This is a genomic window from Calidithermus timidus DSM 17022 (genome assembly GCF_000373205.1).
Taxonomy (GTDB): domain Bacteria; phylum Deinococcota; class Deinococci; order Deinococcales; family Thermaceae; genus Calidithermus; species Calidithermus timidus.
This window is the reverse complement of record NZ_KB890687.1, coordinates 337,117-422,586: the sequence shown is the minus strand read 5'-3', so window position 1 is coordinate 422,586 and position 85,470 is coordinate 337,117. Positions and strand designations below refer to the sequence as shown.

Sequence of the window (85,470 nt, the reverse complement as noted above, 5' to 3'; positions counted from 1 at the left end):
GAAGGTCTTTGGTTTGGGTGATTATCTTTTTGAATCCGGTATGAAACGGGTATCTCGTAGGGGCGCACTGTGCTGCGCCCTGGTTCTCTATCGTGGGAGCCGCTTTAAAACACCTGCGCCTTGGGGTAGTCCTTCAGCACGCCGCGTTTGAAGCACTCGAAGTCCTCGGCCTTGATCAGCGCGACGGCGGCACCGCCGAAGCCCGCGCCGGTGAGCCGGGCGCCGATGGCCCCGTGTTTGCGGGCGACCTCCACGAGCTCGTCGAGTTCGGGGATGGAGACCTCGTAGTCGTCGCGCAGGCTGACGTGGGAGGCGTACATCAGCTCGCCAAAGCGCTGCACGTCGCCTTTGCGCAGGGCTTCAATGCCCTCGAGCACCCGCGCGTTCTCGCTGACGACGTGCCGGGCCCGGCGCTTGACGGGTTCGGGCAGGGCCTCGACTTTGGGGAGGTCTTGCAGGCCCACGTCGCGCAGGGCTTTCACGCCCAGCAGGCGGGCGGCCTCCTCGCACTCGGCGCGGCGGGTATTGTAGCCGCTCTCGGCCAGGCGGCGGGGCACGCCGGAGTCGAGCACCACCACGCGGTAACCCTCGGGGAGGGGGACGAGATGGGACTCGAGGCTGCGCGTGTCGAGGAAGAGGGCAAAGCCCTGGCGACCGACAGAGGCGGCCATCTGGTCCATGATCCCGCAGCGCACGCCCACGTACTCCACCTCGGCTTTTTGTGCCAACAGCGCGATCTGCACGTCGTCTAGGGGGAGGTGGTAGAGCTCGCGTAGAGCACGGATGACCGCGACCTCGAGCGCCGCCGAGCTTGACAGCCCGCCCACCGCCGGTACCTGGCTGGTGATGTAGGCTTTGAGCCCGCCCACCTCGAGCCCGGCCTGCCGCAGCGCCCAGACGCAGCCCGCCACGTAGTCGAGCCAGTCGCCCTGCGCGCCCTCGCCGAGCTCGCGGCTCCTGAACTCGCCAAAGCGCTCGGCATAGGCCTCGATGCGCTCGGAGGGGCTGGCCTCGAGGTGGGTTTGGTAGACGAGGGGGGTGGGGAAGACGAAGCCATCGTTGTAATCGGTGTGCTCGCCCAGCAGGTTGACCCTCCCAGGGGCCTGGGCGCGCACCTGAGGTTCGCTGCCGAAGTAATCCTTGAACATGAGCTTCTCCGAAGGAGGGGTATTGCGGGGGGCTATCGACCATCGACACTAACGCTTACCCCTCCATCACCAAAGGCCGCAGCCGCCCGGCGAACTCGGCGGTGGGCCACTCGGGGTCGGGGGTGAGGTTCTCGAGCCCGGTGGGGGTAAGCAAGAAGGTATCCTCGACCTTGGCGCCGGGCAGGCTGGGGTTGTAGGCCAGGAGCATGCCGGTCTCGAGCCGCACCTCGCTTCCCGGCTGCGCCAGCACTTCGCGGGGGCGGTAACCGGCGACGCCGCCTTGGTGGTGCTTCTCGAACTCCTGGGCGCGCCCGATGTGCACGTAGGCCTCGCGCAGGGCCTGGGCCACCTGCCCCAGGGTGACGCCGGGGCGGGAGGCTCCCAGCGCTGCCGCCTCGACCTGCAGGACCTGGGCATTGAGGGCCTGAGCCTCAGGGTGTCCGAAGCTGCGCAGGCGGGTGGCGCTGAGGATCAGCCCGTGCCGCCGCCCGCAGACCACGCCCATGAACAGCCGCCCCAGCGGATGGTCTTTGGGCAGGGGATGGCGGTACTTGAAGAGGCGTTCTTCCCCGGCCACCAGCAGCACCACCGGTTGGATGCCGCGCGCCCACAGCTCCTCGGCGATGGCTCCCGCCAGTTCCCACTCACTCCACCCCCCCTCGGCAGAGCGCATGGCCTCGCCCAGGGCCGCTGCGGTATCGCGCCCCAGCGCCCGCGCGCGTTCCTGCTCGCCCGGCGAGAGCATCAGGCGCAGGGGGGTGAGGTCGTGCTGAAGGTCGGTGGGGCCGGGAGGGGTGAAGGGGGTGTACCAGGGGTAGGGCACGACCTCCAGGTCGGGGGTTTCTTCCTCGGCCATGCGGGCGGCCTCGATCTGGCTGGTGTGCAGGCGCAGGGTGTCGCAGACCTCGAGCCAGCCCACCCCGCGCAGCGTGACCACGGTGTTATCGCCCCCGGTGAGCCAGGCGAAGTTCTCGGGCTGCTGCACGAAGAGGCGCTCCAGGCCCCTCTGCTGCATCCAACCCCGCAGCCTCTCCAGCGCCGCCTCGTTCATAGCCGCACCTCGCGCAACTCGCGGGCGGTGCTTTCGGGCAGGGCGTCCATGGCAAAGGTGCCCGCGCCGATCTCGGTGCCGGCGAGGTATTTGAGCTTGTCCTTGCTGCGCAGGGGGGGGTAGAACTCCACGTGGAAGTGGAAGTGCTGCTCCTCGCCCTTGGGGGCGGCGTGCAGCACCATGATGTAGGGGAAGGGCCGGTCGAAGAGCTTGTCGTAGCGGGCCACCATCTGGCCCAGTTGGGAGGCGAAGCTCGAGAGCTCGGCGTCGGAGAAGGTCCAGGGGCCGGGGTGGAAGCGCTTGGGAAAGACCCAGACCTCGTAGGGGTAGCGGGCGAAAGGGGGCACCACGCAGAGGGTGTGCTCGTCCTCCTGTACGGTGTAGGGGCCGAGCTCGGGCAGCAGCTCGAGCAGCACCGGGCGCTGGCGAAAGGCCTCGAGCTCTTTTTGCAGGATGGGGGGAACCCAGGGGTAGGCGTAGATCTGGCCGTGGGGGTGGTGGATGGTCACGCCAACCTCCACCCCCCGGTTCTCAAAGGGCATCACGAAACGGATGTTCTCGCGGCCCAGCAGCTCCTCGTAGCGCTCGGTCCACACCCGCACCAGCAGCTCGCGCTGGGCCTGGCTGAGGGTGGCCAGGCTGCCGCTGAGCTCGGGGGTGAAGATCACCACCTCACAGTCGCCGTTGGCCTCGCGCGTGGGCACGGGCAGGCCCTCAGGCGGGGTACCAGCTCTGGGCGATAGCGACGGCCAGCGGTTTTGCAGCACGGCGATCTCGAAGTCCTCGAAGGGGATGTCGGTGGGAAAGCCGCCGGGTTTGCTGGGCGCCAGGGGGTCGTACTCCTTGGGCGGCAGGAATACCCGCCCCTGGCGGTGGGCGGCGTAGACCACCCACTCCTGCCGCAGGGGGTGCCAGCGGGCATGGGAGCTGGGAACTCCGGTAGCCTCGCCCTCCTCGAGGGGGGGCAGGGTGTGGGGTCGGTGGCCGTAGAGATAGATGTAGCGTCCGTCCTTCTTCTGGTAAACCCGTTTATGCATCGCGACCTCCGAGCCACTCGCCGAAATCCACCTCGCGCCCGCCCAGCAGGAAGCGGTAGCGTCCCTTCTGGCTTACCGCCACCGCCTCGCTCAGCCAGCGCTCCAGGGTCCGGCGTTCGTCGGGCTCGAGCCACTGCGGCGGGTCGGAGGTGGCGAGGAAGCCGGCGACTTTGGCGAGGTCTTGGAGTGCTTGGCGTTGGGGTGGGCTGAGCAGGTTGTAGCGGGTGCGGAAGTAGGCCACGTCGGGGTCGGTTTGCACCAGCGGGCGCAGCCACAGCCGGTGCAGCGAGGTGCGCAGCGCGTTGAGGCCGCCGGGCCCGGTGGGGTCATGCAGGTAGTCTTCGCGGTCCTCGTTGCGCCAGTAGGGGGCCACGTCAGGGCCGATGCGCAGGCCGTCCACCAGGCCCAGCGAGGGTAGGATGGGCGCGCCGCAAGCCAGGATGTACACCTCTTCGCCCGCCGCCTCGCGCACCACTCGCAGCGCCTCGCGGTAGGCCTGCTCGCGGGGGATGTTCTCGTGGCGCACACCGGGGAGCGCGGCGGCGTAGAGGAAATCGAGCTTGAGATAGGTGTACCCCCAGGCGACGGCCCGCTGGATCACCCCGCGCAGCCAGGCCCGCACCTGGGGGTGAGTGGTGTCCAGCGCGTAGTAGAAGCCGCCCCAGTTGATCCCGGCGGGCACCGGATCGCCCTGGGCGTCCTTCAAGAGCCAGTCGGGGCGTTCGCGGTAGAGCCTCGAGCTTGGCCGCACGATGAAGGGAGCCATCCACAAGCCGGGGATGTGGCCCATCGCCCGGATTTTCCTGGCCATAGCCTGCATCCCCGAGGGGAATTTCTCGTTCGCTTCCCAATCGCCCATGTCCTGCTGCCAGCCGTCGTCGAGCTGGAAGACCTCGAAGGGCAGCCCCTGCAGGCCCTCGAGCACCTCCTGGACCACCGTCTCGCTGATGCCGGTGTAGTAGCTGTACCAACTGCACCAGACCCGGGGTGCAGGGTTCTGCCCGCGCCGACCCAGCCGCTCGGCGAGCATCTGAGCGTAGTGCGCGAAGACCGCGCTTTCGTCGCCGTGGGCCACGTACCAGTCGCCCGCCCCGCTCTCGTAGAAGCCGCGCAGGGCCCGCCCGTGAGCCTCGACCCGGCCGCCGGGGGCCAGGGCCCCCAGCAGCAGCACCTTGCCGTCGGGGGTCTCCACCGCGCCCAGGGCGCTGCCGCCGTGGCGGGGAGAGAGGGCATAGACCGGGTCGTCGGCCTGAGGCCGCCGCCCTGGCGGCTGTATGGGCACGGGCGCTTTGTCCAGCTCGAGCCAACTGGCTAAGCTCCAGCTCTGCCAGCCGTGGCGGTAGAAGCGGGTGGGGGTCTCGGGTTGGTTGAGCTGCACGGTGCCCCCGTGCAGCAGGTAGCCCGTCCCGGCCGCCTGGCTGGACTCGGCCTGGATCTCGAGTTCAAGTCCGGCGAAGATCAGTCGCATTGCTCTCCCCCCAGGGGAACTGTCGTGCCACCAGCGCGGCCAGCGTCAGGGCCACGAAGGGGATCACGCCCATGAAGAAGCGGAAGGCCTCGCCCGCCTGGGTGCCGGGGTTGGCGCCGCTGTAGTAGCCGAACAGCGGCCCCAGCAGGGCGAAGCACAGCCCCAGCAACACCCCCGAGATGCGGGTGATGAAACCGTAGACGCTGTAGTAGATGGCCTCGCGGCGCCGCTGGGTGACGTCGGCGTCGCGGTCGATGATCTCGGCCAGTACGATCTCGCCCAGCACGCTCACCCCGCTGTAGCCCACGGCGAGGAGGCAGCCGATGGCGATGGCGCCGTAGAGGTTGAGGGGCAGGGCGAAGAGCAGGCTGGCCAAGGCGAATAATGTGATCGCCAGAATCCAGCTGGCCTTGACCCCGCGCCACAGGGTGATCCGGGCCCACACCGCCACCAGCGGCAGCGAGAGCACGAACACCGGCCCCAGCAGCAGCGAGGCCTGGCTGTCGGGTAGGCCCAGGGCGTACTTGACGTAGAAGGGGATCCCGGCCTGCAGCAGGCCCAGCACCAGGCTGATCAGGCTCCCGGCGGCGGCGAAGACCCAGAAGGGGCGGTTGCTGAGGGTGATGCGGAAGGCCTCGACCAGCCCCAGGGGCTCGGGGGCCTGGGCTTGGGGGTCCTCGCGGGTGCTGGCGATGGTGAAGCTCACCAGCAAGATCCCCACCACTGCGCAGACCACCGCCATGCCGGTGAAGCCCAACTGCTCCTTGAGCAAAGGCACCAGCACCACCGCCAGCAGCAGCCCCACCACCTGAAAAGCCTGCTTGACCGCGCTGGCCCTGGCCCGGGCGTCGGGGCTGCGGAAGAGCTCGGGGAAGAGGGCGGAGTAGTTGGTCCAGGTCATGGCCGCCGCCGTCTCGAAGAGCAGGATGCCGATGAGGAAGTAGTAAAACAGCAGCCCGCTCTCGCGGATCGCCTCGGGCGGGGAGAAGACCACCACCAGCATCAGCATGTACAGCGGCAGCCCCGCCATCATCCAGGGGCGGCGCCGGCCCAGGCGGCTTTTGGTGCGGTCGGACCAGTAGGCGAAGAAGGGGTCGTTGAAGGCGTCCCAGACCGAGTAGGCGGTGCGCGCCAGCGCCAGCAGCGCGGCCGCGAGCCCCAGGAAGTCGGTGTAGAAGTACCACAGGTACAGCCCGAAGGCCTGCCCGGGGAAGGTCAGGCCCAGCATCCCGATGCCGTAGGTCAGGGGCGTGCCTCTGCTCATAACATTCTCCTCCACGCCTCTCGCACGGCTCGCCAGGTCAGGGGCTCGAACCCGCCGATCACCCGCCGCACCTCGGGGTCCTTGAGGGCCTCGAGGTCGGCTTTGCGCCCCGGCCAGTCCTCCAGGAAGTGGCCCTCCGGGTCGCCGGTGGCGGCGTGGTGGATGAGTTGGTAGACCCCTGGCCCCAGCCGTGAGAGGCTTTGCAAGTACCATTCTCGCCGCTGTTGGGGGGGGATGCCGTAGCCGTCTACCACCACCACCTGGGGCAGCGCGGAGCTGTTGCTCAGCTTCTGTAAGGCGGGGAGGAAGCTTGGCGGTAGGGAGAGTGTCTCGAGGTTGGCCGGAACCAGCGCGGGCAGCCGGTACTCCCGAGCTAGCTTGAGGTAAATTTCGGCCAGGTCGGGGCGCAGCAGCGCGCCCATGTGGGAGTCGATGTGGGTCAGGTCGAAGGCCCGCAGCCCGGCTTCAATCTGAGCCCGCAGCTCGGCTTCGACCTCGGCGGGCTCGAGCTGCTGCCAGGCCGCCTCCACGCTGCTCCAGAAAAACCCCTGGGGGTTGCGCAGGCTTTTCCCCGCGCTCATGGGCCGCAGGGCCAGCGAGTCCTGGCCGCTGGTGAGTGTGAGGTGCACGCCCAAGTCGGGGCCGGACAGCCCCCCCACGCAGCAGCCCATCATCATCACCGAGCCGGTGGGGAGGCCCAACTCGCGGTAGGCCCGGTTTTGGGCCTGGCTCAGCCCCAGGTCGTCGTGATGAACGATCAACGCCCGCTTGCCCTCGAGGCCTAGCTTGCTCCAGAGTTCTCTCACGTCTTCCTCCACGCACTGACCCCGTAGGCTTCTACGGTAGGCCCGCCCAAGACGAACTCGGCGCCTTTGGGAGCGGGAGCGGCCTGGGGGTGGGGTGCGTAGTTGAAGGCGAAGGTGAGCTCGCCGCGCCGCCGAATACGCAGGCCGTCGGGCAGGAGCTGAACTTGGAGGCCAAGGTTGCTCGCCAGACGCCCCAAATAGGCGATGAGAAACTCCTGGCTGGGCCAGAAGGCCAGGTAGTGCAGGTAATTGTTCTGGAAAATCGCGCCCTTGCCATCGGCAAAATTGCCGAGGGGCTCGAGCCGGCTTTCGATCCACTCCCGCCAGATCGATGATCGGTAGCGCTCTCCCTGCCACGCCACCTCGAAGTCCACCCCTGGCCGCAGCGACTCGACCCGCGCCACCTTGATGGGCAGCAGCGCTTGCAGCGGTCCTGGGGGTAGCTCGGGAGGGATGGAGAGCGATTCGGTTTTGGAGCCGGTGCGCGGCCCCAGGACCACAGGGGCCTGGGCAGAGCGCAGGGCCCGCAACGCCTCCTCGCGCACAATGGGCAGGCTGGGCACCACCACCAACCGGTAGCCCTCGAGGCTCCCCCCCGGCCTCACGAAGTCCACGTCCAGGCCGAGTGAGCGCAGCGCCTGGTAGAAGGCCCAGCTCAGGTCGCGGTAGCTGAACTCCTGGCCCTGGGGCAAGGCGCGGTAGAGCCAGTCGGCCTCGTAGTCGAAGACCAAGGCTACTGGGGCTGTTTGGGTTTGGGGCAGAGGGAGGGCTTGCAGCTCCCGCGCCACCTGCTGTGCTTCGAAATAGCCCACGTCGGGCTGGAAGTCGGGGCGGTTGAGGCCGGCGTGGAATTGCTCCTGAGCCTGGGGGAACTGCCGCCAGCGGAAGTAGCTCACCACCTCGGCCCCGTGGGCGATGGCTTCCCAGGTCCACAACCGCACCATGCCGGGGGCGGGGGAGGGGTTGTGGGCCGCCCAGTTGACTGGCCCCGGCTGCTGCTCCATGACCCACCAGCGCCCCTTGACGCCCCGGTAGAGGTCGTGGTGAAAGGCGGCCATGTCGGGGTGGCCGGTGTGGGCGTAGCGCAGCTTGTCCTGTGGGCTCACCGGCAGCACGCCCATGTCGGTGAAGCCTAGCGGGTAGCTGTCCCAGCCCGCCACGTCGAGATCCTCGGCCAGCTTGAAGTGGTCGAAGTCGGGGGTGTAGCCCATGAAGTTGTGGATGATGAAGCGCCCCGGCGAGTGCTGGCGCAGGATCTCGACCTGCATGCGGTTATAGGCTGCGACCTGGTCGGAGGAGAAACGGTAGAAGTCGAGCCAGTGGGAGGGGTTGGCCTCGGTGACGGTGAGGTTGGGCAGCTCGATCTCTTCGAAGCTCTGGTACTCCATGCTCCAGAAAACGTTACCCCAGGCCGCGTTTAGCGCCGTGATATCGCCGTAGCGAACCTTTAGCCACTGCCGGAAGGCCCACAGGTCCTCGGGGCCATAGCTGCGGGTGGTGTCGTGGCAGCCGTACTCGTTGTCGGTTTGCCAGCCTGCGACGTGGGGGTTGGTGCCGTAGCGCCGGGCGAAGAGGGTGACGATGCGGCGGGAGTGCTCGAGGTAACTGCGGCTGGAGAAGCTGTAGTGGCGCCTCGAGCCAAATTTGCGCACCCGGCCCTGGGCGTCGTAGGCCAGGATGTCGGGGTGTTTGTCGATGAGCCACTTGGGGGGGGTGGCGGTGGGGGTCCCCAGCACCACCTTAAGCCCCTCGCGGCCTAGCGTCTGGATGGCCTCGTCGAGCCACTCGAACTCGAGCCGTCCCTCCTCGGGCTCGACGCGGCTCCAGCTAAACTCGCCGATGCGCACGTAGGTCAGGCCCAGCTCCCGCATTCTGCGGGCGTCCTCGGCCCAGCGCTCGCGGGGCCAATGTTCGGGGTAGTAGCACACGCCTAGCATACGGTCCTCACAGGTAGATGAAATAACTCGACGATCAGTCCTTTACCCCTCCCGCTGCGATTCCGGCAACGAACTGCCGCTGCAGGAAGACGAAGAGGATCAGGAAGGGTACCGTCATCAGCACCGCGCCCACCATGATCCCACCCCAGCTCACCCGCGTGAGCCCGATCAGCGAGCCCAGCGCCACCGGGGCGGTGAGGGCGGCCTTGTTGTCGGGCGAGAGCACCAGCAAGGGCCAGAGGTAGTCGTTCCAGGCGGTGAGAAAGAGGATCAGCGAGAGCGCGGCCATGGCCGGGCGCACCAGCGGCAGGGCGATCTGGAAGAAGATGCGCCACTCCCCGGCCCCGTCGATGCGGGCGGCCTCGAGCAGGCTGTTGGGCAGGCTGAGGAAGCTCTGGCGCATGTAGAACACCCCTAGACTGTTGGCCAAGCCGGGCAGCACCACCGCCCAGTAGGTGTTGGTGAGTTTGAACTCGCGGGCGATGAGGATGTACTGCGGGATCACCACCACGAAGTAGGGGATGGTGAGGGTAGCGATGACGACGGTGAACAGCGCACTGCTTCCCCAGAAGCGGAAGCGGGCAAAGGCGTAGCCAGCCAGGCTGGCCAGCAGCACCGAGAGCCCTGTGTAGATGAGCGAGATGACCACGCTGTTGAGCAGCGTGCGCCAAAAGTTGGTGTCGGCATTGAGGTTTTGCAGGTTGGTGAAGAAGTCGCCGCCTGGCAGGAGGGGGGTGGGTGTGCTGAAGATGTCGCGCTCCGGCAGCGTCGAGAAGACGAACATCAACCACAGCGGGGCGAGCCACAGCAGGGCCAAGGGCACCAAAAACAGGTGCAGCCAGATCGAGCGGATAAGTTGCTGGCGGCGCATTCAGTCCCTCCCGAAGAAGCGGAGCTGGATCAGCGAGAATACCGCCGCCAGCAGCGCCACCGTGTAGGCGATGGCCGAAGCGTAGCCGAAGTTGAAGCTGCGGAAGCCCTGCTGGTAGAGGTAGGTGCCCAGCGTCATGGTGGCGGTGCCAGGGCCGGAGTTGGTGATGAGGAAGGGCTCGGTGAAGAGCTGCAGGGTGCCGATGATCGAGAGCACGAAGCAGAACAGCAGCACCGGTCGGATGCCCGGCAGTGTGATCCGCAGGAACTGCTGCCAGGGGGTCGCCCCGTCGATGGCGGCGGCTTCGTAGATGTCCTTGGGGATGCTCTGCAGGCCCGCCAGGATGATGATGGCGTTGTAGCCGGTCCAGCGCCAGGTGACCACCAGGATAATCACGGCCATGGCCGGGCCCGGCGTATACAGCCAATCCACCGGGCCCAGCCCCAACACCTTCAGGCCGGAGTTGAGGGCGCCGAAGTCGGTGTTGAAGATCAGACGGAACACGGCGGAGTAGGCCACCGCGCCCACCACCACCGGGGCGAAGAAGGCGAAGCGGAAGAATGGTCTGAATTTGAGTAGCCGCGAGTTGAGGGCCACAGCCAGCGCAGTGGCAAGGGCCAGCATCAGCGGCACCTGGATGAGCAGGATCAAAAAGGTGTTGCGCAGGGCGTCTTGAAAGGTGGCATCCTGGAGGATGCGCCCCCAGTTGGCCCCGGGGTTCCACGCCCAGGGGAAGGAGCGTGTGTCGAGAAAGGACAGATAGAAGGAGTAGAGGATGGGCCAGGCCCAGAACACACCGAAGATGAGCAGGTAGGGGAGCAGAAAGGTATAGGGGGTCAGGTTCCTCCGCACGGCTCCTCCGCTTAGGAAAAGGGGTGGGGGTAATGCCCCACCCCCTTTACTCGAGGCCTACTTAGCGATGGGCAACCCGGTCGCGGATGAGATCTGCTTGGCGGCGCTGTCCAGGGCTTCCTTGGCACTCTTGAACCGGCCGGATACGTAGTCGGCCTGGACCTTGATCATGATCTGACGGGCTTCTTGGAAGTACTGGGTACCGCGGGCCTGGGGTACGTCGCCCAGGGTGCCGAGGATGGTCTTCCAGATGGCCTGACCGCCCCAGTACTTGCTCGCGGCGTTGACATAGGGGTCCTTGAGGGCGGGCAGGTAGGAGGGCACGAGCCCGTACTCCTTGAGCATGGTCACCTGGCCCTCGGTGGTGGCGAGCGCGTGACGGATGAAGGCCCAGGCGGCGGCCTTGTTCTTGGAGGAGGCGGGCAGGGCCAGGGCCGAGCCGCCCAGGTTGGCCGCGCGCACCCCGCCCTTCTTAGCAGCGGGCATGCGGAAGACGCCCCACTTGCCCTCGAGCTCGGGGGCGTTGGAGCGGATGGTGCCCTCGTACCAGCCGCCGAACATGGCGGTGGCTACCTTGCCAGCCTTGAAGGCCTGGATCTGCTCGTTCCAGCCGCCCTGCATCACCACACCCGCGTCGATGAGCTTCTTGACGGTCTCGAGCGCGCTCACGCAGCCGGGCTTGTTGACGGTTACGCTCTTGGCGTCGTTGGAGAAGTAGAAGCAGCCGTTCTGGTTGGCGAGCATGCGGAACCACTCGTCGTCGGTGCCGTTGGCGATGACGCCCACCTTGGCGCCCGTGGCGGCGACGATCTTCTTACCCGCGGCGATGTAGTCGTCCCAGGTCTCGATGGAGTCGGGGTTGACGCCGGCTTTCTGGTAGAGGTCGCGGCGGTAGAACATCACCACGGGGCCGGAATCCCAGGGCATGGCGTAGGTCTTGTTACCCACTTGGAGCTCGGTCCACTTAAAGGCTGGGAAGTTACCCTTGAAAGCGTTGGCGCTGGGCGCAAGGGTGTTGAGGTCGGTGAAGCAATTGGGGAAGCGCGCCCAGAATACCTCGGCCTCGTTGTTCTCCACCGAGTACACGTCGGGCAGGTCGGTTCCGCCGGCGGCGCAGCCCGAGAGTCCTTTGTCGTAGACTTGCTGGTTGCCCAGGTCCACGACGTTGACCTTGACGTTGGGGTACAGCTTGTTAAAGCTGGGCACCGTGGCCTGAAGCGCCTTGGCCGCGATGTCCCATGACCACACGGTAATTTCGCCACTGATGTTGCCCTGGGCCATTCCCAAACCCGCGGCAACCATCCCTAGAGCCATCCACCGTTTGACCATAAACCCTCCTCCTTATAAACCCCCACGGACGACCCAATCACCGCGGTGCTTGCAACCAGCGAAGGTCGACCTGGGGTTCAGGGGGAGTCTATTCGGCTTTCGATAACTTGTCAATGCCTTTTAATGCTTGCGAAAATGCCCTAGACCGTTACCACCTCGAGCCCCGCCGCACGCAGTTGCTCGAGGTCCTCGCCACGGGCCTTGCGGCTGGTCACCAGGAGGTGAGCGGCCTGCAGGGGAGCGATGCGGGCTGCGGCGACTTGCATGAGCTTGGAGTGGTCGGCCAAAACGATGGACTCGCGGGCCGAGCGCAGCATGGCCCGCTTGATCTCGGCCTCTTGCAGGTTGGTGTTGGTGAGGCCGCGCTCAGGGTGGACCCCGTTGCAGCCGATGAAGGCCTTGTCGGCGTTGATCTCCTGGAGCAGCAGCGTGCCGTAAGGGTTGACCAGGGAGTGCTGCAAAGGCCGCAGGGTGCCCCCGGTGACGATCACGGTTATGCCGGGGTGTGACTCCAGCATGAGGGCGATGTTGAGGGCGCTGGTCACCACCACCACGTTGCGCAACCCCTGGGGAAGGGCTTTAGCCAGCTCGGTGGTGGTGCTGCCTACGTCGAGGATGATGGTCTGGCCGTCTTTGACCAGGCCTGCGGCGTACTGGCCGATGCGCTCTTTCTCGCGGGCGTGCACCTGGCGGCTGGCCTCCAGCGGCAGCTCGAAGCGCTTGCTCTCCGCGGGCACCGCCCCACCCCGCGTGCGCCGCAGCAGGCCGCTGCCCTCGAGGTGCTCGAGGTCGGTGCGGATGGTCACCGTCGATACATTGAAGCGCTCGGAGAGCTCGCTCACGCGAACCTGGCCGTCCCTGCGCAGGATCTCCAGGATCTCCCGGTGGCGCAGCGTGGCTTCCAGAGAGGGCATAGCGAAAGCATACGAAAGTTTGTACAACTTTGCCAAGCCGCGCCCACCGGCGCGCGCTTTTCCGGTATAACCGTGGACATGCTCGTGGACGTGACCACCTCACCTCCACATGCTCTCCCCCTCCGAGCTCAGGCCCTCGAGCGCCGTAGGCGGGGAGTGGTACTGGATCGACCGCCTGGACTGGACTTACGAGCAGTGGCGCCAGTGGGTAGAGCGACCCGAACTCGAGACCTGGGTGGCCTACTTCCAGGACACCCCGGCGGGCTACTGCGAACTCGAGCGGCAGGGCGAGGCCGTCAACATCGCCTATTTCGGCCTGATTCCCCGCTTCATTGGTCGGGGCATCGGCGGGGTGCTGCTCACGCGCTGCCTCGAGCGCGCCCGGGCCATGGGCGCTAAGCGCCTGACGGTCAACACCTGCACCCTCGACGCTCCCTGGGCGCTGGCGAGCCACCAGGCTAGGGGGTTCAGGATTTACCGCCAGGAAACGGCTGCCAAAGAACTTCCCGATCGTCCGATAGGACCTTGGCCGGGCTCGAGGCCCTAACCCTGCTCGTTTGCCAACCGGCGGGCGAGGGTGTGCTCTGAAGATAGCTTCTAATTCTTATCCGTAAGGCCGTTTTCGATGTTCATGAAAGCCTGAGGGGCATCGCCACAAGCTTCATAGAACATGAAGAAGGGGTCACGGGTGAAGCACTCGGCGTTGGGGGGATTGGAGGTGGAGAAGCTGAAACCGGGCTTGAGGTATTGGCGCACCGCGGCGGGATCGGAGGCCGAGAGCAGCTTTTTGCCGTAGATGTCGGTGTAGAACACACCGGTAGCGGCGGCTTGAGCGGCATTGACCCCCAGGCCTGGGGCGAAGGCAAACAGGCGCATTTCGCCGGTGTTCTGGCCGATGCGCATGAGGTCGGTGGCGGCGGAACAGCTGTGGGACTTGCAGGCGGTGATGGGGTTGACGGTGTCGAAGGTGAGGCCGGCGGTGTTGAGCCCGATGATCAGGCCGCGTCCGTCGGAACGCCAGGGTTCGTAGCCGTTGAGGTCGGGGTAGACCTTGAGCTTGCGCTCGCCGGTGGTGTCGCTGAGCTGGCCTGGGGCGGGGACACCTGGGGGACAGGAGGCGTCGAGGGGGGAGTCGGTGTTGTTGTCGGTGGCTGGACCAAAGTCGGCCAGTAGGTTGAGGTCGGCCATGATCTCGCCGGTGGCCTTGTGGGCGATGACTACCTGCAGGCTGTGGAACCGGCGACAGATGCGGCCGGCGCCGCCGGTGCCGAAGTGATGCACGAAGAGGATGCGGTAACCGTCGCGCTCCCAGACGTAGTTTTTGAAGCCGGGGTTAGGCTCGGGGAGGGTGCCGTTGGCGTGGAGGGGGTCACGGCTGCTGAGGTAGCCATAGGCGGGTTGGAAACCGGGCTTGAGGAGGCTGGGGTCGGAGCCGTGGTCGTGACCGAAGTAACACCAGTAGACGGGGTCTACTTGGGGGTGCCAGGTGGGGTAGGTGCGCCCGTCAGGGCCGGTGGTGAGGTAGAGGTCGTGGACCCATGAGGGACAGGGTTTGTTGGGCTCTGCCGCGGGGGTGCCTCGTTGGGTGGGGGCGGGGGAGGGGGTGCCGTCCTTTTCGGCGAAGAGCAGCAGATAGGTGTAGAGGTTCTGGGCCTGGCTGGCTCCGGGGTCGTAGACCGAGCCGAGCTGGACGGTCTGGCCGGCGGGGAAGTTCTTGGTGTAGACGGGGCGGTCGGCGTTGTTGATGCGCACGGTACCCTGGGGACTCCAGTTGTTCTTCAGCCAGGCGGGTACCTTGCTGGGGTCGGCCCGCCAGACCACCGCCAGGCGGGCCTCGCGGTTGAGGGTGAGGTTGATGAAGGTGGGCTTGTCGTACTGCCAGACCGAACCGTGCTTGCCGCCGTTGGGCGGAAGGAGTACGTCCCAGCCCTGGAAGCCGCCGGCGTTGTTGATGGTCCAGTTGCCCTGGGCGTCGCTGAGGGTGTTGTTGGTGGTGAACTGACGGGGGCGGTAGACCATGTCCTCTACTGCGGGCTGGTCGCCCTCAGGGCTGCTCTGCAGCCACTGGTAGCTGCGCAGCAGTGTGGGGGTGCTACCTCCCGTGGGTGGGGGTGGGGAGGAGGCGGTGAGGGTGAGGGTAAAGGGGGCGTCTTTGCTGGTGCCTCCCGCAGTGCCCCTGACCCTCAGGCTGTAGGTGTTGGCCTGAACTGTGCTGGCCACGCTTATGGTGAGGGTACTGCTGCTTTCCGTGCTACTGGCGGGGTTGAAGCTGGCGCTGATGCCAGCGGGCAGGGCGCTGCCGTTTGAGCTTTCCAAGCTCAGGCTGACCGCGCCGGTGAAGTTGTTGCGCACGATGCTCACCTCGGCGGTGGTTGTGACTGAGCCGCTGGTGGGTAGCTCGAGGCTGCGACTGGAGGGGTTGACACTCAGGCTGAAACTGCCGGGCTGGGGTTTCTCCTGCACGGTGAGGCTGAGGTAGCCATACTGGATTTGGTTGCCCGCGCTTCCCTTGATTTGCAGATCGTAGGTTCCAACGAGGGCGTCACCCGAGACCTCGAGGCTAAGGACGCTGCTGCCGCCGCTGGCCACGCTGGGGTTAAAGCCATAGCTAATCCCGCTTGGCAAGCCGCCCCCGCCCTTTTTTTCCAGGCTGAGGCTGACCGCCTCGCTGAAGCCGCCGTGCCGTTCGATGTTGAGTGTGATGCTTTTCTTTTCGCCCTGGACGAGAGTGAGGTGACTATCCGCAGCCGAGAGGGAGAGGGCGAAGGAGGCATCGGGGCTTTGCTGCGTGACGCAAGCCGTCATCACCAGCACGAGGGCAAGAAGGGGAAGGGGCTGCTTCACGGATTGAGTTCTCCTTGGGGTCAGGCGGCGGCTCTCAGGCTGCCGCAAGACCCATACCCATACATTGAAGCATGAGACCTGAGCGCTAAGCTTGAAGAGGGCCTAAAGTGGCCTTTAGTTCAGGATGGAACTCACGCTCGCGGTGCCCAAGCTCGAGACCTATTCTCCCCAAAGCGGGATCGGGCGGGTGCTGAGCAATTTGCGGGCGGGGTGGGGAGAGCGCGTGCGGGTGGTGGGGGCGGCCTACCGTAGCTTGCCTCTGCCGCTGCTGCGTAACCGGCCCATTGGGGTGCGGCTGGAGCAGCCCGCCGACTTGGTCCTGCTGCCCCAGCTCACCGGAGCCGAGGCTCTGCGCGACACCGGAGGTTTACCGGGGGTGGTGATCGTGCACGACATCGGGGTGGTGGACTTTCCCGGCGACCGAGGCACGCTCGGTTGGTGGAGCCACGAAAGCGTGAAGGCCAGCTTTTACGCCTTGCGCAGGGCCAGCCGAGTGATCGCCGTCTCGGAGTTCACCCGCGGGCGCTTGCTGCACCACCTGCCCCAGCTCGAGGGCCGGGTGGAGGTGGTACTCAACGGCGTGGACCCGACTTTCCTCGAGCCCGGCCCCACCCCCGAGCAAGCCCGTGAGCGCCTGAGTGACCACCTGGGGCGCGAGCTGAGGGGAGCGCTGGTGCTCTACGTGGGTACTGAGCTGCCGCGCAAGAACCTGGGCCTGCTGCTACGGGCTTTCGCCAGAACCCGAAAGGACTTCCCTGAGGCTGTGCTGCTCAAGGTCGGGGGGGCTGGCGGTCCCCGCTGGCGCGAGCAGACCCAGGCCCTGCTGCGCGAGTTGGCTCTGCGGGAGGGGCAGGACGTGCTCTTTCTGCAGGGCGTGGACGACGCGATGCTGCGATTGGCCTACTCCGCCGCCGACGCGGTGGCGCTGCCCAGCCTCTACGAAGGCTTTGGCCTGCCTGCCCTCGAGGCCCTGGCCTGTGGAACCCAGGTGCTGGTGACCGATTGTGCGGCCTTGCCCGAGGCGGTGGGGAGGGTGGGGGTGGTGGTCGAGCCGCAGCTCGAGGCCTTCGCCGCGGCGCTGGGGCGTCTGCTGGCCACCCCACCCACCCAGGAATGGCGCCAAGCCGCCCGCGATCACGCCTGCCAGTTGGCCTGGCCCAGCCGGGCCGAGGCCTATCTGGACATCATTCGGCGGGTGGCTGGCCGCGCCTAGCCTGGGCCGAGCCTACCGGCCCACCGAATGCCCCCGAGCAGGTGGGCTAAGAACCTGGGGTCACCGTAGTCGGCCTTGTCGGAACCGAGGTTGGTGTACCACGAGCGCCCGCCGTCGTAGGGGTGATACCAAGCCATGGGGTGGTCGCCGCCCATGGTACCCCCGTCCACGTAGCCCTCGTCGAGGTTGAGCAACACGCTGACACCGTTGGTTTTGGGATTGGCGTCGAAGTTATAGGCCTCGGTCTCGAAATACCACGGGCTGGGCAGGCCCTGGGTGGAGGGGTGAGAGCCGTCCACCACCGTTAGCTTGAGGCTGGCCGCCCGGATTTCGCTGGCAAACTTGGCCCCCACCAGCTTGACGTACCAGGGCCAGTCGGTCAGGGTATCCGCGGCGCTGTGGATCCCTACGAAGCCCCCACCCGATTGAATGTACTGTTGGAAGGCGGCTTGCTGAGAGGGGTCCAGCACCTTGCCTTGGGTGTTGAGGAAGATTACGGCCTTGTACTGGGTTAGGTTGCCGGGGGTGAAAGCTGAGGGGTCTTCGGTGGCATCCACGGCGAAACCGTTTTGGTCGCCGAGCTGGCGGATGGCGGCGAGGCCATCGGGGATGGAGTCGTGGCGGAAGGACTCGGTCTTGGAGAACACCAGCACCCGGCCGGAGGCGCTGTTGGCGGCCTGATTCTCCATGAGCACGACAGGGCCGCTACCGAAGCAAGCTTCGGGCTCGGGGCAGACGTGGCCGAAGATGTCGTAGTCTCCGTCGTTGCCGACATCGGCCACGCGGGTCTGGTGCAGCCCTTCGCTGGCGATGACCCTGGCCTCCCACTGGCCTGACCGGTTGAGCCAGACGAACAGACGCTTGTGGCCACGGAACTCCGAGCCCACCACGTCCAGGCGGCCATCCCCATCCATGTCCACCGCGTCCAGACTGTGGATGCTGTCGACGTCACTCTGGATGGGGTGCTCGAGCCAGCCCCCATCGTCACGGGGATCGGCGGGAGCCTCGAACCAGGCCACCTCCCCCCGCTGCTCGGAGGGGGAGAGGATCGCGTCCAGCCTTCCATCGGCGTTGAGGTCGACCAGCTTCACCGCGGCGTACTGGGGCCAGCCTGGAGCGAAGCTGTGCTTGACCCAGTTGCCGCTGGCGACGTTGCCGGCGGGATTCTTCATCCAGATGCCGCCCACGGCCAGGTCTGGCCAGCCGTCCTGGTCGAGGTCGCCCACGTCCAGGCCGTTGCGGCCATAACCGGGGTCGATGTCAAAGGGGCTCCACTGGGACTTGCTCTGCTGCAGGAACACGGTGATCACGGTGTCGCTTTCTCCGCGCATGATCACGTCGGGCTTGCCGTCTTTGTTGAGGTCGGCTACCACGATGTCGTGGGTGCCGGCGTTGCCCAGGGGGTGCTTGAGCCAGGTGCTTCCCGAGCCGTTGTTCTCATACCAGTTGCTGCCGACGATGAGGTCTAGGTCGCCGTCGGTGTCGAGGTCGGCCACTGCGCTGCCACTCTGGCTGCGGATGGAGGGGTCGATGGTGTGCTTGCTCCAGCCCGGAGCCTGGTACCACAGCAACTCGGCGTTGTCCCCGCCGATGATCAGATCGGGCAGTCCGTCGCCGTTGAGGTCGCCGATGCTCTTGATCCAGGCCGACTGGGGGCTTTGGGCGTCGATCTGGACCCGGCGAAAGCTGAGGCCGCCGGTGGGGGGAGGGGGGCTGTAGTTCAGGCTCACCGAGGCCGAGCCCCGGGTGTCGGTGGTGTTGTAGGCATAGACGGTGAGGGTATTGCCACCCTTTTGGAGGCCGCCGAGGTTGAAGCTGAAGGGAACGATCTTGCCGCTGGTGATGCCCACGCTCCGCTCGAGGCCGTCGTTGAGCTGGTAGGTCAGGCGGCTGATCCCCCTCGGATCGAGGGCTTCTCCCCGTACCTGGATCTGGCTCGAGGACACCACGGAGCCGTTGACGGGCTGCTCGATCCTGACTTGCGGAGAAGCCCCGCCTTCTTGGCTGCACGCCGCCAGCAGGAGAAGCAACCCCGCCAGCGTACAAAAGGCGATCTTCTGTGCTGATTTTGGTATAAATCCCATGGAGCCTCCGTGAGGCAGCAGCTAAGAACACATAATTCTGCGGGATTTTCCTCAGGACTTTAGAAGCCTCTAAAGCTTTGTTTATCTACCCCTGACCCTTTGGGCTGCCTCGACCTTGCTTCGCAATGGTCGTGTGTGCGGTAGGGCCTCTTCTCAACCTGCTAAAAACTGGTATGCTTACAGCACATCACAACTTAGGCCGCAGCGGAAATTGGTCCGTGCTTTCAATTCCGTCAGCGGCACAGCAGGGAGGGATGCATGAAAGCGACCCGCAGGCAGGTTCTCAAGGCAGGATTGGCGGCTTCCACGGTATTTTCGCCCCTAGCGATCAGCCTGGCGCAGAGCCGACCGCTGAAGATGGCGGTGCTCTATCCGCTCACCGGGCCCTTCGCCTTCGCCGGGCAGGCGGGTCTCGAGGGCCTGCGCGACGCTACCGACTACTTCAACGAGGTGCGCGGTGGAGTGGGCGGGCGCAAGGTCGAGCTGATCGTGGAGGACACCGGCTACGACGTCTCCAGGGGAACGGCGGCCTTCAACCGCATCATCTCGCGTGAGCGCGAAGACGAGCTACTGTTCGTCTACGGTGACTCCACCGGTCTCTCCAAGGCTCTGGCTCCCGAGATTGCCCGGCTGCAACTGCCTTACACCGCGACCTCCTTCTCCACCGAGCTGGCCGATCCCAAGACCTACCCCACCATTTTCGTCTTCGGACCCACCTACAACGACATGATGGCTGCCCTCTTGCAGCAGATCCGCCGCACCAAAGGCAAGGCTAAGGTCGCGCTGGTCTACTCCAACTCAGAGTTTGGCAAAGACCCCATTCCCTACGTCAAGGAGCAAGCTCCCAAGCTGGGCATGGAGATCGTGGCCGAGGAGGTTACGCCACTGGCGGTGCCCGACGCTACCGCGCTGGCGCTGAAGCTACGTCAGGCCAACCCCGACTTCGTCATCTGCCACGGCTACGTGCTCACCGTCGAGCCGGTGCTGCTGAGGGCTGCACGGGAGCAGGGCATGAAGTCCATCTTCATGGGCACCTACTATTCCGCCGAGCTGGCCTTGATGCAGCGGGCGGGGGCTGCCGCCGACGGCTTCATCGTGGCTTACCACAACCCCTACTGGTACGACAACCTGGCCGCAGGCATCGACCAGCTCAAGAAGTTTCGCGCCAGCAAGGGCAAGGACAACAGCTACAAGACCACCTACTACGTGGGGGCTTACACCTCCTGCTCGGCCATCTGGGAGGCTTACCGCCGTGCCGGGGCTGCGGGCAAGCTCAACCGCGCCGGGGTGGTGGAGAGCCTCAACAACATGGGCGATTGGGATACCGGTGGCCTGATCCGCTCGATGCGCTTCGTCAACCACCGCTTGCCCTACACCAAGCTCTACCGGGCCAACGTCAAGAGCGGCCGCTTCGATGCCATCACCGACTGGGTGACCCTGGCCTGATGGACCTGTCCCTCCTGCCGCAGTTCCTCATCACCGGCCTGTCCACGGGGGCTCTGTATGCCCTGATTGCGCTGGGCTTCGTGCTGGTCTACCGTGCGACCAGCGTGGTCAACTTCGCCATTGGCGAGTTCTTGCTGGTGGGGGCCTACCTGGTCTACACCTTCAACGTTCCACCCTTCAACTTCCCGCTGCCCCTGGCGATGCTGACGGCCCTGCCGGCGGCCTTCCTCTTCGGCCTGCTCATCGAGCGCGGCTTCGTGCGGCCTTTGCTGGGTCGCAACGTGGTGGCGGTGATCATGGCGACCATCGGCCTGGTGGCGACGCTGGACGGGACGGCCCAACTGGTCTGGGGAGCCGACCAAAAAGCCTACAACGGCGCTCTGCCGGGCCAGCCCATCATCCTGGGCAGCCTGGTGCTCACCGCCCGCTCGATATGGGGCATCGCGGTGGGGATTGGGGTGGCGCTGCTGCTCATCGCCCTGCTGCGCTACAGCCGCTACGGGGTGATGATCCGCGCGGTCTCGGAGAGCGAGACCGCGGCGCTGGCGCTGGGCATCAACGCGCCGCGCATGGTGGGCATCGTCTGGGGGCTCTCGGCGGCCCTGGCCGCGCTGGGCGGGGCGTTGCTGGCCTCGGCCAGCGGACCGGGTTTTCACGTGGTCGCGCTGGGGTTGATGGTCTTTCCGGTGGCCATTTTGGGCGGCATGGACTCGGTACCGGGCGCGGTGGTCGCCGGGCTTCTGCTGGGGGTGGTGCAGGCGCTTTCGACGGCCTACCTCGAGGGCTCCCTCCCCGGCATCACCGAAGCCATCCCCTTTGTGATCGTGCTGCTGGTGCTGCTGCTGCGCCCCTATGGCCTCTTCGGCCAGAGCCGCATCGAGCGGGTTTAGCGCACGGGAGGCATGGAGTGGCACCGACTACGACCCGAAGGGCAGGCACGGGGGCCTGCCCCTACACCCGGTTTCTGTTTTCGGCTATCGGCTACCGACATCTTCATCTTCCCGCGTACGACGTACGACGTAAGACCTGGCCATGACCCCCCTCAGTGTCGAAAACCTCAAAGTGGTCTACCGGGGCGTGATCCTCGCCCTCAACGGCGTCTCGCTGCGGGCCGAACCCGGCGAGGCGGTGGGCCTCTTGGGCCCCAACGGCGCGGGCAAGAGCACGCTGGTGCGGGCCATCGCCGGGCTGTTGCACCAGTACGAGGGCCGGGTGCTCGACGGCAAGATCACCTTGGGCGGGCAGGATATCACCCACGCCTCGGCCCTCAAGGTGACGGCGCTGGGGCTTACGCCGATCCTCGAGGGTCGCCCGGTGTTCCGCTACCTCAGCGTGCTGGAGAACCTCACTGCCGCTTCCCACAAGCTCTCCCCGGCGCGGGCCAGGGCCCTCACCGAGGAGGTCTTTGCCCGCTTTCCCCGTCTCTACGAGCGGCGGCGCGAGCAGGCTGGCTACCTCTCGGGCGGGGAACAGCAGATGCTCCTGCTGGGCATGGCCCTGCTCACCGAGCCCAGGGTGCTGGTGGTGGACGAGCCCAGCCTGGGCCTGGCCCCCAGGATGGTCGAGGAGGTCATGCGGGTGCTGGGCGAGCTGCGGCGGGAGAAGGGCCTGACCTTGATCCTCGTCGAGCAGAACGCCCGCGCCGCCTTCAGCCTGGTTGAGCGGGTGTATGTGCTCGAGCAGGGCCGTGTAGCCTTCGAGGGCAGCACCCAGGCCGCGCAGAGCGACGCCGACGTGATGGAGTTCTACCTTGGCGCCGGGGCCTCCGGCGGCTTCGCCGAGGCCAAGCGCTACCGCAGGAGGAAGAGGTGGGTGTGAGTATGACCAAGGTCTTACGCCTTACGTCTTGTACACGCCGGCTACGGAGTCCGGGGGTACGGGCGGGCCGGCTTTCCGCTGTACTACGATGTTCCTACAGGAGGGCCCCATGACCCCCATCCTCGAGGCCCACGACCTGGCCCTGGCCTTCAAAGGGGTGCGGGCCCTCAACGGGGTCAGCTTCGCGGTGAACCCCGGCGACTTCTTCGCGGTCATCGGGCCCAACGGCGCGGGCAAGACCAGCCTGCTCAACGTGCTCTCGGGGCTCTACCGGCCCCAGCGGGGCACGGTGCGCTTTTTGGGAGAGGACCTGAGCGGGGTCTCACCGCAGGAGCGGGCGCGGCGGGGGCTGGGTCGGACGTTTCAGAACCTCGAGCTCTTCCGGGGCATGAGCGTGCTGGACAACGTCAAGCTGGGGGCCGAACTGGCGGTGGGGGCCTATGGGGCCCTGACCCCCGATGCCCGCAAGGAGTGGGTCATCCGCCGCTGGGCCGAGGAAGTCCTGGACTACCTGCACCTCGCCCCGCACCGTCACAAGCACGCCGGGGCGCTGCCCTACGGCCTGCAGAAGCGGGTGGAGGTGGCCCGCGCCCTGGCCGGCAAGCCCAAGGTGCTGCTGCTGGATGAGCCCATGGCCGGGCTCTCGCTCGAGGAGAAGCAAGACCTTGCCCGCTTCCTGCTCGACGCGCGGCGGGAGTGGAGGGTGACGCTGGTGTTGGTCGAGCACGACCTCAAGGCGGTGCTCGAGCTCTCCACGGGCGTGCTGGTGATGTCGTATGGCGAGGTGCTCTACCTGGGCGAACCCGGCGGGGTGCGCGACAACCCGCGGGTGGCCGAGGCCTACCTGGGGAGGTCGGCTTAGATGAAGGGGACGCTGCTGGAGGCCCTGGCCCGCCGGGCCCAGAGCACCCCCGACCTCCCGGCTCACCGGGTCAAGCGCTACGGGGTGTGGGAGACCACCACCTGGGCGCAGTTCTGGGACAACGTGCAGCGCTTGGCCGGGGGGATGACGCAGTTGGGCCTCGAGCCGGGCGGGGTGCTGGCCCTGTTGGGGCACAACGCGCCGGAGTGGGTCACCGCCGAGCTGGCTGCCCAGGCCCTGGGGGCCATGCCCATGGGCATTTACGCCGACGCCATGCCCGAGGAGGTGGCCTACTTCCTCGAGTTCACCGGTGCCCAGGGCATCGTGCTCTCCGACGAGGAACAGCTCGACAAGGTGCTGCCCCACCTGCACCGATTGCGCTTCGTGGTGGTGTGGGAAGAGGCGGGGATGAGCCGCTACTGGAACGAGAAGGTCCACCCTCATTCCCGCGTGATCGCGCAGGGTGAAAGGCCTGAAGCCCGGCAGGCCGTGCAGGCGGCCCTACAGAAGATCGGCCCGGACACCGTGGCCCTGCTGGCCCCCACCTCCGGTACCACCGCCCGCAGCAAGCTGGCCATGCTGACCCACGCCCAGCTCGAGGCCGGCTACCACGCGGTGGACCACTCGCTCGAGCTGCGGGGCGGCGAATGGGTCTACAGCTACTTGCCCCTGCCCTGGATCGGCGAGCAGATGCTCTCGGTGGTGCAGGCCGTTCTGGGCGGGGTGGTGCTGCACTTCCCCGAAGACCCCTCCACCTCCATCCTCGACATCAAGGAGGTGCAGCCCGACTTCTACCTGGCCCCCCCGCGGCTGTGGGAGGAGGCCTTGGCCACCGTGCGCAGCCGCATGGAGGACGCTCACTGGCTCAAGAAAGCCGTCTACCGCTGGGGTATGGGCGTGCTGCTCAAGGCTGCCGAACTCGAGTTCCGCGGCGAGCGCGTCGGGTTTGGCTTGGACCTGGCTCGAGCCCTCGCCTACCCGCTGGTGGCCCGCCCCATCCGGGCGCGGCTGGGCCTGGCGGCTTGCCGGGTGGCGGTGACCGGGGGTGCGCCGCTGGGGCCGGAGGTCTTCACCTTCTACCGCGCGCTGGGCCTGGACATCCGCCAGTACTACGGCCAGTCCGAAACCGCCGCCAACACCTGCGCCCACCGCGCAGGCGATGCCCCGCCCGAGACCGTGGGGCCGCCTTTGACCAACACCGAGGTGCGCATCAGCGAGGAGGGAGAGATCCAGGTGCGGGGGCCGCAGGTCTTCGCGGGCTACTTCGGCAACGAGGCCGCCACCCGCGAGGCCTTCACCCCGGATGGCTGGTTTCGCACGGGAGACGCCGGCTTCTTCGACGAGCGCGGGCACCTGGTGATCCTGGGCCGGCTGAAGGAGGTGGGGGCGCTCGCCAGCGGCACCCGCTTCTCGCCGCAGTTCCTCGAGAACCGCCTGAAGTACTCCCCCTACATCCGCGAGGTGGTCATCATCGGGGATAAGCGCCCCTACGTCACCGCGCTCATCGAGCTCGACCCTGAGAACACCCAGAACTGGGCCCGCCGCCGCGGCCTGGCCTTCACCACCTACCAGAGCCTGGCCGCCCGCCCCGAGGTCTATCGCCTGATCTGTGAGGAGATCGCCCAGGCTTCGGCCTCGCTGCCCGAGGAGCTGCGCGTGCGCCGCTTCGCCATACTGCCCAAGGAACTCCACCCCGACGACGACGAGGTCACGCGCACCCGCAAGGTCAAGCGCAAGACCGTTGAGGAGCGCTACGCCGCGCTCATCGCTGCGCTCTACGAGGGCAGGGAGGAGGCCCGACTCGAGCTCCCCATCCGCTACCTCGAGGGCGAGGGTAAGCTCGAGGCCGCCGTCGCCATCGCCGAGGTGGGGAGGTAGCTATGTTTTTCCAACTCTCCCAAAGCCTCACCGACCGCTACAGCCGCACCTTTGCCCGCACCGTGCGGGCTACCTACCGTCAGGACGAGGCCTACGCCAGCACCCCTCTGGGGCGCTTGTGGCTGTGGAGTGCGCTGGTGTTGCTGGTGCTGCTGCCGCTTTTCCTGCCACCTTACCCCATGTACGTGGCGGTGCTCATCGCCATCGCCTCCATCGGGGCGCTGGGGCTGCACCTGCTGGTGGGCGGGGCTGGCCAGATCTCGCTAGGCCACGCCGCCTTTGTGGGCATCGGGGCCTACACCGCCTCGCACCTGGCCGGCCCCCTGGCGGCGGTGGGCATCCTGCTGGGTGGGGTGTTGGCGGGCCTGATCGGCATCGTGCTGGGCCTGCCCTCGCTGCGCATCAAGGGCACCTACTTGGCCATCGCCACCCTGGCCCTGCAATTCCTGGCCGATTACGTCTTCAAGCGCTGGGAGGGGGTCACCGGCGGTATTCGCGGGCGCACCCTGCCCCCAGCCGAGTTCTTGGGCATCTCCATGCCCAATGCCGATGCGCTGTGGTATCTGGTGCTGTTCTTCGCCATCCCGCTGTTCTTCTACGCCAAGCGCCTGCTCTCGACCCGCGCAGGCCGCCTGTGGTACGCCGTGCGCGACAACGACCTCTCGGCCCGGCTCTCGGGCGTGGACCTCACCCGCGCCAAGCTCACCGCGTTTGCCATCTCGGCCTTCTACGCCGGTATTGCCGGGGGGCTTCTGGCCAACCTCTACAAATCCATCACCCCGGAAAATTTTGTGCTCACCTTCAGCATCCAATACCTGGCCATGGTGATCGTGGGTGGAGCCGGGACCGTGCTGGGCGCGGTGCTGGGAGCAAGCTTTATCGTGCTGATCCCCGAGGTCCTCAACGCCATCGTGGGGGCTTTCGGGCCGCAGTTCGCCCCTTCCTTCGCCGCTTGGCGCAACGTGGCCTTCGGGGCGCTGATCTTACTGTTTTTGATCCTCGAGCCCCTGGGCCTGGTGGGCTTGTGGGGCCGCATCCGCGACTACTTCCGCACCTGGCCGCTGCCGTACTGATGGAGCACGGCGGGCGCCGCCCTTCCGACTACCGACCCTCGACCGCCTCGAGCCGCCGCCTGAGTTGCTGGGTGAAGGCCACCAGCCACAAACCCCCCACCCCCAACAAAGCGGCCAGGTCGCTCCAGAGCAGGCCGCGATCGAAGGAGGGGATCACCGTCCAGGTGTGGTCCACCAGCCGGAAGGCCACGATCCAAAGGGCTACGTAGAAGAGCACGCGCGGGTTGCGCTTGGGGGGGTTGGTGAGGAGGGCTAAGAACGGCAGGAGAAACTGACCCAGCAGCAGCGCGACGGCCACCCCACCCCAAAAGCCCTCGCTGCGGGGCACGTAGTACTCGACCTCGTGGGGAAAGTTAGCACCCCAGACGATGATGAAGGTGGTCAGGGCTAGGTAGATCCAGATGATGCTGAAAGCCAGCATCAGGTTGGCCTGGTTCTGCAGGTTCTTGCGGACCAGGAAAGCCGCCACCGCCGGGGTGCGGGTGGCCAGCATCGCCGCGAAGGCCAGACCGCCCAGGGTATGGCCCACCGCGAAGAGCGCGCCGTAGGAGGCGGAGTAGAAGTGGGGCTCCAGCCCCATCAAGAGGTCGAAGGCTCCGAAGGTGGTCACCACGACGAAAAGGGCCAAGCCCCAGGCCGCGGTCTCGGTGCGCTTTTGCACCAGGGCCGCCTCGGCAGTGCGCCCCCAGCCCACCAACCGCCCGGCTACGAAGCTCCAGAACAGGAAGTAGACAGCCATGCGTACTGTGTAGAAGAGGGGGTTGTTGTAAGGTTGGCGGTGTTGCAGCAGGGGATCGGCAGCTACCTTTTCAGGCTGCGCCCAGGGGTAGAGCTCGGGCAGGGTGATCAGGATGGGGAGGGAGAGCACGGCCAGGTAGGGCAGGGTCAGAACGGAGGCCTCGAGGAAGGGCTGCAATGCCTGCCCCCAATGACTTTTCATCAGATGGTGCAGCAGGAGCACCGAAAGCGTGCCCAGGGTAAGGGCCAGGAAGAAGCTGTAGCCGTAGAGGTAGGACTGGGCTGCCCCGGGAACGCCCAGAAAGTAGCTCACCAACAGGACCAGCAGACCCAGCGCCCCCAGGCCCAGGCCCAGGCGCTCGGCCATTGAGCCACGTCTAACGCTTCGTTGCACGGGTACCTCCTGGACACTGCGCCCCTTGCTCCTGCAAGCAGTCTTTGATGTAGGCCACCGCCGCCCAGCGATCGGCCTCGAGGATGCGCGAGGCATAACCCATCATTCGGCCAAAGCCGTTGGTAGCCGCCAGGAAGAAGTAGCCGGGCGGGCTTTGCCTGAGGCGCTCTTGCAAGAAGGAGGGGGGTTGGGGGAAGCCGCGCTGCACCGCCACCCCGTCACCCTCGCCCTTCAGGCCGTGACAGACTGCGCAGAAGCTCTCGTAGACTACCTTCCCTCGGGCCAGGTCCACCGGGATGGGCACCTGGGTCAGGGGCCCCTGCGGACCCAGGCCGCTGCTGTAGCCGGGGGTGGGCTCGAGGCTCCCTTGGGCCACGGTGCCCGCCGGGGGTGTGCGCCCGGTGGCTCCGTCGGCGAAGACCTCGCTTTGGGAGAAGGCCTTGCCCTTGGGCTGTTCCCACATCCAGCTGCAACCGCCAAGCAGGAAAAGGGAGGCGCAAAAGGCCAGGCGCAACACGCCCGGCGCCGAGCGTCGAAGGCTAAACGTGGGTTGTGCACGGGCTCCCTCGACCCCCGGTGTGTGCATGGCATTTGCTGTTGGGTCTAGAACGCTCAATCCCGCACCTCCTCTACCGCTGCCCCGAGTTCCTCCAAGAAGCGCCGGGTCTCGCTCAGCTCGAAGCGGGGATCGCGGGCTTCCACCACCAGCACGAAGCGGTCCACCAGCGCCCGCCGGTATCCCCGCGTGCGGGTCACCGGATGGTAGGACAGCGGCAGGCCGTTCAGAGCCAGGAGGGTCACGAAGAGGCCCAGGGTAATGCTCAGGATGGTCAGCTCGAAGGTGATGGGGATGTAGGCTGGCCAGGCCAGTAGGGGCTTGCCGCCGATGTTGAGCGGGTAGGCTGCGACCTGCACCCACGCTTGCAGGGCAAAGCCGCCGATGGCCCCGAGGGCGCCCAGGGTGAAGGCGATCCAGGGGATGCGCTCGTCGCGCGTGCCCAGGGCATCCACCAACCCCTCCACCGGGAAGGGGGTGTAGGCCTCGAGGTAGCGATAGCCGGCCGCCCGCACCTTAGGCACCGCGTCCAGAAGGTCCTCAGGAGTCTCGAAATATGCCGCCAGGCCATGGAGCATGGTTCACCTCGGGGTGTGGGGGTCTTGTCCGTCCCGATGGGGAGGCGATCCCCCCTGCTTGTCGTGGCGGTGGAAGCGCAACTTGTGCAGCAGGTGCAGCATCTCGGCTACCGCGATGGGGGGGAAGAAGCGGATGAAGAGGGCGATGCCAAAGAGGAAGAACCCTAGCGTCCCCAGGTAGAGGCTCCAGTCCACCCAGGTGGGATGGTAGAGGTGGGCGCTGCTGGGTAGATAGTCGCGCGAGAGGCTGATGATCACGATCACGAAGCGCTCGAGCCACATGCCCACGTTGGCCAAGATCGAGACGATGAAAAGCACCCAGAGGTTGTGCCGGAAGCGGGGGAACCACATGAGCTGGAGGACCCCCACGTTGATGAGCATCATCGCCCAGTAGTACGGGGCATAGGGGCCCGAGAAGCGCCAGAGCTGCTGCCTTATCTCGAAGGGTTCGCCCGAGTACCAGGCGATGAAGATCTCCAGCAGGTAGATGTAGGCCACCCCCAGCCCGCTGGCCAGCATCACCTTGGCCATCCAGTCCAGGTGGCGGTTGGTGACCACGTCCTCGAGGCGGTACCACTTGCGCAGGGGGATGATCAGCGTCAGGGCCATGGCGAAGCCGGAGTAAATGGCTCCCGAGGCGAAGAAGGGCGGGAAGACGGTGATGTGCCAGCCGGGGATCACCCCGTAGGCGAAGTCCAGGCTCACCACCGAGTGCACCGAGATCACCACCGGCGTCGCCAGGCCCGCCAACAGCACGTAGGCTGCCCGGTAGCGGTGCCAGTGGGTGGCGCTGCCGGTCCAGCCCAGGGAGAGCACCCCGTAGAGAATGCGAGTAAAGCGGCTCTGGGCGCGCTCGCGCAGCAGGGCCAGGTCGGGGATCAGTCCCAGGTAGAGGAAGAGCGTGGAGATGGTGAGATAGGTCATGATGGCCAGCACGTCCCAGGTCAAAGGGCTCTTGAACTGGGGCCAGATGCCCAGGCTGTTGGGGTAGGGGAAGATCCAGTACATGTTCTGGGCCCGGCCCATGTGGATCAGGGGATAGAGGGCCGCGCACAGCACCGCGAAGAGCGTCATGACCTCGGTGAGGCGGTTGAGCGAGTCGCGCCAGTCCTGGCGCATGAGCACCAGGATGGCCGAGATCAGGGTGCCGGCGTGGCCGATGCCGATCCACCACACGAAGTGCACGATGTCGAAGCCCCAGCCCACCGGGATGTTGATGCCCCAGGTGCCCAGCCCCTGGATGAAGGTCACCAGGATGGCGTAGAGCAAAAGCGCCGCTCCCAGCCCCCCGATGAGAAAGACCGGCCACCAGGCCCCAGGCGGCGGCTTCTCCACCACCGCCGCAAGCTTTTCGGAGAGGGTCTCGTAGGTGTGCTCGCCCTGGATGAGGGCGCTATCGCCACTGGCGGGTTTAGGTTCCATGCTCGCCCTCCGTGGGGAGTTCGGGGTTGGGGTTGAGCACCCGGCCTAAGTAGGTGGTGCGCGGGCGGGTGTTGAGTTCCTCCAGCAAGACGAAGTGCCGGGGCTCCTGGCGCAAGGCGGCGACCCGGCTGCCTTCGGCTTCCAGGTCGCCGAAGACGATGGCCTGGGCTGGACAGGCTTGCTGGCAGGCGGTCTTGACTTCGCCATCGGCCAGGGGACGGCCCTCTTTGGAAGCTTGGATGCGGGCCGCCTCGATGCGCTGCACGCAGTAGGTGCATTTCTCCATGACCCCGCGGCTTCTGACGGTGACCTCGGGGTTCATGAGGAGGGAGAGCGGGCTTTGGGGAGCCGCTTCGGGGTCTCCATGGCCGATGAAGCGCTCGGCGTAAGGGTAGAAGTTGAAGCGACGCACCTTGTAGGGGCAGTTGTTGGAGCAGTACTTGGTGCCCACGCAGCGGTTGTAGACCTGCAGGTTGAGGCCCTCGCCGGAGTGGGTGGTGGCCGCCACCGGACAGACCGGTTCGCACGGAGCCTTCTCGCAGTGCATGCAGGGCACCGGCTGATGGTGGACCCGCACGGCCTCGGCGGAGCCTTCGTAGTAGCGGTCGATACGAATCCAGTGCATCTCCCGGCCCACCAGCACCTCCTCCTTGCCCACTACGGGGACGTTGTTCTCGGCCTGGCAGGCGATGACGCAGGCGTTACAGCCGGTGCACAAGGAGGTGTCGATGACCATGGCCCAGGCATGGGGGGCGGAGGGCCACTCGGGGTAGAGCGTAGGGGCGAGGTGTTCTTGGCGCTCGGCGTGGGCTTTGTACTCCTCGAGCTTCTCTACGCGCAAGAGCTCGAGGCCATCGAGGGCGAAGTGGCTTTGGGTGGAGGCCAGCGGGTAGTACCTGCTTGTGCGAGCGGCTTGGACCCCGGCAGCGAACCAGGGAGCCTGGGAGGTGCGCAGGGCGTAGGCGTTTACCCCCACCCCGCTGCCCAAGCGACCAGCCCGCTCACGTCCGTGCCCTAGGTAGAGCGTGAAGCTTCCGTCGGGATGACCGGGGACCACCCAGACTGCCGCCTCCAGCCGGCGCTCGCCCAGGCTGAGGGCCAGGACCGGGCGCTCGGGCTTTCCCTGCCGCTCGGCTGCTTGAATCTCTCCCAGGATGCCCAGTGCCTCCGCCGTCTTGGGTGACAGCAGCAGGGCGTTGTCCCAGGTCAGGTGGGTCATGGGCTTGGGGGCCTCCTGCAGCCAGGCGTTGGCGGCGTGGCGCCCGTCGTAGAGCATGGGGTCGGGCAGGAAAGTGATCTCGAGGCCCTCCCTGGGCTCATAAGGGGGCAGCGCCGCCTGCCAGCCGGCTTTGGGGGCCAACGACAGCGGCGCGGGCGCCGAAGCCTCGACCAGCCCGTCGTGGACTGCCTTGCGCCAGCGCTCCTCGAAGCTTGCTGTGCCCCACTGCCCCTGCCAGTGCTCGCGCAGCAGGTCATAGCCGTTCCCGACCTCGCCAAAGGCCGCCGACAGCACCTCGAGGGCGCTCTTTCCTCCGTATAAGGGCTCGATCAGGGGCTGGATCAGGCTCACCGTGCCGTCGTGGGCGCGGGCATCGCCCCAGGCCTCGAGGAAGTGGGCTTCCGGCAGGTGCCAGCGTACCCGAGCCGCGGTTTCGTCGGCGTAGGGTGCGAGCTGAACGCTGAAAGGCACCTGCTCCAGCAGCCTGGCGAAGTCCAAGTCGGCAGGGGCGGTGTAGGCGGGGTTTCCCCCCAGGATCAGCAGGGCCTCCACCTGCCCGGCCCGCATCTCCTCGGCCAGGGCTCGCAGGCTTTGGACCTGTGGGGGGTTGGACTCGAGGGGAGGCAGGTAGTCCACCGTGCGCCCTACGTTGCCCAGTGCCACGTTCATGGCATGGGCCAGGGCGTGCACCACCGGGGGCTGCTGGGGCCCGGCCAGCACCACGCCGGCTCCGCGATGTGCTCGCAGGTCGGCGGCTACGGCCTGCACCCAGCTTGCCTGCTGCGGCAACAGCGCTTGGCCTGCCATCACCCCCAGCGCCACCGCCAGGTCGCGGGCCAGCGCCTCAATCTGGCTGGGCCGTAGGGCCAGTCGGTGGTCGGCGGCGCCTCCGGTCACGCTCACCGTGGACTCGGCCACGTAGAGCCGGTTCATCTCGGTGCGGCCCCCCACCAGCCGCCGCCCCTCGGCGAAGGCCCGCTGGTAGGCCACGCTGCCCGGCCAGGCGTGCAGGAAGTCGGCGTCCAGGGCTACGATGACCCTGGCCTTCTCCAGGCGGTAAACCGGCCAGGCCGCCCGCCCGAAGAGCTGTTGGGTGCCAGCGTAGAGCTGTTCGAAGCCCGCCGGCTCGTAGCTCACCCACCTGGCCTCGGGGTAGCGGGCCAGCAAGCGCCTGAGGGCGGCCTCGAGGCTGGGCGAGGTCACGCTGTCGGTGAGGATGCGCAGACCCCGGCCCCGACTGGCCTGCTGCCGGCGCAGCTCAGCGCGCAAGGCGCTGAAGAAAGCTGCCCAGGTGCTCGGCTTCCCGGCGTTTTGCACCTCCTTGGAGCGGTCGGGGTCGTAGAGGCTGAGCAAAGCGGCTTGAGCGAAGGCGTCGGTAGCCCCCAGGCTCGAAGGATGCAGGGGGTTGCCCTCGAGCTTGACCGGGCGGCCCTGGTAGCTTTTGGCCAGGAGCCCCTGAGCGAAGCCGCCCTGGACGAAGGCGGTGGCGTAAAAGGCCACCCCGCCCCCCACCACCCCCGGCGGCTGCTTGACGTAGGGCACCGCCTTGCGCCTGGAGATGGGAGTGCAGGCGCTGAGCCCCCCCAAAGCCAGCGAGGCCGCCATTAGCTGTAAAAAGCGCCGCCGGTCCAGCTCGGGCAGGCCCCAGGCCCGCCAGGGGAACTCCTCGGTGAGCTTCTGCTGGAACTCGGGGCTCCCAGCCAACTCCTCCAAGCTGCGCCAGAAAGCCCTGCCCCGCTTGCCCTCGAGCTTAGCCTTGAGCACCTCGAACTCGCGCATGCTTCCCCCTAGCGGTGACAGACTGAGCAGTCGGTCAAGTTGGCCTGGTTCACGCCGTGGGCCTTCACCAGCCTGCGTCCCAGCTCCAGCTGTTCGGCGGGAGGTTGGTAGTTCATGTTGAAAACCTCTTCACGGGGCCTCAAATACTTCTCTGGAGCTCGGTGACAGTCCAGGCAGAAGCGCATCTCAAAGGCCTTGGCCTGGTATAGCACCGGCATCTGGTGGACCGGCCCGTGGCAAGTGGCGCAACCCACCCCCTTGGCCACGTGAATCGAGTGGTTGAAGTAGACGAAGTCGGGCACCTCCACCACCCGGTTCCACGCCAGCGGCGTGCCCTTTTCCCAGCTCTCGCGCACCGGGGCCAGGAGGGGACTCTGCGCCCTGACCTGGGAGTGGCAGCTCATGCAGGTCTCCGTCGGCGGCAGGCCGGCGTAGCTGGCCTGCTCGACCGCGGCGTGGCAATAGCGGCAGCTAATGCCCATCTCGCCGGCGTGCAGGGCGTGGCTGAAGGGCACCGGCTGGGGGATGGGCCTCCCGACCCGCTGATCAAACCCCCCCACCGCCACCCCGGAGAAGACCACCAGTAGCACGATGGCGACGGTCGTCAGGCCCCCATAAAAGAGCACCTTGACCCACAGGTTGCGCGCGCGCATTCTCGGCACGGCCAAAACCTCCTGTCGTGGAGCCGATTCAATGCTTTGAACTGCATTAGAACAAGCGGTAACCATTCGCATATAGGGACATTTGTCCCGAGCGCTCAGAGAAGACAGACCCTCAAATAGCCTGGAATCCTTGCGAAATGGGGAATATGCGGCATGTTGGGGACTGCCAGTCGAGATGCGCTTTGTCCCGCGGGAGCCCATCGCTGTAAGATCGGGGCATGGGCTACCGTCACCTCTACCTCGAGGGCGTAAGCTCCCAGGAAGTACGTAAAGCTTTGGGGGAACGCGGAGCGGAGGTCGTCGGGATAGCCGGTGGGGTTGTCGTGGTGCTCGAGCCCCCCACCTTCGAGAGCTACTACACCCAGCAGGACGAGATCGTCCCCCTTGCCGCGGGACTCTCCGGCCAATTGAATACCTTGGCTTTTGCGGTGCTGAACCTCGAGGAGGAACTGCTTTTGTTCTGGGTTTACGACCGCGGTGAGCAGGTCTTCGCCTACGACTCCAACCCCATGTACCTCGGCTGCCCAGCCTGCTCGTACGTGAGCCAGACGGTGGGACCCGAGGCGGGGGATGTCGAAAAACTGGCCCGGCTGTTCGGACACCCGCAAAAGGCCAGGGTGCTCAGGTCCTGGCTGGGGCGCAGGCGTGGTCTGGGGTTCTTGCGTGAGAGCCAGCGCCACGCCGAGATCGCCCGGCTGCTGGGGTTGCCTGGTCCCTCCCTCGAGCCCGCCTCAGGCTAGGCGTCAGGATGCCGAGGGAACGAAAAAGCAGCCTGGGTTTCTCTCAGCTTCGCTTCATCGGCTAAACTGGGGGTACCCCGGAAATCAATCCGGGGAAATCTGGAGCAAAAGGAGGAACGCACCCAAATCGTTGGCTGCGTCGCCATCTCGACGCATCAACCGGCGCTATAAGCGCGAAACTCGACGAACTGCCACCATGCCGTATGCCACGGCACGATGGAGCGACTAAGTCGGCAGGGTGATGCCCGAGCATCCACAACAATTCTCGGGAGAAAGGTCAGAAGCAGTGTAGAAAAAGGTGTTTGCATGATGACGCTCGTGATCGGAGCCGGCGTCGCGGGTTTAGCCGCAGCCCAAGACCTCACGGCAGCAGGACACAAGGTTCGAATCCTTGAAGCTAAAAACCGCGTCGGAGGACGCATCCACACCAACCGCGACTTCGCGGAGGTGCCCGTCGAACTCGGGGCCGAGTTCGTCCACACCAGCGTGGTTCCCACCTGGGAAATCCTAAACCGAGCCAAAATCAAAACCCATTACATCAACCAGCAGAGCGATCTATGGATCCGCCTGCCGGACGGCACCGTTCGCACGGTGGGCGAGGAGGTCAGTTTTTCCGGCGTACCGCTGGGATGGCCCGAGGCGCAGGGTGAGGAGTCGGTGGCGGCATACCTAAAGCGCCTGGGGCTCGAGGTACACCAGGCTCCCTACAAGCTCCAGGAGTACATCTCCGACTACGGGGATCCGGACAAGCTTTCGGTGCGGGCCGCGCTCGAGTTCATGCTCGACCCCACCTCGGAGGAGGGGGACTACCGCCTGCTTCCGGGCTATGACCGTGTGGTCCAGGCCCTGGCCGAAGGGTTGGACATCGAGTTGGGGGCAGTGGTGGATACCATCGCCTGGGGTGGCCCCGGCGTGACCGTGATCCTGGCCGATGGCCGGGCCTACAGCGCCGATCAGGTGGTGATCACCCTCCCGGTGGGGGTGCTCAAGGCGGGCAGGGTGCGCTTTGTACCCGAGTTGCCCCAGTGGAAGCTCTCGGCCATCCAGCGGTTGGGTGTGGCCACGGTACTCAAGCTGATCTACCGCTTCGATGAGCCCATCCTACCTAAGGGGATCAACGGGCTGTATGTCTGCGGGGGCCTGCCCGACGAGTGGTGGTCAAGCTCGAAGGGACAGCGCTATAGCGGCGAGCTTATGACCGCTTTCGCCGCGGGCGAAAGGGCCCGGCGGTTGCTCGAGCTGGGCCAGGAGCGGGCGCTGGCCGTGGGCCTGGCGACCCTGCGCGAGGCCCTCGGTCGCCCCGACCTCACCCCCTCGGCTCAGACTTGGAGCCACTGGCAGGACGACCCCTACGCCCTGGGCGCTTACAGCATGGCGGTGGTGGGCGCCACCGATGCCCGCGCCATCTTGGCTCGCCCCGTCGGGCATAAGCTGTTCTGGGCCGGCGAGGGCACCGCCTCCAACGCTTGGGCCGGAACCGTCCACGGGGCTTTGCAAAGCGGAAGGCGGGCCGCCGCCGAAATCCTGAGCACCCGCAAGCAGACCCTGGCCCTACCCGACCTGTCGCAGCCGGCGGCCCGGGCGCTTTGAGTCCCCCGCGGGAAGCTCTCCGTCATCGTAGCAACGAACGCTTTTAAGCCTTCGTTAACCCTGCCCCGCTCGAGCCCGCTACCTGGCTAGATTGGGGGGTATGCACAGGTGGATGTGGCCGCTGCTGCTGCTGGCACTTGCGGGCTGCGGTGAGGTGGGTGTGCCTGGCGGTGGGGGAGAGCCCAACGACTTCACCATGACCTGCACCCCCAGCCCGTTCTCGGTGCCCAAAGGAGGGCAGGCCACCCTGAGCGTGACCGTGACGGACCTCAAGGGGCAGGTGGCCAAGGTCCAGCTCAAGTTCGAAAGCGGCACCGTGGGGGTAGACGGTTCCCCCCTGACCCAGGTGGTGGAAGGGGCCGGGAGCGCCCAGTTTGCCATCTCGGTCAAGGGCAACATCACCGACAACAAGCCCTTCTTCTACATCTACGGCCGGGGAATGAACAGCGAAAACCGCAGCTCCGGGATGCCGCAGAAAGACTGCCGGGTGCAGTGGAGCTACTAGCCCCCTCGAGCGACAAGACTCCTTGCACAAGCCGCCGATCGTCGAAAGGGCCGGGTCTTGGACCCGGCCCTACCACAGGCGTTCAGCGTGTGGCTAATTGATCGACCCCAGGCTCCCCTCGAGCTCCACGTCGTTGTTGTGCCCGTCCCGCACGTAGAGCCCGCGCCAGGCGTCCTCGGTGGTGAAGTGGCCGTCGAGGCTGATGGAGAGGCCGGGCTTGACGTACTGCCGCACCGCGCCGGGGTTGGCGGGGTCCATGCCGGGGTTGAGGCCGTAGACGTCGGTGTAGAAGTAGCCGTCCTTCTTGCCGTCGGAGAGGTCGAGGGACTCGAGATAGGACACCTTGAGCTTGCGGATGCTTATCGTGCGGCGGGTGGAGGAGCCGTCGTTGATTCTGAGGCTGCTGCACTTGTAGTCGGCGCAACTGGTGGCGGGGTTTTGGATGTCGATCCCGATTACCCGCTCGTCGCACTCCATACCTAGGGCACGCTCACAGCCGCCGTCCCACTGCTCGTAGCCGCCGTTGCCGTCGCTGGCGACGCGGATGCGCTTGGAAGCGGTGGTCTCCTGGGCGATCTTGGCCTGGTCGGGACAGGCGTCGGGGGTGATGAACTGTTCGGAGTCGTCGTTCTCCCTCGAGAAGCCGAAGTCGCCCTTGTAGCCGAGCTCGAGCAGCAATTGCCCGGTGCGCAGGTCGGTGGCGGCCAGGGTGACGGTGTGGAACCGGGCGCACACGCGCTGATTGGTGCTGGTCTCGGAGTGCAGGTTGATGTACCAGCCGATCTGCTTGGCCTCGTCCCGCATGGCGAAGCCCTTGAAGCCCTCGCCGCGCTCGGGCTGGTTCTGGTTCTTCAGCGCCACGTAGGTGAAGGCGGCTTTGTAGCCGATGAGGCCGGGGTCGGAGTTGTGCTCGTGGCGGTAGTAACACCAGTAGACGGGGTCGATCTGGGGGTGCCAGCCCTGGAACTCGTTGCCGTCGGGGCCCACCACGCGCCAGGTGTCGTGCAGCCAGGAGGGGCAGTCGGTGTTGGGCAAGGGCCTCTCGCTGATGCCGGGTGGCAGCGCGGGCTCGCTGGAGGCTTTTCCGCCCGCTTCGGCCAGCAACACGGTGTATTTGCCGTTGTTCTTGCCGGGGCCACCCAGGGCGATCTCGCCCTTGCTGAAGTCTTTGACGAAGGCGCTAAGGCCTTCGGGCAGCGCTATTCGCTCCCAGCCGATGAGCCACAGCGGCACCGGGTCGATCTTCCAGATCACCGCCACCCGCGCGTCGCGGTTGAGGGTCAGGCGTAACCAGTCGGCGCGGATGCTCTCGGAGGGGGGCACTGCGAGCTCATCCCAGCCCTCGAAGCCTCTGAACGTCGACTGCCGGGGCCTGTAGCGCACGCCGCCGTAGCCCGCCTCGAGGCTCACCGAGCCGTCGTCTTCCCTGTGCTCACTGACGTAGTAGTAGCGGGCCAGCAGGGTGGGTGGGATGCCGTACTGGGTAGTCAGTGGATGCACCACACTGTCCCTGTCCACGGCCGGAGGCCGCTCGTTGCTGCCGAAGCCGCCGGTGCACGCTGCCAGAAGCAGCAGGCTTCCCAGGATCAGGCTTATGCGCTTACCCATCTCTCCCCCTTACGCTCATGTCCGAACGTAGCACGGGTCCTTGGGGATGTAGCTTGAGGCATCCTTAATCGGATTAGCGCTTCGGCTCTCCACCGCGCGCGAATTAACGCTTCGTGGGCGACAGGCTTTCCGGCTTGGGGATTGCACGGGTATGAAGGAGGTGAAAATTGAGCTGGACCCTCAATCCCCGCGCAGACCGTGCGCTGTTGAAGCCACTATCCCTTCCATCGGCCTGTTGAGCAGCCTCCACCGCCCGGCGGATATTGTGCCAGATGACCCGGCCTCGAGCCCTGTAGCTCCTACCCTGAGGGCGTGGACTGGAAGCTGACCGACACCCCCTGCATTCCAAGCGGCAAGCTGGCCTGGTTGATCGCGCTGCTGTCTTTGGCCGCCTTTGCCCTGACCTGCTTGGCCGCCCTCTAGCCACCCTCCGAACCCACCCCGGCCCGCTACAGGATATGCTTGTGGGCGTGATGAGCGAACGTCCGTGGTGGCAGACTGCGGTGATCTACCAGATCTATCCCCGTAGCTTTCAGGATTCCAACGCCGACGGTATCGGCGACCTCGAGGGCATCCGCCGCCGGTTGGGCTACCTGCGCGACCTGGGCGTGGACGCCGTGTGGCTCTCGCCCTTCTATAAGTCGCCCATGAAGGATTTCGGCTACGACGTAGCCGACTACTGCGACGTAGACCCCATCTTCGGCACCCTGGCCGACTTCGACCGGCTTCTGGAGGAAGCCCACCGGCTGGGACTGAAGCTGATCATCGACTTCGTGCCCAACCACACCTCCGACCAGCACCCCTGGTTTTTGGAGTCCCGCTCGAGCCGGGATAACCCCAAGCGCGACTGGTACGTCTGGCGCGACCCGGCCCCGGACGGCGGTCCCCCCAACAACTGGATGGCCTACTTCGGTGGCCCGGCCTGGACCTTCGACCCCCACACCGGCCAGTACTACCTCCACCAGTTCCTCCCCGAGCAGCCCGACCTCAACTGGCGCAACCCCGCGGTGCGCCAGGCCGTTTACGAAGCCATGCGCTTCTGGCTGCGGCGCGGCGTCGACGGCTTCCGCGTGGACGTGATGTGGCTGCTGGTCGAGGATGCGGAGTTTCGCGACGAACCCGAGAACCCCGCCTGGAAGGAAGGCGAGTGGGACCGCGGACGCCACATTCACATCTACATGGAAGACCAGCCCGAGACCCGCGAGATCGTGCAGGAGATGCGGGCGGTGCTCGAGGAGTTCACCACCCCCGGCAACGAGCGCATGATGGTGGGGGAGATCTACCTCCCCTACGACCAGCTCATGCCTTACTACGGCACCGCCGAGCGCCCCGGCTGCCACCTGCCCTTCAACTTTCACCTCATCTTCCGGGGCATGAACCACTGGACCGCCGAGAACATCCGCCACATCGTCGAGGAGTACGAGGCCAGCCTCCCGCCGTGGGCCACGCCCAACTGGGTGCTGGGCAACCACGACCAGCACCGCCTGGCCAGCCGCATCGGCCACGCCCAGGCCCGGGTCGCGGCCATGATGCTCTTCAGCCTGCGCGGCTCGCCCACCTGGTACTACGGCGACGAGATCGGCATGGTGGACGGCATCATCCCCCCCGAGAAGATCCAAGACCCCGCCGCCCTGCGCCAGAAGAACGTCCACGGCGAGCACGGCCTCGACCCGGGCCGCGACCCCGAGCGCACCCCCATGCAGTGGACCCCCCACGCCTACGCCGGCTTTAGCACGGTAGAACCTTGGCTTCCCATAAACCCCGATTACCTGCCCCCGCCGGCGGGGGCGGGGCGCAACGTCGAGGCCCAGGACGCCGACAGCGAGTCCATGCTGACGCTGGTGCGTACCCTGTTGGTGGTGCGGCGCGAAACCCCGGCGCTGCTCGGGGGCGACTACAAAACCTACAAGAGCCCCGAGGGCGTGTTCGCCTACCTGCGCGGCGGCGAAGTGCTGGTAGCGCTCAACTTCACCTCCGATCCCCAACGACTCTCGGTCCCTGCTGGTGAAATCCTGCTCTCGACCCACCTCGACCGCTACGGCGCGGTGGGTGGGGTGCTCGAGCTGCGCCCCGATGAGGGCGTGATCGTGAAGCTCCGATAAAGCCATGATCAGAGTTTTGTTCGTCTGTATGGGCAATATCTGTCGCTCGCCGATGGCGGAAGGGATTTTTCGCAAGCTGCTTCGGGAGCGGGGCCTCGAGGGCCGCTTCGAGGTGGATTCTGCCGGAACTGGCGGTTGGCACGCGGGCGAAGAGGCCGACCCGCGCACCCGGCGCGTGCTGGAGCGCCACGGCGCTTCTTTTGCTCACCGTGCCCGGCAGGTGAACGCCCAGGATGCGGAGTACGACCACATTTTCGTGATGGACCGGGAAAACCTGACAACCCTGCGCCGGATGCTGCCTCAGGCTCAGTCTAGGATTCGGCTGGTGATGGACCTGGCGGGCGGGGGAGAGGTGCCCGACCCCTACTACGACGACCTCGAGGCCTTCGAGCAGGTGTACGCGATGCTCGAGCGGGCCATCACGGCTTTCTTGGATCAGGTAGCCCCGGAGCTAGCGAAGGATGGCCCGCACCGGTGAAGCATCGGCCCCCTCGAGCCGCAGCGGCAGCGCGATCAGCTCGTACCCGCCCGGCCTCACCGTCCCCAGCGCGAGTCCCTCGACGATGTAGATGCCATGCCGGGCGAAGGCCTTGTGGCCGGGCAGGTCCTTGGAGGTGAGGGGATCCACGCTGGGGGCGTCGGTGCCGAAGAGCTTTACACCCCGCTCGGCAAGGTAGTCCACGGCGGCGGGCAAGACGTGGGTGAACTCTTGGGGGAAGTCGCGCCACTCGTCGGGTTGGCCGGTGTAGAACAGCACCCGCTCGGCGCGCAGCTCGAGCGAGCGCAGGAAGGGCGCGTCGAGGGCCCGCTGGCCCCGGGCGTCGACTACCTGGCAGGGGCCGATGAGCACCGAGAGGGGCACGCTCTCGAGCTTCCCCCCGTCCTCCACATAGTGCCAAGGCGCGTCGAGGTGGGTGCCCAGGTGGGTGGTGGTGGTGAGCTTTCCCACGTTGACCGAGGCTCCCTCGCGCATCTTCCAGGTGAGCTCGAAGCTGCAAGGTGTATCGCCGGGCCAGACCGGGTGTCCGTCGTAGAGGCGGCGGGTGATGTCGGTCATGCCCCGATGTTACCGGAGGACCTGCGTAAGGGCGGCCTCGAGCGCCTCCACCGCCTGCCGGATGCGCCACTGGGCCTTGTCGCGCACCCCTGCTACATTCGACACCGCGCGCAGCTCGGCCCCGGGCAGGCCCAGCCACAAGCAAGCCTGGGCAAAGGCCGCGCCCTCCATGTTCTCCACGTCGGCTTCCCACTTGCGCGAGAGCTCTCTGGCCTCGGTGGGGTTTTCCGACACCAGGTCGCGGGTCAGGAAGCTCCGCACCGGAAGGTCCAGCGTGGCCTTGAGCTCCGCCGTGAGGGCTTTGTCCAGCGGGAAGCGGTTGTGGTAGTGCAGGGGCGAGCCCTCAGGACCACCCACGACCAGCGTGGGGAAGCCCATGCCCTTCATCCCCCCGTCTTTGATGCCTAAGTCGGCCTGGATCTCACGCTCGGCCAGCACCACGTCCCCGACCTGCAACCCCGACTCGGCGTAGGCCCCAGCAATGCCAAAAAGCAGCGCCCACCCGACCCTGTGCCGCTGGGCATAGGCCGCCAGGGTCATGGCGGTGTTGACCTTGCCGATGCCGCTCTCGAGCCACACCCACCCCTCCCCGCGCAGCCCGGCGCGGCCGTGGAAGGTAAACTTTCGGCCCTTGAGGAAGGCGGCTTCGAACCGGGTGGGGCTCAGCAGAAGCATCATGCTGATCCCTACTCTAGCGTGGGATGACGCAAAAAACGACAAATAGACCAAGTACAACAAAGAAATATTGATTTTTTTTTTTTCTAACCGCGTATACTTTGCCGGGGTGCCCCAGAAAGGAGGTGCGACGCAGTGCGGGAGTTTATCATTCGCCTGATTGCTGAAGTAATCTGCTTTGTGTCCAACGGCTGCTAGGCGGAACTACTTGGGGGTTTGGATGATCACCAAGGAATACATTGTTGCTCTGCTTGATCACATCTTTTGCGTGCTGGGCTGGTGCTAGGGATAAGCGCTAAAATGCGCTAGGATTAGAGCCAATCGCAGAGGCACGGGGTCTTTCCCGTGCCTCCCAAACAAAAAGGTAATGATACAGGTTAAATCTATCGAAAAAACCTACACCTCCAGAAAAAACACCGTGCGGGTCTTGGAGGGGGTCTCGCTGGAGGTGCGCCCCGGGGAGGTATGTGCGCTGCTCGGTCGCAACGGCAGCGGCAAAACCACCACTATTCGGATTATTTGCGGCCTGGTGCTTCCAGATGCGGGGCGGGTTAGCATCAACGGGTACACCCTGGGAAAGCCTGAATACATGGCCCAGTTTGGGGCCCTCATTGACACCAACCGGGGCTTATATCCACGGCTCTCGCCCCTGGAAAACCTGAAGTACACCTGCATGGTGCGGGGGATGTCGGGCAAGGCCGCAGCCGAGCGGGCCAAATACCTGCTCGAGCTGCTGGGGCTATGGGACAAGCGAAACGCCCCCACCCAGACCCTATCCAAGGGGATGCTCTCCAAGCTGGCCTTTGCCAATGCCATTGCGCACGACCCCCCGTTCGTACTGCTGGACGAACCCACGCTGGGGCTGGACATCGACGCCGCCGAGGTACTCGAGGCGCAAATCCAGCAGATGGCCCAAAGCGGCAAGGGCATCCTGCTCACCACCCACCAGATGGAGGTGGCCGAGCGGCTGGCCTCCCGGGTGGCCATCCTGACCAAAGGCCGGATCGCTGTAGACCAGCCCAGGGCCGAGCTTATGGCCATGTTTGCCCGGCAAAGCTACCGGATTGTGCTGGCAGAGCCGCTTTCAGGGGTCAGTTTGCCGATGGCGCACAGCTTAGATGAAACCCGAAAGGTTCTCGAGGTCGCCCTCGAGCATCCCCAGCAAATCTACGAGCTGATGGAGATCTTACGCCCCAGGCCCATCCAGCAGATCGAGAAACTCGAGGCCGATCTGGGCGAAATTTTCAAAACCCTCACCAAGGAGCCACACCATGTCTAGACTCCGCCACCTCCTTTGGGCCGAGCTCATGCGAAGCTGGCTCGAGCAAGTTCGCTACCCGCTGCAGTTTGTACTGGGGCTGGTGCTAATCGGACTCATCTTCTACCTTTTGACCGGTTTTGCCAGGGTCGCGGGCGCGCTGGATGCCAGCGGTGCCCAAACCGCAAAGCTTCTGGTAGGGTACCTGCTCGGCCTGTTGGCCGTCGGCATCATCGGCGCACCAGCCGCGCAGGTTGGCAGGGAAGCCAAGGCGGGCACGCTGGAAAACATGGTGCTCTCGGGTCAAGGCCTGACGGCTTTTTTTGTGGTGCAGGTGCTGGCCCGGTTTTGGCTCAACCTGCTCCAGTTTGGACTACTGTTTTTGGTCTTGGGCGCTATCTTTAAAGCCAATTTTGTGTTTGGCTGGCCACTTCTGCCCGCCTTCTTCTTGTTTATCCTCACCTCGTTGGGCCTCGGCCTGATGGCTGGGGCTGTCATCCTCTTGTTCAAGGAAGTGAGCCAGGTCTTCACTCTGGCGCAACTGCTGGTGTTTCCAGCGGTCATCGTTGAGCTGCCCCAGCTTCAGTGGTTTCCCCTGACCCTAGGGGCGAGCGTCTTCCGAAAGCTCATCCTAGGAGCCAGCGTGGCTCCGCTGGAATGGGCCATCCTGCTCCTAGGTACGGTAGCGGTGTATAGCCTCGGGGTCTACTTCTTCCAAAGCGCAGACCTACTGGCCCGGAAAAAAGGTCTGCTGGGCCACGAGTAGGGCTAATCTACCACCTTGAACCCCAGCGCCTCGGCCCGCTCGACGAAGAATTGAATGTTCTCACTCTTGGTCTCCCCGCCCAGGCTCTTGCGCTCATAAGCCCCTTCGGCGGCCAGGATCATGGTCTCGGCCAGGCAAGCGGGCACCGCGCCCTCACCGAAGTGGAGGTTGAGGTTGCCGCTCATGGTTCCAGGGGGACGCACCACCCCGCCGGGGATGACCCGCACGCCGGGGAGCTTTTTCACGTCGGGGTGCACGTCGGGGGGCACGCCCTCGTCGTAGATCCAGGCCCCGGGCTTGACGTGCTCGGGGAAGATCACCGCTTGGGGGTCGGAGGTGGCGCTGAAGATCAGGTCGGCTTCCTTGATGGCGGCGATGTCGGTGGTGACGACGAGATCGGGCACCTGGCCCTTGCGCTCGAGGTTCTTCCGCAGGCTATCGGCGCTCTTTTCCAGCCGCTCCATGTTGCGCCCCACCAGGATGAGCTTTCCCACCAGCGGGGCGATCTGGCGGGCGATGCCGAAGGCCACCACGCCGTTGGCCCCTACCACCGCCGCCGTGCTCTGGCGGAGGTCGTGGCCCATCTGGGAAAAGTGGGCGATGATGCCGGGAATGGCGGCCTTGACGGTGCCGGCGGTGTAGGCTCCGCCGTTGGTGACCTCGATCTCGGGCACGGCTTCCTGCACCCGCTTGCCCTTATCGCCCACCACGCTCCAAAAAGCCCCCAGCCCCAGCACCGTGCAGCCGAGTTCCTTAGCCAGCCGCGCGGCCTGGATGGCCTTCTGGGTGGCGAGCTCGGGGTTGGAGGTGATCTGGTGCGGCAGCAGTGGCGCCGAGATGAGGTAGCACCGGATCTCGCGTCCGTCGGCGGTCCTGATGCCCCGAAGCTCTCCGTTCTTCATGGGTCGGATCAGGGCGGTGAAGCGCTCGAGCAGACCCTGCGAAACCCAGCCCCGGTCCACCAGGGGCTTGAACCAGCGAAAGCGCGGGGTCTGGAAGAGGTCGTCGAGGGTGAGGGGGTGGATCATGAAAGCGCACACGGCCTGCTTTTCCGAAGGCAGGGGCAGGGGCTGGCCCAGCTTTGGTTCGGTGCCCTCGAGCATGCGCCCGATGTTCTCCTTGTAACGCCACAAAGCCAGCCCCAGCAGCGCCAGCGCGGTCAGCTTGGCCCAGGAAGCCACCCCCAGCCACAGCACCGACAGCGCCAGCAGGCTCACCACGCACAGCCCCGCCAGGCTCATCCAGCCGGTGGTGGCGAGGGCGACCAGCGCCGCCGTGAGCGGAAGCAGGGTAGCCCAATAGGGAAGGCCTGTGAAGAATAGCCCCACCAGGATGCCCAGCAGCACGAAGCCCCCGCGTCCCCGCAAGGTCGTGCCAGAAGTGAGGACCGGCAGGGGATAAAGATGTCCGAGGTAGGCCGGCAGGGCCATCATGAGTCCACCCTCGAGCCCCCACCCCCGACCCAGCAGCACGGCCAGCAGGCCCTTGAGGAAGTCGAGGCTCGAGGCCAGCAGCAGCGGCCCTGCACCCAGTTGCCTGAGGGCGCTCTCGAGGCCCAGGTTGTAGGCCGAGGCCCAGCGGGGTTCCTGATGGCTCAGGCGGCGAATGGCCCAGTAGCCCAGCGGCATTGAGCCGATAAGGTAGGCCAGAATGCCTAGCACGACGATCACGGCACTTAAGATACCCTACCTGCTGAAGATCGGGTGTTGGGGGCCCAACGCCCAATGGGGGGACTTTGCCCTCACGCCGAGGGAGGTAGACGCGGCATGAGGGTTAAGCTATCCCCGTATGGTCGAGGTACGCTCGCGCTTCGTGACTTTTCATCCACCGGCCAACGCCCGCTTTCTCATAGGCGACTTCACCGACTGGGACAAGCGCCCCATTCCCATCTCCGACCCCCTCACCCTCGAGTTTCCCCCTCACGCCTACGTCGAGTACGCCTTCCTCGACGCCCAGGGCCAGCCCTTCCCCGACCCCGACAACCCCCACAAGGCCCAGAACCCCTGGTGGAGCTATCCCCGCGCCATCGAGCTGCCGGGGTTTCGTTATGAAGCTCCTCCCCGGCCCAGCAGTGAGGGTAAAGGGGTGCACCGGCATCGGCTCGAGTCGAAGGTCTTCGGAAGCACCCGGCGCTACTACGTCTACGAACCCTCCCAAAGCCCACGCGCCACGCTTTACATCCAGGACGGGGTGGCCTACTACCGCACCGCCCAGTTCGCCGACATCGCCGAAGCATTGTGCGAGTACGGCGAGATCGAGCCCCTGCGCATGGTGTTCATCGAGCCCGAGGACCGGCGCACGGAGTACTGGTTCAACCCCAAATACGAGGAATTCCTGCTACAGGAGATCATCCCTGCCGTGGAAGGACACTACGGAAAGACCGAGCAGAGGGGGCTGTGGGGGGCCAGTCTGGGCGGGGTGGTCTCGGCCTGGCTGGCATGGCGCAACCCCCAGCTTTTCCAGGTGGTGGGTACCCAGTCGGCCTGCCTGACCCTCGAGCCCGGCGGCAACGACAGCTACACCGCTCCCGAGTGGCTCACCCAGCAATACGCCCAGGCTGAGCGCCTGCCGCTGCGCTTCTACTGCGAAACCGGCCAGATCGAGTGGCTTCTGGCTCCCAACCGCCGTTTTGCCGCCATGCTGCAGGACAAGGGCTACCCCCACGCCTACACCGAGCGCCCCTCCGGCCACAACTGGATGACCTGGCGCCAGGGGTTGGCTCCGGGGCTGCGCTACCTGTTTGGCAAGGCCCGCTAACCTGGCTCCCAGACTCCGCCGAAACCACCAAAACGCAGCCTGACCCGCAATTGCCGTTTTTTGAGCGCGGTTATCACTCTAGCAGATTTTCGGGCTTGCGTCACCAGGGGATGGCTTGCGGTTGTCGAGGTGGTTTGGGGCTACCCTATTTGGGAAATGGGAATCGCCGAAGCTATCCTTGCCATCGTTATCATCATCGCCCTGGAAGCGATCCTTTCCGTGGACAACGCCATGGTGCTGGCGGTGATGGTCAAACCGCTGCCCCCCGAGTTGCGCAGGAAAGCGTTGCTTTACGGCATCATCGGGGCCTACATCCTGCGCGGGCTGGCGCTGTTGTTTGCCACGCTGATCATCAACATTTGGTGGATTCAGGTGCTGGGCGGGGTTTACCTGATCTACCTGGCAGTCAAGTTCTTCCTCAATCGCCAAAGTGACGAGGCCAAGTCCCCCGAGCAGGCTTTGGGGGCATCCGTCCAGCAGTCCTTTTGGCGCATCGTGGTGATGATCAACGTGGTAGACCTAGCCTTCGCCATCGACTCGGTGCTGGTGGTGGTGGCCTTCAGCAAGGTGTTCTGGGTGATCTTCACCGGCGTCGCCATCGGTATCCTGCTGATCCGCCTGGCGGCGGGCTGGATGGTGCGGGTGATGGAGCGCTACCCGAAGCTCGAGGCCGTGGCCTACGCGGTGGTGGGCTGGGCTGGGATCAAGCTCGCCCTGGAAGGCTGGAACCTGGGTGCCCATGTGTGGTTGCACAACGAGGCCCTGGTCCTGCACCTGCCCAAGGAGCTGTTCTTGGGGGGCACCTTGCTGATCCTGATCGCCGGTACCTTGTGGGCCTTGCGCTCGGGTAGCCGCTCCGCCCCTAGCGCCTGAAGCCAGGCTCAGCCCGCTCAAAGCAGCTCGAGTTCCGGCCAGCCGCTGAGGAGTTCCTGCTCGCTGAGCGATTCGCCCTCGGCCTCGGGCGTCCAGGAGACGTAGGCGGCCAGGGTGGTGACGGGGGTGGTGGCCGAGAGGGCCATGAGGGCGGTCTTAGCTCCGGCCTCCCGCAGGGGTAGCGGTACCTGGGGCAAGCTGCCATGGGCTGCCACCAGGATTGAGACCAGCAGGTAGCGGCCGTCGGGTTCGGCCCTGGGGGTGTAATCGCCAGGGCGCTCCACCTTGCCCTCGAACTTGCGGAAGGTTTCCACGAACTTCGAGCGGTCCTCGGTCATGAGGCGGTCAAACCGACCTTCGGCCTGCTGCAGGCTGCCCCGCCAGCTCTCATAGCTGCCAAAGCGCCAGGCGGCCTGTTCGCGTAGCAGCACCACACACACCTCGTCTATCAGGTCGGCCAGGCCCTGGGTGCTGTTGGTGTCGGCCTGCTCGGCCAGGCGGCGCAGGGTGCGCTGGAGCGAGGGGCTGTAGAGCAGGGCCAGGCGCAGGCGGGCGACTTCAGCTTCCGGGAGGTTGTCGTAGGTACCGAGGCCGCTTCCGGCGCGGCGCAGGCCTTGGATGATCGAGAGTGCGATCACCCCCATCACGAGGACCACCATCACCGAGGCCACCCCGACTCCGCTCCCGCCGGAGCCGGGGGTGGTGGGGATGTAGACCGGTGGATAGACGCGGGGGCTGGGGTAGCTGTAGTCGGGCCGGGGGCTTGGGATGGGGAAGGTGGGCGTGGGGGAGGGGTTGACTCGAGGGGTGGGGGAGCTGCGGAAGCCACCCCGTCCCCCCACCCCTCCGCCGCTGCGCTGGGCATCGGCTTGGGAGAGCAGGGGAAGGACCCCGAACACGGTGAGCAGCACCAGCAGCCAGGTCCAGATGCGTCGCATTGGGTCCAGCATAAAGCAAGCGCTGCGGTGGCGCTAAGCGCAAGCGGCTGAGGCCCGACGTTAAAATGTTGGAAGCATTAAACTTGACAATATTATGCTCATAGTTCATGCTAAGACTTTATGGTACTGGGTCACCAATTCCCGTTCTAAAAGCGCTAGACTGCGCTTAGCACTGATACTCCACTTCGGCAGTTTTGGCCTTTAGTCCTGCAACATCGAACCAAACGGTGAGTGTAATGAGCGAATCCAGCTCCAATATCCACGTCCCTGAAACCCTGCCGGTCTGCCCGGTGCGCGGCTCGGTCATCTACCCCACCATGGTCATGCCCATCGAAGCCGGACGGCCCGTCTCCATCCGGGCCATCGACGAGGCGCTGGCCCGCGACAAGATCATCCTCATCGCCTCGCAGCGCGACAAGGAGGTCGAGGAGCCCGGACCCGAGGACATGTACATGGTGGGCACGGCCTGCAACATCCTGCGTATGCGCAAGAACTCCGATGGCTCGGTGCAGATGCTGGTGCAGGCCTTCGCCCGCGTACGGGTAAAGGCTTACGAGCAGCGCAAGGGCTACCTCGAGGCCGCCGTCGAGCCCATCCCCGAGCTGCAGGACAAGGAAGTCGAGCTCAAGGCGCTCTTCCGCGAGGTCAAAGCCCGCTTCGAAACGGTGCTCAAGGAGGGCAAGTACCTCTCCCCGGAGACCGCCCAGTTCGTGCTCAACCTCGAGGACCCCTCCCAACTCGCCGACTACATCGCCTTCCACGTCGACTTCAAGCTCGAGGACAAGCAGAAACTCCTCGAAATCGCCTCCGCCGCCGAACGCCTCAAGCGGGTGCTGGTGCTGCTCGACGCCGAGATCGAGCTGATGGAGACCCAGCGTCGCATCCAGCAGCAGGTCAAGGAGGAGATCGACCGCAACCAGCGCGAGTACTTCCTGCGCGAGCAGATGAAGGCCATCCAGCGTGAGCTGCACGGTGAGGAGGGCGATCAGGAAGTCGAGGAATTCCGCGAGAAAATCGAGGCTTTGGGCTTGCCCGAGGCCGTCAGGGGCGAGGTCGAGCGCGAACTCAACCGCTTCGCCCGCATGCACCCCGACTCTGCCGAGGCCAGCGTGGTGCGCACCTATCTCGACTGGATCGTCTCGCTGCCCTGGAACACCCGTACCACCGATCAGATCGACCTCGCCGAGGCCGCCAGGATCCTCGACGAGGAGCACTACGGCCTGGAGAAGGTCAAGGACCGCGTGCTGGAGTACCTGGCGGTGCGTAAGCTCAAGCTCGAGCGCGTGCGCAAGGGTGAGCTGAAGGAGGAGGAAGTCAGCAAGGGGCCCATTCTGCTTTTCGTGGGGCCTCCTGGCGTGGGCAAGACCTCTATCGCCAAGTCTATCGCCCGGGCGCTGGGGCGCAAGTACCACCGCGTCAGCTTGGGGGGCGCGCGCGACGAATCGGACATCCGGGGCCACCGCCGCACCTACATCGGGGCCATGCCGGGGCGCATCATCCAGGGTCTGCGCCAGGCGGGCAGCAAGAACCCGGTCTTCTTGCTCGATGAGGTCGACAAGCTTGGAGTCTCCTACCAGGGTGATCCTGCGGCGGCGCTGCTGGAGCTGTTGGACCCGGCTCAGAACAAGGAATTCACCGACCACTACCTGGGCGTGCCCTTCGACATGAGCGAGGTGCTGTTTATCTGCACGGCCAACTTCCCCGACAACATTCCAGGCCCCTTGATGGACCGCATGGAGCTCATCGAGTTCACCAGCTACATCGAGCAGGAGAAGCTGGAGATCGCCAAGCGTTACCTGCTGCCGCGCCAGATCATGGAAAACGGGCTGAAGGAGAAGCAGGTGGTTTTCACCGACGCGGCCATCTCGCGCTTGATCAACTCCTACACCCGCGAGGCGGGGGTGCGTAACCTCGAGCGCGAGATCGGCGCGGTGTTGCGCAAGGCGGCGCGCAGCCTACTGGAGTCGGGCAAGAAGCGCGTGCGCATCATCGAGGATGACCTGGAGAAATACCTGGGCCCCGCCCGCTTCCTGCCCGAAGCCGAGGCCCGCGAACCCCAGGTGGGCGTGGCGACGGGCATGTACTACACCCCGGTGGGAGGGGACATCATGTTCGTGGAGGTCTCCGCCACACCGGGCAAGGGCGCTCTGATCATCACCGGGCAACTGGGTGAGGTCATGAAGGAATCGGCCCGCGCGGCGCTGACTTACGCCAAACGGAACGCCAGCCGCTTCGGGATTGGGCTCGAGAAGTTCGACAAGACCGACTTGCACCTGCACGTTCCGGCGGGCGCGGTACCCAAGGAGGGCCCATCGGCAGGTATCGCCATCACCAGCGCCGTGGTCTCGGCCCTGACCGAAATTCCCGTGCGCAACGACGTGGCCATGACCGGCGAGATCACCCTCACCGGGCGGATCTTGCCCATTGGGGGGGTCAGGGAGAAGGTGCTGGGTGCGCGCCGGGCGGGGATTCGTGAGGTGATCCTGCCCAAGAAAAATCAGCCCGATCTCTCCGATATCCCAGCCTACCTGCGCCACAACATGGTGTTCCACTTCGTCGAGAACCTCGACGAAGCCCTCGACCACTCCTTGGTGGGGGGTCTGAAGGGTTTGGAGCAGCGGGCCAAGGCCAAACGCGAGAAGGGCAAAGCCAGGGCCCGCTCCAAGACCCCGGCTGTGGCCAGGGCTTGAGGGTAGTATCAACCCGCTTCAGCGGTAGAGCTCACGCGAGATCACCAGGCGCTGGATTTCGCTGGTGCCCTCGTAGATCTCGGTGATCTTGGCGTCGCGGTAGTAGCGCTCGGCGCGGTACTCGCGGTGGTAGCCGTAGCCGCCCAGCACCTGCACCGCGTCGCGGGTGACGCTCACCGCCGTGTCGGAGGCGAAGAGCTTGGCGGTGGAGGCCTCGAGCGTGAAGCGCTCACCCCGGTCTTTCTTGGCGGCGGCCTCGAGGGTGAGGGCACGAGCGGCGGCGATCTTCACGTGCATGTCGGCCAGTTTGAAGCCCACCCCCTGAAACTCGCGGATCTTCTGGCCGAACTGGGTACGCGCATCGGCGTAGGCTTTAGCGATTTCGAAGGCGGCGCGGGCCATCCCTACCGCCTGGGCTGCGATCCCGATGCGTCCGGAGTCGAGGCCGGCGAGGGCCTGGGCCAGACCCCGGCCCTCCTGGCCTAACAGGTTTCCCTCAGGCACGAACACCCCGTCGAAGCGCACCTCGGTGGTGTGGGCTGCGTGCAGGCCCATCTTGCGTTCGGGAGGACCGAAGCTTAGGCCGGGCGTGTCCTTTTCCACGATGAAGCTGCTGATGCCGCTTTCGCCTCGAGCCATCACCACGTAGACCTGGGCCTGCCCGCCGGAAGTGACCCAGCTCTTGACCCCGTCGAGTTGCCAGCCGCCGGGCACCTTTTGGGCGCGGAGCTTCATGGAGGCCGGGTCGGAGCCGGCGTGGGGCTCGGTGAGGCAGAAGGCCCCGATCCACTCGCCCTTGGCGAGGGGCACCAGGTATTTCTTCTTCTGCTCCGGGCTGCCGAACTTCGTCAGCATGTACTGTGGCAGGCCGCTGGTGACGGAGAGGATCACCGCCACGCTGGGATCGGCGGCGGCGATCTCCTCCATGGCCAGCACCCAGGTCACGCTGTCCAGCCCTGCTCCGCCCCACTCCTCCGGGGTGGTCATGCCCAGCAGTCCGAGTTGGGCGAGGGTCTCGAGCTGAGGCCAGGGATATTCCCCCGATGCGTCGTATTGCGGGGCCTTTTCCCACAGCACCTCGCGGGCTACCTGCCGCACCATGTCCAGGACCATCTTCTGGTCGTTGGTCAAGACAGCCATGAGCATATCGTATCATGCCCCTGGTGAAGAAAAACCGTAATATATGGCCATACGCCGCCGATGGATTTTTGTACACTACCGTGCGTGAGTGAAGTCGCCGCCCCTGCCCAGGCCGAAGCCGTTTCCAGCCCTGTCTTGAGTACCGTGGCCCTCTTCGCCGCCGAGGGGGCCGAGGCGCGGGCCTTACGCCGGGCCTTGGGCCTGGACGAGGCGCTGGGGGGCCCTAAGCCCATCTTTCGGGGCCGGGTGGGTGCCCACGAGGTTCTGCTGGTTGAAACCGGGGTGGGGAAAGTGGCGGCTGCCTCCGCGGTAACCTACGCCCAGGCCCGCTTTAACCCGCACTGGAGCCTGTGGGCGGGGGTGGCGGGTGGGCTCAACCCCAGCCTGCACTCCCTCGACGTGCTCGTGGCCCACGACGCGGTGCAGTGGGATGTGGACATCACCGCCTTTGGCCGCCAGCCGGGGGAACTGGCCACGGGCGAGCGCTTCGTGCGGGCCGATATCGAGCTTTCGACCCGCATATACCGGGCGGCGCTCGAGCTGGGCTACCCGGTTCACTGGGGTCGCGTTGCCAGCGGCGATCGCTTCCTGGCCCACCCCGCCGATGCCGCCCGCCTGCGCCAGCTTTTCGCCGCCGACGCGGTCGAGATGGAGGGCGCGGCGGCGCTGTGGACCGCCAAGGACCTGGCCTTGCCCATGGCCCTGGTGCGCACCATCTCCGACGGAGCCGATGACGACGCGCACGAGTCCTTCGAGCTGTTCCTCGAGCAGGCCTCTGAACGCTTGGCCCAGGTGGTGCTCAAGGTTTTGCAATAGCCAGCTTCCCGATATACTCAAATTGCAACCGCTTGAAGCCCGGGGTCAGACCCCGACCTGCTGAAGCTGCCTGCCGCGACTTGAAAGAGCTGAGCAACGGGACTTTTGGGGGTGGGAGATGTGGGAACTTGGAGAGGGGCTCGAGATTCGGCTCTTTAGCGGCAGCGCCAACCGGCCACTGGCCGAGGCCGTAGCGCACTCCCTTGGCCTGAGCTTGGGCAAGGCTGTGGTCGAGCGTTTCCCCGATGGCGAGGTGCGGGTGCGGTTGCTGGAGAGTGTGCGCGGCGCCGATGTGTACCTCATCCAGCCCACTGCCCCGCCGGTCAACGACCACCTGATGGAACTCCTGATCATGGCTGACGCTGTGCGCCGCAGCAGCGCGGCCCGCATCAACGCGGTCATCCCCTACTTTGGCTACGCCCGCCAGGACAAGCAGACCCAGGGTCGCGAGCCCATCAGCGCTAAACTGGTGGCCGACCTGATCCAGGAAGTCGGGGTCCACCGCGTCATCACCGTAGACCTGCACGCCCCCCAGATTCAGGGTTTTTTCAACATCCCCGTCGATGAGCTCTCGGCGGTCAAGCTCTTCGCCAGCTACCTCGAGCACAAGCACCTCACCGACAACGCCGTGGTGGTCTCGCCCGATTCGGGCCGAGCCGAACACGCCCGCCGCCTCTCCGAACGGCTGAGCCTGCCGCTGGCGATCCTGGCTAAGCGCCGTATCGGTCCCCACGAGACCCAGGTGGCCTACGTGATCGGCGATGTGGCAGGCAAGCGCCCCCTGATCGTCGATGACATCATCTCCACGGGGGGCACCATCCGCCGGGGCGTCGAAGCTCTGGTAGCCGCCGGAGCCCAGGAAGCCATCGTCATGGCGACCCACGGGGTGCTGGTAGGCCCGGCCCACGAAAACCTCTCCCACCCGGCCATCCGCGAGGTGGTCTTCACCGACACCATTCAGCTCACCCCGGCCATGGGCTTCAACATCCTCTCCACCGCCGATCTGCTGGCCCAGGCCATCCGCAACGTGCACACCAACCGCTCGGTGAGCGCGCTGATTTGAGGGGTCGTCAGCTTACCCTGCCGCTTGCTGCGCCGCCCGCAGATGGCCCCGCTCGCCCAGGCGTGCGGTGAAGATGGAGATGGCGTAGAGCACAAACAGCGGCACGCTGATAAGGGCTAGGTTGAACACGTCTACGGTGGGGGTGATGATGGCGGCCAGGGTGATGAGCAGCACGATGGCGATGCGCCAGTTTTGCAGCAGGAAGCGGCTTGAGAGAAGCCCCAAGCGGGCCAGCAGGTAGCTCACCACCGGCATCTCGAAGACGATGCCCATCACGCCCAGGAAGGCCAGGATCTGACTCATGTACTGGCCCAGCGAGATGTTGGGCTTGACCAGGTCGCCCAAAAAGCCCAACAGGAAGGGCACAGCGTAGGGCAGGAACACGTAGTAGGCGAAGATTACACCCACGGCGAAGCTAAAGCCCGCCCCCAGCAGGAAGGGAACCGCCAGCCTGCGCTCGTGGTCGTAGAGGCCGGGTGAGATGAAGGCCCAGATCTGGTAGACGATGAAGGGTAAGGCCAGGGCCAGACCGCCGAAAGCCGCGATCTTGAAGGAGGTTACAAAGGGTTCGGTGATGTTGAGCACCTGCAGGTCGGCCTTGACCCGGGCGGTGGCGTTGTAGATGTCGAGGGGGCGCTCGAGCAGCGCCAGCAACTCCAGACGGAAGACGAAGGCTACCCCCGTCATCACCGCCCAGGCCACCAGCGACCAGAGGATGCGGCTACGCAGCTCCTCGAGGTGCTCCATCAAGGGGGCTTCTTTCATGGCGGACCTTCAAGCTAGGGCTTGGCCTCTTCCTTGGAGGGTTCGGGTTTGACCTCGAGGGGTTTGTTCAGCTCCTCCTTGATCTCGCGCAGCTCCTTGACGTCGGCGGCTTTCTCGAACTCCTCGCGGATGCTGCGGGCTCCTTTCTGGAACTCACGGATGGATTGCCCCAGGCTGCGCCCCAGCTCGGGCAGCTTGCGGGGGCCAAACAACAGCAGGGCCACCAGCAGGATGATGAGTAACTCAGACATTCCAATCGGCATGGTTCGCTCCTGGTTTCAGTCTACTGCGGGAGCTAAACTCAACATGAATTTTGCTTCCAAAAGGCCAAGCAGCAATGCTCACTTCTTACGTTCCCGCAGGCGCTTGACGTAGCCTTCTTTGTTTTCCTGGCGCGCTCTGGCGATGGCCAGGGCGTCTTGGGGAATGTTCTTGTTGACCGTGCTGCCTGCGGCGATGTAGGCCCCCTCGCCCACCTCGAGCGGGGCCACCAGCGTGGAGTTGGAGCCGGTGAAGGCCCCCTTGCCGATGACGGTTTTGTGCTTGCGCTGGCCGTCGTAGTTGGCCACGACGGTGCCCGCGCCAATGTTGGCCCCCTCACCGATGTCGGTGTCGCCCAGATAGCTCACGTGCCCGGCCTTGGCCCCTCGGCGCATGTGGGTGTTTTTCATCTCGACGAAGTTGCCCACGTGGGCTTCCTCCTCGATGAGCACGCCGGGGCGGAAGCGGGCGAAAGGGCCGGCGTCGGAGCCGCTTTTCATGTGCGACTTCTCGGCCACGACGTGCGGGCGCAGGGTGACGTGGGGCTCGAGCACCATGTCGCTGAGCACGCAGTAAGCCCCGATCTCACAACCCTCGCCGATGCGGGTGTCGCCCCTGAGGATCACACCGGGCCACAGCGTCACGTCGGGGGCGAGTTGGACCGAGGGCTCGAGGTAGATGGTCTGGGGCTGGATCATCCGCACACCCTGGTTCATCCAGTATTCGCGCAGCCTCTGGAGCAGGATGCCCTCGACCTCGGCGAGTTGGGCGCGGGTGTTGATCCCTAAGAGCTCGCCGGGGTCGTCGCTCAGCAGCCCCACCACCCGCTTACCCCGCTCACGGTAGACCCGGATGAGGTCGGGCAGGTAGTACTCCCCGGCGGCGTTGTCGTTGCTGACGTGCTCGAGCGCTTCCCAAACGTGGCTGTCGAAGCAGTAGACCCCGGCGTTGATCTCCTTGATTTCGCGCTGCTCGGGCGTGGCGTCTTTGTGCTCGATGTTGGCGATGATCTCCCCGCGCTTGTCGCGCAGGATGCGCCCGTAGCCGCTTGGGTTCTCCAGCCGCATGGTCAGCAGGGCCATGCCTTCCTTGCCTAAGGCCTCGACCAGGCCGGTGAGGGTTTCTGTGGAGGTGAGGGGGGTGTCGCCCTGGACCACCACCACCGGTCCCTTGAAGCCTCGGAGGGCCTTCCTGGCCTGCTTGAGGGCGTGAGCCGTGCCAAGCTGCTGTTCCTGTACAGCGAACTCGAGGCCCTCATAGCCCCCTAGCGCTTCCCGAACCTGCTCGAGGCCGTGGCCGACCACCACCACCACCTTCTCCGCGCCGCTTCGCAGCGCGGTCTCGACGACGTAGGCCACCATGGGCTTGCCCAGCAGCGGGTGGAGCACCTTGGGCAACTTCGACTTCATGCGGGTGCCCAGGCCCGCAGCCAGGATCACGACGGCATGTTTCATACCGTCCTTCAGTCTACCCTTCAATCCTTCTTGGGCGGCTTGGCCTCGGCTTTGCCTGTCTTGGGGGGAGTGGGCACCGCCACGGCTACGGCTTCGCGGCCCCCTTTGGGCAGGCGGTAGAGCATGACGATGGCCAGGATGATCAGCGGGATCGAAAAGAGCTGGGTGGCGGTGAAGAAGCCGATGCCCAGCGTGTTGTTCTCGTAGACCTTGAGCCACAGCGGGTTGAGGCGGAAGGTCTCCTCGAGCCCTCCCCGCAGCACGCTGTACCACAGTACGAACTGCCAGAAAGCGTACCCCCAGGGCTTTCGCATCGCCAGCCAGCGCACGACCAGCACGCTCAGGATGATCCCGATGATCACCCCGTAGATCTGGGTCAGGTGAACCGGGCCGCGCACCACCTCGCCCAGACACAGCCCGTAGGCCAGGCTGATGTTGTCGCCGGCTTTGCAGATGCCGGGGAAGCCCGAGGCCGACGAGGGCCAGGTGAAGCCGATGGGCAGGCTGGTCAGACGACCGACGGTGTCGGAGCCGTTCATGAAGTTGCCCAGCCGCCCACCGATGATCCCCAGCGCCACCGCCGGGAGGGAAGCTTCGATGTAGGGCATGAAGGGGGTGCCGTAGCGGCGGGCATAGAGCCAGAAGGCCAGGATGCCCCCGATCACGGCCCCGTGGATCGAGAGCCCGCCCTGCCAGATGTACAAAGCCGAGATGGGGTTGCCGGCGAAGTCGCTGGGGCTGGTGAGCACGTAGCCCACCCTCGCCCCGATTACCCCGGCCACCACCGCCCAGAAGGCGGCCTGCTCGAAGCGGTCGGGGTCGTAGCCCCAAGCCCGCAGGTAGCGCTTGGCGATCTCGAAGCCGGCGAAGATCGCCAGCACCAGGAAGAAGCCGTACCAGCGAATCTGGATCGGCCCGAGTTCGATCATGATTGGGTCCATAGCTCACTCCCTCAACAGTTTAGTTAGCCGGGCCGCTTCGAAGCGACCCTCCATTAGCACCTGCTCGCCCTTTAGCAGTACCGGAACCCGGAAGCTGTAGTGGGCTACCCATTCGGGCTTCTCGTCCACGCTGCGCCGCTCGAAGGGCACGCGCAAGGCCTCGAGCAGCTGCTCGGCTTCCTCGCACAGATGACACCCGTCGCGGCTGATCAGGATATAGCTCATGTGGATCCCTCGAATGCGGTCGATGGCTAAACACACAGCGCCCTTTGCCGCGTACGCCGCGTGAGACCCCATTAGGCGGGAGGCGGCGCGCGGGGGATGGCGGGGCTGTGTTCGTGGGTAGGGAGGGGGCGGCTGGAGCCTAGGATCCGGCTCAGCGACGCCACCAGCCCGGCCAGGTTGCCAGGAGAGGGCGGCGCCTCGGCCGCGGGCAGGGGTTGGAAGGCCAGGCCCGGCAGGAGCGCGTCGGCGTGGGCGGGGTTGAGGGCTGCGCATCCGGGGGGACTGCAGTGGAGGGGGGAGAGGATTTGCTCGAGGGCCCCGCTCACCAGTTGCCGGGTCTCGGAATTGGCGCAGAGCAGCACCACAAGCAGCGGCAGGATCCGCAGGTACAGCCGGGCTTGCTTGCTGGAGTGCACGGGTCGAATCATACCACCCTTTAGAAAATGGCCCTCAGCACCAGAATTCCCATCATCAGGTGCAGCAGGAACTTGCCCGCCATTCCCCCCAGCATCCCCACGAAGGTGCCCCAGGCTGCCCGCAGGGCGGCATCGGCGCTTTTGCCGCTGAGGCTTTCCGCCGCGAAAGCCCCCACCAGCGGCATTACGAACACCCCCAGCGGGGGCAGGATGAACAGGCCGAAGATGCCCCCGATGAAGGCCCCCCACATCCCGGCCCGGCCTGCCCCGTAGCGCCGAGCGCCGATGAGGGCAGCCAGGTTGTCCACTGCGAACACCGCTAGCGTGATCAGCGCCAGCCAGATCCAGGTGAGGCGGGATAGCTCGGAGAAGCCCACCATCAACTCGTGCAGCAGAGCTCCGGCCAGGATGATGAGGGTAGCGGGTAGCACCGGCACGAAGGTGCCTACCAACCCGACGATCCAGACCAGCACGAACAGCCAGTCGGCGAAAACGTTCACGGAGCCCACATTAACACCCCTGGATGAGAGCGGCTCTGAAGTGCGCCCGGCCTCACCGATCCAATTAGGGCTCTAATCCCCAAAGCCACCCTTCCCTCCCCAATAAACTGGGGCTCGAGGCTATGAGGCTTCAACGTCACTTCATCGCCGGATTGCTGGCGCTGCTGCCCTTGAGCGTCACGGTGTACGTGCTGGCGTGGGTTTACAACTCCTCAGCTAGCATCATCACTGCCCTGATGCATGTGGTGGGCCTTACCCCTCCATCCTGGTTGCTGCCGTTGTTGCCGGTGATCGGTATCCTGGCGATGCTCGCCCTGATCGTCCTGGTGGGCACCCTGGCCGGGAATTACGTCGGCAAGGTGCTTCTAGCTGGCATCGACCGCAGCTTCAAGTCGATTCCCCTGATCCGTGAAGTCTACAACGCCGTCCAACAGATCGCCCATACCCTGCTGGGTCAGCCTGAGGTGCATTTCCAGCGGGCGGCGCTCATTGAGTACCCGCGCAAAGGGCTCTATACGCTGTGCTTCATCGCCAGCGCCGAGGTGGGCAGGAGGCTTTCCCCCCTGCCCGAGGGCTACACGGTGGTGCTGGTGCCCACCTCGCCGGTTCCGGCCTCGGGCATGGCCATCATCGTGCCCACTGCCGAGGTCATCCCCCTCGAGATCAGCATCGAGGACGCCCTGAAGTACGTGGTTTCAGGGGGCTTTATCCTGCCCGAGGCTAAAGCCCGCAAGCTGCTCGAGCCCACTCAACCGTCAGGCGGGTTGCCGCGGGTGGAAGGTTGATGCTCTGGTGCGTGCTCCGCGTTTTCAGCGTAGGCCGGGCGGCTCGGGTTTGATCCAAAAGCCCTGTTCCTCGGCCTGCTTGAGGTAAGCGCACAGGCTTTCGAGGTCCTTGAAGTAGATTACCTCGCCCTTCCCCTCGGCAGGGCGTACCGAAGCCCGGACCTCTCCGGCTGGTCCGTGCCACAGACGCAATTCCAGGGCGATGGCTTTGGAGCGCATTCCGTCCTCCTGCGAACGAATCTAGCAAGCGGGGCGTTATTTCGCCGTTACGAAGGGAGCTGTTCCCCAGCGCCTGGCTGCCTCGAGGGCGGGAGGGATAGGACATTTGCTGCTATGGGGTCGCCTAGCATGGGGCCATGGACACTACCCGAACCGGAAAAGCCCTGCGCCGAAGTGCAGTAAACAAGCTTTACCAATCGCGACTGTGCGACCTCGAGAGCGCGGCGGCCATGGTGCAAAGCGGTTGGCGGGTCTTCGTCTCGGGGAACGCCGCTACCCCGACCCCGCTGCTCGAGGCCCTGGCCGCACGCAAGGATGAGCTGAGCAACGTCGAGTTGGTCCATGTGCTCCAGCTCGGTCCCGACCCTTTCCTGGCCCCCGAGATGGAGGGGCACTTCCGCCGTCGCTCGATGTTCGTAGGGCCCGCCGACCGCGAGGCGGTCAACAGCGGTCGCGCCGACTACGTGCCGATCTCGCTGCACCAGATCCCCTGGCTGTTCAAGCGCGGCCTGCTGCCCCTGGATGCCGCGCTGGTGCAGGTTTCGCCGCCCGACGAATTTGGCTTCGTGAGCCTGGGAGTAGAGGTCATCGCCTCTAAGGCCGCCGTCGAGAACGCCCGCCAGGTGATCGCCCTGGTCAATCCCCGCATGCCCCGCACCTTGGGCGATACCTTCGTCCACGTCTCCCGCTTCACGGCCTTCGTCGAGGTGGACCTGCCGCTGCCCGAGCTCGAGCGCGGCGGCTTTGGCGAGGTTGAGGCCAGGATCGGCAAGCACGTGGCCGAGCTCATCGACGATGGCTGCACCTTGCAGATGGGCATTGGCGCCATCCCCGACGCGGTGCTGGCCAACCTCGAGGGCCGCAGGGACTTGGGCGTGCACACCGAGATGGTCTCGGACGGGGTGATGGAGGCGCTGGAGAGGGGCATCATCACCGGCAGCCGTAAGACGCTGCTGCCGAGTAAGGTGGTGGGCACCTTCGTGCTGGGCAGCGAACGGTTGTACCGCTTTGTGCACGACAACCCCCTCTTCGAGATGCGGCCCGCTGATTTCGTCAACGATCCTTTCACCATCGCCCGCAACAGCCGCATGATCGCCATCAACTCCGCGCTCGAGATCGATATTACCGGCCAGGTCTGCGCCGACTCCATCGGCGGCACCATCTACTCGGGCTTTGGCGGTCAGCTCGACTTCATCCGGGGGGCGGCGGCCAGCGAGGGGGGCAAGCCCATCATCGCCCTACCCTCTACGGGCAAGAAGGGGACGATCTCTCGCATCGTCCCGGTGCTCAAGAGCGCTGCCGGGGTGGTCACCACCCGCGCCGACGTGCACTACGTCGTGACCGAGTACGGCGTGGCCGAGCTCTTCGGTCGCAGCCTGCGGGAGAGGGCCGTGGCGCTGATCAACATCGCCCACCCCGACTTCCGCGAAGAGCTCACCAAGGCTGCTTGGGAACGCCATCTGTTGCCGAGAAGCTATACGGGAGTGACGCTGTAAGGCTGGAGGGGCGTGCGTTCGCGTGCTTACCCCTGACCGCCGGCGCTGGATGTACGCCCTTGTGGAGACACCTGTACCCCTTGGTTACCAGCCCCCCACCCTCCCCTAGCAGGGGAGGGAGAGTGCGAAGGTGCGACGGTGTACTTAATTCAGTATCTGATTTGCCCTGATCTGTGCCAGAACCTGCTCGAGCTGCTCCAGCGAGGCTTCGATTTGCTCGAAGCTTTGGGCGTAGCTCTCGATCACCTCGGGGTCGCTGAGGTAGGGAGCGCTGTTGCGGAAGACCCGCCAGCCTTCGCGGATTTGGGCGATGATCTGCGCTGCCCCCTCGGAAGCCGCCAGAAAATGCGCGAACTGGGGGCTTTGCTCGGCCCGCTCGAGCCGTGCTTCCTGGGCATCGACGATGGCTAAGAGGGCTTCGACGCGGGGGTTCAGGGCCATGCTGTTACCTTAGCAGAAGAACTGGCGGGCCGTGCCGAAAATGGACCGGGGGAGTGCGGCAAGGGGGTTTATCCGCTAGAATCACAGCTTGACACTACTTGGCCTTCGGCTTCCCTCCCCGAACCCCCTACGCTATGCCTGATCTTCGCCCCAAGACCGAGTCCAATCCCTTTACCCACAACGTGCGGGTGGTGCTGGTAGGCACCCAGGAACCCATGAACGTGGGTGCGGTGGCCCGAGCCATGCGCAACTTCGGTATGAGCGAGCTGTGGCTGGTGGCTCCGGAGCCCCGCGTGCTCGCCGACCTCGAGGCCCGCCCCGACTCCGACGCCTACCGCCTGGCTGTCCACGCCGAACCCATCCTCGACAACCTGCGTCGCGGTGAAACGGTGCTGGAGGCCGTGCGCGAGTGTGAGTTGGTGCTGGCGACCACGGCGCGCTCCAGGGACATCCCTGTGGGTCGCTTGGCCGAGCCCAGGGGGGCCGCCCAGGCCGTAGCCCAGGTGGCCCAGCGGGGCAAAGTAGCCCTGCTTTTCGGGCGGGAAATGTACGGCCTCACCAACGAGGAGATGGATCAGGCCGGGCTCATCGTGCGCATCCCCACCGCTCCTGAGCAGCCGAGCCTGAACCTGGCCCAGGCCGTGCTGTTGCTGGCCTACGAGATCTTTGTGGTCACTGCCAATCCACCGGCCCCCAGCCCCGAGCGCCTGGCCGAGCGTGAGGCCCTCGAGCGCCTCTTCGAGGACCTGGAAAGCTACATCCTGGAGATCGGTTTTACCGACTCCAAGCGCTTTGGCTACGCCCGCCGCCGTCTGCGCCGCATCCTGCACAAGGCCGAACTGACCCCTGCCGAGGTGCAGATGCTGCGGGGCTTGCTGCACCAGAGCCGCTGGTATGCCAAGCATGGGCCGCGGGAGGGTTGAGCGCTGGTCGCTCTGATTGCCGTAGGGCTCCTCTGCTTGCAGGGGAGGTTGAGTACCCCGTGGGAAGCTTTGCCTTTGGGGTCGGCTTAGCACCTGCTAATGCTTCCCGTGAGGCCCCAAGGTATACGGTGAGATCTGTGCGGCGGTGTTAAGTACGTCGATCATCGGTAGCCAATGCCTCCTTCGAGGCCTGGGCAAGGGGGTTTGTGGGACTCAGGTTTTTTGGGTCGAACGGTGCGCACGGGCTCTGATAGGCTAGTACTTCAAGGGGGTAGAGCGGTGGAAACCGATGTAAGACGTTATCTGCGTCACGAATTTCACGTCGAAGGCCCACTCTCGCCCGGCAAGTTTGAAAGCGAGCTGGCCAAGCGCATCGGTAGCCCGAGCCGTCGAAGACCGATCCTGAAGGCCTGGAAGCGCTATCTGGCCGGGGGCGGCGTGGAGGCGGTGCGAAGTTTTTACGCTGAGCTGCTGGCGCATCCCCGTGAGCGCTTGGAGGGAATGGTGTATGCCATGCACCTGCCCTTTCTGGAATTTTATGCACAGAAGCTTCCGCCTCTGCTCGAGCGCTTGGGTGCGGGGAGGGTGCTCGAGGTAGGGGCTTTCACCGGGGCCTTGCTGGGCTTGCTGCTTCGAGCCAGACCAGACCTCGAGTGGCACGCTTTAGAGGGTGTGTCGGAGGCGGTTCGCCTCGGGCAGGAACGCTTTCCCGGCGTGACCTGGCATCGGGGCTGGTTCGGCGAGGCGCCCCTGGAGCTGCCCCAGATGGACGCGGTTTTGCTGCTGTCGGTGCTGCCTGAGGGTTACCTGGGCGACCTGCCGGGGCGGCTCGAGGCCGAAGCCTTCGACCGGCAGTTCCAGTTCTCGGCGCGGCTCATGGCTCTGCAGGGGCTGCTGCGTCCGGGGGGCTTGCTGGTTTACGGCCACGGCCCCTTCCTGGGCAAGAACCCCGAGGGCGTGGGAGAAATCCTCGAGGGCCTGGGCTTTGGCGAGGTGGGGCGGGTAGGGGAGGGGGAGTACTTCCTGGTTACCGGGCGCATGCCTGAGCGGTTGACGCGCGTACACCCGGACGAGAGCAGCGTCTCCATCGTCCTGCCGGCTGAGCCTGTAGCCCAGCCTCCACCTGCCCAGGCCGCGCCCGAGGAACTGTGGCGGCTGCTCGAGGCCGAGGACTACGCCGAGGTCCTGCGGCGCAGTACCGAGGACAGCCGGGGCGAGGTGGCCTATCTGCGGGGGCGGGCGTTGTTTGCCCTGTCGCGCTTTGCCGAGGCCGAGAGCGCCCTGGCGCTGGCGGATAGGCCCGAGGCCGAGGACCTGCGGGCTTTCTGCTGGGTCGAACTCGAGGACTACCGCCGGGCGCTGCCCCGCCTGGAGGCCCTGGCCAGCCGAGGCGGGCGTTACCGCCTCTACCTGGGCCGGGTCTACCTGGGGTTGGGGCGGCTGGCCGACGCGCTGCGGCAGTTGTTCGAGGCTGGCCTCCCCGAGGCCGAACTCTACCTCAAGATCGCCCTCGAGCGCATGGAGGAGCGCGCCGTGCGCTTGTCGCGTGAGGGAGACTGGAGCGAGGCCAGCCGCCGGGTGGAGTTCGTCGAAGACCTCTCGCCCCAGCTTTTGAGCCGGGGGCTGCTAAGGCTGGGCCTGCAGGCTAGCCTGAGTCAGGGGTTGTGGGCCAGGGCGCAGCGCTACGCCCAGCGGCTCTACGATCTGGGCGAGGCGGCGGGGGCGCTGGGGCTGGCGCTGGTGGGTTTGCGGGTACGGGGGCCGGAGGGCCTGGAGAGCGTGCCTCTGGACGACCTCAAGGAGGTCGAGCCCTACCTCACCGACGCGGTGGCTCGTGCCGAGGAAGCTACCGCCCTGTTGGCACTGGGCCTGCTGCGTCACCGCGAAGGGCGGTATCCCGAGGCCTTGCGCTACCTCGAGGCCGCCGCGCGGGAAGGGCAGGGCGAGTCCAAGGGCTTCGCCTACCACCTGCTGGCGGAGTCCAAGCAGGCCCTGGGTTATCCCATGACCGAGGTGCTGGGCGACCACAAGCGGGCCCACGCCCACCGGGCATACGGGGTCGAAGAGCTCTTTGCCCTGGCCCAGCAGGCCTTCGAGCAGGGCGAGACGGTGCTGGCGCGGGAGTTTCTGGCCCGTGTGCGCGACAGTGGCCTGGAGCACTTCCAGGGCGATCCCGGCGCGGTGCTGCGGTTGGTGGAGACCCTGGAGGGCCCTTGGGAGGCTTTCCGCTTGCTGGCCCGTTCGCTCGAGCGCACCCTAGACCCTCCGCTGGAGTTGCTCGAGCTGGCCTATCGCCTCTCACGCAGCTTCAGCCAGAGCGAGGAGGCCCAGAATGTGCGAGGCCGCTACCTGGCCGCGCTCTACGACGCCGGGCAGCAGCTGGGGGCCGAGGCTTTGCTGCTGGCCGAACTCGCGCGCAACCCCGAGGCGCTGGAGGTGCTCTACGACCTGGCCGAGCACTACGAGCGCACCGGAGCCTACAAGAAGGCCACCGAGCAGTGGCGCAAGGCCCTCGAGGTCGCCTACTACTGGGAAAAAGACCTCGAGCTCTCCCGCGAGATCCTGCGCAACCTGCTCTTCCTCAACCCCACCGACCCCGAGTTGCAGCTCTATCTCGAGGAGCTCAAGGCTACCTCCAAGGCCGTGGCCAAGCTCGACGGGGTGCCCGACGCGCTGGCCGGAGCCACCCCCGACAGCCTGCTGAAGGAGGGTCTGCCCCGCTTCCACGGCGAATACCTGCTGGTGGTGGGAGGGCACACCCAACTCAGAAGCCGCATGGTGCCCTTCCTCGAGGCCCAGGGCCTCAGGGTCGACTGGTTCGACTCCGACGCCAACTCTGCCGGACGTGAGGTGATCCGCCGCATTCACAGCCGCCTCGAGCGCGCCCACGGCATGATGATCATCTCCAGCTACGTCGGCCACGACCTCTCCGAGCCGGTGCGGTTGGAGGCTGAGAACCTGGGCGTGCCGGTCTACCTCACCCCAGGCCGCGCACGGGGCGTCACCGGCTTCCTGCGGGCTTTGGCCGAGTTCGCCCCCCAGCTCTTCAAGCGGGCCTTGCGCGGGGGCTGAGCGCTCGTTCCAAAAAACTGCTTGTGGCTGGAGTAGATAGCCCTTAGACTGCGCTCTAAGGAGGATTGGAATGCTTTCAGAAACACTGGTGGGCGAGGTGCTCAGCCGGGCCAGGTTGGGTGGAGCCGACTACGCTGAGCTGTACGTCGAGCGCTGGAGGCGGCGGTCCTTGCGGATGCTCTCAGGTGAGGTCAAGGAGGCTGCCAGCGGCCTCGAGTACGGCGCGGGGCTGCGGCTGCTCTACGGCAGTGAAGTGGTGTATGCCTATACCAACGACCTCTCGGCGCAGAGCCTGTTGGAGCTGACCGAAACCATGGTCAAGCTCAAGGGCCGGGCCGGGCAGGTGGACGCCCAAGGCCGGGGTGGGTTGGATTTCCGCAAACAGGCCGCGCAGGGCCTGCACGCGCCCGAGGTGCCGCTGTCGGCCAAAGACCGACGCTACCGCCTCGAGCGGCTCTTGGAGGCCGAGGCGGCAGCCCGCGTGGCTCCCGAGATCAAGCAGGTGCAAACCCAACTGCTGGAGTGGGACCAGGAAGTGCTGGTGGCAACTTCGGAGGGGAAGTGGGTCGAGGACCGCCGTGTTCGCACCCGCTATGTGGTGACCGCCATCGCTCAGGGTGAGGCTGGGATGCAGACGGGGAGCGTGGGGCCGGGGAAGAGCGTGGGCCTCGAGCTCTTCGAGCTCTACCCTCCCGGCATGGTGGGCCGCCAGGCCGGGGAGCAGGCCATGACCAACCTGCGGGCCAAGCCTGCCCCGGCGGGTACCATGCCGGTGGTCATCGGCAATGCCTTCGGCGGGGTGATCTTCCATGAGGCCTTGGGGCACCTGCTGGAGACCACCTCGGTGGCCAAGAAGGCCAGCGTGCTCTGCGACAAGCTGGGTGAAAAGGTGGCCAGCCCTTGCGTGACCTACATCGACGACGGCACCACCCCTCACGGCTGGGGCTCCTCCGAGTTCGACGACGAGGGCCTGGCCACCGAACGTACCGTGCTCATCGAGAACGGCGTGCTCAAGAGCTACATGGTCGATCGCTGGGGCGCCTGGCGTACCGGCCTGCGCCCCACGGGTTCCGGACGCCGCCAGGACTACACCTTCGCCCCCACCAGCCGCATGCGCAACACCTTCATCGCCCCCGGCGACACCCCAAAGGAGAAGCTCTTCGAGGGGATCGAGTTTGGCCTCTACGCCAAGGACATGGGCGGGGGGCAGGTCAAGCCGGGTTCGGGGGAGTACAACTTTGCCGTCAAGGAGGCTTACATCATCCGCCGTGGCCGCATCGAGGAGCCGGTGCGGGGAGCCATGCTGGTGGGCAAGGGCCCCGACAGCATCTCGAAGATCGCAGCGGTCTCCAGCGACCTCGAGACCGCCCCTGGCATGTGCGGCAGCCTCTCGGGGAGCCTGCCGGTGGAGGTGGGCCAGCCCCACCTGCTGATTTCCGAGATCGTGGTGGGAGGTCAGGCATGAACTTCGAAGAGGCCAAGGACTACCTGCTGCAAAAAGCCCGTGCGATGGGTCTCGAGGCCGAGGTGCTGGCCACCGAGACCCGCGAGATGAGCCTCAGCGCCTTCGAGGGGCGGCTGGAGGAGATCACCCAGGCTACCCAGGGCGGCATCGGGGTGCGGGTGGTGGTGGAGGGCAAGGTGGGCTACGCCTACACCGAGGAGAAGACCCCCGAAGCCCTGGACTGGGTGATGCAGGAAGCCTACGAAAACGCCCTGCTCCAGACCGGAGGGGACGCCTTTATCCCAGCGGGCTCGGCGCTGGGACGTCACGACCTGCTGGGCGAGGGGCTCTCGGCTGCGCTGGAGGAGAAACAGGCCGCGGCTTTGGCGGTAGAGGCCACCCTGCGTCAGGATGCGCGGGTCAAGCAGGTGCCCCGCACCGCCTACCAGGAGCAGGAAGTCGAGGTAGTGCTGGGTTCGACCAAAGGGGCCAGCGGAGGCTACCGCGCCGGGGTGAGCGTGTTGATGGGCTCGGCCATCCTCGAGGGTGGCGGGGCTCCGAAGCAGAGTTGGAACGTCGATGCCAGCCGTGAGTTTCACGCCCTCGAGCCCGGCAAAACCGCCCTAGAACTCATCGAGCGCACAGCCCGCCTGCTGGATGCCCGGCCCCTCAAGACCGGGAAGTACCGCGCTTACTTCGAGCCCAAGGCCTTCGCCCAGCTCCTGGGCGTCATCAGCTTTCTCTTCTCGGCCAAGAACGTGCTCGAGGGTAAGAGCCTGCTGGCGGGCAAGGTGGGGGAGCAGGTGGCCTCTGGGCTAGTGACCATCGTGGACGACCCCACTTTGCCTGGCGGCATCGCCTCGCGCCCCTTTGACGCCGAGGGAACGCCCTCGCGCCCTCTGGTCATTATCGAAAACGGCTTGTTGAAGAGCTTTGCCCATAACTCCGAGACCGCGCGGAAGATGGGGGTTGAATCCACCGGTCACGCCCAGCGCGGCTACAAGGGTGTGCTCGGGGTGGGCCACTCCAACCTCTTTCTGAAGCCCGGAGCCGGCGTCCGGCTGGAAGAGGGAGTCCTCGTGACCGAGATGATGGGCCTCCACGCCGGGGCCAACCCCATCTCGGGGGACTTCAGCCTGCAGGCCCTGGGCTTGAAGCTCGAGGGGGGTGAGGTGGCCTACGCGGTGGAGAACTTCACCGTGGCCGGAAACCTGCTCACGCTCTTGCAAAGCATCAGCGCGGTAGGGAGTGAGCTGGAGTGGGAGTATTGGGGCATGGCCCTGGGGGCCCCCATGGTCGAGGTGGCCGAACTGTCCTTCGCGGGAGCGTAGCCGGGCATAAACGGCGGCTTTGGTAGCCGAGGCGATAGCATTGAAGCATGAACCCCTACCTCGCCCGCATCATCGCCCTGCTGGGGAAGGACGACCCCGTGGCTTCCCTGGCAGCCATGCCCCAGCGGCTCGAGGAGCTCCTGCCCCGGCTCGAGCCCGATAGGAGCTACGCTCCGGGCAAGTGGACCGCGCGCGAAATCCTATGCCACCTGGCCGACACCGAGCTGGCCATGGGCTTTCGCTTTCGCCAGACCCTCGCACAGGACAACCACACGGTGCAGCCCTTCGATCAGGATGCCTGGGCTGCGCGCTACGGGGGCTTGCCTATACGGCTGGCCTTCGAGACCTTCAAGGCCCTGCGGGCCTGGAACCTGGCGCTTTTGCGCGGCCTGAGCGAGGAAGACCTGGAGCGCAGCTACTACCACCCCGAGCGCGAGGAGTGGGAGAGCCTGCGCCTGCTGGTGCGCTTTTGGGCCGGGCACGACCTCAACCACTTAGGACAGCTCGAGGTCATCGCTTCGCAAAGCGCGCAAGGCTGAAGGGCTCGAGGTTCACCGCGCTTTGCCCCTCGGTGATCACCTGGGCGATGGCCTCGCCGATCCCCGCCGAGTGTTTGAAGCCGTGACCGGAGCAGGGCGAGGCCACGAATACCCCCGGCAACTCGGGGTGCCAGTCCAGCACGAAGCCGCCATCCGGGGTGGCGGCCTGCTGCGTGCTTGCTTGCGAGGATCAGGCCACCCACGGCGTGCAGCAGGCGCTGGCCGCTCTGGGCCTCCAGCTCGCGCCAGATGGCGTGAGAGCGCAGCACCAGCGGGACATCCTCTGCGCCTTCGCCGATGGCCTGCCGGGTGATGCGGGTCTCGCCGTGGCTGCTTCCCCGGTCGTGCGGCGGGTCGAAGCGGTCGAGGCCGATAGCCCGCACCCCGCGCTTGGCGAGTTGGTACAAGGTGGCGCTGCCCATCGCGCCCAGCCCGATCACGGCGACGTCGGCGGTGTTCATGGAGCGTATTTTGCCAGAAAGCCCTCGAGCCGCGCCTTCACCTCGGACCACTCCTCCAGCAGGAGGCTATACACGGCGCTGTCGCGAATTCCACCGTCGGCGGCGGGTAGGTGGGCCCGCAGCACCCCGTCGAGCCTAGCCCCCAGGCGCTCGATGGCCCGGCGCGAGCGCTGGTTGCGGGCGTCGGTCTTGATGGTTACGCGCCGCACTCCCCAGACCTCGAAGGCGTGGGCGAGTTGCAGCAGCTTGGCCTCGGTGTTGACGCCGCTGCGCTGAGCCTGGGGAGCCAGCCAGGTCCAGCCGATCTCCACGGCGTCGGGGAGGCCCCCTCGAGCCAGCGGGCTCCCGGCGGGCCACCTCCAGTGCTCAAAGTTGGCGAAGCGGGTGCTGCCCACGGCTTTTCCACAGCGCTTGTCTACGGTAACGAAGGGCAGCGCGTTGCCCCGGGCCTGCTCGTCGAGGGCGCTCCGGATGTAGGCCTCCATGCCCTCGGCGCTGCGCGGTACGGTGGTGAAAGGGTAGGCCTCGGCCTGGGCGAGCTCGAGCAGCACCGGCAGGTGCTCCAGGGTGAGGGGCTCCAGGCGCACCAGGCGGCCTTCCAGGGTGATGGGGCGGGCGATGGCCGGGTTCACCGTGCCCTCCACGCCACCTCGTCATAGCCCCTGCGCCTGGCGTCTTGGGGGGCAGTGCGCTCGAGGCTGCTCCACTGGGGGTTAGCGCGAGCCAGGTGGGCCTCGAGGCGGTTGTGCTCCGCGTCGAGCACGAAGGGCAGTCCCTCGTGCACGCTGACCAGGGTGGCGAAGCTGAATTGCCGCATCAGCCCGTGCAGCAGGGCGGGGTCCTCCACGCGGAAGTGGTTGGGCAGGTACATGCCTTTGAGGGTAGAGCCTGATTGGACCGATCTAAAGAGCCAATCATGCGTGTTACACTGGAGCCAATGCTGAGCCTGCCCGGTTTTAGACCCCAGGGCGGAAGCCCCCTGTACCGCCAGCTCTACGATTACCTGCGCGAGGGCATCCTCAAAGGGCAGCTCGCGCCCGGCACCCGCTTGCCCCCTACCCGCGACCTTGCCCGCGAGCTGGGGCTCTCGCGCAACACCGTCGTCAGCGCCTTCGAGCAACTGTTGGCCGAGGGCTACCTCGAGGCCCGCGTGGGCGACGGCACCTACGTGGCCCGCACCCTTCCGGGCCAGTGGGAAAGCCGTCCCCTAGCCGAGGGGCCCAACCCAGACGGACGGCGGCTCTCCCGGCGCGGGGAGGAGCTGGCCCGCACGCCCGTTACCCTGCGGCGTAAGCGCGGCAGCGGGGCCTTCCGCACCGGCCTGCCCGACTTTCGAGCCTTTCCCATGAAGCTGTGGGCCCGGCTCGAGGCCCGCCACTGGAAGCTGGCTTCCGACGAGCTGCTCAACTACAGCGACCCGGCGGGGCACTACCCTCTGCGCGAGTCGGTCGCCGCCTACCTGCAGGCCTCGCGCGGGGTGGTCTGTACCCCCGAGCAGGTCATCGTCACCACCGGTTCGCAGCAGGGGCTAGACCTGGCGGCTCGCCTCCTGCTGGACCCCGGCGACGCGGTGTGGGTCGAGGATCCCGGCTACTTGGGGGCTCGAGGGGCTTTCCTGGCGGCTGGGGCGCGGGTGGTGGCGGTGAGCGTGGATGGGGAGGGCTTGGACGTGGCAGCGGGACGGCGGCTCGAGCCCCACGCCCGGTTGGCCTACGTGACCCCCTCCCACCAGTACCCCCTGGGTGTGACCCTGAGCCTGAGGCGGCGGCTGGAGCTGTTGGAGTGGGCCTCCGAGCAATCGGCCTGGATCGTGGAGGACGACTACGACAGCGAGTACCGCTACCGGGGCCGCCCGCTGGCGGCCTTGCAGGGCCTCGACCGCGAAGGCCGGGTGATCTACGTGGGCACCTTCTCCAAGGTGATGATGCCGGGCTTGCGGCTGGGCTACTTGGTGGTTCCCTCTGACCTCATCGAGGCTTTCGTGGCCGGGCGGGCCCTGATGGACCGCCACCCGCCGGGGCCGGTACAGGCGGTGCTGGCCGAGTTCATCTACGAGGGGCACTTCGTACGCCACATCAAGCGCACCCGCCTGCTCTACGCCGAGCGACAAGAGGCGCTGATTGCAGCGCTGCAGCGCCACTTTGGCGGATGGCTCGAGGTTCACCGGGCCGATGCCGGGCTGCACCTGGCGGCCTGGCTGCCTCCGGGCATCGACGACCAGGAGGCCTCCCGCCTGGCCGCCGAGCAGGGCATCGAGGCGCTGCCGCTGTCGGCCTACAGTCTGGCTAAGCCCCCTCGCGGCGGCCTCATGCTGGGCTACGCGGCCTTCACGCCCGCCGAACTCGAGGAGGCCGTGGTGACCCTGCGCGAGGCCCTGACCCCACTCATGCAAAAACCAGACACGACCCACGCACCATGAAGTGGACCTTCACATCCACGCTTTTCCCCAGACTCGAGGCCAACTTGATGAGAGGACTCTAAGTTATCCCGGCAACTTCTCATGAGAAAAGCGCCTACTTTGCAAACATGGAACACATGGACCAGCCCCTCATCCTGATCATCGAGGACGAGAAGGACATCGCTCGGTTCATCGAACTCGAGTTGCAGGCCGAGGGCTACCGCACCGAGGTGGCTTACGACGGGGTGACGGGGCTTTCGCGCTTCCGCGAGGTCAACCCCAACCTGGTGATCCTCGATCTGATGCTGCCCGTGGTGGACGGGCTCGAGGTGGCCCGCCGCATCCGCAAGACCTCCAACATCCCCATCCTCATCCTCACCGCCAAGGACCGCGTGGAGGACAAGGTCGAAGGGCTCGACGCCGGAGCCGACGACTACCTGGCCAAACCCTTCTCCATCGAAGAATTGCTCGCGCGCATCCGCGCCCACCTGCGCCGCGTCACCCCTGCCATCACCGGCGAGATCCGCGTGGCCGACCTCATCATCAACCTCGAGGGTCGCGAGGTCTTCCGCGCCGGGCGGCGCATCGAGTTCTCCAACAAGGAGTTCGAGCTGCTCGAGCTTCTGGCCAAGAGTCCCGGCAAGGTCTTCAGCCGCTTCGAGATCGAGGAGAAGGTCTGGCCCGGCTACCAGGGCGGCTCCAACGTGGTCGACGTCTACATCGGCTACTTGCGCAAGAAGCTCGAGGGCCCCAACGAGCGCCGGTTGATCCATACGGTGCGCGGGGTGGGGTATGTGCTGCGTGAGGATTGATGCCGCGATTCAAACGCCAAACGCAAGACGTAGCAAAACGTAGGGGTGGGCACGGGGCCCACCCTCTCCCTCCTATGGACCATCAGCCATCGGCGACCGTTCGTTGAGTGCCTCACCAAGCTTTGGGCCTTTAGTGTTTAGCGTGAGGCGTCGGGCATCCTTATGACGCTACGCATCCGCATCACCTTGCTCACCCAGGCCATCCTGGTGGCCTCGCTGCTGGTGCTGGGCGTCATCGTCTACGTGAGCTTGCGCAGCTACCTATTCTCCGGCATCCGGCCCGAGCTCGAGGCCGCCCTCTCCCAGATCGAGTCCAGCCTGGCCGACCCCGACCCCCTGATCCGGCAGGAGGCCCTGACCCGCATCTCGCCCAACCTCTACGCCCAGCTCGTGGTGGTCATCGGGGAGCCCGAAGCTCCGGGCCCCGAAAGCATCATCTCCTTGCTGAGGAGCCCCAATATGGGCAGCCACAACTTCTCGGTGCTGACCTCTGGCCTGTATCGGGTGTGGCGGGGGGAGACCATTTACCAAAGGGCCTCGATCCCCCGCGATAACCTGCCCTCGCTCAACGTTCAGATCATGGCCAAGCGGCTCAAGGCCGAACTCCTGGGCGACGTCCGGGATTTGATCGTGGTGGTGGGGAGGCCGCTGGATTCGGTGAACTTGGTGCTTTCGCGCTGGCTTCAGGTCTACAGCGTGATGGCCGTGCTGGTGCTGCTGCTAGCGGCATTGCTGGCCCAGCGGCTGGTGCGGCGCACCCTCGAGCCCTTGGAGTGGGTGGCCCGCAAGGCCGAGGCGGTGAGCCAGCGGCCCGAGGCCCTGCCCGAACCCGAGGGCAAGGATGAGGTGGCCGCGCTGGTTCGCTCGCTCAACCGCATGATGGCGCGCTTGGAGGGTACCTGGCAGGCCCAGACCCAGTTCGTGGCCGATGCCTCGCACGAACTGCGCACCCCCATCACCGCCATCCTGGGTCACGTGAACTTCCTGCTACGCCGCACGCCGCTCACCGAGCAGCAGCGGGAGAGCTTGGAGGTGATCGCGCGCGAGAGCGAGCGTATGAAAAAGCTCGTCAGCGACCTTCTGGAGCTCTCCAAGAGCGGGAGCTGGAAGATCCAGATGGGGCCGGTGCACGTGCTTACCCTGCTCGAGCAGATCCAGGAGGACTACGCCAGGAGCTTCGAGGGCCGCATCGAGCTCGAGGCTCCGGAAAGGCTCTGGGTGCAGGGCGACCCCGAGCGGCTGCACCAGGTCTTCGCCAACTTGGTCTCCAACGCCATCAAAGCCAGAGCCACCCGGGTGCGGCTGGTGGCCCGCGACGTCTCGGCAGGGGTGGTGATCCGGGTGGAGGACAACGGCGAGGGTATCCCCGCCGAGCACCTGCCTCGCCTCTTCGAGCGCTTCTACCGGGTAGACAAGTCCCGCGACCGCGAGCGCGGCGGTACGGGGCTGGGGCTGGCCATCGTGAAGAACATCGTCGAAGCCCACGGTGGGCGGGTGTGGGTGGAGAGCACGATGGGCAAGGGTACGACCTTCAGCGTCTCCTTAATGCGCGCAGCCGCTCCGCAGCCTCAGTTGCACTGATCTCGCCCTTCTCCAATAGGTTCAGGATCTCCTGCTTCTCCTCGAGGCTGGGGCCGGGAGGGGGTACTTCCTCGTACTCGTAGCCCAGGGTCTTGAGCAGGCTCTCGAAGCGGGCCCGCACGGTGGGGTAGGAGAGTCCCAGGATGCGCTCGACCTCTTTGAGGTTGCCGCGCACCTTGACGAACAGGCGCAAGAACTCGAGCTGCTCGGCGGGCAGTTGGGCGAATTCGTTGGGCTGGAACTCTCCCCTGACCTCGGTGCGGCACTGGGGGTTGGAACAGATCAGGCCCGACACCCGCAAAGGGCTCTGGCAGGCGGGGCACTGCGTGGGGACGGGGTAGATTCTCATGGGAGTCACCTTTCTGAGCCTCTGGAGGGCGAAGGGCCGGAATACCGTTCACCACTGTCCGATCTTGACCCGCACCGGGCCGCGGAAGCTCCTGAGGGGTATCCCGGAGGGGATTTCCCCTAGCTCGACGTCGACCATCGTGAAGGCTCCCTGGCGGCGGATCAGGCGCAGGCCGATGCGGGCTTGCTCGAGGTAGTAAGCTGCCTCCCGGTTCCAGCGCCCGGTGACGCGCCCGGCCAGGTAGGCCAGGCCCTCGAGCCCCAGCGTGGGGATGAAGAACACAAGGGGAATGGGGAGGATGGGCACCCGTACGTAGACGTATAGAAAGCGGGGGAGGAGCCGCTGTGGTGTCAACACAAGACCATTGTGCTCTTTCTTCGAGGTCAAGATTTGCACGGCCATGACGTCCTCCGGTGCTCCTCAGGTGTTCGGCGCTCGTTCACACCACCTCGATGACCACGTGCATGCTGCCCTTGAGCGGGCTGGGCTGGTCTTCGCTGCCGGTAAACTGGGCCATGTCCTGGATTTCCACGTCTACCAGGCGGCCTTCGGGCAGGTCGCCCTTGAGCATGTCGAGGATGCCCGCCAGGTCGATGCCCTGGGCGCTCATGGCCTGCTTGGCTTCCGGGGGAATGAAGCTGGCAGCGAATTTGGCCAGCGAGACCGGCAGGTTGACGTTGACCTTGATCCCCTCGCCACTGACCGAGATGCGCAGCATTTTGGCGATGCCCTTGGCCGGGGGCACCGCCACTGCTACCGTGCCGGGGGTACGGGGGCTCGTGGCCTGAGGTTCGATGGCCTCGAGCAGCCGCACGGCCTCCTCGACCGAGATCTTACCTTCCTTGACCATATCCATGATTCGGCGCTTGTCTTCCATAGCCGTCCCCTTGATCTTCAGGTGAAGAGCTTGAGATTGCCTACGAGGATGTCGAAGCCCCGCCTCGGGCAGCGCCTTCAGGCCCTCACTTCCAGGTTGCCTACGCTGACGGAGGCCTCGAGCTGCGCCTGCCCCTGCCCCACCTGGCGGGGGGTGGTCTCGAGGTTGCCCAGGCCCACCCGCGACTCCACCTTCACGCTCGAGCCGGGCAGGATCTTCACGTCCACCTCGCCCAGCGTCACGTGCAGGCGGTGGCGGCCCTGGGTGAGCACCACGCTGCCCTCGATCTGGCCGGTTTTGACCTCCACATCCACGCCCTGTACGTCGCTCAAGTCCACCTCGCCCGCCATCAGCCGGGCTTTGACGTAGGGCAGGCCCCTGGCCCGCACCTCACCCGCCGTGCCGTGCACCTCCAGGCCCCACCCGGCGGGCACCCGCACGTTTACCCTCCCGACCTTGAGCCCACCCACGGTGGTCTGAGGGGCGACCTCGAGGTCGCGCCCGTTCTCGCGGGTTTCCACCTTGCCCTCGACCTCCGGCTCCCGGAGGTTAGGGTCGAAGCTGGCTACCAGTTCCCCGGCGGTGAGCCGCACCCGCACCCAGCGCAGGGTGGAGGGGGCGTCGGGGGTTGCGGGCTCGCTGAGGGGAGTCCCCAGAGCTTCGCGCAGCAGCCGGGCTTCTTCTTCGGTGATCTTGCCTTCCTCGAGCAGCTTTTCGATCCGTTCGTGGTCGTTCATGGCTTCAGGCCTCCTGGATGAAAGTGAAGAGGGGCTGGGAGGATTCCCCGCGGAGCAGGGCCTCGAGCAGAATCCTGGCCTCGTAGGGGGTTAGCTTGCCCTCGGCCACGGGTTGCTGGAGGTGCTCGCGGCGGCTCATGGTTTTAGGCGAGCGCCCGGCGGCGAGGGGTGGGGGCCTCGAGGGCTTCAGCCCACGAACGCAGCATCCGAGCGAGGTGCTGGCGCAGGGATTGGCGAGGGAGCAGACGGGCCACCTCGGCTTGAGCCCGCAGTTGGTTCAACCGCTCCAGGCTGTGAAGGCGGTACGTTTCAACTTGGTGAAACCCGAACATGCTCTACCTCCTCATCAGGAGTGTAAAGCATAGCTTTATATATTGTCAAGTCTAGCTTTACATTATGCGATTCTCGATTTGCAAAACCTCAAAACGCCCCCCACGGGCCTGCTCGAGCGCGTCGAGAAGGGGATTAAAAGGGCCTGGGGCATAGGCCCAGGGTACACCCGAGCCCCTTCCCGCGCTACTGTGCTCTCTCCCCCGTGTGCTTTAGCCCCGGCCCGATAGAATTGGCCTCGTGGAACAGCACGAAGTCCAGGCGATGCTGCAAGGCATTCGCGAGGCCCGGGCCATGGGCGAGCCCCTCGCTCTGGCGACCATCGTGGGGGTGACGGGTTCGGCCTATCGCCGCGAGGGCACCCGGATGCTGGTGCGGCAGGATGGCAGCTACACCTGCATGCTCAGCGGGGGTTGCCTCGAGCCCGAGATCGTGGAAGTCGCCCGGCAGGTCATGCAAAGCGGCCAGCCCGTGCGCACGGAGTACAACCTCGACGAGGAGGTGACGTGGGGATTGGGCATCGGCTGTGGGGGTGCGGTCGAGATCTACATCGAACCCCTGCGGGATGAGCCTGTCACCAACCGCTGGCTCCAGGCCCTCGAGCGGGGTGAGTTGGCGGTGTTGGCTACTCCCCTCGAGCCCGCTTTGGGCCGCTTGTTTCTCAGCGAAGCGGCGTCGGAGGGCACGCTGGGCGACGCGGGACTCGAGGCCCAGGTGCGCTCTGCGGCCCACCAACTCCTTGCCACCCTGCAGCCCAAGGCCCTCACCCGAAACCTGCAGGCCAGCGATGGGCGGTCAGTGCCGGTGTTTTTCGACGTCAGCTTGCCCCCGGCTGAACTGCTGATCTTCGGCGCCGGTCACGATGCGATCCCCCTTGTGCGCATGGCGGTAGAGTTTGGCTTTAGGGTGCAGGTGGTGGACATGCGCGATAAGTTCGCCACCCCTTCGCGCTTTCCCGGAGCCCAGGTGCGCATTCTGCGGCCCGAGCGCTTTGCTCAGGCGCTCGAGGTCGGTCCCCGCACCTTCGTGCTGGTGATGAACCACAACCTGCTCATCGACCAGAGCACCCTGGCCTTCGTGCTGCAAACCCCGGCTCCCTACATCGGCCTGCTGGGACCGCGCTCACGCTTCGCGAAGATCGTGGACAACCTGGCTAAGGAAGGCACCCCCCTCACCCCCGAGCAGATTCGGCGGATACGCAGCCCCGTAGGCCTCGCCATCGGAGCCGAGTCGCCCGAGGAGGTCGCCCTGAGCATCCTGGCCGAGATCATGGCCCTGCAGCGCGGTTATCCGGCTGGTTTCCTCAACGGCCGCGAGGGCCCAATCCACGAGCCTGCGGGGGCCCTACGCTGAAATGCGCCGTTGCTACTCGCCACCGGCTATCCGCTCGAGCGCTCGCCGGTACTCCTCGGGGGTGTCGATGTCGAAGAGGGCGGATTCGGGTAGCTCTACCACGATGGCCTCGGCCTTGTGCTGTGCGACGACCTTTTTGGCCCCCTCGTCCTTGTTTTGGCCCAGATAGGCGAACAGGTCGCGCCGGAAGATGTGGGGCGGGGCCTTGACGCCGCCAAATTGCGCGATCACCAGCGGGGGGCGGTGGATGCGGTAGGCCTCGAGCACCGCCTGGTACATCCCGGCGGTGAGGAAGGGCTGATCTCCCAGGACGAACATGGCGGCCTCGAGGTCTTTGGGAAAGGCTTCGACGGCGGCCCGGAAGGATGTCCCCATGCCTTGTGCGTAGCGCGGGTTCTCCACCAGCCTCACGCCCAGGTCGGCCACCTCGGTCCCAACTTGGGTGCTATCGCGCCCCACCACCACCCACACCTGCTCGAGCCCCGCGCCCAGGACACTGCGGGTGACGCGCCGCACCATGCTCTCTCCACCCAGCCGCAGCAGCATCTTGTTCTTCCCCATGCGGCTGCTGGTCCCGGCGGCCAGGATAACAGCGATGAGACTGGGGGAGGGGGCTTCCACTGAGCTGTTGACAGGATACAGCATGGAGGAGGGGAGGGGGATGTATGTTTGGTAGTAGGGCGAGGGCGACAGGGCTCGCCCAAGACCCGCCAGAACGTTTTGCTCGAGGTGAAGCCGTGAAACTCCAATATGCCGGCCAAGAAAGCATCCCCCTGCCCCTGAACCAGGTCTGGGCCTTCATCAGCGATCCCCACAAGGTCGCCTCCTGCCTCCCCGACGTGCAGAGCGTCGAGGTGCATGACCCCACCCACATGGACGTGAGCGTGCGCGTGGGGGTCGGCCCGGTGCGGGGAAACTTCAAGTTCAAAATCGAACTCCAGCCAGACCAGGCGGGCAACCGCATGGGCGTGAAGATCACCGGCGGCGGGCTGGGCAGCGTGGTCGACCTCTCCGCCAGCGCCGACCTCAGGGAAGAGGGGGGCAGCACTACCCTCGACTGGAAAGGCGAGGCCGTGATGCGCGGCCCGGTGGCGGCGGTGGGCGGGCGGGTGCTCGACGCCCAGGCCCAGAAGCTCATCTCCCAGACCTTCGCCAACGTCAAGACGGCAGCGGTGCAGGACTCGAGCCGCTCGGCTTGAGCTTCTTTCCCACCAAGCCCTCACTTCAGGGGCTTGTCCCGGTACATCTGGGTGTCGGCTAACTCCAGCACCTGCTCGAGGCTCATCGTCTCGCTGGCCCGGGCTGCCCCTGCGCTGATGCGCAGGGGCAGCGCCGAGCGCACCCGCTCGATCAGCGGGCCTTCTTCCCCCTCGCTCAGGTCGAGGTGCAAGCTCACGAACTCGTCGCCGCCGATGCGGTAGGCGCGGTCCCCGTGTCGCAGCAGGGTTTGCAGCGCCAAAGCCACCTCGCGCAAAACCTGGTCTCCGGCGACGTGGCCGTGCTGATCGTTGACCCGCTTGAGCCCGTCGAGGTCCCAGAAGATCATGGTCAGGGGTTTTCCCAGGCGCTGGGCCTGGGTTCGCATCCGGGCGAAACCCTCGCTCAGGGCCCGGCGATTGCCCAGGCCGGTGAGCGGGTCGGTGTGGGCCAACTCGGAGAGGTTGCGCTGGTTGAGCACGCCGTAGAGCAGCACCGCAGTCTGTAGGGCGAAGTGGGAAGCGATGGCCACGGCTTCAGGGGGGAAGGCGTCGGGGTGCTCGAGGTTGTCGAGGTTGAGCACGGCCATGGCCTCACCCCCCAGCACCACCGGGACGCAGAGATTGGCCTGGATTTTGTCGATTTTCCCCAGCTCATAACCTGGCCCCTCGCGCAGGATCAAGAACGAGCGGGCGACGATTTGGGCACCCTGCAGCAGCCGGGGCTGACCCTGCCTCCAGGCCTCTTCTCCAGACCCATACCACTTCAGCTCATCCTCATAGGGAACGGCAATGTCCATCAACTCCTGGCTGAAGCCTACCTGGGCGGCCAGACGGAACTGCTCGCCCGAGTAGTACCATATGCTCCCGGCCTGGGCTCCCGGCACCACCGCCACGGCGGTTTCCAGCACGTGCTGGAGCAGCTCCTCCAGGCGGGCGTCCCGTGTGAGCAGGTTGGAGAGCACCTCGAGGGTGGTCTGGTAGGCCAGGGCTTTGCTGTAGAGGTCGCTCACGTCTACCCCGAAGCACAGCGTTCCCCCCAGGTAGGGATGGCAGAAGAAGCGGTACCAACGACGCGGCTTGCCTTCTATTACCAGCGTGCAGTGGCCCTGATACGGTAGGGTGACGGGCGGCTGTGCTTCCACCAGCCGCAAGCGGCTTCCCTGCTCCAGTAAAGACAGGATCGGCTGACCCTCGAGCCCAAGCCGCGACAGCGCGCTCGCCGCTGCCCGGTTGTGCCAGCCGATACGGCCTTGAGGGTCCAGCCACACGACGGTTTGAGGTAAATCCAAAAGCCCCTCGAGGCCGGTCATACGTGTCTAGATTATGACCTCTCCGAGGGTACAAATGTTGCGATTTTGCACAACTCTTGCGGACGAATCGAATCGGTGCCTTTACTGCTCCAATTCCGCCATGGGCACACCCCCATTCGCAGCAAATAGACCGGGGTGCCCGGCGAGAATAGCCCAGAAAAGCTTTGGAGGTAGGGCCCCACTATCCCCAAGATGGAGGTTGTTCAATTGCCCTGGCGACCAAAGCCTTACCATTTCTACGTCAAGCTTTGTTCCAGAGCCATATGTAGCAAATTGGCGGGAAAATCCAGGAAATCTACACAAGGCACGACAAATAGACGAGCCGGGATTGAGGGCCTGCATTATCCCTCGCTGAGGGCATAGGGCCGTGGCGGGGGTTTTGTGCGCGTTCAGCCGGTTTGCAACAGTTCGCGGGCGTGCTGCATGGCCGCCTCGGAGTAGGAGCCCGAGAGCATGCGGGCCAGCTCACGCACCCGCTCCTCGCCCTCGAGCCGCTCGATCTCCACGCGGCCTTTGTCCTTGACCACCCGGTAGTGCTGCTGGGCCTGGGCGGCGATCTGGGGGAGGTGGGTCACCACCAGCACCTGCCGCCGCTGAGCCAGCCGGGCCAGCCGCTCGGCCACCCGCCAGGCGGCCTCGCCGCCCACCCCGCTGTCCACCTCGTCGAAGACCACGGTGGGGGCCTCGCTGCCGGTGAGCAGGGCCAGGGCCAGCATCACCCGTGAGAGCTCACCACCCGAGGCGGCCTTTTCCAGGGGGGCCAGATTCAGGGCAGGGTTGGCGCTGAAGAGCAGCTGCACCTCCTCCAGCCCCTCCGGTCCCGGCTCGGCCAGGGGGGTCAGGCCCACCTCGAAGCGGGCTTCGGGCATCCCCAGGGAGCGGATTTCCCTGGTAGCCTCGGCGCTGAGCCGCTCGGCGGCCTCGCGCCGGGCCTTGGAGAGGGCTTCCCCGGCCTCCATGAGCTGTGTGCGGGCCCGGGCCACCTCGCCCGCCAGCGCCGCCAGCCGGTCCTCGGCCCCCTCGAGCTCGGCCAGCTCGCGGCGCGACTCCTCGGCGAAGGCTAAGATGCCCTCCACCCCCTCGCCGTACTTGCGCTCCAGCCGCTCGATGAGGGCCAAGCGACCCTCGACCTCCTCGAGGCGGGCGGGGTCGGCCTCCAGGCCCTCGAGGTAGTCCTCCAGCTCGCGGGCGATGGCCCCTAGGCTGTCCAGGGCGGCCTCGAGGTCGCGGCTGAGCTCCTCCAGGCTGGCGTCATGGCGGCTGGCGCTGCGCAGCTCCCGGAGCGCGGCCCTCACGATTCCCAGCCCGTCGCCCTCGCCGCTGAGCCCGCTGACTGCCGCTCCTACCCGCTCGCGCAGGGCCTCGAGGTGGCGCAGACGTTCGACCTCGCCCTCCAGACGTTGCTTTTCCCCTGGCTCCAGCTTTGCCTCCTCGATCTCCCTGAGCTGAAAGCGCAGCACGTCCAGCCGCCGCTCGCGCTCACGGGCCGCCTGGGAGAGCCGCTCCTGCTCGGCCAGCAGGTCGCGCCAGCGGCTGTAGCTTTCGCGGTAGGCCTCGAGGCTTTGCGACTGGATGAGGCTGTCGAGCAGGTTGCGCTGGGCCTTGCGCGAGGCCAGGGCCAGCGCTGCGTGCTGGGCGTGGATGGCCAGATGCTCGGCGGTGGCTTCGGCCAGCTCGCGCATGGAGACCACCTCGCCGTCCAATCTCGGCGTGCTACGCCCCCCCGAAACCCGGCGGGAGAAGGCCTTGCCTGCGAACCAGGCGGTCACCAGCAGGCTGTCGGCCCCAGAGCGCATCATCCCCTCGGCCTTCTCGCCCAACAGCAGCGAAAGCGCGTCTACCAGGACACTCTTGCCCGCCCCGGTTTCCCCCGTCAGCACCGTGAGCCCTTCCCCGAAGTCGAGGGCCACCGACTCCAGGACGGCCAGATTCTGCACCTCGAGCCTTTCCAGCATCGCTTTTAGTTTAACCGGTGCCGTCAAGGTACGCTGAGCGCCCCAAAGCGCGACCCTACGTATGGCGCAGGGGTATGCGGTAAGGTGTTGCCATATGCACCCGCTGGTTTCCGCCGAATGGCTCTTGCAACACCTGAGCGACCCCGACCTGCGCATCGCCGACGTGCGCTTCTCGCTGGCCGACCCCCTGGCCGGGCGCATAGCCTACCTCGAGGCCCACATCCCCGGCGCGATCTACCTCGACCTCGAGGCCGACCTCTCCGGCCCGGTGCGCGAGGACCGCAAGGGGGGCCGTCACCCCCTGCCCGCTCCCCAGGCTCTAGCTGCCACCCTCTCCGAAGCGGGCATCGGCGACGGGCATCTGGTGGTGGCCTACGACGAAAACGGCATGTTCGCCCCGCGCCTGTGGTGGCTGCTGCGCTGGCTGGGTCACGAGCGGGTAGCCGTGCTGGACGGGGGGATCAAAGCCTTCGTAGAAGCAGGCGGAACCCTCACCGCTGAGCGCCCCCAACACCCCAGGGCCACCTTCACGCCCCGACCCCGCATGGATTGGGTCAAGTCGGCGGAGGAGGTGGCCGCCAGGGGGCCGGACACGGTGCTCATCGACTCCCGTGCTCCGGAGCGCTACCGGGGTGAGCTCGAGCCCATCGACCCGGTGGCCGGGCACATTCCCGGTGCGATCAACCGCAACTGGGCCGATAACCTCGGACCCGACGGAAAGTTCATCTCCCCCCAGGCCATCCGCGAGCGCTTCGCCGAGGCTTTGGGCAAGGAGCTCATCCTCTACTGCGGCTCGGGGGTGAGTGCCGCGGCCAACCTGCTGGCCCTGGAGGTCGCCGGGGTCCAAGGGGCCAAGCTCTACGCGGGCTCCTGGAGTGACTGGATCAGCGACCCCTCGAGGCCGGTGGCCACGGGGGAGCAGCCTTAGGCTTTGCGTCCGTACATCCGTCGCACCAGCCCACCCAGGATCATTTCGTCCAGCAGGCGGTCCGGCAGAAATCGGGCGAAAAGCAGCCCAATCCTCGCCCCGCGCCCTACCACGTAGCGGGTGCGGGGACGTGGGGTGGTGAGGGCGTGCTCGACCGCTCTGGCGACCTCGATGGGCGGCAGGCTCCTGCCATCAACGCTCTCGACGTAGCGGATCTGGCCCTCGATGGCCCTGCCGTAGAGCGCCTTGGCCTCAGGGGGCAGCTTCTCCAGCAACTGCCGGCCCCGGCTCACCCCTTTGCTCCAGATGGGGGTTTGGATGCTGCCAGGCTCGATCACGCTGACCTCGATCCCCCAAGCCTTCAGCTCCCGCCGCAGGCTGTCGGAAATGGCCTCGAGGGCGAACTTGGAGGCGGAGTAGGGACCAAACAAAGGGGCCGCGATCCGGCCCGAGATCGAGCTCATGTTGACGATCCGCCCTCGCCCTTGCCGCAGCATGCCCAAGACGGCCTGGGTGACCGCGACCTGTCCGATCACGTTGACCTCGAGCTGCCGCCGTAACTCCTCGAGGGGGAGGAACTCCAGCGGCCCGGCTACCGCGATGCCTGCGTTGTTCACCAGCCCGTCGAGCCTGGAGGCCTGCTCGCGGATGACCCGAGCGGCCCTGGCGATGCTTTCGCCCTCGGTGACGTCGAGCAGCACGGGATGCAGGAGGCCCTTAGCCTGATGGGCCAGGCGTTCGCCGTCCTCGAGCCTGCGCACTCCAGCCCAGACCATGTGCCCCTTCTCGGCCAGGTAGAGCGCACAGCTTTCGCCGATGCCCGATGAAGCACCGGTGATCAAAATGCGCTTCACAAAGCCTCCAGAATGACCACGGCGGTGGCGTGCTCGTGCTCGTGGGCCAGCGAGAGGTGGGCCCTCCAGCCCTCGAGTTCCATTCGCCGGGCGATGCGGGGTGCGAAGTTCAGCGCGGGCCGCGGTCCCCTCATCTCTACCCAGACCTCGCGCCAGCCGTGGTTCTCGGGCCAGCACTTCTGGAAGGCCTCCTTTGCCGCGAAACGGGCCGCCAGCGAGAGCATGGGGTCGGCCTTGGCCAGACAGTACTCGATCTCCTCGGGGGTGAAGTGCCGCTCGAGAAAGCGCTTGGGGTGACGCTCGTAAACCCCGCGCAGCCTCGAGACGGAGGCGATGTCGGTTCCGATGGCGACGATGGGCATGGAGTCATAGTAAGGTGTTCCCTGTGGATTTGCCCAAGGCCTTTTTGGCCCGCATGAGCGAGCTTCTCGGCGGCGAATTGACCGAGTTTCACCGCGCCCTCACCTCCGAGGACCGCAGCTATGGCCTCAGGGTCAATACCCTCAAGCTCACCCCCGAGCAGTTGCGTTCCATCAGCCCCTGGCCCCTCGAGCCCATCCCTTGGGTCCCTGAGGGCTTTTACTACCCCCCCGAGGCCCGTCCGGGACCGCACCCCTTTTTCTACGCGGGGCTTTACTACATCCAAGAACCCTCTGCCCAGGCGGTGGGCGCGCTGGCCGATCCACAGCCGGGCGAGCGGGTGCTCGACCTGGCGGCCTCACCCGGCGGCAAGACCACCCACCTGGCCTCGAGGATGCGCGGTGAGGGCCTGCTGGTGGCCAACGAGGTGGACGGAGGGCGCATGGGCGGGCTCTTGGAGAACGTCGAGCGCTGGGGGGCGCGGTTGGCGGTGGTCAGCGCTCCGCTCGAGCGCCTGGCTGGGCAGTGGGGGGCCTATTTCGACCGGGTGGTGCTGGACGCGCCCTGCTCGGGGGAGGGGATGTTCCGCAAAGACCCCGACGTGGTGCGCCACTGGGGGCCGGGGGCTCCGGCGAGGTCGGCCCGGGTGCAGCGCCAGCTCATCGAGCACGCCGGGGCCTTGGTGCGGCCTGGTGGGGTACTGCTCTACTCCACCTGCACCTTTGCTCCCGAAGAGAACGAGCAGGTCATCGCTCACTTCCTCGCCCGTAACCCGGAGTTCGAACTCGAGGACGCCCGGCTTCACCCCAGCTTTGCCCCCGCCGTTCCGGCCTGGGGCGATGGCAACCCCGCCCTGGTCAAAGCCGCACGCCTGTGGCCCCATCGCCTGCGTGGCGAGGGCCATTTCCTGGCCAGGCTGCGCAAGGTAGGGGGCCATGAGGAAACGCCCCCCCGAGAAAAGCTTCCTCCTCTTTCCAGGGAGTCCCGCCGGGCCTGGCAGGACTTTGCCGCCGAGCACCTGGCGACCGGCCTCGAGGGCGAAATCTGGGAGCGCGCCGGGCACCTCTACCTCCTGAGCGAGGGCCTGCCCAGCCTGGCCGGCATCAAAGCCCCGGCTCCCGGGCTCTACCTGGGCAAGGTGCAATCGGGCCGGATGCTTCCCGGCAAAGCCCTCGCGCACCACCTGAGGCCTGCCCAGATCGCTCGAGTAGTAGAGCTTTCCCCCGACGACCCCAGGGCCTTGCGCTTCGTGCAGAACCACCCCATCGAAGTCGAGGCTGAGGATGGCTGGGCTGCCGTGGCCGTGGCGACTGCGGTGGGAAGCTTCAACCTG

At 66.0% G+C, this 85,470-nt stretch carries 82 protein-coding genes and 1 pseudogene (1 of these 83 only partly in view); 34 read left to right on the top strand and 49 right to left on the bottom strand.

Annotated features, from left to right (window positions below; genetic code table 11):
* Nucleotides 1-104 precede the first annotated feature (104 nt).
* From galK to B047_RS0101960, 11 genes are all read right to left on the bottom strand, one after another.
* Nucleotides 105-1,148 carry a galactokinase gene (gene galK, locus B047_RS0102010; RefSeq protein WP_018465291.1) on the bottom strand — a complete coding sequence of 348 codons (1,044 nt, stop codon included), beginning with the start codon at nt 1,146-1,148 and terminating at the stop codon, nt 105-107.
* A gap of 55 nt (nt 1,149-1,203) precedes the next feature.
* The gene (locus B047_RS0102005; RefSeq protein WP_018465290.1) at nt 1,204-2,199 is read right to left on the bottom strand and encodes a M24 family metallopeptidase; all 996 of its coding nucleotides are present in this window, start codon (nt 2,197-2,199) and stop codon (nt 1,204-1,206) included.
* The gene (gene galT, locus B047_RS0102000) at nt 2,196-3,236 is read right to left on the bottom strand and encodes a galactose-1-phosphate uridylyltransferase (protein WP_018465289.1); all 1,041 of its coding nucleotides are present in this window, start codon (nt 3,234-3,236) and stop codon (nt 2,196-2,198) included. Before galT ends, B047_RS0102005 begins: the two co-directional genes overlap by 4 nt.
* Entirely contained in the window at nt 3,229-4,704 is a 1,476-nt protein-coding gene (locus B047_RS0101995; RefSeq protein ID WP_026234533.1) for a glycoside hydrolase family 36 protein, read from the bottom strand. The genes galT and B047_RS0101995 overlap by 8 nt, the downstream gene beginning before the upstream one ends.
* A complete protein-coding gene (locus B047_RS0101990) occupies nt 4,679-5,968 on the bottom strand; it encodes an MFS transporter (protein WP_018465287.1) in 1,290 nt (429 codons plus the stop codon). The genes B047_RS0101995 and B047_RS0101990 overlap by 26 nt, the downstream gene beginning before the upstream one ends.
* Complete coding sequence (locus B047_RS0101985) at nt 5,965-6,774, bottom strand: carbohydrate deacetylase (RefSeq protein WP_157205780.1); 810 nt, start codon at nt 6,772-6,774, stop codon at nt 5,965-5,967. The genes B047_RS0101990 and B047_RS0101985 overlap by 4 nt, the downstream gene beginning before the upstream one ends.
* On the bottom strand, nt 6,771-8,711 hold the full coding sequence (locus B047_RS0101980; RefSeq protein WP_026234495.1) for a beta-galactosidase: 1,941 nt from the start codon (nt 8,709-8,711) through the stop codon (nt 6,771-6,773). The genes B047_RS0101985 and B047_RS0101980 overlap by 4 nt, the downstream gene beginning before the upstream one ends.
* 34 nt (nt 8,712-8,745) lie before the next feature.
* Entirely contained in the window at nt 8,746-9,582 is an 837-nt protein-coding gene (locus B047_RS0101975) for a carbohydrate ABC transporter permease (protein ID WP_018465284.1), read from the bottom strand.
* Entirely contained in the window at nt 9,583-10,434 is an 852-nt protein-coding gene (locus tag B047_RS0101970) for a carbohydrate ABC transporter permease (RefSeq protein WP_018465283.1), read from the bottom strand.
* Nucleotides 10,435-10,491: 57 nt separating this feature from the next.
* Complete coding sequence (locus B047_RS0101965) at nt 10,492-11,763, bottom strand: ABC transporter substrate-binding protein (protein ID WP_157205779.1); 1,272 nt, start codon at nt 11,761-11,763, stop codon at nt 10,492-10,494.
* A gap of 140 nt (nt 11,764-11,903) precedes the next feature.
* Nucleotides 11,904-12,677: a DeoR/GlpR family DNA-binding transcription regulator gene (locus B047_RS0101960; protein WP_018465281.1), complete on the bottom strand. Its 774-nt coding sequence runs from the start codon at nt 12,675-12,677 to the stop codon at nt 11,904-11,906.
* 109 nt (nt 12,678-12,786) lie between these two features.
* Between B047_RS0101960 and B047_RS16040 the strand changes: the two genes are divergently transcribed.
* Nucleotides 12,787-13,224, top strand: coding sequence for a GNAT family N-acetyltransferase (locus B047_RS16040; protein WP_018465280.1), 438 nt, complete (start codon nt 12,787-12,789; stop codon nt 13,222-13,224).
* A 50-nt stretch (nt 13,225-13,274) separates the two neighbouring features.
* Here the strand turns inward: B047_RS16040 and B047_RS17115 are convergent, their stop codons facing one another.
* On the bottom strand, nt 13,275-15,521 hold the full coding sequence (locus B047_RS17115) for a COG1470 family protein (RefSeq protein ID WP_018465279.1): 2,247 nt from the start codon (nt 15,519-15,521) through the stop codon (nt 13,275-13,277).
* 124 nt (nt 15,522-15,645) lie between these two features.
* Between B047_RS17115 and B047_RS17110 the strand changes: the two genes are divergently transcribed.
* The gene (locus B047_RS17110) at nt 15,646-16,734 is read left to right on the top strand and encodes a glycosyltransferase family 4 protein (protein WP_018465278.1); all 1,089 of its coding nucleotides are present in this window, start codon (nt 15,646-15,648) and stop codon (nt 16,732-16,734) included.
* On the opposite strand, the gene B047_RS17405 is transcribed toward B047_RS17110, so the two are convergent.
* Nucleotides 16,731-18,818 carry a ThuA domain-containing protein gene (locus B047_RS17405; protein ID WP_084784910.1) on the bottom strand — a complete coding sequence of 696 codons (2,088 nt, stop codon included), beginning with the start codon at nt 18,816-18,818 and terminating at the stop codon, nt 16,731-16,733. The two genes, B047_RS17110 and B047_RS17405, sit on opposite strands and share 4 nt — an antisense overlap.
* A 258-nt stretch (nt 18,819-19,076) precedes the next feature.
* Here B047_RS17405 and B047_RS0101935 point away from each other — a divergent pair, with 258 nt between their 5' ends.
* The 6 genes from B047_RS0101935 (at nt 19,077) to B047_RS0101910 (ending at nt 25,895) form a co-directional block, all read left to right on the top strand.
* Entirely contained in the window at nt 19,077-20,264 is a 1,188-nt protein-coding gene (locus tag B047_RS0101935; protein WP_018465277.1) for an ABC transporter substrate-binding protein, read from the top strand.
* The gene (locus tag B047_RS0101930; protein WP_018465276.1) at nt 20,264-21,154 is read left to right on the top strand and encodes a branched-chain amino acid ABC transporter permease; all 891 of its coding nucleotides are present in this window, start codon (nt 20,264-20,266) and stop codon (nt 21,152-21,154) included. The genes B047_RS0101935 and B047_RS0101930 overlap by 1 nt, the downstream gene beginning before the upstream one ends.
* Before the next feature lie 142 nt (nt 21,155-21,296).
* Entirely contained in the window at nt 21,297-22,082 is a 786-nt protein-coding gene (locus B047_RS0101925; protein WP_018465275.1) for an ABC transporter ATP-binding protein, read from the top strand.
* Between the two features lie 109 nt (nt 22,083-22,191).
* Nucleotides 22,192-22,944, top strand: a complete 753-nt coding sequence (locus B047_RS0101920) for an ABC transporter ATP-binding protein (RefSeq protein ID WP_018465274.1) — start codon at nt 22,192-22,194, stop codon at nt 22,942-22,944.
* Nucleotides 22,945-24,822, top strand: a complete 1,878-nt coding sequence (locus tag B047_RS0101915) for an AMP-binding protein (RefSeq protein ID WP_018465273.1) — start codon at nt 22,945-22,947, stop codon at nt 24,820-24,822.
* A gap of 2 nt (nt 24,823-24,824) precedes the next feature.
* Nucleotides 24,825-25,895: a branched-chain amino acid ABC transporter permease gene (locus tag B047_RS0101910; protein ID WP_018465272.1), complete on the top strand. Its 1,071-nt coding sequence runs from the start codon at nt 24,825-24,827 to the stop codon at nt 25,893-25,895.
* 28 nt (nt 25,896-25,923) lie between these two features.
* On the opposite strand, the gene B047_RS0101905 is transcribed toward B047_RS0101910, so the two are convergent.
* The 6 genes from B047_RS0101905 to B047_RS0101880 form a co-directional block, all read right to left on the bottom strand.
* Nucleotides 25,924-27,027: a hypothetical protein gene (locus B047_RS0101905; protein WP_245533675.1), complete on the bottom strand. Its 1,104-nt coding sequence runs from the start codon at nt 27,025-27,027 to the stop codon at nt 25,924-25,926.
* On the bottom strand, nt 27,011-27,490 hold the full coding sequence (locus tag B047_RS0101900) for a c-type cytochrome (protein ID WP_245533674.1): 480 nt from the start codon (nt 27,488-27,490) through the stop codon (nt 27,011-27,013). Before B047_RS0101900 ends, B047_RS0101905 begins: the two co-directional genes overlap by 17 nt.
* Nucleotides 27,491-27,639: 149 nt before the next feature.
* Complete coding sequence (locus B047_RS0101895; RefSeq protein ID WP_018465269.1) at nt 27,640-28,161, bottom strand: DUF3341 domain-containing protein; 522 nt, start codon at nt 28,159-28,161, stop codon at nt 27,640-27,642.
* A gap of 3 nt (nt 28,162-28,164) precedes the next feature.
* The gene (gene nrfD, locus B047_RS16020) at nt 28,165-29,583 is read right to left on the bottom strand and encodes an NrfD/PsrC family molybdoenzyme membrane anchor subunit (RefSeq protein ID WP_018465268.1); all 1,419 of its coding nucleotides are present in this window, start codon (nt 29,581-29,583) and stop codon (nt 28,165-28,167) included.
* Nucleotides 29,573-32,581: a TAT-variant-translocated molybdopterin oxidoreductase gene (locus B047_RS0101885; protein ID WP_018465267.1), complete on the bottom strand. Its 3,009-nt coding sequence runs from the start codon at nt 32,579-32,581 to the stop codon at nt 29,573-29,575. The genes nrfD and B047_RS0101885 overlap by 11 nt, the downstream gene beginning before the upstream one ends.
* 8 nt (nt 32,582-32,589) lie before the next feature.
* Nucleotides 32,590-33,234: an ammonia-forming cytochrome c nitrite reductase subunit c552 gene (locus tag B047_RS0101880; protein WP_018465266.1), complete on the bottom strand. Its 645-nt coding sequence runs from the start codon at nt 33,232-33,234 to the stop codon at nt 32,590-32,592.
* A gap of 227 nt (nt 33,235-33,461) precedes the next feature.
* Here B047_RS0101880 and B047_RS0101875 point away from each other — a divergent pair, with 227 nt between their 5' ends.
* The 3 genes from B047_RS0101875 to B047_RS0101865 all read left to right on the top strand — a co-directional run bounded on the left by B047_RS0101875 (nt 33,462) and on the right by B047_RS0101865 (nt 36,078).
* Nucleotides 33,462-33,983: a hypothetical protein gene (locus B047_RS0101875; protein WP_018465265.1), complete on the top strand. Its 522-nt coding sequence runs from the start codon at nt 33,462-33,464 to the stop codon at nt 33,981-33,983.
* Between the two features lie 306 nt (nt 33,984-34,289).
* Entirely contained in the window at nt 34,290-35,573 is a 1,284-nt protein-coding gene (locus tag B047_RS0101870; RefSeq protein WP_018465264.1) for a flavin monoamine oxidase family protein, read from the top strand.
* A 100-nt stretch (nt 35,574-35,673) separates the two neighbouring features.
* Nucleotides 35,674-36,078, top strand: coding sequence for a hypothetical protein (locus B047_RS0101865; protein ID WP_157205777.1), 405 nt, complete (start codon nt 35,674-35,676; stop codon nt 36,076-36,078).
* Between the two features lie 93 nt (nt 36,079-36,171).
* On the opposite strand, the gene B047_RS0101860 is transcribed toward B047_RS0101865, so the two are convergent.
* On the bottom strand, nt 36,172-37,686 hold the full coding sequence (locus tag B047_RS0101860) for a hypothetical protein (RefSeq protein WP_018465262.1): 1,515 nt from the start codon (nt 37,684-37,686) through the stop codon (nt 36,172-36,174).
* Nucleotides 37,687-38,159: 473 nt separating this feature from the next.
* Here B047_RS0101860 and B047_RS0101850 point away from each other — a divergent pair, with 473 nt between their 5' ends.
* Together B047_RS0101850 and B047_RS0101845 are read left to right on the top strand one after the other, a co-directional pair.
* Nucleotides 38,160-39,788, top strand: a complete 1,629-nt coding sequence (locus tag B047_RS0101850; RefSeq protein WP_018465260.1) for an alpha-amylase family glycosyl hydrolase — start codon at nt 38,160-38,162, stop codon at nt 39,786-39,788.
* A gap of 4 nt (nt 39,789-39,792) precedes the next feature.
* The gene (locus B047_RS0101845; protein WP_026234492.1) at nt 39,793-40,266 is read left to right on the top strand and encodes a low molecular weight protein-tyrosine-phosphatase; all 474 of its coding nucleotides are present in this window, start codon (nt 39,793-39,795) and stop codon (nt 40,264-40,266) included.
* Here B047_RS0101845 and B047_RS0101840 read toward each other — a convergent pair.
* On the bottom strand, nt 40,240-40,845 hold the full coding sequence (locus B047_RS0101840; RefSeq protein ID WP_018465258.1) for a cyclase family protein: 606 nt from the start codon (nt 40,843-40,845) through the stop codon (nt 40,240-40,242). The two genes, B047_RS0101845 and B047_RS0101840, sit on opposite strands and share 27 nt — an antisense overlap.
* Before the next feature lie 9 nt (nt 40,846-40,854).
* Nucleotides 40,855-41,523: a futalosine hydrolase gene (gene mqnB, locus B047_RS0101835; protein ID WP_018465257.1), complete on the bottom strand. Its 669-nt coding sequence runs from the start codon at nt 41,521-41,523 to the stop codon at nt 40,855-40,857.
* Nucleotides 41,524-41,938: 415 nt separating this feature from the next.
* On the opposite strand from mqnB, the gene B047_RS0101830 reads away from it, so the two are divergent.
* Entirely contained in the window at nt 41,939-42,799 is an 861-nt protein-coding gene (locus B047_RS0101830; protein ID WP_245533673.1) for an ABC transporter ATP-binding protein, read from the top strand.
* Nucleotides 42,792-43,544: an ABC transporter gene (locus B047_RS0101825; protein WP_157205776.1), complete on the top strand. Its 753-nt coding sequence runs from the start codon at nt 42,792-42,794 to the stop codon at nt 43,542-43,544. The genes B047_RS0101830 and B047_RS0101825 overlap by 8 nt, the downstream gene beginning before the upstream one ends.
* 2 nt (nt 43,545-43,546) lie before the next feature.
* Here the strand turns inward: B047_RS0101825 and B047_RS0101820 are convergent, their stop codons facing one another.
* Nucleotides 43,547-45,214 (bottom strand): glycerol-3-phosphate acyltransferase, encoded by a 1,668-nt coding sequence (locus B047_RS0101820; RefSeq protein WP_018465254.1) that lies wholly within the window; start codon nt 45,212-45,214, stop codon nt 43,547-43,549.
* Between the two features lie 118 nt (nt 45,215-45,332).
* Between B047_RS0101820 and B047_RS0101815 the strand changes: the two genes are divergently transcribed.
* A complete protein-coding gene (locus B047_RS0101815) occupies nt 45,333-46,301 on the top strand; it encodes an alpha/beta hydrolase (RefSeq protein WP_018465253.1) in 969 nt (322 codons plus the stop codon).
* 156 nt (nt 46,302-46,457) lie between these two features.
* Nucleotides 46,458-47,174 (top strand): TerC family protein, encoded by a 717-nt coding sequence (locus B047_RS0101810; RefSeq protein ID WP_018465252.1) that lies wholly within the window; start codon nt 46,458-46,460, stop codon nt 47,172-47,174.
* A gap of 17 nt (nt 47,175-47,191) precedes the next feature.
* On the opposite strand, the gene B047_RS0101805 is transcribed toward B047_RS0101810, so the two are convergent.
* Nucleotides 47,192-48,112 (bottom strand): DUF1517 domain-containing protein, encoded by a 921-nt coding sequence (locus tag B047_RS0101805; RefSeq protein WP_018465251.1) that lies wholly within the window; start codon nt 48,110-48,112, stop codon nt 47,192-47,194.
* Nucleotides 48,113-48,348: 236 nt separating this feature from the next.
* Here B047_RS0101805 and lon point away from each other — a divergent pair, with 236 nt between their 5' ends.
* Nucleotides 48,349-50,802 carry an endopeptidase La gene (gene lon, locus B047_RS0101800; protein ID WP_018465250.1) on the top strand — a complete coding sequence of 818 codons (2,454 nt, stop codon included), beginning with the start codon at nt 48,349-48,351 and terminating at the stop codon, nt 50,800-50,802.
* Between the two features lie 18 nt (nt 50,803-50,820).
* Here the strand turns inward: lon and B047_RS0101795 are convergent, their stop codons facing one another.
* On the bottom strand, nt 50,821-51,942 hold the full coding sequence (locus B047_RS0101795) for an acyl-CoA dehydrogenase family protein (protein ID WP_026234490.1): 1,122 nt from the start codon (nt 51,940-51,942) through the stop codon (nt 50,821-50,823).
* Nucleotides 51,943-52,077: 135 nt separating this feature from the next.
* On the opposite strand from B047_RS0101795, the gene B047_RS0101790 reads away from it, so the two are divergent.
* Together B047_RS0101790 and B047_RS0101785 are read left to right on the top strand one after the other, a co-directional pair.
* Nucleotides 52,078-52,758, top strand: a complete 681-nt coding sequence (locus B047_RS0101790; RefSeq protein ID WP_245533687.1) for a 5'-methylthioadenosine/adenosylhomocysteine nucleosidase — start codon at nt 52,078-52,080, stop codon at nt 52,756-52,758.
* A 118-nt stretch (nt 52,759-52,876) separates the two neighbouring features.
* Complete coding sequence (locus B047_RS0101785) at nt 52,877-53,821, top strand: ribose-phosphate diphosphokinase (RefSeq protein WP_018465247.1); 945 nt, start codon at nt 52,877-52,879, stop codon at nt 53,819-53,821.
* 12 nt (nt 53,822-53,833) lie between these two features.
* On the opposite strand, the gene tatC is transcribed toward B047_RS0101785, so the two are convergent.
* The 7 genes from tatC to B047_RS0101750 form a co-directional block, all read right to left on the bottom strand.
* On the bottom strand, nt 53,834-54,586 hold the full coding sequence (tatC, locus tag B047_RS0101780) for a twin-arginine translocase subunit TatC (protein ID WP_018465246.1): 753 nt from the start codon (nt 54,584-54,586) through the stop codon (nt 53,834-53,836).
* 14 nt (nt 54,587-54,600) lie between these two features.
* Nucleotides 54,601-54,849 (bottom strand): Sec-independent protein translocase protein TatB, encoded by a 249-nt coding sequence (tatB, locus tag B047_RS0101775; RefSeq protein ID WP_026234488.1) that lies wholly within the window; start codon nt 54,847-54,849, stop codon nt 54,601-54,603.
* A gap of 78 nt (nt 54,850-54,927) precedes the next feature.
* Nucleotides 54,928-56,301, bottom strand: a complete 1,374-nt coding sequence (glmU, locus tag B047_RS0101770) for a bifunctional UDP-N-acetylglucosamine diphosphorylase/glucosamine-1-phosphate N-acetyltransferase GlmU (protein WP_018465244.1) — start codon at nt 56,299-56,301, stop codon at nt 54,928-54,930.
* Between the two features lie 20 nt (nt 56,302-56,321).
* On the bottom strand, nt 56,322-57,242 hold the full coding sequence (lgt, locus tag B047_RS0101765) for a prolipoprotein diacylglyceryl transferase (RefSeq protein ID WP_018465243.1): 921 nt from the start codon (nt 57,240-57,242) through the stop codon (nt 56,322-56,324).
* Nucleotides 57,243-57,245: 3 nt separating this feature from the next.
* Nucleotides 57,246-57,467, bottom strand: a complete 222-nt coding sequence (locus B047_RS0101760; RefSeq protein ID WP_018465242.1) for a glutaredoxin family protein — start codon at nt 57,465-57,467, stop codon at nt 57,246-57,248.
* A gap of 71 nt (nt 57,468-57,538) precedes the next feature.
* Nucleotides 57,539-57,895 (bottom strand): hypothetical protein, encoded by a 357-nt coding sequence (locus tag B047_RS0101755; RefSeq protein WP_157205774.1) that lies wholly within the window; start codon nt 57,893-57,895, stop codon nt 57,539-57,541.
* An 8-nt stretch (nt 57,896-57,903) separates the two neighbouring features.
* Complete coding sequence (locus B047_RS0101750) at nt 57,904-58,383, bottom strand: DUF456 domain-containing protein (RefSeq protein WP_018465240.1); 480 nt, start codon at nt 58,381-58,383, stop codon at nt 57,904-57,906.
* 122 nt (nt 58,384-58,505) lie between these two features.
* On the opposite strand from B047_RS0101750, the gene B047_RS0101745 reads away from it, so the two are divergent.
* Nucleotides 58,506-59,168, top strand: coding sequence for a DUF502 domain-containing protein (locus B047_RS0101745; RefSeq protein WP_018465239.1), 663 nt, complete (start codon nt 58,506-58,508; stop codon nt 59,166-59,168).
* A 24-nt stretch (nt 59,169-59,192) separates the two neighbouring features.
* Here B047_RS0101745 and B047_RS16015 read toward each other — a convergent pair whose 3' ends face one another.
* The gene (locus B047_RS16015; protein ID WP_018465238.1) at nt 59,193-59,387 is read right to left on the bottom strand and encodes a hypothetical protein; all 195 of its coding nucleotides are present in this window, start codon (nt 59,385-59,387) and stop codon (nt 59,193-59,195) included.
* Nucleotides 59,388-59,524: 137 nt separating this feature from the next.
* Here B047_RS16015 and B047_RS0101735 point away from each other — a divergent pair, with 137 nt between their 5' ends.
* A complete protein-coding gene (locus B047_RS0101735; RefSeq protein ID WP_018465237.1) occupies nt 59,525-60,883 on the top strand; it encodes an acetyl-CoA hydrolase/transferase family protein in 1,359 nt (452 codons plus the stop codon).
* A 144-nt stretch (nt 60,884-61,027) separates the two neighbouring features.
* Here B047_RS0101735 and B047_RS0101730 read toward each other — a convergent pair whose 3' ends face one another.
* Complete coding sequence (locus B047_RS0101730; RefSeq protein ID WP_018465236.1) at nt 61,028-61,324, bottom strand: hypothetical protein; 297 nt, start codon at nt 61,322-61,324, stop codon at nt 61,028-61,030.
* 134 nt (nt 61,325-61,458) lie between these two features.
* Here B047_RS0101730 and B047_RS0101725 point away from each other — a divergent pair, with 134 nt between their 5' ends.
* The 5 genes from B047_RS0101725 (at nt 61,459) to B047_RS0101705 (ending at nt 68,633) form a co-directional block, all read left to right on the top strand.
* Nucleotides 61,459-62,247 (top strand): RNA methyltransferase, encoded by a 789-nt coding sequence (locus B047_RS0101725; protein WP_052605999.1) that lies wholly within the window; start codon nt 61,459-61,461, stop codon nt 62,245-62,247.
* Between the two features lie 279 nt (nt 62,248-62,526).
* Entirely contained in the window at nt 62,527-65,319 is a 2,793-nt protein-coding gene (locus tag B047_RS0101720; RefSeq protein WP_018465234.1) for a DUF2325 domain-containing protein, read from the top strand.
* Between the two features lie 70 nt (nt 65,320-65,389).
* Nucleotides 65,390-66,784 carry a TldD/PmbA family protein gene (locus B047_RS0101715; RefSeq protein ID WP_018465233.1) on the top strand — a complete coding sequence of 465 codons (1,395 nt, stop codon included), beginning with the start codon at nt 65,390-65,392 and terminating at the stop codon, nt 66,782-66,784.
* Nucleotides 66,781-68,094: a TldD/PmbA family protein gene (locus B047_RS0101710; protein WP_018465232.1), complete on the top strand. Its 1,314-nt coding sequence runs from the start codon at nt 66,781-66,783 to the stop codon at nt 68,092-68,094. Before B047_RS0101715 ends, B047_RS0101710 begins: the two co-directional genes overlap by 4 nt.
* Before the next feature lie 47 nt (nt 68,095-68,141).
* On the top strand, nt 68,142-68,633 hold the full coding sequence (locus B047_RS0101705) for a DinB family protein (RefSeq protein WP_018465231.1): 492 nt from the start codon (nt 68,142-68,144) through the stop codon (nt 68,631-68,633).
* Here B047_RS0101705 and B047_RS18070 read toward each other — a convergent pair.
* The 4 genes and pseudogenes from B047_RS18070 to B047_RS0101685 all read right to left on the bottom strand — a co-directional run bounded on the left by B047_RS18070 (nt 68,605) and on the right by B047_RS0101685 (nt 69,965).
* A complete protein-coding gene (locus B047_RS18070) occupies nt 68,605-68,775 on the bottom strand; it encodes a hypothetical protein (RefSeq protein ID WP_018465230.1) in 171 nt (56 codons plus the stop codon). The two genes, B047_RS0101705 and B047_RS18070, sit on opposite strands and share 29 nt — an antisense overlap.
* 49 nt (nt 68,776-68,824) lie before the next feature.
* Nucleotides 68,825-69,055 (bottom strand): annotated as a pseudogene (locus tag B047_RS18260) (FAD-dependent oxidoreductase); the annotation flags it as partial.
* 35 nt (nt 69,056-69,090) lie between these two features.
* On the bottom strand, nt 69,091-69,738 hold the full coding sequence (locus B047_RS16010) for a GNAT family N-acetyltransferase (RefSeq protein ID WP_018465229.1): 648 nt from the start codon (nt 69,736-69,738) through the stop codon (nt 69,091-69,093).
* The gene (locus B047_RS0101685; protein WP_018465228.1) at nt 69,723-69,965 is read right to left on the bottom strand and encodes an FMN-binding negative transcriptional regulator; all 243 of its coding nucleotides are present in this window, start codon (nt 69,963-69,965) and stop codon (nt 69,723-69,725) included. Before B047_RS0101685 ends, B047_RS16010 begins: the two co-directional genes overlap by 16 nt.
* A 66-nt stretch (nt 69,966-70,031) precedes the next feature.
* Here B047_RS0101685 and pdxR point away from each other — a divergent pair, with 66 nt between their 5' ends.
* The 3 genes from pdxR (at nt 70,032) to B047_RS0101670 (ending at nt 73,885) form a co-directional block, all read left to right on the top strand.
* A complete protein-coding gene (gene pdxR / locus B047_RS0101680; protein WP_018465227.1) occupies nt 70,032-71,513 on the top strand; it encodes a MocR-like pyridoxine biosynthesis transcription factor PdxR in 1,482 nt (493 codons plus the stop codon).
* A 116-nt stretch (nt 71,514-71,629) separates the two neighbouring features.
* Nucleotides 71,630-72,304 carry a response regulator transcription factor gene (locus tag B047_RS0101675; RefSeq protein ID WP_018465226.1) on the top strand — a complete coding sequence of 225 codons (675 nt, stop codon included), beginning with the start codon at nt 71,630-71,632 and terminating at the stop codon, nt 72,302-72,304.
* 162 nt (nt 72,305-72,466) lie between these two features.
* Entirely contained in the window at nt 72,467-73,885 is a 1,419-nt protein-coding gene (locus tag B047_RS0101670; RefSeq protein ID WP_018465225.1) for a sensor histidine kinase, read from the top strand.
* Here B047_RS0101670 and B047_RS0101665 read toward each other — a convergent pair.
* The 6 genes from B047_RS0101665 to B047_RS0101640 form a co-directional block, all read right to left on the bottom strand.
* Nucleotides 73,836-74,234 (bottom strand): DUF2089 domain-containing protein, encoded by a 399-nt coding sequence (locus tag B047_RS0101665; RefSeq protein WP_018465224.1) that lies wholly within the window; start codon nt 74,232-74,234, stop codon nt 73,836-73,838. The two genes, B047_RS0101670 and B047_RS0101665, sit on opposite strands and share 50 nt — an antisense overlap.
* Nucleotides 74,235-74,282: 48 nt before the next feature.
* Nucleotides 74,283-74,591: a hypothetical protein gene (locus B047_RS0101660; RefSeq protein ID WP_157205772.1), complete on the bottom strand. Its 309-nt coding sequence runs from the start codon at nt 74,589-74,591 to the stop codon at nt 74,283-74,285.
* Between the two features lie 82 nt (nt 74,592-74,673).
* A complete protein-coding gene (locus B047_RS0101655; protein ID WP_018465222.1) occupies nt 74,674-75,111 on the bottom strand; it encodes an SHOCT-like domain-containing protein in 438 nt (145 codons plus the stop codon).
* 77 nt (nt 75,112-75,188) lie between these two features.
* Complete coding sequence (locus tag B047_RS0101650) at nt 75,189-75,848, bottom strand: DUF4097 family beta strand repeat-containing protein (RefSeq protein ID WP_018465221.1); 660 nt, start codon at nt 75,846-75,848, stop codon at nt 75,189-75,191.
* Nucleotides 75,849-75,852: 4 nt separating this feature from the next.
* The gene (locus B047_RS18505; RefSeq protein WP_018465220.1) at nt 75,853-75,987 is read right to left on the bottom strand and encodes a hypothetical protein; all 135 of its coding nucleotides are present in this window, start codon (nt 75,985-75,987) and stop codon (nt 75,853-75,855) included.
* A 4-nt stretch (nt 75,988-75,991) separates the two neighbouring features.
* Nucleotides 75,992-76,180 carry a hypothetical protein gene (locus B047_RS0101640; RefSeq protein ID WP_018465219.1) on the bottom strand — a complete coding sequence of 63 codons (189 nt, stop codon included), beginning with the start codon at nt 76,178-76,180 and terminating at the stop codon, nt 75,992-75,994.
* A 238-nt stretch (nt 76,181-76,418) separates the two neighbouring features.
* Between B047_RS0101640 and B047_RS0101635 the strand changes: the two genes are divergently transcribed.
* Nucleotides 76,419-77,531 carry an XdhC family protein gene (locus B047_RS0101635; protein WP_018465218.1) on the top strand — a complete coding sequence of 371 codons (1,113 nt, stop codon included), beginning with the start codon at nt 76,419-76,421 and terminating at the stop codon, nt 77,529-77,531.
* Nucleotides 77,532-77,543: 12 nt separating this feature from the next.
* On the opposite strand, the gene B047_RS0101630 is transcribed toward B047_RS0101635, so the two are convergent.
* Nucleotides 77,544-78,152 carry a nucleotidyltransferase family protein gene (locus B047_RS0101630; protein WP_040778780.1) on the bottom strand — a complete coding sequence of 203 codons (609 nt, stop codon included), beginning with the start codon at nt 78,150-78,152 and terminating at the stop codon, nt 77,544-77,546.
* Nucleotides 78,153-78,268: 116 nt separating this feature from the next.
* Between B047_RS0101630 and B047_RS0101620 the strand changes: the two genes are divergently transcribed.
* Nucleotides 78,269-78,730, top strand: coding sequence for an SRPBCC family protein (locus tag B047_RS0101620; protein WP_018465215.1), 462 nt, complete (start codon nt 78,269-78,271; stop codon nt 78,728-78,730).
* Nucleotides 78,731-78,750: 20 nt separating this feature from the next.
* Here the strand turns inward: B047_RS0101620 and B047_RS16005 are convergent, their stop codons facing one another.
* Together B047_RS16005 and B047_RS0101610 are read right to left on the bottom strand one after the other, a co-directional pair.
* Nucleotides 78,751-80,040, bottom strand: coding sequence for a sensor domain-containing diguanylate cyclase (locus B047_RS16005; protein WP_018465214.1), 1,290 nt, complete (start codon nt 80,038-80,040; stop codon nt 78,751-78,753).
* Nucleotides 80,041-80,429: 389 nt separating this feature from the next.
* On the bottom strand, nt 80,430-81,995 hold the full coding sequence (locus tag B047_RS0101610) for a DNA repair protein RecN (protein ID WP_018465213.1): 1,566 nt from the start codon (nt 81,993-81,995) through the stop codon (nt 80,430-80,432).
* A 94-nt stretch (nt 81,996-82,089) separates the two neighbouring features.
* Here B047_RS0101610 and B047_RS0101605 point away from each other — a divergent pair, with 94 nt between their 5' ends.
* Complete coding sequence (locus tag B047_RS0101605) at nt 82,090-82,923, top strand: sulfurtransferase (RefSeq protein WP_018465212.1); 834 nt, start codon at nt 82,090-82,092, stop codon at nt 82,921-82,923.
* On the opposite strand, the gene B047_RS0101600 is transcribed toward B047_RS0101605, so the two are convergent.
* Both B047_RS0101600 and B047_RS0101595 read right to left on the bottom strand, forming a co-directional pair.
* A complete protein-coding gene (locus B047_RS0101600; protein WP_018465211.1) occupies nt 82,920-83,777 on the bottom strand; it encodes an SDR family NAD(P)-dependent oxidoreductase in 858 nt (285 codons plus the stop codon). The genes B047_RS0101605 and B047_RS0101600 overlap by 4 nt on opposite strands.
* Complete coding sequence (locus tag B047_RS0101595; RefSeq protein WP_018465210.1) at nt 83,774-84,139, bottom strand: 4'-phosphopantetheinyl transferase superfamily protein; 366 nt, start codon at nt 84,137-84,139, stop codon at nt 83,774-83,776. The genes B047_RS0101600 and B047_RS0101595 overlap by 4 nt, the downstream gene beginning before the upstream one ends.
* 23 nt (nt 84,140-84,162) lie before the next feature.
* Between B047_RS0101595 and rsmF the strand changes: the two genes are divergently transcribed.
* Nucleotides 84,163-85,470, top strand: the 5' portion of a protein-coding gene (rsmF, locus tag B047_RS0101590) for a 16S rRNA (cytosine(1407)-C(5))-methyltransferase RsmF (protein ID WP_018465209.1). It continues 54 nt past the right edge of the window; only the first 1,308 of its 1,362 coding nucleotides appear in the window; it begins with the start codon at nt 84,163-84,165; its stop codon lies beyond the right edge, outside the window.

Bases quoted from the DNA above. Each gene is read 5' to 3' on its own strand.
- galK (WP_018465291.1), bottom strand. From the start codon at position 1,148: ATGTTCAAGGATTACTTCGGCAGCGAACCTCAGGTGCGCGCCCAGGCC.
- B047_RS0102005 (WP_018465290.1), bottom strand. From the start codon at position 2,199: ATGAACGAGGCGGCGCTGGAGAGGCTGCGGGGTTGGATGCAGCAGAGG.
- galT (WP_018465289.1), bottom strand. From the start codon at position 3,236: ATGCATAAACGGGTTTACCAGAAGAAGGACGGACGCTACATCTATCTC.
- B047_RS0101995 (WP_026234533.1), bottom strand. From the start codon at position 4,704: ATGCGACTGATCTTCGCCGGACTTGAACTCGAGATCCAGGCCGAGTCC.
- B047_RS0101990 (WP_018465287.1), bottom strand. From the start codon at position 5,968: ATGAGCAGAGGCACGCCCCTGACCTACGGCATCGGGATGCTGGGCCTG.
- B047_RS0101980 (WP_026234495.1), bottom strand. From the start codon at position 8,711: ATGCTAGGCGTGTGCTACTACCCCGAACATTGGCCCCGCGAGCGCTGG.
- B047_RS0101975 (WP_018465284.1), bottom strand. From the start codon at position 9,582: ATGCGCCGCCAGCAACTTATCCGCTCGATCTGGCTGCACCTGTTTTTG.
- B047_RS0101965 (WP_157205779.1), bottom strand. From the start codon at position 11,763: ATGGTCAAACGGTGGATGGCTCTAGGGATGGTTGCCGCGGGTTTGGGA.
- B047_RS0101960 (WP_018465281.1), bottom strand. From the start codon at position 12,677: ATGCCCTCTCTGGAAGCCACGCTGCGCCACCGGGAGATCCTGGAGATC.
- B047_RS16040 (WP_018465280.1), top strand. From the start codon at position 12,787: ATGCTCTCCCCCTCCGAGCTCAGGCCCTCGAGCGCCGTAGGCGGGGAG.
- B047_RS17110 (WP_018465278.1), top strand. From the start codon at position 15,646: ATGGAACTCACGCTCGCGGTGCCCAAGCTCGAGACCTATTCTCCCCAA.
- B047_RS17405 (WP_084784910.1), bottom strand. From the start codon at position 18,818: ATGGGATTTATACCAAAATCAGCACAGAAGATCGCCTTTTGTACGCTG.
- B047_RS0101935 (WP_018465277.1), top strand. From the start codon at position 19,077: ATGAAAGCGACCCGCAGGCAGGTTCTCAAGGCAGGATTGGCGGCTTCC.
- B047_RS0101930 (WP_018465276.1), top strand. From the start codon at position 20,264: ATGGACCTGTCCCTCCTGCCGCAGTTCCTCATCACCGGCCTGTCCACG.
- B047_RS0101925 (WP_018465275.1), top strand. From the start codon at position 21,297: ATGACCCCCCTCAGTGTCGAAAACCTCAAAGTGGTCTACCGGGGCGTG.
- B047_RS0101920 (WP_018465274.1), top strand. From the start codon at position 22,192: ATGACCCCCATCCTCGAGGCCCACGACCTGGCCCTGGCCTTCAAAGGG.
- B047_RS0101915 (WP_018465273.1), top strand. From the start codon at position 22,945: ATGAAGGGGACGCTGCTGGAGGCCCTGGCCCGCCGGGCCCAGAGCACC.
- B047_RS0101910 (WP_018465272.1), top strand. From the start codon at position 24,825: ATGTTTTTCCAACTCTCCCAAAGCCTCACCGACCGCTACAGCCGCACC.
- B047_RS0101900 (WP_245533674.1), bottom strand. From the start codon at position 27,490: ATGTGGGAACAGCCCAAGGGCAAGGCCTTCTCCCAAAGCGAGGTCTTC.
- B047_RS0101895 (WP_018465269.1), bottom strand. From the start codon at position 28,161: ATGCTCCATGGCCTGGCGGCATATTTCGAGACTCCTGAGGACCTTCTG.
- nrfD (WP_018465268.1), bottom strand. From the start codon at position 29,583: ATGGAACCTAAACCCGCCAGTGGCGATAGCGCCCTCATCCAGGGCGAG.
- B047_RS0101885 (WP_018465267.1), bottom strand. From the start codon at position 32,581: ATGCGCGAGTTCGAGGTGCTCAAGGCTAAGCTCGAGGGCAAGCGGGGC.
- B047_RS0101880 (WP_018465266.1), bottom strand. From the start codon at position 33,234: ATGCGCGCGCGCAACCTGTGGGTCAAGGTGCTCTTTTATGGGGGCCTG.
- B047_RS0101875 (WP_018465265.1), top strand. From the start codon at position 33,462: ATGGGCTACCGTCACCTCTACCTCGAGGGCGTAAGCTCCCAGGAAGTA.
- B047_RS0101870 (WP_018465264.1), top strand. From the start codon at position 34,290: ATGATGACGCTCGTGATCGGAGCCGGCGTCGCGGGTTTAGCCGCAGCC.
- B047_RS0101865 (WP_157205777.1), top strand. From the start codon at position 35,674: ATGCACAGGTGGATGTGGCCGCTGCTGCTGCTGGCACTTGCGGGCTGC.
- B047_RS0101860 (WP_018465262.1), bottom strand. From the start codon at position 37,686: ATGGGTAAGCGCATAAGCCTGATCCTGGGAAGCCTGCTGCTTCTGGCA.
- B047_RS0101850 (WP_018465260.1), top strand. From the start codon at position 38,160: ATGAGCGAACGTCCGTGGTGGCAGACTGCGGTGATCTACCAGATCTAT.
- B047_RS0101845 (WP_026234492.1), top strand. From the start codon at position 39,793: ATGATCAGAGTTTTGTTCGTCTGTATGGGCAATATCTGTCGCTCGCCG.
- B047_RS0101840 (WP_018465258.1), bottom strand. From the start codon at position 40,845: ATGACCGACATCACCCGCCGCCTCTACGACGGACACCCGGTCTGGCCC.
- mqnB (WP_018465257.1), bottom strand. From the start codon at position 41,523: ATGATGCTTCTGCTGAGCCCCACCCGGTTCGAAGCCGCCTTCCTCAAG.
- B047_RS0101825 (WP_157205776.1), top strand. From the start codon at position 42,792: ATGTCTAGACTCCGCCACCTCCTTTGGGCCGAGCTCATGCGAAGCTGG.
- B047_RS0101815 (WP_018465253.1), top strand. From the start codon at position 45,333: ATGGTCGAGGTACGCTCGCGCTTCGTGACTTTTCATCCACCGGCCAAC.
- B047_RS0101810 (WP_018465252.1), top strand. From the start codon at position 46,458: ATGGGAATCGCCGAAGCTATCCTTGCCATCGTTATCATCATCGCCCTG.
- B047_RS0101805 (WP_018465251.1), bottom strand. From the start codon at position 48,112: ATGCGACGCATCTGGACCTGGCTGCTGGTGCTGCTCACCGTGTTCGGG.
- lon (WP_018465250.1), top strand. From the start codon at position 48,349: ATGAGCGAATCCAGCTCCAATATCCACGTCCCTGAAACCCTGCCGGTC.
- B047_RS0101795 (WP_026234490.1), bottom strand. From the start codon at position 51,942: ATGGCTGTCTTGACCAACGACCAGAAGATGGTCCTGGACATGGTGCGG.
- B047_RS0101785 (WP_018465247.1), top strand. From the start codon at position 52,877: ATGTGGGAACTTGGAGAGGGGCTCGAGATTCGGCTCTTTAGCGGCAGC.
- tatC (WP_018465246.1), bottom strand. From the start codon at position 54,586: ATGAAAGAAGCCCCCTTGATGGAGCACCTCGAGGAGCTGCGTAGCCGC.
- tatB (WP_026234488.1), bottom strand. From the start codon at position 54,849: ATGCCGATTGGAATGTCTGAGTTACTCATCATCCTGCTGGTGGCCCTG.
- glmU (WP_018465244.1), bottom strand. From the start codon at position 56,301: ATGAAACATGCCGTCGTGATCCTGGCTGCGGGCCTGGGCACCCGCATG.
- lgt (WP_018465243.1), bottom strand. From the start codon at position 57,242: ATGGACCCAATCATGATCGAACTCGGGCCGATCCAGATTCGCTGGTAC.
- B047_RS0101760 (WP_018465242.1), bottom strand. From the start codon at position 57,467: ATGAGCTATATCCTGATCAGCCGCGACGGGTGTCATCTGTGCGAGGAA.
- B047_RS0101755 (WP_157205774.1), bottom strand. From the start codon at position 57,895: ATGATTCGACCCGTGCACTCCAGCAAGCAAGCCCGGCTGTACCTGCGG.
- B047_RS0101745 (WP_018465239.1), top strand. From the start codon at position 58,506: ATGAGGCTTCAACGTCACTTCATCGCCGGATTGCTGGCGCTGCTGCCC.
- B047_RS16015 (WP_018465238.1), bottom strand. From the start codon at position 59,387: ATGCGCTCCAAAGCCATCGCCCTGGAATTGCGTCTGTGGCACGGACCA.
- B047_RS0101735 (WP_018465237.1), top strand. From the start codon at position 59,525: ATGGACACTACCCGAACCGGAAAAGCCCTGCGCCGAAGTGCAGTAAAC.
- B047_RS0101730 (WP_018465236.1), bottom strand. From the start codon at position 61,324: ATGGCCCTGAACCCCCGCGTCGAAGCCCTCTTAGCCATCGTCGATGCC.
- B047_RS0101725 (WP_052605999.1), top strand. From the start codon at position 61,459: ATGCCTGATCTTCGCCCCAAGACCGAGTCCAATCCCTTTACCCACAAC.
- B047_RS0101715 (WP_018465233.1), top strand. From the start codon at position 65,390: ATGCTTTCAGAAACACTGGTGGGCGAGGTGCTCAGCCGGGCCAGGTTG.
- B047_RS0101710 (WP_018465232.1), top strand. From the start codon at position 66,781: ATGAACTTCGAAGAGGCCAAGGACTACCTGCTGCAAAAAGCCCGTGCG.
- B047_RS0101705 (WP_018465231.1), top strand. From the start codon at position 68,142: ATGAACCCCTACCTCGCCCGCATCATCGCCCTGCTGGGGAAGGACGAC.
- B047_RS0101685 (WP_018465228.1), bottom strand. From the start codon at position 69,965: ATGTACCTGCCCAACCACTTCCGCGTGGAGGACCCCGCCCTGCTGCAC.
- pdxR (WP_018465227.1), top strand. From the start codon at position 70,032: ATGCTGAGCCTGCCCGGTTTTAGACCCCAGGGCGGAAGCCCCCTGTAC.
- B047_RS0101675 (WP_018465226.1), top strand. From the start codon at position 71,630: ATGGACCAGCCCCTCATCCTGATCATCGAGGACGAGAAGGACATCGCT.
- B047_RS0101670 (WP_018465225.1), top strand. From the start codon at position 72,467: ATGACGCTACGCATCCGCATCACCTTGCTCACCCAGGCCATCCTGGTG.
- B047_RS0101665 (WP_018465224.1), bottom strand. From the start codon at position 74,234: ATGAGAATCTACCCCGTCCCCACGCAGTGCCCCGCCTGCCAGAGCCCT.
- B047_RS0101655 (WP_018465222.1), bottom strand. From the start codon at position 75,111: ATGGAAGACAAGCGCCGAATCATGGATATGGTCAAGGAAGGTAAGATC.
- B047_RS0101650 (WP_018465221.1), bottom strand. From the start codon at position 75,848: ATGAACGACCACGAACGGATCGAAAAGCTGCTCGAGGAAGGCAAGATC.
- B047_RS18505 (WP_018465220.1), bottom strand. From the start codon at position 75,987: ATGAGCCGCCGCGAGCACCTCCAGCAACCCGTGGCCGAGGGCAAGCTA.
- B047_RS0101640 (WP_018465219.1), bottom strand. From the start codon at position 76,180: ATGTTCGGGTTTCACCAAGTTGAAACGTACCGCCTTCACAGCCTGGAG.
- B047_RS16005 (WP_018465214.1), bottom strand. From the start codon at position 80,040: ATGACCGGCCTCGAGGGGCTTTTGGATTTACCTCAAACCGTCGTGTGG.
- B047_RS0101610 (WP_018465213.1), bottom strand. From the start codon at position 81,995: ATGCTGGAAAGGCTCGAGGTGCAGAATCTGGCCGTCCTGGAGTCGGTG.
- B047_RS0101605 (WP_018465212.1), top strand. From the start codon at position 82,090: ATGCACCCGCTGGTTTCCGCCGAATGGCTCTTGCAACACCTGAGCGAC.
- B047_RS0101595 (WP_018465210.1), bottom strand. From the start codon at position 84,139: ATGCCCATCGTCGCCATCGGAACCGACATCGCCTCCGTCTCGAGGCTG.